The following is a 112,598-nucleotide window of genomic DNA, read 5'->3' on the forward strand; positions in this document are numbered from 1 at the left end:
GCGGGGGTCACAGGGGTCGGCCGGGGTGGCGGGGGTTTCGGGCCGGACCCGGATCACGGGGCCGGACCACGGGAAAGCGGACCGCCGGGACCCGAGGGCCGGAACCTGGTCGGCCGGGACCCGGTCGGCCGGGACGGACCGGTGGCCGGGGCCCGGACCGCCGGACGGTCCGGCCGGTCCGGCCGGTGCGGCCCGGCCTGCGACCGGCCCGGGTGCCGCCCACGGAACCGGTCGGCCGGGCGGGACGTTCTTCCGGTGCGCCCGGTACCGTCGGGCAGTCCCCCCGCCGTGTCCCCGTTCCCCGTGTGCCCGACCGTCCAGGGAGTTCCATGAGCACCGCCGCAGCCCGTCACAGCGACCGGAGGATCAGCCCGGTCTTCCTGGGCATCCTCGCCGTGACGGCGGTCACCGGGTGGGCCACCTGGACCGGGTTCGCCGAGCAGCCGGGCCTGGCGGTGTTCCTGTTCGTGACGTCCGCCTGGGTCGTCTCCCTCTGCCTGCACGAGTACGCGCACGCGCGCACCGCCCTGCACAGCGGCGACATCTCGGTCGGCGCCAAGGGCTACCTCACGCTGAACCCGATGAAGTACACCCACGCCCTGCTGAGCATCGTGCTGCCCGTGGTCTTCGTGATCATGGGCGGGATCGGTCTGCCGGGCGGTGCCGTGTTCATCGAGCGCGGGCGGATCCGGGGGCGGTGGCGGCACAGCCTGATCTCGGCGGCGGGACCGCTGACGAACGTGCTGTTCGCGCTCGTGTGCACGGCACCGTTCTGGCTGGACGCGCTGGACGGCGTGCCGGCGCACTTCCGGTTCGCGCTGGCGTTCCTGGCGCTGCTCCAGGTGACCGCGGCGATCCTGAACTTCCTGCCGGTGCCCGGCCTGGACGGCTACGGGGTCCTGGAGCCGTGGCTGTCGCACAAGGTCCGGCGGCAGGTGGAGCCGTTCGCGCCGTTCGGTCTGCTGTTCGTGTTCGCCCTGCTGTGGGTGCCCGAGGTGAACGGCGCGTTCTTCGGTGTCGTCGACGCGCTGCTGGGTTCCCTGGGGATCCACGAGTTCGAGACGTACTGCGGTTACGAGCTGTTCCGCTTCTGGAGCGACACCGGCGGGGTCTGCGCGGTCAGCCCGTGACGGAGTCGTCGCCCGCCCCGGCCCGGCCCCGCTTCACGTAGTACCAGGTCATGTTGGACGACAGGCCCGCCAGCAGCACCCACACGACGCCGATGAACACGCTGCCCCGGACGAAGGAGACGACGGCCGCGGCCACGGCGAGGAGGCACACGACGAGGGCGTAGAGGGCGAGGCGGGGCATGGCGGTCGGCTCCTGTCGGGGGACACTGCTGAGGTACTGCTGCGCCCTCCAGTGTCCCCCATCGCCTCATACGTCCGTGACGCGGAGCCCGGCGTGTGCCTTGTAGCGGCGGTTGACGGAGATCAGGTTCGCGACCAGGGACTCCACCTGGTGGGCGTTGCGCAGCCGCCCGGCGAAGATGCCCCGCATGCCGGGGATGCGCCCGGCCAGCGCCTGGACGATCTCCACGTCGGCGCGGACCTCGCCGAGCACCATCACGTCGGTGTCGATCTCGTCGATCTCCGGGTCCTGGAGCAGGACGGCCGACAGGTGGTGGAAGGCGGCGGTGACCCGGGAGTCCGGGAGCAGCGCGGCGGCCTGCTGGGCGGCGCTGCCCTCCTCGGGCTTGAGGGCGTAGGCGCCCTGCTTGTCGAAGCCGAGCGGGTTGACGCAGTCGACGACGAGCTTGCCCGCCAGTTCCTCGCGCAGGGACTCCAGCGTCTTGCCGTGACCGTCCCACGGCACGGCGACGATCACGATGTCGCTGCGCCGGGCGGTCTCGGCGTTGTCGGCGCCCTCGACGCCGTACCCGAGCTCCGCTGCGGCGGCCTGCGCACGGTCGGCCGCGCGGGAGCCGATGATCACCTTCTGGCCGGCCTTGGCGAGCCGGTGGGCCAGGCCCTTGCCCTGCGGTCCGGTGCCGCCGAGCACGCCGACGACGAGCCCGGACACGTCGGGCAGGTCCCAGGGGTCCTTGGCGGGGGCCTTCGAGGGCTGCTGTGCGCTGTCGGTAGAGGTCATGGGCCGACTCTACGTCCGCGGCGGCGCCGCCACCGGTCCGGGTGAGCGCCGTCACGCAGCGGCGGGCGCCCGTCCCCCGGCCGGGGGAATGCGGGGCGAACACGGGGACAGCGACGGGCGGTTGGGACAGGATGCGGCCGCATGGATGCCGTACGGGTCGCGCTGCTGCGGGAAGTGCTCGCCGGGACGGGGTGGCTGGGTGCCACCCGGCACTTCGCGGGGACGCTGCGCGGGTCGGTGGTGACGCACGGCGGCGGTCTGCTGCTCGTGGGCACGCCGGAGTACGAGCCGTGGCACCTGGCGGCACATCTGGCGGACGAGGCCGCCTGGTCGGGCACCCCGGAGCTGACACCGACGCTCGTGCGGCACGACGCGCGGCCCTCGGACCCCGCGCACCTGGCGGTGGGTCCCGGGCGGCTGGAGGCGGCGCGGCGGGGCGAGACGCTGCTGGTGGTGGCGCCCGGGGAGCCGCCCGCCCCGCTGCTCGAGCGGATCTCCGACGCCCGCAGGGCCGGGGCGACGCTGCTGTCGCTGGGCCCCGGCACGGGGGAACTCCCGGCACTGGCGCACGAGGTCCTGCCCGTGCCCGAGGGGTCCGAGCTGGACCTGGACACCGTGCAGCACCTGGTGAGCGCGGCGGCCGGGGAGAACGCCCTGCCGGCCCGCAGGGGCCGGCACCGCTTCCGGGACCGTCTGTCGCGGCTGGCCGACCTGCTGACGGCCCCGCCCCCCACCCGCTGGTGACGGCACCGAGGGGTCAGCCCTCGTCGCGTTCGCCGGTCGCCGGGGCGTCGTGCCACTTGGGGTCGTTCTCCCACTGGACGTTGCGCTCGCGGGCCGTCTCCATGGCGTGTTCGGCCTCGGCGCGGCTCGCGTACGGGCCGAAGCGGTCCTTGCCGGGGCAGTCGGGGCCCTCCTCGACCTTCTTGTGCTCCAGGCAGTAGAACCACTCGCCCGGCTTGCCGACCGTCCGCTTCTTGAACAGGGGCACGACCGTCTCCTCTCACCGTCTCGCCTCGACCTCGGTCTTCTCCTCGGCCCTCGCCTTGAAGATGGTCCCCCGTCGCCGCTGAATTAGACTCGCCGGCATGTCTGGCCAGTCTCTGCTCGTACCGGGACAGCTGTCCCCCACCCGTTCCGTGCCCGGGAACATCCGTCGTCCCGAGTACGTCGGCAAGCCCGCTCCCACGCCGTACACCGGTCCGGAGGTGCAGACGCCCGAGACGATCGAGGCGATGCGGACCGCCGGCCGGATCGCGGCGCGGGCGATGGAGGAGGCCGCGAAGCTCATCGCGCCCGGTGTCACCACGGACGAGCTGGACCGGGTGGCGCACGCGTACATGTGCGACCACGGCGCCTACCCGTCCACGCTCGGCTACCGCGGTTTCCCCAAGTCGCTGTGCGCGTCGGTCAACGAGGTCATCTGTCACGGCATCCCGGACTCGACGGTGCTGCGCGACGGGGACATCGTCAACCTGGACGTGACGGCGTACATCGGCGGGGTGCACGGCGACAACAACGCAACGTACCTGGTCGGCGAGGTGGACGAGGAGAGCCGCCTGCTGGTGGAGCGCACCCGGGAGTCCCTCCACCGGGCGATCAAGGCGGTGAAGCCCGGCCGGCAGATCAACATCATCGGCCGGGTGATCGAGTCGTACGCGAAGCGGTTCGGCTACGGGGTGGTCCGTGACTTCACCGGTCACGGCATCAACTCGTCCTTCCACTCGGGCCTGATCATCCCGCACTACGACAGCCCGCACGCGACGACGGTGATCCAGCCGGGGATGACCTTCACCATCGAGCCGATGCTGACGCTGGGCACCCACGAGTACGACATGTGGGACGACGGCTGGACGGTCGTGACGAAGGACCGCAAGCGGACGGCGCAGTTCGAGCACACGCTGGTGGTGACGGACACGGGGGCGGACATCCTGACCCTGCCGTAGCGCCGCTCCCGCTCCCCGGCCCGCCCTCTTCCGCCGAGGGCGGGCCCTTGTTCGTCCCGGGTTCGTCCCGGCCCGGCGCCGGAGAGGTTCCCGACAAGCTGTCGGCACAGCATTGACTTAGGTAAGCCTAACCATAGAAGATCGGGCCATGGACTCCTTCTCGACCGTCATCCGGACCGCCTCCCACGAGCAGCACGTGGAGGCGGAGACCTCGACCTTCATGAGCGATCTGCTCGGCGGCCGGCTGGGCGTGGACGCGTACGCGCGGTACACCGAGCAGCTGTGGTTCGTGTACGAGGCACTGGAGTCCGGCACCCAGGCGCTGGCGTCGGACCCGGTCGCGGGCCCCTTCGTCCGGCCGGAGCTGTTCCGGCTGGCCGCCCTGGAGCGGGACCTGACCCACCTGCGCGGGCCCGGCTGGCGCTCGACCCTGACCGCCCTCCCCGCCACCGAGGCCTACGCCTCCCGGGTCGCCGAGTGCGCCCGCACCTGGCCGGCCGGCTACATCGCCCACCACTACACCCGTTACCTGGGCGACCTCTCCGGCGGCCAGATCATCCGCGGCAAGGCGGAGAAGACCTGGGGTTTCGCACGCAAGGGCGACGGCGTCCGCTTCTACGTCTTCGAGGAGATCCCCAACCCGGCCGCCTTCAAGCGCGGTTACCGCGAGCTGCTGGACGCGGTGCCGGTGGACGACCTGGAGAAGCAGCGGATCGTGACGGAGTGCAAGCGCGCGTTCGCCCTCAACACGGACCTCTTCCGGGCACTGGGCGAGGAGTTCCCCCTGTCGGCGTGAGCCGTACCGCCCTGTTCCGCAGGCGGTCCGCCGGCGGAAGCACGGCCTGCCCCTACGGCACCAGGTCGCGCCGGTACCAGGCGTCCGACTCGCCGCCCGGACCGGCCGGGGCGACCGGGACGAACCCGGCCTTGGCCAGCACCCGCCGGGACGCGACGTTCTCGCGGGAGGTGCCCGCCCGCAGGGTGCGCAGCCCGTGCCGCGTCACCGCAAGCCGGCACAGCTCCCGGACGGTCGCGGTCGCCACGCCCCGGCCGGCCACGTGCCGGGCGACCCGGTAGCCGAGCTCCGCCGTGCCGTTCTCCAGGTCGTACAGGTTGAACCGGCCCAGCACCGGGCCGTCCTCGGCGACGAGCACGTAGAAGGCGCAGACACCGGCCTCCTGCTCGGCCAGCAGTGCGCCGTACCGGTCGGAGAACCTGTCGAAGAAGTCGTCGCCCCGGTCGGGGACCGAGGCGGCGAAGTAGGCGCGGTTCGCCAGCTCGAAGGCGAGGACCGCCGGGGCATGGCCGGCGCACAGCCGCTGCAGCTCGGGCACCGCCCGACCCTATCCGGACGGCGCGTTCGGATCATCCGGGTTTCCGTCGGCGGCAGCCCGTTGGGTGACGGCGCCGTGGGCCGCTGAGTGACGGTGCCGTGGGCCGCGTTCGGGCCGGTCAGCGCTCCAGGTACACCCGTCCGCCGATCTCCGTCCAGCCCTCCGGCTGCGGCGCGGTCAGGATCTGGGAGCCCGTGCCCTGGGTGATGTTCAGGGCGCGGCCCAGCCGGTCGGTGAGCAGCAGGGCCGCCGCGCCCGTCGCCTCGTCCTCGTCGATGCCGTCGTCCCGGCCCGGGAAGGCGCGGGCGCGGACCCGGCCGGCCGCCTCGTCCAGCCAGGCCCAGGCGTAGACCCACTCCCCCTTCGGCGGCACGGGCAGGTCGTCGACCTCGGCGGCGGTGGCGTACTGGCGCAGGGTGCGCGGCGGCACCCACTCCGCCCGTGCCTCGATCCAGCAGAACTCCCCGTCCTGCCGGGCGCCCATCACCCCGGCGGGGACGACCAGTTCGGGGACGTCGATCAGCCAGGCGGTACCGACGCAGGGGTGCCCGGCGAAGGGCAGGCGCAGGGTGGGGGTGTAGATGTCGATCACCCCGCGCTCGGGGTCGTCGACGAACACCGTCTCACTGAACCCGAGCTTCGCGGCGAACTCCTGCCGCTCCTCCCGCTCCGGCATGACGGCCCCGTTGCGCACGACACCCAACTCGTTGCCGTACCCGCCATGGGGCCCGCAGAAGACACGCAGCACGTCGTAGTCGGTCACGGGGGGCATTCAAGCACCGCAGGCGCGGCAAGGCGGTACCCGCCCGTCGCGCCGCCCCCGAAGTGGAACGGCAGGAACACCGCGAGCGCCGCGACCACCGAGGTGGTGAACGCCCTTTCCGGTGACCTTGTCCCAGTAGAAGGCGGAGCCCGAGCCTGCCGGAACCACCTCTGACCGCCGAGGAGGCACCGTGTCCACCACAGCGCTCACCGCGTACGTCCTGATGTGGCCCGTGCTCGTGGCCGTCGTCCTGTTCGTGATCAGCCGTGGTTTCCTCCGCGAGTGGGCGGAAGCCCGCCGCAAGGGCGAGGACCTGATCTGACGCACCGCTCCGACGGGCCGTGGGAGAAGGGGACATCTCTCCTCTCCTCCCACGGCCCGTCTCGGGGTCGGCGCCCAGGGAAGTCCCCTACGGTGAAGGCCGACCGGTGAGGGACGGCTCAGGGGCGGCCCTCGTCACCGCGTACGATCCCGCCACCGACCTTGATCACCAGGATGGTCCCGTCCGCAGCACCCACCGCCGCGATCGGAGCCCTTCCCATGACCTTCCGCACCACCGCCCGCACCCGTGCCACGGCCGCCTCCGCCCTTGTCGCCTCGTCCCTGCTGCTCGTCCCGCTCGCGGGGACGGCCGCCGCACAGCCCGCCCCCGCGACCGCCACCGCCGCGCACGGCGCGCCACGGACCGGCGCGTTCGACGCGACCGCGCTGGAGAAGGCGCTCGCCGAGGTTCCCGACGGGGACGTCTCCGCCGCCCTGGTACGGGTCGGCGGCAAGGGGAGCTGGGCGGGCACCGCGGGCGTCCGGGACCTGCGCACGGGGGCACCCGCGCTGCCGCACGCACGCTTCCGGGCCGGCTCGACCACCAAGGTGGTCACGGCGGCGCTCGTGCTCCAGCTCGTCGCGGAGAAGCGTGTCGACCTCGACGCCCCCGTCACCCGCTATCTGCCCGGCCTGCTCCCGCCGTCGTTCACCAAGCCCCCGACGGTGCGTCATCTGCTCACCTACACCAGTGGGCTGCGTCCCGGCGCGAGCCTCGGGTCGACGACCGAGGAGATGTACGCCCACCGGTTCGAGACCCTCACCCCGGAGCAGGTGGTGGCCGCGTCCGTCGCCCGGGGACCGGCGCACGACCCCGGCGAGCGGCAGGAGTACGGGAACATCCACTACACCGTGCTCGGCATGCTCATCGAGAAGGTGACCGGCGACCGCTACGCACACCAGGCCGCCGTACGCGTCTTCCGGCCCCTGGGGATGCGGCACACCGGGTTCCCCTACGGGCCCGACCCCCGCGTCCACGGCCCGCACCACCGCGCCTACGCCGACATCGGCGGCCGGACCACCGACGTCACCGAGTGGAACATGTCCGACCGCTGGGCGGCCGGGGACATGATCTCCACCACCGCCGACCTGGAGCGCCTGGTCTTCGGCCTGTTCGGCGGCGAAGTCGTCCCCCGGCCGCTGCTGGACCAGATGCTCACCGTCCCCCGTATCGAAGGCGCCACGTACGGGATGGCGCTCGAGCGGTACGTGATCGGTGGCCGGGAGATCTGGGGCAAGACCGGTTCCCGCCCCGGCTACCACACCGTGCTGGCGGCCACCCGGGACCTGTCCCGCACGGTCGTCTACTCGGTCAACGCCAAGAGCGCCCGCGAGGACGGCTTCCCGCTCGTCCGGCGCTTCGCCCTGCCGGCCTTCGAGAGCTGAGAGCGGGCCTCGCCCGTGGGAGGGGGCGCCGGGGAAAGGGCGCCCCCTTCCGGTGCGTGGCGACACCGGCTCGGGGACGTCCCACCCGTCCCCGGGGCTCACTCGGCCGTCGCGCGCCTGCGGCGCAGGGCGAGGACCACGCCCGCGCCGGCGGCCACCGCCGCGCCGGCCGCCGCGCCGAGGGCGCCGACCGGGACGTCGGAACCGGTGCTGGCGAGGCTGCCGCCCAGGTCGCCGCCGACCGTGGAGCCGAGGCCGCCGGTCGTCGAACCGGTGCTGCCCGTACCGCCGTCGCCGCCCGTGGTGCCGGAATGCGTGCCGGTGCCGCCACCGGTGCCGTTCGTGCCGCCCGTGGCGCCCGTGGCGCCCGTGGCGTCGGGCAGCTTCGCGTCGTCGGTCAGGGCCACGGACAGGCCGACCGGGTCGAGCGCGGAGCCGGCCGTGTAGAAGCCGCCGAAGGCCTTCGCGCCCGCCGCGGTGAGCGTCGCCGTCACGCCGTTCACGGTGATGACGTCGTTCTTCGCGGTCAGGGCCGGTGACTTGGCCTTCAGTTCGGCCAGGACGACGTCCGGTGAGGCCGCACCGAGGCTGGTGACGTCTGCGGACAGCGTGCCGGTGCCGTTCGCGAGGGTCGCCCTGAGGTCCGTCAGGGTCAGGTCGAGGCCGTATGTGCCGTTCTCCTCGTGGCCCTTGAAGTTCACCGCGCCCTTGAAGGCGGCCGTCAGCCTGCCCGCCCCGGTGTCGTACGTGCCGCTCGCGCCGGTGAAGGTGAAGGCGCCGTTGCCGGCGGCCTGCGTGGCGCCGGCCGACGCGGTGACCGTGCCCTTGGCGACCGGGCCGGTGACGTAGGTGCGGAAGGACTGCTTCACGCCCCAGCCGAGTGTGCCGTCGGCTATCCGGCCCTTGGTGGCGGGAGCGGTCGTCGCCGGCTTCGTGGCGGAGGGGGCCGGGGCGGGGGCCCCGGTCGTCGGCTGTGCGGTGGCCGTGGGGGTGGGGGACGGTGACGCGGGCGGGGTGACCGGAGGGGTGGTGGGCGGCGTGGTCGTCGGGGTCGGCTCCGGCTCCGGCGCGGCCTTCTTCAGGACCGTCAGCGGGTCGCCCGCCGCTCCCGCGTAGCTCGCGCTGCCGAAGACCTCAGCGGCCTCCTCGGTCAGCGTGGTCGCCATGTCCGTCATCTGGCGGGTGACCGTGACGGTGGCGAGCGGCACGTCGTCCCGCGTGGTGCCGCCCCGCGTCACGTCGGCGGTGATCTGGGCGTCCGCGCTGTCGAACCGCACGTCGGAGAGCCCGATCCCGAACCCGTGCGCCTTCGACTCGATGGTCAGCCCACCCTGGAAGGCGAGCGACATCCGGTGGGTGGTGGAGTCGTAGCCGCCGGTGCCTCCGGGGAAGGTGAACGCGCCGTTGCCGGCCGCCTGGGAGGCACCGCCCGCAGGGGTGAAGGTGCCCTTCGCGAAGGTGGCGACGTAGCTGCGGTAGGACTGCTTGATGCCCCAGGTCAGCTCGTAGCCCGTCAGTGGCACTTCGGCGGCCGCGGCGGAGGGTGCGACGGTGGCGCCGAGGCCCGCCGCCGTGGCCACCGCGGCGGCGAGGGCGAGGGTGCGGCGTCGTCTTGCGGACATGGTCGGTTCTCCTTGAGGTGAAAGGGATTCAGTCGTGCTGCGGGGCGTCCGCGGCAGCCGCTCGTGCGCGGCGCCTGCGGACGGTGAACGCGGCCGCGGCGGCGAGCACCGGCAGGGAGCCGGCCGCTATGGCGAGGGGGAGGACGGCACTCGCGCCGCCGGTGTCCTGCCGGGAGGCCCGCGCCACCGGCTCGGGCGGGGCGTCGGACGCCGGCGCGGAGGGGGACGGGGACGCGGACGGGGTGCTGCCGAGGTCCGGCAGCGCGGGCAGTCCGGCCTTATCGGTGAGGGCCACGGCGAGGGAGACGGGGTCCATCCCGGTGCCTTCGGGGTACATGCCGGCGAAGGCCTTCGCGCCCTGCGCCGTGAGTGTCGCGGGGGCCTCGGTGACCGTGACGAGGCCGTCCTTCGCCTGGAGATTCCCGGCGGCGAAGGTCACCAGGGGGATCTCCCGGCCGGTGCGGTCCGGTGCGGTCACCTCGGCGTAGAGGGTGCCGCTGCCGTCCCGGACGGTGACGCGGACGCCGCTGAGGCTCAGGTCGAGACCGTGCTCACCGGTGAAACGGACCGCGCCCCGGAAGGAGGCGGTCAGGTCGCCGTCCTCGTACGTCCCCCGGCCGTCCGGGAAGCGGAAGAGGGCGCCGCCGTCGAGGGCGCCGGAGGACAGGGTCCACGTCCCGCGGGCGATGTCACCGGTGACGTACTCGCGGAACGTGCGGCGCACGCCCCAGTCGACGGCTCCGTCGGTGAGCTTCCCGGCCTTCGCGCCGCCCGGAGTCGCCGACGGCCGGGGGGTCCTGGTCGCCGGCGTTCCGGACGGCTTCCGCTGTACGGCCGGCCGTACGTCCGCGGAGAGGCTCACCGGGTCCAGTGCGGTGCCGGCCGGGTAGTAGCCGGCGAAGGACCGGGCGCCCTGGGCGGTGAGGGTGGCGGGGAGGTTGTCCAGGACGACGGACGTGCCGCCGCCCCGCATGTCGATCCCGCCCAGGGAGAGGGAGGCGAAGGGCACGCGGCGGGACGTCGTGACCGCCCCGGTGCCCTTCGCCTTGCTGGTGACGTCCACGTACAGCGTGCCGGTGGAGCCGGTGACGCGCACGGTGGGACGGCTGAGGGTGAGGTCGAGCTGGTACGCCCCGGACGCGGTGCGGTGGCCGGTGAAGCGCACCCCGCCCGAGAAGGCGGCGCGGAAGGTGCCGGTGTCACCGTCGTAGGCGCCCGTCGCCGAGTGGAAGCGGAAGCCGCTGCCGCCGACCGTGGCCGCGCCGCCGGTCAGGGAGAAACTCCCGCTCGCCACGGGCCCGGTGACGTAGCGCTGGAAGGACGACTTGATGCCCCAGTCGAGCCGGCCGCCCTGGACGGTACGGCTCTCGGCGTGTGCCGTGGCGGCCGGGAGGAGCGCCCACAGGACGGCCGCGCAGAGCACGGTCACCAGGGCACGTGGGCGGATGGGCATGGGTGGTCCTCCGGAGACGGCGGCCGGTAGCGAAGTAAGGTAAGGCTAACCTAAGCTGCTTCTCGGGAAACACCCACCACGGCCTGAAGGAACGGACGGAACCGTGCGACGCTTGCGCACACGACTGGCGGGAGCACTGCTGTCCGCGCTCGCCCTCACCCTCACCGCGACGGCATGCGGAGGACCGCCGGAGGCGGCGTCCGCTCCCCCGCCGGACGCCGCCTCCGCGCCGCCCGACCGCGTCGAACCCCTCGCGGGCACCCCCCGGCCGGCGCTCCCGGCCACCGTCCGCTCCGCCGACGGCCGGACGCTGACGGTGCGGCGGGCCGAGCGGGTCGTACCGCTCTCCGGCAGTCTCAGCGAGATCGTGTTCACCCTGGGCCTCGGCAGCCGGGTCGTCGCCCGCGACGTCACCGCCACCTTCGAACAGGCCGCCCGGCTCCCCGTCGTCACCCGGGGACACGACGTCTCGGCCGAGGGCGTGCTGTCGCTGCGCCCCGACCTGGTGATCGCCGAGTCGGGCACCGGTCCGGCGGAGGCCATGGACCAGATCCGCGCCGCCGGGATACCGGTCCTGGTCGTCGCAGCGGCGACCGGGCTCGACGACGTGGGCCCGCGCATCGGGGCCGTCGCCGCGGCACTCGGCGTGCCGTCCGCGGGCGAGGAGCTGACCCGCCGCACCGAGGAGCGGATCGCGGCCGTCACCAGGTCGGTGCCGCGGGACGGGACGAAGCCGCGCGTCGCGTTCCTCTACCTGCGCGGCTCCGCCTCCGTGTACCTGATCGGCGGCAGGGGCTCGGGCGCCACCTCGCTGATCGAGGCCGCCGGCGCGGTCGACGCCGGCGCCGGGTCCGGCCTGGAGAAGGACTTCACCGCCATCACCAGCGAGGCGCTCGTGAAGGCGGCGCCCGACGCCGTCCTGGTGATGGCGAAGGGACTGGAGTCCGTCGGGGGCGTGGACGGGCTGGTGAAGATCCCCGGAGTGGCGCAGACACCCGCCGGCATGGACCGGCGGATCGTGTCCGTCGAGGACGGCGTCCTGCTCAACTACGGGCCGCGCACGGACCAGGTGCTCGCCTCGGTCGTGGAGCAGCTGTACGGCGGTGGCGCGTGAGCGTCCTGGAGAAGACCGTGCGGGAACCGGTGGCGCCGGCTCCGCCCCGTGGGCGGCGGACCACCGCCTGGCTGTTGACCGCCGGGCTCGTCGCCGGTCTGGTCGTCCTCGTCCCGGTGGCCGCCGGCACCGGCGCCTATCCGGTGCCGGTCGGGGACGTGTTCGCCTCCGTGCTGCACCGGTCGGGGCTCGGCGGCGGTGAACTGGACCGGATCGCCGAGTCGGTGCTGTGGAACGTACGGTTCCCGCGCATCGCGCTCGCCCTGCTCGTCGGGGCCTCGCTGGGGTGCGCGGGCGCGCTGATGCAGGGCGTGTTCGGCAACCCGCTCGCCGAGCCGGGCGTCATCGGCGTCTCCTCCGGCGCGGCGGTGGGCGCGGTGGCGGCCATCGCGCTGGGCCTGAACTTCGCCGGGAACTGGACGGTCCCGGTGCTCGCGTTCGTGGCGGGGCTGTCCACCGTGCTGCTCGTGTACGGGATGTCCCGCTCGGGCGGCCGCACGGAGGTGGTGACGCTGATCCTGACCGGGATCGCGGTGAACGCCTTCGCGGGCGCCCTGATCGGGCTGTTCCTGTTCTTCGCGGACACCGCCGCCATCAACCAGATCACCTTCTGGCAGCTCGGCTCGCTCTCCCAGGCCACCTGGCCGAAGGTGCTGGCGGTCCTGCCGTGCGCGGCACTCGGGCTGACCGTCGCGCCCCTGTACGCCCGCCGTCTGGACCTGCTGGCGCTCGGTGAACGCCCGGCCCGGCACCTGGGGGTGGACGTGGAGCGGCTGCGGATCGTGCTCGTCCTGGTGATCGCGCTGCTGACGGCGGCGGCGGTGAGCGTGTCGGGGATCATCGGGTTCGTCGGGCTGGTCGTCCCGCACCTGCTGCGGATGGCCGCCGGGCCCGGGCACCGCTTCCTGCTGCCGGGCAGTGCCCTGCTGGGCGCGCTGGTGCTGCTGGCGGCCGACCTGATCGCCCGCACCGTCGCCGAGCCCGCCGAACTCCCCCTCGGCGTCCTCACGGCACTGCTCGGCAGTCCGTTCTTCTTCTGGCTGCTGCGCCGCACCCGGCGCAGGCAGGGAGGCTGGGCATGAAGCGTCCTTCGGGCATGGCCCGTCCCCTGCGCATCACCCGGGCCCTGGGCGCGGTCCGTCCGCGCGGCCGTCCCGTCCCGCCGGCCGCTCCCGTGCCGGGTGAGGTGCTCGCCGAGGCGGAGGGGCTGACCGTACGGCTCGGTGCCCGCGAGGTCCTGGCCGACGTGGGTGTCCGGGTCCGCGCGGGTGAGGTACTGGCCCTGGTCGGACCCAACGGGGCCGGGAAGTCGACCCTGTTGAGTGTCCTCGCCGCCGATCTCCCGCCCACCGCGGGGTGCGTGCGCATCCACGGGCGCCCGGCGTCGGACTGGTCCGTGCCGGAACTCGCGCTGCGCCGGGCCGTCCTGCCGCAGTCCGCGTCCCTGTCCTTCCCGTTCACGGTCGGGGAGGTGGTCCGGATGGGCCGCGCGCCCTGGACCTCGGTCCGGCCGGAGGACGACGGGGCGGCGGTGGCGGGCGCGATGGCCGCCACCGAGGTGACCGGTCTCGCCGCACGCCCGTTCTCCGCGCTGAGCGGTGGCGAACGGGCCCGGGTGGCACTGGCCCGGGTACTCGCCCAGTGTGCTCCCCTGCTCCTGCTCGACGAGCCGACGGCCGCCCTGGACCTGCGGCACCAGGAGTTGGTGCTGCGGCTGTGCCGGGAGCGGGCGCTCGCCGGTGACGCGGTGGTCGTCGTCCTGCACGACCTCGGACTCGCGGCGGCCCACGCCCACCGGGTGGCGGTGCTGCGGGCCGGCCGGGTCGCGGCGGACGGGCCACCGCGGGAGGTGTTCACGCGGGGGCTGCTGTCACGGGTGTACGAGCAGCCGGTCGAGGTGTTCCCGCACCCCCGGACGGGCACGGTCGTGGTCCTCCCGGACCGGGCCGCCGGGCCCTCCGCCTGACCCGGGTTGGGCGGCAGGTCACGGTGTGGCCGCTGTCCGCGGTCCCGGCGCTCGCGCCGCCGGGCGCCCCGGTAGGGTTCGCCTCCGGGAAGGGGAAGGTGAAGGAACCGGATGAGCAGGGATCGCGGCCTTCGAAGGCTCCACAGGCACCGCATGCTCGGCAGCTGCGTACTCGTGACCGCTCTGTCGCTGACGGCGAGCGGCTGCGTGGTGGTGCACGGCGAGCGCGAGGTGCTCCCGGCCACCACCCGCGTCGAAGCCGCCGAAGCGCTCGCGGAGTTCACCGACGCGTACAACGCGGCCGACAAGGCGTACGACGGTTCCCTGGACGCCGGGCACACCACCGGTGCCCTCGCCGACATCGACACCGCGCGGCTGAAGGCCGGACGGGCCAGCAACCCGCAGGGCAACCCCCGGCACTCGCCGCTGGAGCTGACGGACGCGAAGTTCACCATCCCCGCGAAGGCGGGCTGGCCGCGCTGGTTCGTCGCCGACGCGGACGGCAACAAGGGCGGCGCGGGCCGCTGGCTGCTGGTGTTCACCCGGGACGGGACGGACGAGCCGTGGGAGGTGGCGTACCTGACGCTGGTCGCCCCGGACGACATACCGGAGTTCAGGACGGACAAGGACGGCTGGGCGGAGGCCGTGCCGGCGAACGCGACCGATGTGGCGGTGCCGCCGGGCGAGTTGAGCGAGGAGTACGCGACGTTCCTCAAGGACGGCGGGGACGTCTTCGCGGACGGCACGCACACCAGCGTGTGGCGGGCGGCGCGGGCGAAGAAGGCGCAGCGGCCGGGCCTGGCCACGCAGTACATCGACGAGCCGCTGACGAACGGCGACTACGCTCCGCTGGCGCTGCGCACGGAGGACGGCGGGGCGCTGGTGTTCTTCACCACGCGCCACTTCGAGAAGCAGACGGCCGCGGCGGGCGCGTCGGTGCCGACGCCGAACAAGGACGTGCTGGCGCTGACCACCGGGGAGATCAGGCAGTCCTTCACCATGGAGTTCGTCTCCAACGAGGTGGCGCTGACCCCGGCCGAGGGAGAGGTACGGGTCCTGGGACGCGTGCAGGGGCTGACGTCGGCGAAGGGCGAGTAGACCCGCGTACGGCCTTCCGCCGGGCTCAGCGGCGCAGCGGCCAGGCGGTGCCGGGGTGGTCGGACTGCTCGCCGATGTGGCGGGCGCAGGAGTCGGTGAGGTACTCCAGCAGGCTCAGCGGGTCGGGGAGCGGGTGCTCGGGGCCGCGTACCCAGTGCACCGACCGGTCGTCGTCACCGGGCAGGCGGGCGGGCGGCACGAGGACGTAGGAGCCGCGGCAGTGCCAGCGCAGGCCGGGATGCTCGTCCATGGTCTCCGGATGGCAGTCCAGCTCGCACGGCCACCACTCGTCCTCGTCCTCGGGGGTGCCGCGGGTGAGGGTGAAGAACAGCATGCGGCCGTCGTCGCTCTCGGCGACCGGGCCGACCTCCACGCCCGCGTCGAGCAGGCGGGTGAGCGCCTCGCGGCCGGCGTCGAGGGGGACGTCGAGGACGTCGTGCACCATGCCGGTCGCGGTGATGAAGTTGGCCTGCGGCTGGTGGCAGGCCCAGCGCTCGATCTGCGCGCGCTCGGTGGTGGACTGGGTCTGCCAGGCGAAGGACACCGGGTGCCGGGCCGGGGTGGGACAGCCCACCCGGTCGCAGGAGCAGCGGTACCCGGGGGCGGGGTGCGCGGCGGGTGCGAGGGGCAGTCCCGCGTCGGCGGCGGCGAGCAGCAGGGCCTCGCGGCCGCCCTCGTCGGCGGCCGGCTTCGGACGGCGTCCGCGCAGCCACTGGGAGAGTCTGCTCTGTCGGCCGCTCCGGCCGCCGAACTCCGCGCTCATCTATCTCCTCGCCTCGCCGTCCTGCGCTTCAGCATGCCCTATGGTCCCACGATCGTGCGCATCGGGGGGCCAGAGCCCACAATCGGTGCAGGTGGGACGAGGGTGACCCGTGGGGACGCAGGGTGCCGGGCGGCACGAAGGGGACGCCCGGCCGGCGGGGAGCGTGGGGCGGTATCGGGTGTAATTGCATGGTTCGGCGTGATATGCGGCCCTACCGTGGTCACATGGTCACACTGATCGCGTCGACGGGCCTGGCCGCCGTGGTGTCCGTGGTCTCGCTGACCCTCACGGGCGGGCACGCCGGCGGTCCCCCGCTGGAGTGGGGCGCGGGCCCGCTGACGGTGGACTCGCTGCCCCGGGTGCCGTACGTCGCCCACCGGGGCGGGGCGCGCGAGGTGCCGGAGAACAGCATGTCGGGGCTGATGGCGGCGTTCCGGCGCGGTACGGCGCAGGTGCTGGACTTCGACACCAGGGTGCTGCGGGACGGTACGCCGGTGGTCTTCCACGACGCGACCCTGAACCGTACGACGTTCCTCGGCGGCGAGGTGCGCGGGCTGGACGCCGGGGAGTGGCGGAACGTACGGCTGCGGCCGCGCGACCGGCTGCCGGGGAGCTGGCGCGCGGAACGGCCGCCGACGGTCGCCGAGGTGCTGGACCGGCTGGGCGGGCGGATCGTGCTCATGCTGGAGGCGAAGGACCCGCACGGCCTGGACCGGCTGGCCTCGCTGATCCGCGCCCGCGGTCTGACCCGCTCGGTGTTCGTGAACACCAACGACCCGGAGGTCGCCCGCCGGGTCCACGACCTGGGCCTGCTGTCCCAGCTGTGGCGGTCGGCCCGTCAGCTGCGCACCGACCGCCCCGGGCTCTGGCGGTCTTACGTCGATGTGCTCGACGTGGACATCGGGGCCCGCGACGCCGACCTGACCCGCGCGGTGCGCTCCGGCATCCCCCGGGTCTGGGCCCACACGGTCGTCACCCCGGCCCAGCGCGACCGCGCCCTGTCCCTGGGCTGCGACGGGATCATCACGGACGCTCCGGGCCGCCTGGCCCGCCATCCGGTGCGGGGGCCGGGGACGGTGACCGCGGCGCCGGGGCGGTAGGGCGGCGGGCGGAGCGCGGGGTCAGCGGGGGGTGATGCCGTGCAGGGCGTAGTCGACGAGGGTGTCGGTGTACTCGTGGCTGATCGGGGCGGTGTACTGCAGCCAGCGCTGGGCGAGGGGGGAGACGAAGAGTTCCAGGGCGATGCGCGGGTCGACGTCGGCGCGGACGTCGCCGGCCTCCTGGGCCGCGCGCAGGCGGTCGGCGTAGAGCTGGAGCTGGGGTTCCAGCAGCCGGGCGACGAAGGCGCGGCCGAGCTCCTCGTTGACCACGCCCTCGGCGGCCAGGGCGCGGGAGGGGGCCTCGAAGGCGGGGTCGCGCAGCTCGTCGACCGTGGCGCGCAGGACGGCCTTGAGGTCGGCGGCCAGGTCACCGGTGTCGGGGATGCCGTACGCGGGCCGGTCGTCGGCCTGCGCCCGGCGGGCCGTCTCCGCCGCCTGCTCGCTCAGGTCGAGGAACGCCTCCAGGAGGACGTCCGCCTTCGACGACCACCAGCGGTAGATCGTCTGCTTGCCGACGCCGGCGCGGGCGGCGATGCCCTCGATGGTGGTCTTCGGGTAGCCCACTTCGGCGACGAGGGCGAGGGCGGCGTCGTAGATGGCCCGCCGGGAGCGCTCGCTGCGGCGGGTGGCGTCGGGGGCGGGGACGGGGCGACCGGCGGACTGGTTTCTGGCCATGGGCCGAATGTACCAGGTTGACAAGACGGTGCGTCTCGCCGGACAGTGGAGACGTCGACGACGAGACGATACGTCTCGTACTGAACGCGGTGTGCGAGGAGAGGTGACCGGGCCATGACCCGAGGCGGAGCGGGACACCTGCCGGGCGTCGGCGGCAGCCGGCGGCACCTGGGCCGCGAGGCGCTGCGCGGCGGCGGGCGCGGCGGGCGGATCGGGGGCGGGCCCGACGCGCGGGCGCAGAAGCGGGAGCTGCTGCGCGGGCTGCGCGAGAAGCGGCGGGCGGAAGAGGAGCGGCGGGCGGAAGGACAGCGCCAGGCGGAGGGACGGGGCTGGGCGGAGGGACGGGGTCGGGCGGAGGGACGGGGCCGGGCGTCCGGCTAGGCGTGGCCGTCCGGCGGCCAGGGGTCGCCCCAGTCCGTGTCGCGGGCGGCCCGGTACAGGTCACCGTGGCGTTTGGTGACCGTGGCGCGGCGCAGGGCCGGGTCCGTCTCGCAGAGGTCGAGGAGGACCTGGCCCTTGCGGATCTGCGGCTTGCGGACGACCCGGGCGGGGGCCGGCACGACGGGCAGGCGGGTGGCGGCCACGTAGCTGAACTTCTCGTCCTCGTACGGGAGGGAGCCGCCCTTGACCTGGCGGTGCAGGGAGGAACGGCTGACCCGGGCGGAGAAGTGGCACCAGTCCGTGCCGGGGGCGATGGGGCAGGCGGCGCTGTGCGGGCAGGGGGCGGCGACGTGGAACCCGGCGGAGATCAGGCGGTCACGGGCCTCGATGACGCGGGCGTAGCCGTCGGGCGTGCCGGGCTCCACGATCACCACGGACCGCGCGGCACCGGCGGCGGCGTCGACGAGGGCGGCGCGGTCGGGGGCGGTGAGCTCGTTGAGGACGTAGGAGACGGTGACGAGGTCGGTGCTCTCCAGGGTGAGCGCCGCGCCGATGCGGGTGCGGTGCCAGCGGGTCGTGCGGTGCAGGACGGGGTGCGCGGCGGCGAGTTCCCGGCCGAGGGCGAGGGCGGGTTCGGCCCAGTCGAGGACGGTCACGGGGCGGTCTCCGGCCCAGGTCGCGCTGACCGCCCAGGCGGCCGCGCCGGTGCCGCCGCCGACGTCCGTGTGGTCGGCGGGCGTCCACCCGGGCACGGCGTCCGCGAACGCCTCCAGCGCGCAGCGCACGGCCTCGAAGGTCGCGGGCATCCGGTAGGCGGCGTACGCGGCGACGTCGGCGCGGTCGCGCAGGATGGGGGCGTCGGTGGGGGTGGCCCCGCGGTAGTTGGCGATCAGCCGCTCGACGGCCTGCGCGGCCTGCCGCGCCGGAAGCCCGTCGAGCGCCGCGGCGAGGGCGGAACGGAGCGTCTCGGCGGTGTGCGGGGGGGCGGGGGCGTTCACCCGGCGATTCTACGCGGCAGCGACAGGCGGCGACGGCCGCCGCCGGGACCCCCGGCACGGCACCGCCGCCCCGGACGGCCGCGCTCAGATCGCCCGTACCGACCGGGCCACGTGAGTCGCCGCCTCCGCTCTCGGTCGGCTGTCCGGGGAGCGTGGGCGGCGGGGGTGGACGGTGTTGGCGAGCAGGACCACGTAGGTGTCGGTGGCGCGGTCGAGGGTCAGGGACGTGCCGGTGAAGCCGGTGTGGCCCGCGGCGCCCCGGCCGGACAGTTCGCCCATGAACCAGGGCTGGTCCACAGCGAAGCCCAGGCCCGGCGGGGTGAGGAGCAGGTCCACGAAGCCGGGGCCGAGTATCCGGGCGGGACCGTAGGAGCCGCCCGCGAGCAGGGTGCGGCAGAAGACCGCCAGGTCGCGGCCGGTGGAGAAGAGGCCGGCGTGGCCGGCGACCCCGCCCACCGCCCAGGCGTTCTCGTCGTGCACCTCGCCCCTGAGCATCCCGCGGTCCGCCCTGGCCCACGGCCGCCGCTGGTCCTCGGTCGCCGCGGCGGCCGGGCACGGTCCGAAGGCGGTCGCGGTCATGCCGAGCGGCCGGGTGATGCCGTCCCGGACCAGGGTGTCGAGCGGGCGCCGGGTGAGGCGCTCCAGGAGGTGCTGGAGCAGCAGCATGTTCAGGTCGGAGTAGCAGTACGTGCCGGGCACGCCGACCGGCGGCTCCGCGCGGAGCATCGCCAGCCGTTCCGCGTCGTCGGCGCAGTCGTACAGGGGGAGTTCGGGCCGCAGCCCGGAGGTGTGGGTGAGCAGCTGGCGCACGGTGACGCCGTACCGCGCGGCCGCCGTGAAGTCCGGCAGGTACGCGCCGACGCGGGCGTCGATGCCGAGCGTGCCCCGCTCGATCTGCTGCACGGCGGCCACCGAGGTGAACAGCTTGGTGAGGGACGCCAGGTCGAACGGTGTGTGCACGGTCATCGGGACCCGCCGCTCCGGCGGCAGTTCGACCGGGGTGTCCGTCTCCTCGTCGTACGCCGCGTAGCGCACGGCCCAGCCCGCCGCCTCCTCCACCGCGATCACCGGGCCGCGCCCGACGACCACGACGGCCCCGGCCGCCCAGGGCCGTTCGCCGCCGGTGCGGGCGTGGACCGCCCGGACCAGGCGGCGCAGTTCCCCTGGGTCGAGCCCGGCCCGTTCCGGTGTGCCGGGGCGCAGGCGCGGCGCGCTCAGACGCCCCCGCCCTTCACGCCCGTACGCCCTTTCCACGGACGGCACATACCCAGGTAGCAGCCCAGTGCCACCAGGGCGGCGGTGAGTTGGACGACCGCCATCGGAACGGCCGTGTCCTCGCCCGCGATCCCCACCAGCGGGGAGGCGATCGCGGCGACGAGGAAGGACGTCGTCCCGAGCAGGGCGGACGCGGATCCGGCCGCGTGCCGGGTGCGCATCAGGGCGAGGGTCTGGGTGTTGGGCAGGGTGATGCCCATCGCGGACATCAGCACGAACAGCGTGGCGGCCACCGGCACCAGACCGGCCTCGCCGAACACCCCCAGCGCCATCACCAGCAGCGCCGCCGCGGCGACGACCACCACGGCGAGCCCGGCCCCGAGCACCCTGTCCAGCCGGACCCGGCCGACCAGGATCCGCCCGTTGACCTGCCCCATGATCATCAAGCCGATCGAGTTGAGCCCGAACAGCAGGCTGAAGGTCTGCGGGGAGGCGCCGTAGATCTCCTGCATGACGAACGGGGAGGCCGCGACGTAGGCGAAGAGCGACGCGAAGGCGAACCCGCCGACGAGCATGTAGCCGCTGAAGGCCCGGTCGGCGAGCAGCCGGCGCATCGAGCCGAGGGCCTCGCCGACACCGCCGCCGTGCCGCTCGGCGGGCGGCAGCGTCTCCGGGAGCTTCGCCCAGACGACGACCGTCAGGAGCAGCCCGAGCACGGTGAGGACGACGAACACGCCCCGCCAGTCGGTGATCCGCAGGACCTGTCCGCCGATCAGCGGCGCGACGATCGGCGCCACCCCGGAGATCAGCATCAGGGTGGAGAAGAAGCGGGCCATGGCCACGCCGTCGTACAGGTCGCGGGCGACCGCCCGCGCGATGACGATGCCGGCCGCGCCCGCGAGGCCCTGGGCCAGCCGGCAGGCGACCAGGAGTTCGACGGTCGGCGCGAACGCGCACAGCGCGGTGGCGACGACGTAGACGGCGAGGCCGATGAGCAGCGGGCGGCGGCGGCCCCAGCGGTCGCTCATCGGGCCGACGACCAGCTGCCCGAACGCCATGCCGGCCAGGCAGGCGGTGAGGGTGAGCTGGACGGTGGCGGCGGGCGCGTGCAGGGACCGGGTGACCTCCGGGAGGGCGGGGAGGTACATGTCCATCGCCAGCGGCGGTGTGGCGGTCAGGCCGCCGAGGAGCAGGGTGACCAGCAGGCTGGTGCGGCGGGCCGCGGTGGTGCCCCGCGGTTCCGGCCCGGCGGCCCTCCCGCCCCCCGCGGCCGCCGCCGGTGCCGTGTCCGGGGCCGCCGCCGGTGCCGTGTCCGGTGCCCCGCCTCCCGCCGGACTCGCCGCCGTGTTCGGTATGGACGCCCCACCCTCGGGCATGTGACCCCTCCCTTTTCATGCCATCGGCTCCCTATGCTCTCAGCTCGTGAGGAGTGCTCGGCATCGGCGACGATGTCATGGGAGCGCTTCCACGGCGGTCCGGCGACCATGCGTCGACGCAACACGAACAGGGTGGGACGAACGAATGACCGAGCAGAAGACGCGCTGGGGAATCCTGGCGACCGGCGGCATGGCCGCGACGTTCACGGCGGACCTGGTGGACACGCCGGGCGCGGAGGTCGTGGCGGTGGCGTCGCGGTCGGCGGAGTCGGCGAAGACGTTCGCGGAGCGGTTCGGGATACCGCGGGCGTACGGCGACTGGGAGTCGCTGGCGCGGGACGAGGAGCTCGACGTCGTCTACGTCGCCACTCCGCACTCGGCGCACCGCGCGGCGGCGGGGCTGATGCTGGAGCACGGGCGGAACGTGCTGTGCGAGAAGCCGTTCACGCTGAACGCGCGGGAGGCGGAGGAGCTGGTCGCGCTGGCGCGCGGCAACGGGCGCTTCCTGATGGAGGCCATGTGGATGTACTGCCACCCCATGGTGCGGCGGCTGAAGGCACTGGTCGGCGACGGGGCGATCGGTGAAGTGCGGCATGTGCAGGCGGACTTCGGCCTGGAGGGGCCCTTCCCGGCCTCGCACCGGCTGCGGGACCCGGCGCTGGGCGGGGGCGCGCTGCTGGACCTGGGGGTGTACCCGGTGTCGTTCACGCAGCTGCTGCTCGGTGAGCCGTCGGACGTCGCGGCGCGGGCGGTGCTCTCGGAGGAGGGCGTCGACCTCCAGACGGGGGCACTGCTCTCCTGGGGGAGCGGCGCCCTCGCGTCGGTGCACTGTTCCATCGTGGGCGGTACGGCGACCTCCGCGTCGATCACCGGGTCGAAGGGCCGCATCGACATCCCGTACGGCTTCTTCTTCCCGGAGCGGTTCACGCTGCACCGGGACGGCCGTGACCCGGAGGAGTTCGCGGCCGACCCGGCCGACGGTCCCCGGGGCAGCCTCAAGCACGAGGCGGCCGAGGTGATGCGGGCGCTGCGGGCCGGGGAGACCGAGTCGCCGCTGGTACCGCTGGACGGCACCCTCGCCGTGATGCGGACGCTCGACGCGATCCGGGAGCGCGTCGGCGTCCGCTACCCGCAGGAGACCGCGCAGGCGGGCCCCGGGGCCCCGGGGGCCGGGGAGGTCACGCCGGCTTGAGCCCCGGCTCCCCCGCCTCGGTCACGAAGGAGGCGGCGGTCGTGAGCGGCGCGCCCTGCGTGGTGACGCGGGAGACCGTCTTGAAGTCGGCGCGCGCCAGCTCACGGCCGAGGGAGACGGTCGTGTAGCCGCGCAGCCCGCTGTAGAACCGCAGGTGCGGGTTGGCGGCCATGTAGGTCTCCCAGTTGGCGGGTTTCGCGGAGCCGTCGCCGCCGCTGGAGACGGAGGTGGTGACGATCTCCGTACCCACGGTCCTGGAGTCCGGGTCGGAGAAGTCGCGTTTGATGTCGAAGCCGTAGTGCACGTGCACGTCGCCGGTGAGGACCATGAGGTTCTCGACGCCGGCGGCCTGCGCGCCGGCCAGGACCCGCTCGCGGGAGGCCGGGTAGCCGTCCCAGGAGTCCATGGAGACCTTGGACGGCGCGGTCGTCGAGTTGAACCGCTGGGAGAACGTGACCTGTTGGGGCACGACGTTCCACACGGCGTCGGAGCGGCGCCAGCCGCCCACCAGCCAGCGCTCCTGGGCGTCTCCGGTGAGGGTGCGCGTGGGGTCCTCGGAGTCGGGGCCCGGGTACTGCCAGCCGTCGCCGTAGGCCTGGTCGGAGCGGTACTGGCGGGTGTCGAGCACGTCGAACTGGGCCAGCCGGCCCCAGTGCAGGCGGCGGTAGAGCTTCAGGTCGGGGCCGTCGGGGAGCTGGGGCCGCCGGAGCGGCATGTTCTCCCAGTAGGCGCGGTAGGCGGCGGCCCGGCGCAGCAGGAACTCCTCCGGCGGGACGCTGTTCTCCGGGGTGTCGCCGGAGTAGTTGTTCTCGGTCTCGTGGTCGTCCCAGGTGACGACGAAGGGGTGCGCGGCGTGCGCGGCCCGCAGGTCGGGGTCCGTCTTGTAGAGGGCGTACCGCAGCCGGTAGTCCTCCAGCGTCACCGTCTCGCGCCGGAACACCTCGGGTACGGTGCCGGGCGGCTGGGCGCGGGCGCCGGCGACGTCGTTGACGGCGTACTCGTAGAGGTAGTCGCCGAGGTGCAGGACGACGTCCAGGTCCTCTTCGGCGAGGTGCCGGTAGGCGGTCCAGTACCCCTGGTCGTAGCGCTGGCAGGAGACCACGCCGAAGGTGAGCCCGGCGGCCCGGGAGCGGGTGGCGGGGGCGGTGCGGGTGCGGCCGGCCGGGCTGACGAAGCGGCCCGCCCGGAAGCGGTAGTGGTAGACCTGACCGGGGGCGAGGGGACCCGCCTCGACGTGCACGGTGTGGTGGAACTCGGGGTGGGCGGTGGCCTTGCCCCGTCTGACGACACGGCGGAACCGCTCGTCGAGGGCGATCTCCCAGTCGACCGTGACGCGCCCCGCGGGGAGTCCCCCGTCGGCCTGGTAGGGGTCGGGTGCCAGCCGGGTCCACAGCAGGACGGAGTCGGGGTGCGGGTCGCCCGAGGCGACGCCGAGCGTGAAGGGGTCGTCGGTGATCCGGGCGGTGTCGAGTTCGGCGGCGGCCGCGGTGCCGGTGCCGGGCACGCCGACCGCGAAGGCGAGCGCGGCGGCGGCGCCGGTCACGGTCAGGAACCGGCGTCGGCCGATGTGCCGTGCGGCGGCGCGGAGTTCGGGGTGGTGCTGGTTCCGGCGGAGCTCGGGTGTCGTCATGCGTTCCTCCCCTGGCATGTGGCTGCGAGGGGAATTGGAGTGCGCCGGGACGACCTTGCACGGACGCGTACACAGCATCCGGATGACGGTCACATGAGTTTCGGGGGCACCGGGGCCGGGACCGGCCCGCGGCACGGAGAGCTTCCCCATACGGAATTCCGCGATCCGCCCTATTGCGGCCGGTAACGGACTTGTGCTCAACTCTCCTACACCAAAGCTTCACACATGGAGTGGGCGTCTTCCGCAGGCCATGTCCAGGGGGGAGGCGGCAGCCGTTCCACACCGCCGGAGGGGGTGGACCCCGCGCGGAAGCGCGGGTACGCACCGGCGGGTGGAACGGCTGCCGCGCCAGACGTCCGCCCCGGCGGCTACCCCCCGGCGAGCACGCGCCCCACCTCGGCCATCCGTGCCGCGTCGAGCGGCCCCTTCTCCAGCGCCCCCGCGTTCTCCTCGGCCTGGGCGACCGACCGGAAACCGGGGATCGGCACGGTGCGCGGGCTGCGCGCCCAGAGCCAGGCGAGGGCGCCCTGGGCGAGCGTGCGCCCGTCGGCGGTGAGGACCTCCCGCAGCGCCTCGACGCGCGCGAGCCATTCCGGGTCCGCGCCCGTCCCCGCCCCGAAGCCCCGCAGCCAGACCGGCGGCCTGGCGCGGATGTCCCCCTCCTGGAGCGGCGCCCGGCCCGCGTGCTTGCCGGTGAGCAGGCCCATGGCGAGCGGACTGCGGTTCACGGAGGCGAGGTCCGCCTCCTCGCACAGCCGGAGCATCGCGGGGGCGTCGTCGAGCACGTTGAGCGCGTGCTGCACGGCGGTGCAGTGCGGGCCCTCGGCGAACACGGCGGCACGCTCCGGGTCGTCGGTGCTCCAGGCGTACGCCCGGATCAGCCCTTCCGCGACCAGGTCCTCGCAGGTGTCGCGCAACCGGGCCGCGCGCTCGGGGTCGGCGTCGGCGATGTGCAGTTGGTAGAGGTCGACGCGGTCGGTGCCGAGCCGGCGCAGTGAGGCGGTCAGGGCGCGGCGGAGGTGTTCCGGCGAGTCGTCGCTGCCGGTGAGGGTGCGGGTGTCCGGATCGAAGACGTTGCCCCACTTGGTGGCGACGACGACCTCGTCCCGGCGCCGGCCGAGGGCCCGGCCGAGGACCCGCTCGCTGTGGCCCGTGCCGTAGACGTCGGCGGTGTCGAAGAAGGTGACGCCCAGGTCGAGTGCGCGCCGCACGGCCCGCACCGACTCCTCGTCGTCGACCTTCCCCCACCCCAGCGGCTGCCCGTCCGGGCCCTGCCACTCCCCGCCGATGGCCCAGCAGCCGAACCCGACGGCACTGACCTCGATACCGCTGCGCCCCAGTGTGCGTGTGGTCTCCATGGCCCCGGACGTTATGAGTTCGAGCGCACGCGAACACAAGCCCTGTTCGGTGAGTTCGCCGCCCTAGCCTTCGACGTCGAGGGCCGTCCCGTACAGCCGGTCCACCTTGAGACGGACGACCAGCCGGCGTTCGGCGACCAGCTCCTCGAGGAACGCCTGCTCGTCCTCCGGCCGGGCGGCCTCCGGGACCATGCCGAGCAGCTCCCGCCCGACCTCGTCACCGGGCACCGTCGTGACGTCGGTCAGCTCCGCCTCTCCCTCGGCGACGGCGAACGACCACACGTCACCGCCCTGCACGTGCAGCGCGGCCCGCGGGTCGCGGCGCAGGTGGGTCACCTTGATCCGGTCGGCCGTGGTCGAGAACCGCACGATGCGGGCCTCGGGGTCCCAGCTGTACACCATGGTCGTCATGTGGGGATGGCCACTGCGCTTGACGGTGGCGAGCGTGCCGAACTGCTGCGTGCCGAGAAGGTCGGACAGGGCGTCGTCGGACAGGAGGCGCGGGCCGGGTCGTTGACTCATGCTCTGCTCAACGCCCTTGCTTCATAAGGGATTCCACCTTCGAGCCACGCGATCATCGCGTCCGGGTGGCGCGGGGCGGGGTGCCCGCGCCGGGCCGTACGGAGCGGCGACGCCGCACCAGGTCCCGGGCAGCCTCCGGCCAGGCCGGGTGGGTGAAGCCGAAGCCGGCGTCGAGCAGCCGCCCGGGGACCACCCGCCGGCTCTTGAACAGCAGCTCGGTGTCCGTACGCAGCGCGAGTGCACCCGCCTCGGCCATCCACCGCGTCGCGGGCAGCCCCACCGGCATGCGCCACGCCCGGCGCAGGCCGCGCATGAACGCACGCTGCGGCAGCGGCCCGGGAGCCGCGAGGTTCACCGGCCCGGCGAGGTCCTCGCGGTCGACCAGGAACTCGACGGCGCGGACGAAGTCGCGGTCGTGGATCCACGACACGTACTGCCCGCCGCCCGCGACGGGCCCGCCCAGACCGAGCCGGGCCAGCCACGACAGGACGTCGAAGACGCCACCCCGGTCGGGGCTCATCACCATGGCGGAGCGCAGGGCCACCTTGCGGGTGTGCGGGGTGTCGGCCTCTTCCTGCTCCCGTTCCCAGCACCTGGCGATCTCGACGCTGTAGGACCAGTAGTCCGGCACGTCCGGCTCCGTCCCGCCGATCACGCCGGTCGCCTCGTCGTGGGGCGCGTCGAAGCGGTGGGCGTAGACGGTGGCGGTGCTCATCTGGAGCCAGACCCGCGGCGGGCGCACCGCGGCACCGATCGCGTCACCGACGACGCGGGTGGACAGCACCCGCGAGTCCATCATGGCGCGGAGGTTGGCGGGCGTGTACCGGCAACTCACGCTGCGTCCCGCCAGGTTGATGACGACGTCGCTGCCGTCGATCTCGCCGGCCCACTCCCCCGCGGTCGCTCCGTCCCAGTACACCTCACCCGGCCCGGCCGGCCGCCTGGTCAGCACCACGACCTCGTGCCCGGCGCCGCTCAGCGCGCGGTTGAGGACGCTTCCCACCTGCCCGGTGCCGCCGGGAATCACGATCTTCATCAGCCCCGCCCTTCGTCGGGCCTCACCCTACACAGCTTTTGAACGTGTTCAAATGCGCGCTCCGACGTGCCACCATGGCGGTACAGGGGTCCGTCACCCGCACACCGACGAGCCGACCACCTCGAGCGAGGAGCCAACATGGCCACCGCGTCCACCGCGTCCGCCGTATCCGCGGACAGCCCCGCGACCCTCTACGGGCCGGTCTCCCTCGTCTTCGGCACGGCAGGGCTGCTCGCCGCCGTGTTCGCCGGGCTGCTCGGCATCGGGATCCCGCTGCTCCTCGGCAGCCTGGCCGTCACGTTCGCACTGCTCGGGCTCGGCCGGGGGCTCCACCGGGTCTGCTGCGGCGTCGGATTGACCACGGGATGCCTGGGCCTGCTCTACCCGATCCTGCTGGCCGCGGCCTGGGCATGACGTGGCGGAGCCCGGGAGTCGTATCCAGCTCCCGGGCCCCTGGGGTTGCCACCCACGTGCGCACGCCGGCGGCGTTTAAGAGGACGGATCAGTCATCATGCCGTCGTGTTCTTCCTTTGAACTACCGCGCCGTGCAAGAGGCGCAGGCGAGAGTCGAACTCGCATCCGACGGCGTTCGTCCGTCCCCGGTCGAACCGGCGATCGGCGGCGATGCTGAGACTGGAGCGAGAGTCTGAGATTGACCGCGGCCGCCGTCTCGGCGAACCGCGCATTCAGGCTGAACTTCAGTGTCAGCTTGCGCTCCTGGCGCGCACCGGTCCTCAATCCGGCCCGCGCCCCGTAGCGCACCCCCGCGCTCGCACGCGGGGGCGATCATGATGGTGACGTGCCGCCACGTCAGCCGAACAGGTACCCGAACACCGCGTCGCCGACCCGCCGGTCGGTGACCTCGGCCCCGTTGGCCTCCTCACGGGCGAACTTCACCGCCTGCTGGAGCTTCTCGACCCGCTCGGCGAGCTCGTTGACCCGCCGCGCGGGGAGCGCCCCGGAGAACTTCACGGTCGTCCAGTACCCGATGGGCACGTCCTCGTAGTACACCTCGACCTGCGCCGGGTGCTTCTCGGTCGCCTCCGCCTTGACGTGGTTGCGCGGCACCTTCTTCGTGCGGATGGTGCGCACCGGGTCCGTCTTCCACCAGTCCGTGGACGGGTCGTGGGACCAGGACTCGGCGGCGTCGAGGGTGGGGAGCTTCTTGACGAAGGTGTGCAGGTCGGTGAGCTGCTTCTCCAGGAAGAGCAGGTAGCTGACCGGCACGTCGGCGACGATCGTCCGCCCGTCGACGGTGACGTCCGCGCGGGCCGCGCAGTTCGCCCAGTCCTTGGTCGCGGTCACGTCGAACAGCCGGGTCAGCGAGGCGGCCATCTCCCGCAGCACGTCCTCGCCCTGCACCTGCACCCGCGTGGACTCGGGCGGCAGCTGCTCGCCCTCCTCGTCCTTCGGCTGGTACGTGCGCGAGATCCCGGCCAGCAGCGCCGGCTTCTGCACCTTGGCGTGCGCGGCGTTGATGTCCTGGAGCGACTTGCTCTTGACACCCTTCTCGACCGCGATGATCTGGTTCAGCTTCGCCATGTCGCGTTCCCCCCTCTTCGAACAGCAGGAACACTCCCACAGGGATCACGATCACCGCACTCGGTTTTCCGCACGGCACCGGGGACACCGCCGCCGTCCCGGCCGCTTCACCGTCCCCGGCCGGCGGGCCGGATCGTGCTGTCAGGAATCGGTCGCGGCGGGGGCGGCCGGCTGCTGCTGGGCGGGGATGAGGCCCGTCGCGGCGGGGGCCGGCGCGGCGACCCGGAAGAGCTCCGCGGCCGATCGCCCCCGGCGGCGGTCCGACACCACGACCCCGCCCGTCCACTTGCCCGTCGCGGTCCGGTACCGGTGCTGCAGCTCGCCCACGCGGGAGCAGTGCCGTTCCCTTATGGCCGCGTAGGCGGGATGGCAGTGGGTGTTCCAGGTCAGGTCCTCGGCGTAGGTGGCGCAGGCCGCCGGGAAGAGCACGGCGGAGACGAGCAGGTCGGCGACCTGCAGCCCGATGTGCGAGTCGCTGTGCCCGAAGACGGGGGATTCCACGACGTGCGGCATCAGGTCGCCGCCCGCCCGGAACTTCCGGGTGGTGACGCAGTGGACGTTGTCGACGTTCTTGCTCTTCGTGCGGCTGTCGAGGATCACCACGCCGCGATCCTCGCGCTCCGCGAGGAAGTGCTCGAAGTGGGCACAGAGGGAGGCGACCGAGGAGCCGTACATCGCGTCCTCCACGTTGACGACGCCGTCCTGCTTGACGCAGATCTTCGCCAGCACCCGGCAGCCGTGGCGTTCCAGCATGGTCAGCAGCTTGTCGATCAGACCATGTGCCAGGCGGACCTGGTTGCGGTTGCCGTTGCGGAGGTGGCCCCGGATGTCCGAGCCCTTGATCTCGGTACGGATGACCTCGCTCAGCTTGACGGCGTTCCGCAACGTGGGGCGGAACTGCTTCTTCAGGGCGATGAAGTCCCAGGTGAGGGCGCGCAGTGCGGACTCTTCGACGACGATGCCGCCGATCACCATGACCGGCGGCGCTTCCGGTGTGGAGGGGTGGACCGTCTGGCCGTCTCCGGACTCGTCGACGTAGCACAGGTACAAGCGCCCCTCCGGCGGAAACAACTATGGCCGCCCCGGATTCCTTGCGGGGCAGCCATAGGGGTTGCTGCGCTGGGCGCAGCCTTGTTTTGGTTCTGCGCCCAGCCTAGGACGCCACCCTGCACACACGCAACTACACCCTGTTACTTCACCGAGAGTCATTCGGGAGGCGGGCGGCGGGCGCGCCCGGAGGTGTCGGGGCACGGGAGAGCGGCAGACGAGTCGGGCTGTACGCCGGGTTCTGTTCCGGCGGGTCCTCGCGGGCCCGCCGGCGACGGCCATCCATCTAGGACCGGTGTTGCCACCGGCCTCGTGCGGTCTACCCGCGGACTCGGGCGGGCAGCCCTCGAACGTCCGCGCAGAGACGCCGGGGCGTCTCCTCTTGACCTTGCTCCGGGTGGGGTTTACCTAGCCGCCTGAGTCACCTCAGGCGCTGGTGGTCTCTTACACCACCGTTTCACCCTTACCCGGCGCCGAAGCGCCGGGCGGTCTGCTTTCTGTGGCACTGTCCCGCGGGTCACCCCGGGTGGCCGTTAGCCACCACCCTGCCCTGTGGAGCCCGGACGTTCCTCGGGAAGTCCCGTGAGGGACTCCACGCGGCCGCCCGCCCGGCTCGTCTGCCGTGTCGACCATGATACCGGGCGTGAGCGGGGCTTCGGCGCGGTGGCCGTGGCCAGGACCGAGCCGGTGAGGATCAGCGCGAAGGCGGCCAGGACGGGACCGGTCAGGGGTTCGTCCAGGAAGAGGGCTCCGGCGGCCACGGCGATCGCCGGGTTGACGTACGTGATCACCGAGGCGCGGATCGGGCCGGCCTCCTTGATGAGTTCGAGGAAGGCGACGAAGGCGATCGCCGTGCAGACCACGCCGAGAGCGGCCAGGGCGGCGAGCGTCCCGGCCGGGGGCAGGGACGCCGGACGGGTCAAGGCGGCCGCGGGGGCGTATACGAGGGCGGCCAGGGCGAGGCAGGGCGTGATGAGGTGCAGCGTGGGGACGTCCTTGAGGTAGCGGTCGGCGATCAGCGGGGCGGTGGCGTAGCCGACGACCGTGACCAGGACCTCCGCCAGGGACAGGGCGTCGCCGCCGGCCAGGTGGGGGACGGTGAGGACGCCGACGCCGCCGAGGCCGAGGGCGAGGCCGGTGACACGGCGGGCGCCCAGCGCCTCCGCGGCGCCGAAGAAGCCGGACAGCAGGACGCCGACGATGGGCACGCCCGCGATCAGCAGACCGGCCGTGGAGCTGGAGAGGTGACGCTCGGCGTCCGTCAGGGTGTACCAGGGGCCGACGATCTCGATGACCGCGAACGCCAGCATCGGCTTCCAGTGGGTCCGTACGTTCCGGGCCAGGCCCCGTTGCCGCAGGGCGAACGGGAGCAGGAGCAGCGCGCCGAGGGCGCAGCGGGCGAAGACCACCGCCGACGGGGACATCTCGTCCACCGCCACTTTGATGAGCAGGTAGGGGATGCCCCAGACCACTCCCATCAGGGAGAACAGGAACCAGCCGCGTGCAGTCATGCGGTGAGTGTCGGCCCGTTCAGCGTGCGGCGTCTTGAACGCTGTTGCGGTACGCGGCCGGGGTCACCCCGAGGACGCGGCGGAACCAGCGGGTCAGGTGCGCCTGGTCGGCGAAGCCGACGAGGCCGGCCACTTCGGCGGGGCGCAGCCCGGCGTCCAGCAGCGTGCGGGCCCGGATCACCCGGTACTGGGCGAGCCAGGCGTACGGCGGCACCCCCATCGTCGTGCGGAACGCGCGGAGCAGCTGGTAGCGGGAGAGGCCGAAGTCGGCGGCGAGCGCGGCGAGGGAGGGCGGGGCGAGCAGGTCGTCGGCGAGGCGGTCGCGGACGGCGAGGGCGAGGGGGCCGGCGCCGGGCACGGCGTCGCCGCCCGCGCGGGACGTGGAGTGGCGGCGGGTGAGCGCGGTGAGCAGCCAGGGGAGGCGGGACTCGGCCTCCAGGGGGTCGGGGTGGGCGCTGAGGTCGGTGTGGGCGTGGCGCAGGGCGGCGGCCAGTTCGGGGTCGTGGAGGACGGGCTCCCGGAAGTGCGGGAGGCCGCGGTCGCCGGGGGTGCCGTCGGTGAGGAGGGCGGGGGCGGCGTAGAGGGCCCGGTAGGAGTAGCCGTCGGGGGACGCGGGGCCGCCGGTGTGCATCTCGCCGGGTTCGAGGACGACGATGGTGCCCGGTCCGGACACGATGCGTCCGCCCCGGTAGGCGATGGTCTCCAGCCCGCCGATGGTGACCCCGACGGTGAACTCGTCGTGCGCGTGGGGGGCGTACTCGTGCCGGCTGAAGCGGGCGGTGAGCAGGTCGAGGGGAGGACCGCACCGGCCGAGCCGTGCCCTGGTCCAGCGGGCCTGTTCCCTTGCGTCCGTCACCGCTCACCCCCCGCCCACAGGGGATCAGAGGAAGTCGGCGGTGTCCAGATCGAAACCGAAGGGCTCGGGGAGGGACAGCGGCTTGCCCAGGGGGCGGGTGCGGTGCTCCCGGTAGTCGTCCCCCTCAGGGTCGCTGAACAGCGTGATCGAGGAGGCTTCGCGGTCGACGAGGAGGTAGAGGGGAATGCCTCCAAGGGCATAGCAGCGACGCTTGGCGCTGCGGTCCGCCTGCGGCTTCGTGGAGGTCACCTCCAGGACCAGGGCGACGCCGTCGCAGGGCATCCAGGAGTCGGCTCCCCGGTAGAGGCGCAACGATGTGGGTGCGAAGGTGCCGTCCGGGATGGCGTGGTTCTTCGGGCAGGCTCCACCGCTTTTCAGCCTCAGGCCCTTGTTCCCGGAGAACTGCATGTCGGTCCGGGACTTCCTGATCACCTGCGTCACGATCAGCCCGATGCAGTCCTCGTGATCCCCGTCCGGCGGCGGCGTCACAACGATCTCCCCCTCGATCAGCTCGGCCCGGAAGCCCTCCGGGGTCTCCAGGGCGAGAAAGCCCTCCAGCAGGACGTCCGCCTGCGAGAGCGGCTCATGGGTCATGGCAGTCATGTCACGCCCCTCCTTCTGTCGCTCGCCAGACTGGGACATCCGCTGATCACCTGACCGTGGAATCGGGGACCTTCCCTCGATCGTGGCACACGACCCCAACCACCGTCAGGCGCCACGGCCGACCGCTTGACCCTGTCGCGGCGTCAACGTTTCTACTGGTGGCATGCGGATCGGAGAGCTTGCCGCGGTCGTCGGGATCACCACGCGCGCGGTGCGGCATTACCACCAGCTGGGGCTGCTGCCGGAGCCGGAGCGGCTCGGCAACGGGTATCGGGACTACACGCTGCGGCACGCGGTCGTGCTGGCGCGGGTGAGGCGGCTGACGGAGCTGGGGCTGGGGCTGGCCGAGGTGCGGGACGTGCTCGCGGACGACGCGGGGAAGGACCTCGTCGAGGTGCTGACGGAGCTGGACGAGGACCTGGCGCGGCAGGAGGAGGCGCTCCGGGAGCGGCGGGCTCGGCTGCGGGGCCTGCTGGAGTCGGCGGACGGGCTGAGCGCGGAGGGGCCGGTGTCACCGGAACTGGCGGCGCTGTTCAAGGAGGTGGGGCCGGTCGACGGCTCGGCCATGGCGGCCAAGGACCGTGAGCTGCTCGCGCTCATCGAGACCTCGGCGCCGCCGGAGGAGCGGCGGCGGATGATGGAGCTGATCGGCGGCGCGGTGGGCGCCGCGGGCGGTGCCGAGCGGGCCGTGGGCCTGTACCGGCTGCTCGATGCGCTCGCCGGGGTCGAGCCGGACGACCCGCGGGTGGAGGAGGCCGCGCGGGAGCTCGCCGGATGCGTGCCGCCGGAGCTGGTGGCGGAGGGCGCGGACTTCGACGAGGAGGGCGGTTTCCTGCGGGCCTTCTACGCCGACTTCGCACCGGGTCAGGCGGAGGCGATCCGGCGGGCGCTGCGGATCGCCGCGGAGGGCGGGCCGTGAGGGCGGCGGTCCGGGTGGGGCGGGCGCTGGTGCGGCACGAGGCGCGGCTGCTGGTGAGCCTGGCGCTGTGGCTGGCGCGGCGCACGCACGGGACCGGCGGTGGCGGTACGGCGTTCGGGTACGCGCGCGGGCAGACGGCCGTGATGTTCGGGTTCGCGTTCGTGTGCGTGGTGGAGACGGTGGCGATGTCCGTGCTGCTGAGCGACTGGCCGACGGTGCACGCGGTGGTGCTCTTCCTGGACGTCTACACCGTGGTCTTCGTCGTCGCGCTGCACGCCGCGTCCGTCGTCCGTCCCCACGTGGTGGACGGGGGCGCGCTGCGGGTCCGGCGGGCCGTGCACGTCGACCTGCGGATACCGGTGGAGCGGATCGCCGCCGTCCGGCGTGAGCTGCGCACCACGCACGAGCCGTCGGACGGCGTGCTGGACGTGGCCGTCGGTGCGCAGACCAACGTCACGGTCGAGCTGACCGGGCCGGTCACGCACGTGACCCTCTTCGGCGGCCGCCGCGAGGTCCGCGTGGTGCGGCTGCACGCGGACGACTCCGACGGGCTGGTGCGCGCTCTGGCCGCCGGGCGGCCGGCCCCGCTGTGAGACCCCTCCCGCACCGGCCCCTCCTGCGCCGAGGCACCGAGGCACCGAACCGGACGTTCCGGCACACGCCGTACCCTGGCTGACGGGTTCGACCGAAGGAGTACGTGTGCTTGTCCTGCTGCCGCCGTCCGAGGGCAAGGCCGCTTCCGGCCGCGGTGCCCCGCTGAAGCCCGAGTCGCTGTCCCTGCCCGGGCTGGCGGCCGCGCGGGAGACGGTGCTCGACGAGCTGGTGGAGCTGTGCGCGGCCGACGAGGACAAGGCGCGCGAGGTGCTGGGGCTGAGCGAGGGGCTGCGGGGCGAGGTCGCGAAGAACGCGGCGCTGCGCACCGCGGGGGCCCGGCCGGCCGGGGAGATCTACACCGGGGTGCTGTACGACGCCCTGGACCTGGCGACCCTGGACGCGGCGGCGAAGCGGCGGGCGGCGGCGTCACTGCTGGTCTTCTCCGGGCTGTGGGGCGCGGTCCGGGTCACCGACCGGATCCCCTCCTACCGCTGCTCGATGGGCGTGCGGCTGCCCGGCCTCGGGGCGCTGGGCGGGTTCTGGCGCGTGCCGATGGCGGAGGTGCTGCCGGAGGCGGCGGGCAGCGGGCTCGTCCTGGACCTGCGGTCGGCGGCGTACGCGACGGCGTGGAAGCCGAAGGGCGAGGTGGCCGGGCGGACGGCGACGGTACGGGTGCTGCACGCGCCGACCCGGAAGGTGGTCAGCCACTTCAACAAGGCGACCAAGGGCCGGATCGTGCGGAGCCTGCTGACGGCCGGGGCGGCGCCGAAGAACCCTGCCGGGCTGGTGGAGGCGCTGCGGGACCTCGGCTACGAGGTGGAGGCGACGGCCCCGGCCAGGGCGGGCGCGGCCTGGGCGCTGGACGTGCTGGTGAACGAGGTGCACTGAGTCCACCCCTTATCGCGTTGCACATAACGCAACGTGCTTTGCGAAGGATGCATCGTCGGCGGCAGGATGACGGGCATGAGCTCTCCCCTGCCTCCGTCTCCCGCTTGCTCCTCCGTGCTGGACCTCGCGCCCGTCCTGCCCGTCGTCGTGATCGACGACGCCGCCGACGCCGTGCCGCTGGCGCGTGCGCTGGTGGCCGGGGGCTTGCCGGCGATCGAGGTCACGTTGCGGACGCCCGCCGCGCTCGATGCGATCCGGGCGATCGCCGGTGAGGTGCCGGAGGCGGTGGTCGGGGCCGGGACGCTGATCACGCCGGAGCAGGTGGACGAGGTGGTGGCGGCCGGGGCGCGGTTCCTGGTGAGTCCGGGGTGGACGGACACGCTGCTGGACGCCATGCGGGCGTCCGGGGTGCCGTTCCTGCCGGGGGTGTCCACCGCTTCGGAAGTGGTGGCACTCCTCGAGCGCGGCGTGCGGGAGATGAAGTTCTTCCCGGCGGAGGCGGCGGGCGGCACGGCATATCTCAGGTCGCTCGCCGGGCCGCTCCCGCAGGCCCGCTTCTGCCCGACGGGAGGGATCGGCCCCGACACCGCCCCGGACTATCTCGCGCTGCCCAACGTCGGCTGTGTGGGCGGCAGCTGGATGCTCCCGGCGGACGCCGTGGCCGCCCGGGACTGGGCGCGGGTCGAGGAGCTGGCGCGGGAGGCGGCGGGGCTGCGGCCCTAGGGAGTCGGACGCCTCCTGGGGGGTGTCCGACTCCCTAGCGCAGGTGCGAGGTGTCGTTGAACAGGCGGACGCTGGCGTTGCCGTCGGCGTAGTACGCGACGGCGGACAGCGAGGCGGCCGACAGTTCCATCCGGAACAGCGCCTCGGGCGGGGCGCCCAGGGCGAGCCGCACGAACGTCTTGATCGGTGTCACATGGGTGACGAGGAGGACCGTACGGCCGGTGTGGGCGGCGATCAGCCTGTCACGGGCCGCGGCGACCCGGGCGGCGGTGGCCGCGAAGCTCTCGCCGCCGCCGGTGGGTTCGGCGTCCGGGGAGGACAGCCAGGCGTTCAGGTCGTCGGGGTGGCGCTCGCGGACCTCACCGAAGGTGAGGCCCTCCCAGGCCCCGAAGTCCGTCTCGCGCAGCCCGTCGTCCACGCCCACGTCGAGGCCGAGGCGGGCGGCGACGATGCCGGCGGTCTCCCGGGTACGGGCCAGGGGTGAGGAGACGACCGCCTGGACGGTGCCCCGCCGGGCGAGGAACTCGGCGGCCTTCTCCGCCTGCTCCCGGCCGGCGGCGGAGAGGGAGGGGTCGCTGCCGCCGCTCCCCGAGAAACGCTTCTGCGGCGTCAGCGGGGTCTCCCCGTGCCGCAGCAGGACGAAGGTGGCCGGCGCTCCCATGTCGGCGGGCGCCCAGCCGACGCCCGGGGTGGCGACGGCCTGCGCGGCCCGCCGGTCGGCGTCCGCCCCGGCCGCCGCCGGAACGGGCCCGCGCCCGGTCGCCGCCCCGGCGTCCGAGGTCGCGACACCCGGCTCCGCTTCCCCGGCCCGGGTGAGGCCCTCGGCACCGGTCTCCGCGGCACCGCCGGTGCCCGCCGTCGGTACGCGCCGGACACCGTCACCCGCCCGCACACGGCCCGTGACCACGCCGGCGGCACCGGAGGCCGCCTCCGCGCCCGCACCGTCCCGGGCGGGACGCTCCGCCCGGTCGGCACCGCCGTCCCCGGGAACCCCGGCGCTCGCCGGCGTGCTCCCGCCGTCCGGCGCGGAACGCGTACCGGCCTCGCTCCCCGGCCGTTCCCCGGCGGCGTCGGAGGCACCGGACGCCGAGGCCAGGGCCGCGCGGACGCGGGCCGCGCCCGCTGCCGCGTCGGCCGGCGGGGCCGCGGCGGCGGGCGGGGTGTCCAGGTCGGCCCGGGACGCCGCGGGGGACCACGTCTCGCCCCGCTTGCCGGCGTCCATCGCCTCGTTGGCGAGGCGGTCGGCGTGCTTGTTCCGTTCGCGGGGGATCCACTCGTACGTCACCCGCTCCCGCGGGAAGGCGCGTGCCGCCTCCGCCGCGAGCGGCTTCATCGCCGGGTGCTTGATCTTCCAGCGGCCCGTCATCTGCTCGATGACGAGCTTGGAGTCCATCCGGACGTGGACCCGCGCCTCCGGGTCCAGTTCACGGGCGGCGTTCAGACCGGCCACCAGACCCCGGTACTCGGCGACGTTGTTGGTGGCGACACCGAGGTACTCGGCCGCCTCGACCAGGGTCTCCCCCGTCGCCGCGTCGCTGACCACGGCCCCGTAGCCGGCCGGTCCCGGGTTGCCCCGCGACCCGCCGTCCGCCTCGACGATGAACTCCCGCACAGCCGGACCGCCCCGATCCCCTACAGTCCCGACTCCGCCGTCCGCACCAGGATGCGGCGGCAGTTCTCGCAGCGCACCACCGTGTCGGGCGCGGCCGAGCGGATCTCGTTCAGCTCGGTGATGGCGAGCTCCTGGCGGCAGCCCTGGCAGGTGCGGGCGTACAGCTTCGCCGCGCCGATACCGCCCTGCTGCCCGCGCAGCTTGTCGTACAGGCTCAGCAGCGGGGCGGGCACGGAACCGGAGACGACCTCGCGCTCCTTGGTCACCGTGGCCACCTCGCCGTCGATCTCCTCGACGGCCGCGTCCCGGCGCGCGGTCGCGTCGTCGATCCTGCCCTGGACGGAACCGACCCGCTCGGTCAGCTCGGCGACCCGCTCCTGCGCGGACTCGCGGCGCTCCATGACCTCCAGGACGACGTCCTCCAGGTCGCCCTGCCGCTTGGCGAGGGAGGTGATCTCGCGCTGGAGGTTCTCCAGGTCCTTGGGCGAGGAGACGGCACCGGAGTCGAGGCGCTTCTGGTCGCGGACGGCACGCTGGCGCACCTGGTCCACGTCCTGCTCGGCCTTGGTCTGCTCGCGGGCGCAGTCGCTCTCCTCGGTCTGCGCGGCGACGAGCAGGTCGCGCAGCTGGGTGAGGTCCCGGTTCAGCGACTCGATCTCGGCGTGCTCGGGAAGCGACCGGCGCCGGTGGGCGAGCTGCTGGAGACGGACGTCGAGGTCCTGGACGTCGAGGAGTCGGATCTGGTCGGCGGGCTCGGCGTTCAGTTGGGGGCTCCAGATGTGTCGGTGTCGGAAGGGGCGCGCGAGGCGCTCCCCGCGAGGGCGGTGGCGGGCGACGGGCCGGCGGATGCCGCGTGGGCCGTCCACGGGTCGGTGACCGTCTTCGAGACGTGGACGCGCAGGCCCCATCCGTGACGGTCGGAGATCTCGTCGAGCTGGGCGGCCGCCAGCTCGCACCAGGGCCACTCGGTGGCCCAGTGCGCCGCGTCGAGCAGCGCGAGCGGGCTGTGGGCGCGGTCCGCTACGAACTCGGACACCGGGTGGTGGCGGAGGTCCGCGGTCAGGAAGGCGTCCACTTGGGCGGCCCGGACGTGGTCGAAGAGGCTGTCGCCGGAGCCGCCGCTGACGGCGACCGTGCGCACCAGCGCCTCGGGGTCGCCGGCGACGCGGATGCCCTGCGCGGTGGCGGGCAGCCGGGCGGCGGCGCGGGCGGCGAGGTCGCGCACGGTCAGCAGGTGGTCGAGCTCGCACACCCGGCCCAGGCCCCGGCGGCCCCCGGGGTCGGACGGGTCCGGCACCAGGGGCCGTACGACCCGGAGGCCGAGGGCCCCGGCGAGGGCGTCGGAGACTCCCGGGTCGGCGGTGTCGGCGTTGGTGTGGGCGACGTGCAGCGCGACGTCGTTCTTGATGAGGGTGTGCACCACGCGGCCCTTGAAGGTGGAGGCCGCGACCGTGGTCGTGCCGCGCAGGTAGAGCGGGTGGTGGGTGACGAGCAGATCGGCGCCGAGGGCCACCGCCTCGTCGACGGTCTCCTGGACCGGGTCGACGGCGAACAGGACCCGCGTGACCTGCTGGCCGGGCTCGCCCACGACGGTGCCGACCGCGTCCCAGGACTCGGCCCGCTCGGCGGGCCACAGGTTCTCCAGCGCGGCGATGACTTCTGACAGACGGGGCACGCTGCAAGGCTACCTGCCTGCCCTCCCCGCCCGAACCGGCGCCGTTCCCCCGGAGGCGGTCGCCGCCCGGCGGAGCACAACTCCTCTCCCACCTCAGCTCAATCGTTCCTGGAGCACCCGTATGTGTGAAGCGGGCCGTCACCCGCCACCGTCGGTGCGGGCGAAAACTACCGTTCGTCACCGGAGGTGACCGAACGATGACGGTCTGTGCCATCGAACCTGTGGCGGGACATGAGGACGGAGCCGGGCGGGCGGGCTGCACCATCACCGCGGACGGGGGCTACGCCGCGCGCCTCGCCCTCGCCGGCGACTCCTTCTTCCCGGAGCGCTGGACCCTGGACGGCCCGGAGCCCTACGCGGTGCCCCTGCCCGGCAACCAGCCGGAGGAGCCCGGCACCGAGGTGCAGCCGCTCGGCGACGGGCGGGTCCTCATCCACCGGCGGGCGGACGGGCGGCACTCCTTCTCCCTGCTGTACCCGGCGGGCGCCGGCACCGGGGAACTGCCCCTGGGCGCGGTCGCCTGCCCGGAGGAGGAGACCCGGCTGCGGCTGCTGCCGCCCGCGCCGGGCGGGGAGCGGGCGTACGTGATCGCCGCGGGCCGGCGTGCGACGGCGGTGTGGCTGGTGGCGGGCGGCGCGCGCGGACCCGAGCGGGTCGCGGAGGTCCCCGGCCGCTGCTCGGGCGGGGTGTGGCTGGACCGGGCGGGGCGGATGCTGGCCCTGGACCGGGAGGCAGGCGGGTGCACCAAGGCGGTCGTGGTGGACCTGGCCCGCGGCGGGGAGGTGTCCCCGCTGCTGCAGATCAGCGACGGGAGCGACGACCGGGTGCTGCTCGCCGACCCGGACAGCGGGCTGCTGCTGATCCGTTCGGACGCGCCGTCCCCGGGTAGCGACCGGCTGGGCTGGGGGGTGCTGGGCAGCACGCTGCCGGTGCGTTTCCCGGAGTGCCTGCGGTTGCCGGACTGCACGGTGACGCCGTTCGCGATCCAGCCGGGCCAGATGCTGACCCCGGAGAGCTGCGCGGTGGCCCTGCGGGTGGACGGCGCGGCCGGCAGCTGGGTCGGGGTGTGGCGGCCGGCGGAGCGCAAGGTACGCCACTTCCCCGCCCCGGCGGGGTGGTTGACGGGTTCCGGGCTGTGGACGGCGGACGGTGCGCTGCGGCTGCCGTACGCCACCCGGTCGGTGCCGTGCGGGGTGGCGGTGCTGCGGGTGCCGGGGCAGGAGCGCCGGCCCGAGGGGCTGGCGGTCCGTCCGCCGGCGGCCGTCCCGGACGCGGCCGGTACAGGTGAACGGCCGTCGGGACAGGGGGAGTCGTCCGGGGCGTCCGGTGAACTGCCCGCCGGCGCCGCCCCGGTGGCGTACGGCGTCTCCGAGACCCTCGCCGTACCCCGTCCCGTTCCGCTGCAACAGGCGCCGCTGGCACGGCTTGTAACGAACTAGCGGCGGTCGGCGTGGCCGCCTGGATCCGGGATGTGGTGTGCCGGTTAGACTCGCCCGGCTGTAGGAAAGATCATGTTTACGGGGTGAATTCCTTCCGATGAGCGACATCCGCACGAACCAGGCGCAGAACGCCGAGAACGAGCAGGCCGCTGCCGGGCACGGCAGGCACCGGGGACCGGTCTCCACGCGGGAGGCCGACGCGTCACCGCGCGGCCGTCACCGCAGGCCGGCACCGGAGCACGAGCACGCGGAATCGGCCGCCTGACGTCACGCCGGGCAGCACGTCCCGGCACGGCCCCGCCCGTCGCACACCGACGGGCGGGGCCGTTCGCCGTTCAGGAGTGGATGACGGTGGTGTCCGCCAGCACCGGCGCCTCCCCGCGCTCCGCCGCGGTCACGGTCGCCGTCACCCCGCCGTCGCCGCGCCACAGCCGGATCCGCAGCGTCTCCCCCGGGTGGGCGACCCCGGCGAACCGGGCGGCGCAGGAGCGGACCCGGGTGACGTCGCCGTCGAGCAGGGTGTCCACCACCGCCTTGAGGGTCATGCCGTAGGTGCACAGTCCGTGCAGGACGGGCCGGTCGAACCCGGCGCCCGCCGCGAACCCGGGGTCGGCGTGCAGGGGGTTGCGGTCGCCGGTCAGGCGGTAGAGCAGGGCCTGGTCCTCCCGCACGGGCAGGTCGAGGGTCCGGTCCGGCGGGCCCGTGGGCGCCGCCGTGGTCCGCGCGGACGGGCCGCGGTCGCCGCCCCAGCCGCCTTCGCCGCGGACGTGGACGCGTGCGTCGCAGGTCCACAGCGGGCCCCCGCCGTCGGCCGCCTCGGTGCGCAGGACGAGAAGTGCCGCCCCGCCCTTGTCGTACACGGCGGTGATCCTGTCGGTGGTGGTGGCGCTGCCCTCGGCCGGCAGGGTTCGGTGCACGGTGAGCGACTGTCCGGCGTGCAGGACGCGGGCGAGGTCGACGTCGACGCCGGGCACGGACAGGGCGCGGATCACGCCGGGCGGTCCGCCGCCGGCGACGGTGGCGAAGCCGGGCAGCACATGCAGCCGCGACTCCAGGGTGTAGCGCAGCTCGCCGGGGTCGGTGGCGGGGCGGCCCGCGCCGATGCCCAGGTGGTAGAGCAGGACGTCCTTCGCCGTCCAGGAGATCCGGGTGGTGCGGGGCGGGGCGGCGAGCGCCCGGGCTGCGTCGATGGGCATGGGTCTCCTGTTCGCCCGGTCCTCGGGGGAGTATCCCCCCTCGGCTCAGTGCGCTCCCGTCCACCGTCGCGGCAGCCACACCCACATCAGGAGCGCCCCTGCCGCCAGGACGCCCGTCCCCACGCCGAACACCAGCGCGTAGCCCTCGGTGAGGGCCTTCGGGGTCGGCACGCCCGCCGTGCGGGCGGCCGCGATGGTCGACATGACCGCGAGGCCGAGGGAGCCGCCCATCGTGCGGGAGGTGTTGATCAGCCCGGAGACCATACCGGCCTCCCCCGGCGCCGCGCCCGACATGGCCAGTGCGGCGAGCGGGGTTCCGGCGAGGCCCGCGCCGAGCATCATCAGGACGCCGGGGAACATGATCGCGGTCAGGTACGTCCCGTCCACGGTCATCGTCGACTGCCAGGCGCACCCGGCCACGGCTGTGAGCGTGCCGAGCACCGCGACCGCGCGCGGTCCCGCCGTGCGCATCAGACGGGGTGCGAGCTTGGAGCCGAGGACGACCGCGAGCGAACTCGGCACCAGGGCCAGGCCGGCTTCCAGCGGGGAGTAGCCGAGCACGTTCTGCGCGTACATGGTCATGAAGAACCACATGCAGAACATCGCCGAGCCGCTCAGGAACGTCGCCACGTTCGCCGAGGCCACCGACCGCAGCCGCAGCAGCCCGAGCGGCATCAGCGGGGCCTTGGCCCGCGCCTCGACGAGGAGGAACAGCGCGATCAGGGCGAGCCCCGCGCCGAGCGGCACGAGGGTGGTGCCCGCCGCCCAGCCCTCGGCCTCGGTCTGGGAGATGCCGAACGCCAGCGTGGCGAGACCGGCCGTCACCAGTACCGCGCCCGGCAGGTCGAGCCGGCGCCCGGCCCCGGCCCGGCCGCCCGGCAGCCAGCGGGCTCCCGCGGCCAGCACCACCGCGCCGATCGGCACGTTGATCAGCAGCACCCACCGCCACGACAGGGTGTCCACCAGCAGCCCGCCGACGAACCCGCCGGCCGCGCCGCCGCCCGCCCCGACGGCCGTCCAGGTGGCGATGGCGCGGGCACGGGCCGCGCCCTCGGGCACCGCCGAGGTGACCAGGGTGAGGGTGGAGGGCGCCAGCACGGCGGCCCCCAGGCCCTGCGCCGCGCGCGCCAGCAGCAACTCCCGGCCTTCCTGGGCGAGGCCACCCGCGAGCGAGGCCAGCGTGAACAGGCCGAGGCCGACGAGGAACATGCGCTTGCGCCCGTAGAGGTCACCGGCGCGGCCGCCGAGCAGCATGAAGCCGGCGAAGGCGATGGTGTACGCGTTGACCACCCACTGCAGGCCCCGCTCGTCGAGCGCCAGGGCACTGCGCATCGACGGCAGCGCGACGTTCACCACCGAGATGTCCAGGACGACGAGGAACTGCCCCGCGCAGGCCAGCGCCACCACCAGCCACAGGGGGGACGAGGTGCGTGCGGGCAGGCGGGCGGTGTCGGGGGCTTCCAGCATGGCGGCCATGCTCTCAACCGGTCCCCGGCACCCGCATCGGCATTTAGGCCGACGCGGTCTCGGTCGCCCGGCGTAGGTGGCACAGCGGTGAGCGCTGCCGGCGGCCGGGGGCCTCTTGACAGCCTCAAGGAACGGTCAAGTATTCGTTAGGGTGCCAAAGCATCGGAATAGTTGCCTCGGTGTACGGGGTTCGGTGTGCACGTATCACTGAGAACGGCCGGCCCCGGAGGCACCCTTCATGACGCAGACGACGCCCGACCGTCCCTCCGGCAGAGCGGGCGGGGCCGTGGTCCCGGTGCTCGCCTTCGCGGGCATCGTCGTCGCGGTGATGCAGACCCTGCTGGTCCCGGTCATCAAGGACCTGCCGCGCCTGCTGGACACCTCCCCCTCCGACGCCACCTGGGTGCTGACCTCCACCCTGCTGTCCGGCGCCGTCGCCACCCCGATCATGGGCCGCCTCGGCGACCTGTACGGCAAGCGGCGCATGCTGATCGCCAGTCTCGCGGTCATGGTCGCCGGCGCGCTGGTCAGCGCGAGCACGAACGACCTGATCGTGATGATCACCGGCCGTACGCTCCAGGGTGTCGCGATGGGCGCGATCCCGCTCGGCATCGGCCTGATGCGCGACATGCTGCCGCGGGAGCGGCTGGGCTCGGCGATGGCCCTGATGAGTTCCTCCATAGGCGTCGGCGGCGGTCTCGCGCTGCCCGCCGCCGCGCTGGTCGCCCAGCACTCCGACTGGCACGCCCTCTACCTCGGCGCCGCGGGCCTCGGCGTCCTCGCCGTCGTCCTCACCCTGGCCGTCGTACCGGAGTCGCCGGTGCGCGCCGAGGGCACCTTCGACCTGCCGGGCGCCCTGGGCCTGTCCGCCGGGCTCGTGCTGTTCCTGCTCCCCGTCTCCAAGGGTGCCGACTGGGGCTGGACCTCGGGCACCACGCTGGGTCTGTTCGGGGCCGCCGTGGTGGTCCTGTTCCTGTGGGGCCTGATGGAACTGCGCGTGGCCGCGCCGCTGGTGGACCTGCGCACCACCGCCCGCCGCGAGGTGCTGCTCACCAACCTCGCGTCGATCATGGTCGGCGTGTCCTTCTTCGTCGTCTCCCTGGTCCTGCCCCAGCTGCTCCAGCTGCCCGCCGGGCACGGGCTCGGCCAGTCGATGGTGGTGGCGGGCCTGTGCGTGGCCCCGCTGGGCGTGACGATGATGTTCACCGCCCCCCTCTACGCCCGGCTGTCCACCCGGTACGGCCCGAAGAGCACCCTCATCCTCGGCCTGCTGATCATCGCGGCCGGGTACGGGGGCGGGCTCGGGCTGATGGACGCCGTCTGGCAGACCGTCGTCACCTCGGTGGTGCTCGGCGCGGGCATCGGCCTCGCCTACTCCTCCCTGCCCGCGCTGATCATCGGCGCGGTCCCGGCCTCCGAGACGGGGGCGGCGAACGGCCTGAACACGCTGATGCGGTCCATCGGTACGTCGGTGTCGAGCGCCGTCATCGGCATGGTGCTGGCGAACACGGCGGACACCGTGGGCGGGGTGGAGATCCCGACGCCGCACGGCTTCCGGATCTCCTTCCTGATCGCGACCGCCGCCGTGGCCGTCGGCCTGCTGCTGGCCCTGTTCCTGCCGGGCCGGCCGGAACAGCGTCCGCGGCTCCGGGCGAGCAGCGAGGAGGACGCGAACCCGGCCCGCGCGGAGTCGGTCCTGGGCGCGCCCGCCGGAACGGCGGGCGTCCCCACCGCCCACGCCGACCCCCGTGGGCGATCCGGCCCCTGAACGACGGTTCCCGGCAGGCCCGGTCACCTGCCGGTACCCCCTGTTCTCCGGGTGCGCCGGGTGTGGGGCAGCATGGGGCCGTGCACACATCCGCGACCTCGGGAGAGGCAAGCCCCATGTCGATGGCACCCGGGCCCGGGATCCTGGCCGCGTTCGAGGCGGCGAAGGGCTTCATGCCCCTGGACGAGGGCCTGGCCCTGTACGAGGCGGCGGCCGGCGCCGCCCGCCTCGGCCTGCCCCTGCTGGAGGTCGGCACCTACTGCGGGCGCTCCACGGTCCTGCTCGCCGACGCGGCCCGCGCGGCCGGTGTCACCGCGCTCACCGTGGACCACCACCGCGGCAGCGAGGAGCAGCAGCCCGGCTGGGACTACCACGACCCGGAGACCGTCGACCCCGAACTGGGCCTGATGGACACCCTCCCCACCTTCCGGCGCACCCTGCACCGGGCGGGCCTGGAGGAACACGTGGTCGCCCTGGTCGGCCGGTCCCCGCAGATCGCGGCGCTGTGGGCGTCCCCGCTCGCCCTCGTCTTCATCGACGGCGGCCACACCGACGAGCACGCCACCGCCGACTACGAGGGCTGGGCCCCGCACGTCGCCGAGGGCGGACTCCTCGTCATCCACGACGTCTTCCCCGACCCCGTCGACGAGTTCACCGGGCAGGCCCCCTACCGCGTCCACCTCCGCGCCCTCGCGTCCGGCGCGTTCACCGAGGTGTCGGCCACCGGCTCGCTGCGCGTCCTGCGCCGTACGGGGCCGGGTGCCTGACACCGTTAGGGTGGCTGCGTGTCGTACACAGGTCCCGGCTTCGAACCTCCCCAGCCCCGACGGCCCCGGCGTCGCGTCCTGACCGTGGCGCTCGCCGCGCTCGCCTCCGGCGGACTGCTCGGGTGGGGCGTGTACGCGGCCGTGGGCGGGTCGGGGAAGGACGGGACCCCTGAGGGCGCCTCCGTGTCTGCTTCCGGTCCCGCGTCGGGCGCGACCCGTACGCCGTCGCCCTCCGGCGGGAGCACCTCGCCGTCGGCCGGGGACGGCGGGCCCGGCGCCACGTCCCCGTCGGCGTCCGCCCCCGCCGCGTCCGGCGCGCTCAAGGGCAAGGTCGTCGTCATCGACCCGGGGCACAACCCGGGCAACTTCCGGCACACCTCCGAGATCAACCGTCAGGTGGACATCGGCACGAACCGCAAGGAGTGCGACACCACCGGCACGTCCACCGACGACGGTTACGCCGAGGCCGAGTTCACCCTCGACGTCGCCCACCGGATGCGTACGCTCCTCGAAGCTCGGGGCGCCACGGTGAAACTGACGCAGGACGACGACCGGCCGTTCGGGCCGTGTATCGACGAGCGGGCCCGGATCGGCAACGACGCCCAGGCGGACGCCGTCGTCTCCCTGCACGCGGACGGTTCCGGCACCGGCAACCGCGGCTTCCACGTCATCCTGCCGGGCACCGTGCGCTCCGGTGCCGCCGACACCCGCGCCATCGTGGGGCCTTCGCGCGACCTCGGCGAGCGCATCGCGGGCCACTTCGTCCGCGCCACCGGCAGCGCGCCCTCCAACTACACCGGTGGCGGTACCGGACTCGTCACGCGTAAGGACCTGGGCGGTCTCAATCTGTCAACGGTTCCGAAGGTGTTCATCGAGTGCGGCAACATGCGCGATAGCAAGGACGCGGCACTGCTGACCAGCGGTGCCTGGCGGCAGAAGGCGGCGCGAGGGATCTCCGACGGAATCGTGAGCTTCCTGCGCGGGTAGGGATCAGCGCAGTGATCCAGGCGGACAGCCCGATCCTGCGGACGATAGTGTCGTCCGTACGATGAGGGGCCACCCCCGCGCTTCGCACCGGCACCTTCGGGCGACATGGTGACAGCGACGCCTCTTCCGACGACGAGACGACCTACGAAGGACCTGAAGTGAATATCCGCTCCCTCACTCGAGGCGACGGCGTGGTGATCGGAGCAGCGGTATTGCTGTTCATCGCGTCGTTCCTCGATCTGTACTCGATCGATGGCGCCCCGGACAGCGCGGACATCCCCAACCTGTGGGACAGCGGGCCGGTCGTGCTCGGCGTCCTGCTCGCGGGGATCATCGGTGCGGCGCTGGTCGTCGTGGCCCGGGGGCTGCCGCAGCCGCGCAAGGTCGCCGGTCTCGACCTCGGCCAGTTCGGCGTGGCCTTCACGGTGTTCGCCGCCTGGTGCGCGCTCGGCAACATCTTCGACCCGGTGGGCGGTTTCGACGGCAGCGGGGGCTTCTCCGCGGACATCGGCGCCGGCACGGGCCTGATCCTCGCGCTGGTCGCCACGCTCCTCATGGCCGGCGCCGCCGTCGCCACGCCCCTGGTCCCCGCCCTCAAGGGCCCCCTCCTCCCGGCCGCCCGTCCGGCCGCGCCGCAGCCCTACGGCGCCCAACCGCCCGGCGGTTACGGCTACCCGGGCGCGGGCGGGCAGCAGCCCCCCTTCGGTGGTCAGCCGCAGCCGGGCCAGCCCGGTGGCCCGGGCCAGCAGCCCTTCCCGGGACAGCCGCAGCAGGGGCAGCCGAGTGCCCCGGCGCCCGCCGGTGACTTCTCGCCGTTCTGGTTCGCCGTGCCGGTGCCCCGGCCGCTGTTCCCGGAGGACGGCTCGTCGACGCCGATCGCCGAACTCGCCCCCGGTACCTGGTACCTGGCGGTCGAGCAGCGCGGCCAGGCGCTCGTCGCGCAGACGCAGGACGGCCGGCGCGGCGTCCTGCAGGACACGTCGGGCATTCAGCGCGGCTGATCTCCGGCGGCTCCTTCCTCGTCACGGCCCCTCGCCCCTGCGGGCGGGGGGCCGTTGCCGTGCCGGGGCCGCGGCGCGGAAGTCCCTGCCGACCGGTCCGGCCGAACGTCCTGGTTTCAAGCGGGCGTTCGGGGCCAGTCGGAAAGCATGTCCCCTAGATATCGCTCTGGTTCCACCTCCGCGGGGACGGTCATCGCGGTGATCGCGGACGTCATGGCCGTCATCCTCGGACTGTGGATTCTGATGTACCTGTTGGAGGCCAACCGGGCCAACGACCTGGTCCAGTTCGTCCATGACGCGGCCAACTGGCTGGCAGCCTGGTCGCGTGACCTGTTCACCTTCGACGAGGAATGGGCCCGGGTCGTCTTCGGCTACGGACTCGCCGCCGTCGTCTACCTGTTCATCGGCCACGCCATCGCGGGCCGCCTGCGCCGCCACTGAACCGGGCCCCGGCACCCCGGAGTCGTGTCCCGAGGCTTCACCCGACCGGGCCGCCCGCGGGGGCGGCCCGGGTTCAGGTGAGGGGGCAGCAGTCCGGGTCCAGGCCCCTGGGCAGGTGGTCGCCGCCGAAGACCGCGCAGGTGGGCTCGTGGCCGCCGAGGGCGGCGACCGCCAGCAGCAGCGAGCCGGCCGTCCACGTGGTCAGCTCGCGCGGCCATATGGCGTCGTCGTCGAAGACGTACCCCGTCCAGTACAGGCCGGTCTCCGGGTCGCGCAGGTGCCGGATGGACTGGAGCACCTCCAGCGCACGGTCGGACTCGCCCATCGCCCACAGGGCCAGGGCGAGTTCGGCCGACTCGCCGCCGGTCACCCACGGGTTGGGCACCACGCAGCGCACCCCGAGGCCGGGCACGACGAAGCGCTCCCAGCCCTCCTCGATGCGGGCCTTGGCCTCCGCGCCGGTGAGCGCGCCGCCGAGGACCGGGTAGTACCAGTCCATCGAGTAGCGGTCCTTGTCCAGGAACCGCTCCGGGTGGTGCCGGATCGCGTGCCGCAGCGCGCCCGCCGCCAGCTCCCAGTCGGGCTGCGGCTCCTCGCGCTGCTCGGCGACGGCCAGTGCGCAGCGCAGCGCGTGATGGACGGACGAGGAGCCGGTCAGCAGCGCGTCCGCGGTGGGCGTGCCGTCGTCGTCGCGCCGCCAGCCGATCTGCCCGCCGGGCTGCTGGAGTCGCAGGACGAACTCCACGGCCGCGCACACGGTGGGCCACATGCGGTCCAGGAAGGTGTCGTCGCCGGTGGAGAGGTAGTGGTGCCACACCCCGACCGCGATGTAGGCGACGAAGTTGGTCTCCCGGCCCCGGTCGGTGATGTCGAGCGGGTCGCCGTCGGCGTACGCCGCGTACCAGGAGCCGTCCTCCAGCTGGTGACGGGCCAGCCAGAGGTAGGCCCGCTCGGCGGCCTCGTACTCACCGGCGGTGTCCAGGGCCATCGCGGCCTCGACGTGGTCCCACGGGTCGAGGTGGTGCCCCCGGAACCACGGGATCGCACCGTCCTCGCGCTGCACGGCGAGGATCCCGGCGACGGTCCCGGCGGCCTGGTCGGCGGTCAGCACACCGGGTAGGACGAGGTGTTCGGTCCGAGGAGTCCGGGGAGTCCTGGGGGTGGTCACGTGGCGTCCGCCTCGGCCGCGGCACGCGGCAGGTGCGGCTTGGTGGCGTAGGCGACGAAGCTCTTGCCGATCACCGGGTTCAGCGCCCGCTCGGCGACCCGGGTGGCCAGCGGCTTCTTCATGATGTCCCAGACCAGCAGCTTGTGGTAGGCCCGGATCGGCAGCGCCTTGTCGTTGTCCACGCCGAAGGCGCACTTCAGCCACCAGTACGGCGAGTGCAGCGCGTGCGCGTGGTGGGTGCCGTACGGGCGCAGTCCCGCCTCGCGGATCTTCGCCAGCAGTTCGTCCGCCTTGTAGATGCGGATGTGGCCGCCCTCGACCTCGTGGTAGGCGTCGGAGAGGGTCCAGCAGACCTTCTCCGGTCCGTAGCGCGGCACGGTGACGGCGATGCGTCCGCCGGGCCTGAGCACGCGCACCATCTCGGCGAGCACGCCCTTGTCGTCGGGGATGTGCTCCATCACCTCGGAGATGATGACGACGTCGAAGGACTCGTCCGGGAAGGGCAGGGCCAGCGCGTCGCCCTCCATCGCGGTGGCGGTGGCCCCGGCGGGCGCCTCCCCGGCCTCCTTCATCGCCGCGAACCACTTGGCGACCTCGCGGATCTCGTCGGCGTTCTGGTCCAGCGCCACGACCTGGGCACCGCGCCGGTAGCACTCGAAGGCGTGCCGGCCGGCCCCGCACCCGAGGTCCAGGACACGGTCGCCCGGGGCGAGCGGGAACCGGGAGAAGTCGACGGTCAGCACGTGGCCCTGCTTTCGCGATCGGAGGTGTCGGCCGCGGGCACGGGGACGGCGCCCGTGTCCGGGAGGGTGTCGGGGAGGACGTCCGCGCCGGCCGGGGCCGGGCGGTGCGCGGCGGGCTCGGCCGCGGGGACGGCGCCGGTGGCACGGCCCGCGCCGGATGCCGCGGTCGCCATGGCCTCGCGGTAGCGGGCCACCGTGCCCTCGGCGGCGCGCGCCCAGGTGAACTGCCGCAGTACCCGCTCGCGTCCGGCCGCCCCGAGGCGGGCCCGCAGCTCGGAGTCGCCCAGCAGCCGGGTCAGCGCGGCGGCCAGCGCCCCGGCGTCACCGGGCGGAACGGCCAGGCAGGTCTCGCCGTCCCGTCCGGCGACCTCGGGGATCGCGCCGCCGGTCGTGGCGACCAGGGGGGTGCCGGTGGCCATGGCCTCGGCGGCGGGCAGGGAGAAGCCCTCGTACAGCGACGGCACGCAGGCGACCTGCGCCGACCGCACCAGGTCGACCAGTTCGGCGTCCGAGATGCCCTTGACGAACTCCACGGCGCCTTCGAGGCCGTACCGCTCCACCGCCTGGGCGACCGGCCCCTCCGCGGGCCGTTTGCCGACCACGACGAGGTGGGCGCCGGGCTGCTCGGCCCGCACCTTTGCCAGCGCCTCGACGAGGAAGACCAGTCCCTTCAGCGGCACGTCCGCGCTGGAGGTGGTCACGATCCGGCCCGGTACGACCGCCACCGACGGGTCGGGCGAGAACAGGTCGGTGTCGGCGCCGATGTGGACGACGTGGATGCGGTCCTGCCGCACGCCGAGGTCCTCGATGATCTCCTGGCGGGAGGTGCCGGAGACGGTGAGCACGGACGGCAGCCGGCGCGCCACCCGCTTCTGCATCCGGGTGAAGGCGTACCAGCGGCGCACCGAGAGGCGCCGCTGCCACGTCCCGGCGGCGTCCAGTTCGAGGCGCCGGTCGACGGTGATGGGGTGGTGGATGGTCGTCACCAGGGGCGCGCCGACGTCGCCGAGCAGGCCGTAGCCGAGCGTCTGGTTGTCGTGGACGACGTCGAAGTCGCCGCGCCGGGCGCGCAGATGGCGGCGGGCGCGCAGGGAGAACGTCAGCGGTTCGGGGAAGCCACCGGTCCACATCGTGCCGACCTCGAGCGCGTCGATCCAGTCGCGGTACTCGTCGCGCTTCGGCGTGCGGAAGGGGTCCGGCTGGCGGTAGAGGTCGAGGCTGGGCAGCTCGGTGAGGCCCAGCCCGTCGTAGCCCTCGTCGAGCACGGCGTAGGGCTGGGCGCCGATCACCTCGACGCGGTGTCCCAGGCGGGCGAGTTCGCGGGAGAGGTGGCGCACGTAGACGCCCTGGCCGCCGCAGAACGGGTTGCCCTTGTAGGTGAGGAGTGCGATCCGGAGCGGTCGCAAGCCGTCGGATGCGGGGCCCGCCGAAGGCCCGGCCTGACTGGCCTCAGCGGTCACTCTGGGCCCCCTTCTCCTGCACTGTCCCGCGAGATTACGCCGGGACGCCGATCTAGAACAAGTTTCAGAGTTGATCGTCTGGAGGATCCGAATCTACCGGCAGGTAGGGATGCCGGGAGCAGTGGATCAGGTGATTCACGCCACGGCGGACGGCGTGCCATGCTGTCCGACCATCGACCCTCACCGACTGTCACGGACGGGACCCATGCCCGCGGAAGGCAACAGCACCGAGGCGGCGGGGGCCGGCGGGCCGGCGCGACCGGAGGCCGGCACCACGCGCACCGCCCCCGCTCCCCCGCGCACGCCCCGCGCCGCCCCGCGCCCCGACCCGGCCTCCCCTCTCACCGAGCGGCAGGAGGCGCGCCGGCGCCGCATCCTCCAGACGTGCGCCCAACTGGCCGGCCGGGGCGGCTTCGACGCGGTGCAGATGCGTGAGGTCGCCGAGTCCTCGCAGGTCGCGCTGGGGACGCTGTACCGGTACTTCCCGTCCAAGATCCACCTGCTGGTCGCGACGATGCAGGACCAGCTGGAGCACATGCACGGAACGCTCCGGAGGAACCCCCCGGCCGGCGACACCGCCGCCGAGCGGGTGGCGGAGACCCTGATGCGGGCCTTCCGGGCCCTCCGGCGCGATCCGCAGCTCGCCGACGCGATGGTGCGCGCCCTGACCTTCGCGGACCGCAGCGTGAGCGCGGAGGTGGACCAGGTCTCCCGGCAGACCACGATGATCATCCTGGACGCCATGGGGCTGACCGACCCGACGCCGGAGCAGCTCTCGGCGGTCCGCGTCATCGAGCACACCTGGCACTCGGCGCTGATCACCTGGCTGTCGGGCCGCGCCTCCATCGCGCAGGTCGGGGCCGACATCGAGACGGCGTGCCGCCTGGTGGACCTGACGGCCCCGCGGGCCGCCTCCGGCGACTGCTGAGACGACCGCGCGACCGAGCCGAAGCCTTCGACACTGTGCGACGGCTCACCCACCCGGGACGGCGGCGGCACCGTCATGACCGTCCGCTCCAGCCGGAACGGATCCCCGGCGGCCGGGGCGTCCGCCAGCTGCGGCTTCACCGTGAACGGCGGCAACACGCCTCCGCCGCAGGTCGGCGTCTGCACGGCCTCCTGACCCGGACCGCGCCGCCCCGCACGGGCCCGCACCCGCAGTCCCCCGCCCGGGCAGTGCGGGTGTGGGCCACGTCCCGTCGCTCCCGTGACCTCCGTCACCTCATGCCCCCACCCCCGTTCCCCCCTCCCCCGGCCACCCCTGACCCCCTCCTTACGGGCGGGTAGAGTGGCGGCGTCGTCATCACACCCGTACGGGGGGAAGCCGGTGCAATTCCGGCGCTGACCCGCAACCGTGAACCGTCCGCCGAGAGGCCGGGACGGTGAGCCGGACTGCCCCACACGGTTCGTGACCGGCTCACGTGCCCGGCAGTCCCGCCGGGGCACGGGCACCGTCGAGGTATACGGAGCCGAGCCGCCGGGGTGTCCCGCGCTGCCCGGCCCTCTTCAGGGAGAGGCACCCGCCGATCATGATTGTCCGCCGCAGCGCAGCGGTTCTGGCCGCCGTCGCCGTGATCGGCGCCGCCGCACCGGCCGCCGCCGCACCGTCCCCGTCGCCGTCCCGGCCGGCCCTGCCCTCCGCCCTCTACGGCGAGGGCGACCCCCAGTACGACGGCGTCTGGCGCCAGTCCCTGGCCCTGCTCGCGCAGCACACGGCCGGCGTCGCGCCGCCGAAGGCCGCCGTCGACTGGCTGACCGGGCAGCAGTGCGCCGACGGCTCCTTCGCCCCCTACCGCGCCGACACCGCGAAGGCCTGCGACGCCACGACGACGGTCGACACCAACCAGACCGCCGCCGCCGTCCAGGCGCTCGCCGCGCTCGGCGGCCACGACGCCGTGACCGACAAGGCCGTCGGCTGGCTGAAGTCCGTACAGAACAAGGACGGAGGCTGGGGCTACGTCGCGGGCGGCGCCAGTGACACCAACTCCACCTCGGTCGTCGTCGGCGCCCTCGCGGCCGCCGGCGAGAAGCCCGCCGAGGTGAAGAAGGACGGCAGGTCCCCCTACGACGCCCTGCTGGGGCTCACGCTGCCCTGCGAGGGCGACGGCGCGGGCGCGTTCGCCTTCCAGCCGGGCAAGAAGGGCGAGCTGACCGCCAACGCGGACGCGACGGCGGCGGGCGTGCTCGGCTCGCTCGGCGCGGGCCTGGCCGCCGGCCCCGGCAAGGGCGGGCAGGCGGACGCCGCCTGTGCCGAGGCGGACAGCCCCGGGCAGGCCGCCGCCAACGGTGCCGCGTACCTCACCGACGCCCTCGCCGAGGGCGGCCACCTCGTCTCCGCCCTCCCGGGCGCCGAGGACCAGCCCGACTACGGGAACACGGCCGACGCGGTCGTCGCCCTCGCCGCACAGGGCTCCACCGAGCAGGCCCGCAGGTCCGCGGCCTGGCTGGAGAAGAACGCCGCCGGCTGGGCGGCGCAGAGCGGTCCCGCCGCCTACGCCCAGCTGATCCTCGCCGCGCACGCGACGGGCGCCGACCCGCGCGCCTTCGGCGGCACGGACCTGGTCGAGCGGCTGACGGCGACGGGGCCCGCCCCCGAGAAGACCACCGGCACCGAGAAGGCCGACGAGGAGAAGAAGGACGACTCCGGCCCGGGCTTCGGTGTCTGGTGGTTCGTCGGCGTCTGCCTGATCGCCGGCATCGGCATCGGCTTCCTCTTCAGCGGCCGCGCGAAGAAGCGGCAGCCGTGATCCGCCGGGCCGCCCTGCTGTTCCTGGCCGCGCTGCTGCCCCTCCTGGCGGGCGCGGGCCAGGCCCAGGCCGTCGGCTACCGCTACTGGTCCTTCTGGGAGCAGGACGGCACGGCGTGGACGTATGCCACCCAGGGCCCGTCCCTCGCCCGCCCCTCGGACGGCGACGTCCACGGCTTCCGCTTCTCCGTCAGCGAGGACTCCGGCGACGCGGCGAAGCCCCGGGGCACCGCGGACTTCGGCACCATCTGCGCCGGGACCCCGGCGAAGGACGGCACGAAGCGCGTGGCCCTGGTCATCGACTTCGGCACCCCCGCCGACGCCCCGTCCGGCGAGACCCCGCCGGCCGGCCGCACGGCCTGTGCGCAGGTGGCCGAGGACGCCAGCACGGCGGAGGCCCTCGCCGCGGTCGCCAAGCCCCTGCGCTACGACTCCAACGCCCTGCTGTGCGCGATATCGGGCTACCCGGAGAAGGGCTGCGGGGAGCAGGTCGCGGCGGAGAGGTCCGCCCCCGCGCCCGCCGAGCCCGGCGAGGCCGAGTCGGACGGCTCCGGCCCGTCGGTGGGCCTGGTCGCGGGGCTCGCCGTGGTCGTCCTGCTGGGGGCGGCGGCGATCTGGCAGGCCCGCCGCCGTGCCTGAGGGGCGCGACCGCGCCCGCCCGCGCCGCCGGGGCGGCGCGGGCGGGCGGTGGGGGTCCTGGGGGTCCCCCCGTTCCGGGAACGGGGGAGGCGCCCTGCGGGCGCCGGACGGCACGGCCGTCCCCGTCCACGCGCCGCGGCCCCCCGCGGCCCTGCACCCCGGCGCCTGGTGGCTGTGGGCGCTGGCCCTCGGCACCGCCGCGACCCGCACCACCAACCCCCTGCTCCTCACCCTCCTCATCGCCACCTCCGCCTACGTCGTGGCGGTCCGCCGTCCCCACACTCCCTGGTCCCGCTCCTACGGCGCCTTCGTCAAGCTCGCCGCCGCGGTCATCCTGATCCGCCTCGCCTTCGCGGTGGTCCTCGGCTCCCCCATCCCCGGCGCCCACACCGTGCTCACCCTCCCCGAGGTGCCCCTCCCCGACTGGGCCCAGGGCATCCGCCTCGGCGGCCGGGTCACCGCGGAGGCGCTCACCTTCGCCCTGTACGACGCCCTCCGCCTGGCGGCCCTCCTCATCTGCGTGGGCGCCGCGAACGCGCTCGCCAACCCCTCCCGCCTCCTCAAGTCCCTCCCGGGCGCCCTGTACGAGATGGGGGTGGCGGTGGTCGTGGCCCTCACCTTCGCCCCCCACCTGATCGCGGACGTGCGGCGCCTGCGCGCCGCCCGCCGTCTGCGCGGCCGTCCCGACAAGGGCGTACGGGGACTCCTCCAGGTGGGACTCCCGGTCCTGGAGGGGGCGTTGGAGCGCTCGGTCGCGCTCGCCGCGGCGATGGACGCGCGCGGCTACGGCCGGACCGCCGCCGTCCCGCCCGCCGTGCGCCGCACGACCGCCGCCCTCACCCTCGGCGGTCTGCTCGGCGTCTGCGCCGGGACGTACGGACTCCTCACCGCCGAGGGCGGCAGCTACGGCGTGCCCGTCCTCCTCGCCGGAGTGGCCGCCGCCCTCGCCGGACTGTGGCTCGGCGGCCGCCGCACCCTGCGCACCCGCTACCGCCCGGACGCCTGGGACGCCCGGGCCTGGCTGGTCACCGCGTCCGGGGCCGCCGTGGCCGCCCTCCTCACCCTCGCCGCCTCCCGTGACCCGGCGGCCCTGAACCCGGGCGTGGTGCCGCTCGTCGCACCCACCCTCCCCCTGTGGCCGGCGGCAGCGGTCCTGATCGGCCTGCTCCCCGCCTTCCTCACCCCCGCCCCCGAGACGCCGCACACCCGCAAGGAGCCGACGACGTGATCCGCTTCGAGAACGTGTCGGTGACCTACGACGGATCACCCGAACCCGCCGTCCAGGGAGTCGACTTCGAGGTTCCCGAGGGTGAACTGGTGCTCCTCGTCGGCCCGTCCGGGGTCGGCAAGTCGACGGTGCTGGGCGCGGTCAGCGGGCTGGTGCCGCACTTCACCGGCGGCACCCTGCACGGCAGGGTCACGGTCGCCGGCCGCGACACCCGCACCCACAAACCGCGCGAACTCGCCGACGTGGTGGGCACGGTGGGCCAGGACCCGCTCTCCCACTTCGTGACCGACACGGTGGAGGACGAACTCGCCTACGGCATGGAGTCGCTGGGTCTCGCCCCGGACGTGATGCGCCGCAGGGTCGAGGAGACCCTGGACCTCCTGGGCCTGGCCGGCCTGCGCGACCGTCCCCTCGCCACCCTCTCCGGCGGTCAGCAGCAGCGCGTCGCCATCGGCTCGGTCCTCACCCCCCACCCCCGGGTGCTGGTCCTGGACGAGCCGACGTCCGCGCTGGACCCGGCGGCGGCCGAGGAGGTGCTGGCCGTCCTGCAGCGCCTGGTGCACGACCTGGGCACCACGGTCCTCATGGCCGAGCACCGGCTGGAACGCGTCGTCCAGTACGCCGACCGGGTGGCCCTGCTGCCGGGCCCCGGTGAGCGCCCCCGGCTGGGCACGCCGCCGGAGGTGATGGCGGTCTCCCCCGTCCACCCCCCGGTGGTCGCCCTGGGCCGGCTGGCCGGCTGGTCCCCCCTCCCCCTGACGGTCCGCGACGCCCGCCGCCGGGCGGGTGGCCTGCGCGACCGCCTGGCCGGCCACGAACCGCACCGGGCCGGCCCCGCGCCCGCGTCCGCCCCTCCCGTGAAGCGCCGCTTCCCGCGCGCGAGGGCGGGCGACACCACGGCGCCCGCCCCGGTGGCCGAGGTCCGCTCCCTCTCGGTGCGCCGCGACCGCGTCCAGGCCCTGCGCGGGGTCGATCTGACGGTCACCGCCGGCGAGACGATCGCCCTGATGGGCCGCAACGGCGCCGGGAAGTCGACGCTGCTCGGCGCACTCGTGGGTCTGGTGGCCCCCTCCGCCGGCTCGGTCCGCACCGGCGGCGCGGTCCCCCACCGCACCCGCCCGCGCGACCTGGTCCGCCGGGTCGGACTGGTCCCCCAGGAACCCCGCGACCTCCTCTACGCGGACACGGTGGCGGCGGAGTGCGCGGCCGCCGACCGGGACGCGGAGGCGGCCCCCGGCACCTGCCGCGCCCTGCTCACGAAGCTCCTCCCCTCCGTGGCCGACGACGTCCACCCCCGCGACCTGTCCGAGGGCCAGCGCCTGACCCTCGCCCTGGCGGTGGTCCTGACCGCCCGCCCGCCCCTCCTGCTCCTCGACGAGCCGACCCGGGGCCTGGACTACGCGGCGAAGGCCCGGCTGGTGACGATCCTGCGGGAGCTGGCGGCCGAGGGCCACGCCATCGTCATGGCCACGCACGACGTGGAGCTGGCGGCGGAGCTCGCCCACCGGGTCGTCCTGCTCGCCGAGGGCGAGGTGATCGCGGACGGGCCGTCGGCCGAGGTGGTCGTGGCGTCCCCGTCCTTCGCCCCGCAGGTGGCGAAGATCCTCGCCCCGCAGGCCTGGCTCACCGTCTCCGAGGTCCGGGAGGCGCTGGACCGATGACTCCGCCCGCCACCACGGCACACCGGCCGGACCGCCAGGCCCGGGCCATCCGCCTGGGTTCCCGGTCCTGGCTGTCCCTCGCCCTGGTCAGCGCGGTGGGCGTGGCCGGCTTCGGCTGGCCCTTCCTCGCCCCGCCCGCCTCCGCCGTGAACGCCCACGCCCAGGACGCGCCCTGGCTCTTCGCGGGCCTGCTGGTCCTCCTGGTCGCGGTCGTGGCGGCGACCATCTCGGAGTCGGGTCTGGGCCCCAAGGCGGTGGCGATGCTCGGTGTCCTCGCGGCGACGGGCGCCGCCCTGCGCCCCATCGGCGCGGGCACGGCCGGTCTGGAACCCATGTTCTTCCTCATGGTCCTCAGCGGCCGGGTCCTCGGCCCCGGCTTCGGCTTCGTCCTCGGCTCGGTGACCATGTTCGCGTCCGCGCTGCTCACCGGCGGGGTGGGCCCCTGGCTGCCGTTCCAGATGCTGGCGATGGGCTGGTTCACCATGGGCGCGGGCTTCCTCCCGGGCCCCGACCGGCTGCGCGGCCGGGCGGAGGTCTGGATGCTCGCCGGGTACGGCTTCCTCGCGGCCTTCGCCTACGGCACCGTGATGAACATGGCGGGCTGGCCCTTCATGTCCGCGCTGGCCTCGAACATCTCCTTCTCCCCCGACGCGCCGCTCGCCACCAATCTGGCCCGCTTCGTGGCCTACTGCCTGGCGACCTCGCTCGGCTGGGACCTGGGCCGCGCCCTGGTCACGGTCGTCCTGACGCTCACCGTGGGCGTCCCGCTCCTCAAGGCACTGCGCCGGGCCACCCGCAGGGCCGCCTTCGAGGCCCCGGTCACATTCGGGGACACCGCTCCGTAGCCCCGCGGGCACACGCCGTGCCCGGCGCGGTGAAGCAGCCCACATGACCCGCGTCACATACGACCCGGCACCGTAGCGGCCTCCCCGATGCCCCGGGGCCCACCACCCGCCGGGCCCGCCGTTCCCCGACCCCGGGTAGTAAAAGCGACCTTTGCGGGCAATGCCCGGATTTGTTTCTGTGGAGCAGTCGCCGGGCGCCGACACCCCACGGGGTAGCGGCGCCGACGCACGCCCCCGCCGCACACCGCGGCATCCGGCACGGCGTAACGCGACGTCCCCGCTTCCGACCGAAAGGCCGCCTGTGTCCGCCGCTTCCTTCCTCCGCACCGTCTCCGCCCCGAAGAAGACCCTCGCCGGTGCCGCCCTGGTCGCCGCCACCTGCGGCACCCTGATCGCCGCAGCGCCCGCCCAGGCCGCGACCACGAGCGCGTCCTCGGCCCAGGCGACGGCGCAGAAGATGATCGGCAACTCGGCCGAGTTCCAGTGCTTCTCGAAGATCGTCCAGCACGAGAGCGGCTGGAACCCCACCGCCACCAACGCCTCCAGCGGCGCCTACGGCCTGGTCCAGGCCCTGCCCGCCTCCAAGATGGCCTCGGCCGGCTCCGACTGGAAGACCAACCCGGCCACCCAGATCAAGTGGGGCCTGGACTACATGAAGGACCGCTACGGCAGCGCCTGTGACGCCTGGTCCTTCTGGCAGTCCAACAACTGGTACTGATCCACCCGGACATCCCCCCTGTACCGAAGGCGGCGGCCCCACGATCCCCGGGGCCGCCGCCTTCGTCCTGCCGTCGCCGTCCGCCCCGGGCCCACCGCCGGGGGGACGGCCCGCGGTCCCTCAGTGCTCGCAGAGGGAGAACTCCCGCTCGTAGAGCTGCTCGTTGTGCTCGTCGACGAAGAACTTGCGTTCCCGCATGAGTTCCTCACGGTAGGTCCTGGCCTGCTCCAGCGTCATGGTCGAGGTGCCGGACCACGGCTGCTGCGGCGGCACGTCCGAGGTCGAGACGATCCTCCGGTCCGGGTCGACCAGGAAGAACGCCAGGATCTTGCGGTGTCCCGGACGGGTGGGGTCCTGGAGGCGGAACGGGCCGACGCGGTGCTGCAGCACGTTCGGGAAGGCCAGACAGCGTCCCGCCGGGGTCGCCGCGGAGCCCAGCGTCTGGTTCAGCGCGTCCTCGTCCTCCAGGCCGTAGACCTCGCGCAGGCCGTTGTCGTCGTTCTGCTCGTAGTCCGGGTCGTCGAGGGCGGCCCGGAACCCCAGCCGGCTCTCGGTGATGTTCTCGCTGTCCCAGTAGTAGATGCCGGTCGAGACGATCCGCTCGTTCAGCATCCCCTCGACGTGCCAGGAACCCCCCTCGTACGCGGGCTGTTCCGGGGTGAGACAGATGGTGGCGAGCTTGACGACGACCTGGAGACGACGGCCGCGCAGGTCGACCCGGCCGGACTCGCCGGGCGGCTCGGGCGGGGTGAAGACCGGGGCGTCCGGGACGACCGGGCGGCGGTTCTCCCACCAGACGCCGTAGGCCTCCTCCCAGACCCGGCGTGCTTCCGCGTAGGTCTCCTCGTCGGCGTAGGAGGACCTGTGCGGGTACTCCGGCTCCGCGTCGTACCACCCGTAGGGATCGGGGTCGATCCGCCGGGGCCGCGGACGGCGCAGATCGGTGAGCACGTTCTCCAGCAGCGGGCGGAACCGCGCGAACAGCTCCGGCAGGACGGCGGCCAGGTCGCGGTGCGCCTCCGGGTGGACGTTGTTGACGTACGAGCGGAAGGCGACAGTGCCGTCGTCGCTGACGTCGACGTCCGTGGGCAGCCACTGGAACCGCTCCGAGAACTCGTACTTCGCGTAGTGGCTCGCCGGGTTGGCCCACGCCTCCTCGGGAGCCCCGCTCACGTCTCTCACCAGGCAGAACAGTGAGGGATGCACCAGATCCAGTACCTGGCGGCCGGATCCGGGATGCCAGTCCCGCTCCGCTTCGGGGACCTCCTCCAGCACCCGGACCGCCTCGCGCAACCGGGTCCTGAGCCGGTCGTCGATCAGGGTGTCCGACTGCCACACCCCGTCGACGGCGGACACCTCGATGCCGGTCCGCCCGTCCCGCAGAGCGGCGTAGTGCCCGAGTTCGGCGAGCACGTAGCGCACCTGCGCCTCGGTGAGACCCTGGTCCACCGCTTCCCGCGTCCACCGGGCGACGACGTCCGCGTCGTTCCTCTTGTCGAACCAGCCGGGCTTCGCCCGTATGTGCGCGCTGCACCGGATCATGTCGAGTTCCCGCAGCGTCCGGGGTTGCCCGAACGGCATGGAGCGGGCGGTGTGGAAGGGCAGCGGGAAAGCAGGCAGGCCGGTCAATTCCTTCGGTCCTCACGGTCGGTGTGCGGTGGCGGGAAGGATACGACGGCGGACCGACACCGCAGCCCCGTGCGTCCCGGCAGTCAACGTCCCCACGCGGATCCACGTCTACGTGGTCGTGCCCCCTGCCGAACTCTCCCTGATCCCGCACGCGGACACGGCCCTCGAGCGGGGGAAGCCTCCGGCGTTCCGCCGGCGTCATCGCGTCCCGCTGATCGCGACGCTCGCCACCCTCCCCCTCTACGCCCTGTGGTGGGGCGTTCTCGCCACCGGGGGCGGAGACCTCGCCGCTCAGGACGCCTGGGCCGACTTCGTCCTGCGGCACGGGAGTTCGGCGTACAACCTGTCGTGGTACGGCGGGACGCACACCGCCAACTACAGTCTGCTGTCGCCGTACTTGATGGCGGTCCTGGGGGTGCGGGGTCTCACCGTGGCGTCCGGCGTCGCCGCCACCTGGATCGCCGCCGTCCTGGTGCGGCGTGTCCGGCCGCGCCGGCCCCTCGCGCCCGCCCTGCTCGCCGCCCTCGCGCTCTGGTGCAACGTCGCCTCCGGGCGGACCACGTTCGCGCTCGGGGTCGCGTTCGGGCTCGCCGCCTGCCTGTTCCTGGGCCGGGAGAAACGTCTCCTCATCGCCGGTGGGTACGCCGCCCTCGCCACCATGGCCTCCCCGGTCGCCGGGCTGTTCCTCGCCGTCGTCGGCGGCGGCTACCTGCTCGACCGGCAGCCCCGGCCCGCCACCGCCCTGCTGCTGCCGCCCGCCGTCGTCGTCGGGGCGACCACGCTCCTCTTCCCCTTCCACGGCGAGCAGCTCATGCCGGCGGCCCGCACGGGGCCGCCCGTGCTCCTCGGGGTCGCCGTCGCGCTGCTCTCCCCGGCCTCCTGGCGCGTGGCCCGGTGGAGCGGCGTCGTCTACGCCGCCGGGACCGTGGTGGTGTACCTCGTCCCCTCCCCCATCGGCACGAACGTCGAGCGGTTCGCCGAGTACGCCGCGCCCGTCGCCCTCCTCACCGCGCTCCTCGCCCAGCCACGACTGCGCGCCCTGCGGCGCGGTCTGCTGGTGGCCGTCCTCGTCCTCTCCGTCGCGTGGACGGGCAGGAAGACCGCCGACGACCTGCAGGTCTCCACGACCGTGCCCGCCTGGGCCGCGCACACCCAGGGGGTCGTCCAGGCCCTCGAGCGGCTCGGTGCCGGCACGGGCCGCGTGGAGGCCGTACCCGCGCGCGACCACCGGGAGGCCACCGTCCTCGCGCCCCGTTTCCACCTGGCGCGCGGCTGGAACCGGCAGCTGGACATGGAGCGGGGGCGGCTGTTCTACGACGGGTCGTTCTCCGCCGCGTCCTACCGGGCGTGGCTGGACCGGTGGGCGGTCGGCTTCGTGGTGCTGCCGAACGGGAAGCCCGACGGGTACGCCGAGGAGGAGGCGGCGCTGGTGCGCCACCGGCGGCCCGACTGGCTGCTGCCGGTCTGGCACGACGCCCACTGGCAGGTCTTCCGGGTGCGGGACGCCGTCCCGCTCGTCTCAGGGCCGGGAGCGGTCGTGCGGATGTCCGGCGCCGATCTGGTGTTGCGGGTGGCGCGGCCGGGGGCGGTGACGGTACGGGTCGCCCACTCGCCGTGGCTGCGCAGCGACGGCGGCGGATGCCTGAGCCGCGCGGGCGAGTTCACGCGGCTGACCGTGCCCGCGGCGGGCGAGTACCGGATCAGCTCGGAGTACGGTCCTTCGCCGGCGCCGACGGTTCGCTGCTGAACTCGGTGGCGGCCACCGCGGTCGTGGCCGCGCGGGGGCCCTGGAGGAGGTAGGTCAGCCCGAAGCCGGCGCCGACGACGAGCGCGCCGCCGGCCGCGTCCAGGATCCAGTGGTTGCCGGTGGCGACGATCGCGGCGGCCGTGAAGAGGGGGTGCAGGAGGCCCAGGACCTTCATCCAGAGCCGGGGCGCGATGATCGCGATGACCAGTCCGCACCACAGGGACCAGCCGAAGTGCAGCGACGGCATCGCCGCGTACTGGTTGGTGAGGTGGGTGAGGGTGCCGTAGTCGGGCTGGGAGAAGTCCTGGACGCCGTGGACCGTGTCGATGATGCCGAGGTCCGGCATGAGGCGGGGCGGGGCGAGCGGGTAGAGCCAGAAGCCGACGAGGGCGAGCAGGGTGGCGAAGCCGAGGGCCGAGCGGGCCCAGCGGTAGTCGACGGGGCGGCGCCAGTACAGCAGGCCCAGCACGGTCAGCGGGACGACGAAGTGGAAGGACGTGTAGTAGAAGTCGAAGAAGTTCCGCAGCCAGCCGATCTTCACCACCGCGTGGTTGACGGCGTGCTCGATGTCCATGTGGAGCAGACGCTCGAGGTCGAGGATCTGCTGCCCGTGCTCCTCGGCGCGGGCGCGGCCCGCCGAGTTGCTGCCGCCGGTCGCGGCGAGCCGGACCTTCGCGTACGCGGCGTAGGTGACGCGGATGAGGAGCAGTTCGAGGAGCAGGTTCGGGCGGATGAGCACCCGGCGCAGGAACGGCAGCAGGGGGACGAACGCGAAGCGGGCCGGGACGGGCGGGGCGTACGGGGTGGGGACGGGGCTGCGGAAGTGGCGGGAGGCGCGGGAGAGGAAGGGGACGGCGGTGGCGGCGGCCAGGGCCGCGAGGAGCACGACGTTGTCCCGCACCGGGTACAGGAACTCCATGTTCGGCAGCATCATCTTCGCCGGCAGCGTCATCACCAGGACCACGGCGACGGGCCACACCATCCGGTCGCGGGCCCGCTTGCCGGCCCGGCCGACGGCGGTGAGCAGCACCCACAGCAGCTGGTGCTGCCACGCGGTCGGGGCGACGGCGATGGCGGCGCAGCCGGTGACGGCGACCGCGAGGAGCAGCTGGCCGTCGTGGGCGTAGCGCACGGCGCGGCGCAGGGCGAGGGCGACGACCGCGGCGCCGAGCAGCAGGAAGACGGCGATCTCCAGGGGGCCTTCGAGGCCGAGGCGGAGCAGGGCGCCGTGCAGGGACTGGTTGGCGAGGGAGTCGGCGGGGCCGCCGAGGCCCACGCCGGCCAGGTGGTGCACCCAGTAGGTGTAGGAGTCGTGGGGCATCGCCGCCCAGGCGAGAGCGGTGACGGCGGCGAAGGTGACGCCGGTGGCCGTGGCGGCCCGGCGGCGGCCGGTGAACCACAGCAGCGGGGCGAAGAGGAGCAGGGTCGGCTGGAGGGCCGCCGCGACGCCGATGAGGGCGCCGCTGACGCGCTGGCCGCGGGCGGCGAAGCAGCCCAGCAGGACGAGCAGGACCGGGATGATGCTGGTCTGGCCGAGCCAGAGGGTGTTGCGCACCGGCAGGGACAGCACCAGCAGGCTGATGGCGACGGGCGCGGCGAGGATCGCGGTGCGGCGGCCGACCGGCTGGGGCAGCGCGCGGGCCGCGACCAGGCCGAGGGCGACGACCAGCAGCAGCGTGCCGAAGGTCCAGCCCCAGCCGAGGGCCTGTTCGGCGGTGCGGGTGAGGGGTTTGAGCACGAGCCCGGCCAACGGGGTGCCGGTGAACTGGGTCGAGTCGTAGAGGGACCCTCTGACGTGCAGGACGCCCTCGGGGCCCACCCAGGTCTCCAGGGTCGTCAGGCGTTCCCCGCTGGGGGTGGTGAGGACGGCGGCGACCTGCCGTACGGCGAGGACCGCGGCGAGCAGCCACAGGGCCAGGCGCGCCGCGCGCAGCCGTGCCCGGGTGCCGTCGACGGCCGTCGCCCCGAGTGCCTCCGTCGGTCGTCCACCGTGCTCCGCGTTCGCCACGCCTCGTCGGCCTCCCGCCCCGTTTCGCCCCGTGCGTCCCGTACGTGGGGATCCGCTCCGCGCGTCCTGTGCGGCCCGCGGCCCCCCTGGAGGGGGACGCAGGAAACCGCGGCTTCACCTGACGTCCCGCTCACTTTTGTCCGCATGACGATAGTCCGCGGCGGGTCGCGTCGCCCGCGGGTGGCGCGAGAAGCATCACAACGAGTGTGCGCCCGGGACGACCGCCGACGGCGCCGCGTCCCTGCACACGCGGCATTTGTGTGCAGTATGCAGCTATTCGCATACCGCCCGTAGGGGGACGGACAGCGCCTATCGTCGCTTGCTCGGCCCGCCCGCCAGTGCCGCCGCGCGGACCCGTCCCCGTCCCCGTCGAAAGGCAGGCGAGCGAAGTCTTGCCGACTGTCCAGGTCGCCACTCACCGCGCCGTCCCCGGTCCCGCCGGTTCTCCGTCGCCGGAGCGGACCGGTTCCGCGCAGGCACCCGCCCCCACCGTCACCGACCCCGCGCTCGTCCGGCGTGCCGTGAAGGCGGCCGCCCTGGGCAACGCGATGGAGTGGTTCGACTTCGGTGTCTACAGCTACCTCGCCGTCACGCTCGGCAAGGTGTTCTTCCCCTCGGGCAACCCCACCGCCCAGCTGCTGTCCACGTTCGGCGCCTTCGCGGCGGCCTTCCTGGTCCGCCCGCTCGGCGGCCTGGTGTTCGGTCCGCTCGGTGACCGGGTGGGGCGGCAGAAGGTCCTCGCCCTCACGATGATCATGATGGCGGCGGGCACCTTCGCCATCGGCCTGATCCCCTCCTACGCCGCGATCGGTGTGGGCGCGCCGGTCCTGCTGCTGGCGGCCCGTCTGGTGCAGGGCTTCTCCACCGGCGGCGAGTACGCCGGCGCCTCCACGTTCATCGCCGAGTACGCCCCCGACCGGCGGCGCGGCTTCCTCGGCAGCTGGCTGGAGTTCGGCACGCTCGCCGGGTACATCGCCGGCGCGGGCCTGGTCACGCTGATGACCGCGCTGCTGTCGCCGGCGGACCTGCTGTCGTGGGGCTGGCGCGTCCCGTTCCTGATCGCCGGTCCGATGGGCGTCGTCGGCCTCTACCTGCGGATGCGCCTGGAGGAGACCCCGGCCTTCGCGGCGGAGGTCGCCAAGGCCGGGCACGAGCGCCCGAAGGTGCCGCTGCGGGAGATGGTCACCGGCCAGTGGCGCGCGCTGCTGCTCTGCGTGGGCCTGGTGCTGGTCTTCAACGTCACCGACTACATGCTGCTGTCGTACATGCCGAGCTTCCTCACCGGCGAGCTGGGCTACGACGCGACCCACGGCCTGGTCGTCGTGCTCGGTGTGATGGTGCTGATGATGGTGGCCCAGCCGTTCGTGGGCCTGCTGACCGACCGGATCGGCCGGCGTCCGGTGATCGCGGCCGGCTGCGCCGGGTTCCTGCTGCTGTCCGTACCGGCGCTGCTGCTGGTCCGCGACGGCTCCCTGCTCGCGGTGGCCGGGGGGCTCGGCGCGCTCGGCCTGCTCCTGGTCTGCTTCACCGCGGCCATGCCGTCCGCGCTGCCCGCGCTGTTCCCCACCCGGGTGCGCTACGGCTCGCTGTCGATCGGCTTCAACGTCTCGGTGTCCCTGTTCGGCGGCACGACCCCGCTGGTGGTCACGGCCCTGATCGGCGCGACCGGGGACGTGATGATGCCCGCCTACTACATGATGGCCGCGGCCGTGATCGGCGGGTTCGCGGTGTGGCGGATGACCGAGTCGGCGGGCCGCCCGCTGCCGGGCTCACCGCCGTCGGTGGAACCCGGGAAACACCGGGAGAACGCCTGACCGGGGGTCGCCGGGCGGCGTATCTTCGGGAACGGGATCGGTGGGAACGACTCATCGGCCGCACGGAAGGCACGGGTGGATGGGCGAGTCGCAGCTCTGGCACGCGGTGGACGGCTACTTCGCCGACCGTCTCCTGACCGAGGCCCCCGACGAGGCGCTGACGGCCGCCCTGCGCGACAGCGACGCCGCCGGCCTCCCGCCGATCTCCGTGTCCCCCGTGGCGGGCAAACTGCTCCAGCTCCTCGCCCAGGTGCGGGGCGCCCGCAGCATCCTGGAGATCGGCACGCTCGGCGGCTACAGCACCATCTGGCTGGGCCGCGCCCTCCCCGCCGACGGACGGCTGATCTCCCTGGAGTACGACGCCCGGCACGCCGAGGTCGCCGTCCGCAACATCGCCCGCGCGGGACTCGCCCGGCAGGTCGAGGTGCGGGTGGGAGCGGCACTGGACTCGCTGCCCGCGCTGGCCGACGAGAACATGCCCCCGTTCGACCTGGTCTTCATCGACGCCGACAAGGTCAACAACCCGCACTACGTGGAGTGGGCGCTCAGGCTGACCGGCGCGGGCGCCCTCATCGTGCTGGACAACGTGGTCCGGGGCGGCCGGGTGGCCGACCCGGACAACACCGATCCGGACGTGGTGGGCACCCGCGCCGCCCTCGACATGATCGGCAGCCACCCCCGGCTCACGGGGACGGCGATCCAGACGGTCGGCACCAAGGGCTACGACGGTTTCGCCCTGGCGAGGGTGCTGGCCTGAGCACCGCGCAGGCCTCAGACCTCGTGGTAGAAGCCCACGTTGACGCTGCGCGGGGCGGTGCGGTCGTGGATGACGACCTCGCCGCTGCCGCCGCGGGGCAGCGCGACGGAACCGCCGTAGGCGACCGGGTGGACGTACTCCCCGATGGTCAGCCGCACCTCGGAGGACGGCTCCGGCAGCGAACCGCGCAGCCAGGTCAGCTGCCAGGTGCCGTCCTGCGCGCAGGAGAACTCCAGGTGGACGCGCGAGACGAACAGCCAGTCGTCCGGCGTCGAGAGCCGGCACAGCGACCTGTCCCGGCCCACCCGCAGCAGGGCGCCCGGCTCGCTGGGCGCGTCGGCCATGAGCATCCCGGCCGTGGCACCCGCTTCCGCCGCGGACACCGCGGCCATGGTGAGTTCGAGCACCTGCTCCTCCTGAGACCCTGAGACGCCCATCGCCGCCGAATGATAAAACGCCCGGGAGGACGGTGTCCGGCACAATGGACGCATGACCGAGCGAAAGCCACCCGGCGTCGACTTCGAGAGCTGGGTCGACAAGCAGATCCGTGACGCCGACGCGCGCGGGGAGTTCGAACGGCTGGCGGGCGCGGGGAAGCCGCTGCCCCGCGAGGTCGAGAGCACCTACGACGAACTGTGGTGGGTGAAGCGGAAGATGGCCCGGGAGGGCTTCTCGGTGCTGCCGCCGACGCTGGCCCTGCGCAAGGAGGCCGAGGACGCGCTGGAGGCGGCCTACGCCGCTCCCTCGGAGCGGATCGTCCGGAAGATTCTCACGGAGATCAACGCCCGGATCAGCGAGATGATGTTCAAGCCGCCGCCCGGCCCCCCGCTGGGAAAGAAGCCGTACGACGTCGAGGACGTCGTACGGCAGTGGCGGGAGCGCCGGGCGGCGCGGGGCGGGCCGGGCGCCGGCTCAGACGTGTAGCAGCCGGTCCGCCAGTTCGCGGTAGTCCCGCAGGGCCAGACGCAGTTGCTCGGTGTCGGTCGCCGCGGCGGCCTGCCCGTCGCCGGGTCCCGCGGTGCCCGCGGTCTCCCAGGACCTGCGCAGGGTGCGGCGCCGCTCGGCCACGGCCTCCGCGAAGCGGTCGGCCAGCTCCCGCAGGACGTCGTCGGCCTCCTGCACGGCCTCGCGCGGCGCGTCGACGAACCCGGCCACCGCGTGCTGCAACTGCGCGGCGAGCTGGTCGGTGTCGTCGTGCGGGAGGAGACGGTCGTGAGTGCCGGAGCCGAGGGCGGAGCCGGAGCCGCTCGCGCCGCCGTGCTGGGCATGGGCGAGGGTGTGGGTGCCGGTGTCGGTGCCGGTCGCCGCCGCGGGCTTGCCGGCGTCCGTCGCGGTCGTCCGGTCCCGGCCGGGGCCGGTCGGCGGGGTGTCACCGGAACGCGGGTGCGGAGCGGTGTGCGGGATGTCGGCGCCGCGGCCGGTGTCCTGGGCGGTGCGCGGTGTGCCCTCGTCGAGGGGGGCGCCCCCGGTGAGGGGCGTGCCTCCGGGGCGTCGGGTCACGTCGGTCATGTCGTTCAGCTCTCCTTCGCCTGGCGCCGGTTGAGCAGGGACGGCGTGTGGTGGCCGCGCCGGGCGGCCGGGGTGGCACGGTCGCTCTCGCCGGTGTGGCGTCCGCCGTGGCGTCCGTCCTCGTGCCGGGAGGGGCGTACCAGTTCCTCGAACAGGGCGCGGGCCTCGACCATCGCCTCGCGCATCTCCTCGGTGCCCGCGCCGCCGTCCTGCGCGCCGTGGGCGCGCGCCTGGGCCACGCGGTGCACGCGCCGGTAGCCCTCGACGTGGTGGGCGTGGTGCACGGACAGGGCGGACACCTGGTCCTCGTAGTGCCCGTCGGCGGGGAAGCCGCGGACGCCCGCCAGTTCGGCGATCAGCCGGTCCGCCTCGGCGACGGCGTCGCGCGGGGACTCGACGAACCGCTCCTGCGCGGCCGTCCAGCGCGCCTCGAAACGCTCGCGCTCGGCGGACTCCAGCGGCCGTACGCGCAGGTCGCCGTGGCGCTCCACGCGCTCGGCGAGTTCCCGCTCGGCGGCCCTGGAGTCCCCGTCGTGCCGCGCGAGGGCACGGTCGTACTCGGGCCCGAAGCGCCGCTTCAGGCCCGTGCCGTGCCGCGAGCCACGGTTACGCAGGGTCAACACGGCCGCGACGGCGACAACGACCGCGACAATCACGATCAACGCAATGATCAGGCCAGTGGACATGGATGCCTTCCGGGTTCTCGGCCCAACCGGCACTCCTCGCGAGCCGGTTCGTTCCCTTCGTGTTGCCCGATGCTCCACGCACAAACTGCGCGGCACAGAAGCCCGTTGCCGCCCGGCCGGAGCGGGGAGCGGGGCGGCCGGCCCGGCACGGCCCCCACCGGCATATTCGCTTGCGCGACCGCCACCCGGGCCGTCGAGAATGCGCCGCATGACCTGGACCGTCGCCCCGGAACCGTACGACTCCCCCGTCGCCGCCGCCCTGTGGCGGGCGTACTACACGGAGGTCAGCGACCGCTGGTACCTCCTGCACGAGGGGCGCCGGACCGATCCGGCGGAGCTGGAGCGCGAGATCGCGGCCGGCGCCGAGGGCGGTCTCGTGCCGCCCCGCGGGGAACTGCTGGTCGGGCGGTACGCGGGTGAGGCGGCCGGGTGCGCGGGCTTCCGGCTGCTGGACGGCGTGACGGCCGAGCTGACCCGGGTCTTCCTGTACGAGGGGATGCGGGGCCGGGGCGGTGCGGCGCGGCTGGTGCGGGCGGCCGAGGACGCGGCCCGTGCGGCGGGCGCGACCCGGATGGTCCTCGACACGCGCGGGGACCTCGTGGAGGCGCGGGCCCTGTACGCCCGGCTGGGGTACGCGGAGACCCCGCCGCACAACGCCCAGCCGTACGCCGAGCACTGGTTCGCCAAGGGACTCGGCTGACGGGCTCAGCCGGGCGGGGCCGCCGCGCGCGCGTCGTGCGGGCGTTCGCCGCGTGAGCCGCACAGCTCGTCGTTCAGCTCGTGCACCAGCTGCACCAGGTCGGTCGGGCGGTCCGGCCCCCACCAGTCGCCCAGCAGCTCGGCCAGGGACTCCTCACGGGCCCGAGCCAGGCGTTCGCTCACCTCGCGGCCCTCGTCGGTCAGCACCATGTCGACACCCCGGCGCACGGCGAGGTGCCGGATCTCGATCTGCCGGGTGGCCTCCAGGACGACGTTCAGCGGCACGGGATTGCGTTCGGCGAGCCGGGCCGGTTCGACCGAGCCGTGCCGGCGCATCCGCAGCAGCAGCCAGCTCGCCGCGGGCAGCAGGTCGTAGCCCGCACGGTCGGTGATCTTCTGGTAGATCTCGCGCCGCCCCTCGCGTGTGCCGAGCACCGACAGCGCACGGCACACCTCGTCGTACGAGGACCGCTCGACGGGGTTGCTGGCGAGCGTCTCGGTCACGTCGGGCGCGGTCACGGAGGCCCGCAGCTTGTCCTCCTTGAGGAACCAGGCCAGCGCGAAGCCGAGGAGGGCGACGGGCACGGCGTAGAGGAAGACGTCGGTGATGGCGACGGAGTAGGCGTCGAGCGCCGGCGGCCGCAGGGACGGCGGCAGGGCGGCGATGCCGCGCGGGTCGGCCTCCAGCGTCCCGGTGGAGACGCCGGGCGGGAGCGGCGTGTCGCGGAAGGCGGCCGTGAGCTCGTCGCCGAGGCGGCCCGCGAAGAGCGCGCCGAAGACGGCGACGCCGAACGAGGCGCCGATGGAGCGGAAGAACGTCGCGCCGGAGGTGGCGACGCCGAGGTCCTCGTAGGAGACGGCGTTCTGCACGATCAGCACCAGGACCTGCATCACCAGGCCCAGCCCGAGGCCGAACACGAAGAAGTAGACGCTCATCAGCGCGGTGGAGCTGTGCGCGTCGAGCTGGTGGAGCAGCAGCAGGCCCACGGCGGTCACGCCGGTGCCCGCGATCGGGAACACCTTCCAGCGGCCGGTGCGGCTGACGATCTGCCCGGAGCCGGTGGAGGACAGCAGCATGCCCGCCACCATCGGCAGCATGTGCACGCCGGACAGGGTGGGGGTGATCCCGTGGACCACCTGGAGGAAGGTCGGCAGGTACGTCAGCGCGCCGAACATGGCGAAGCCGACGATGAAGCTGATCACGGCGGAGAGCGTGAAGGTGCGCAGGCGGAACAGCTTCAGCGGCAGTACGGGTTCGGCGGCCCGGCGCTCGACGGCCACGAAGGCGACGGCGAGGACGGCGCCGAGCACCGCGAGCCCGATGATCTGGGGCGAGGCCCAGGCCCAGGTGGTGCCGCCGAGGGAGGCGACCAGCACCAGGCAGGTGGCGACGGAGGCGATGAGGAAGGTGCCGAGGTAGTCGATGACGTGCTTGGTGGACCTGCGCGGGATGTGCAGCACCGCCGCGATCACGGCGAGCGCGACGATGCCGACGGGGACGTTGATGTAGAACACCCAGCGCCAGCTCCAGTGTTCGGTGAGCACTCCGCCGAGCAGCGGTCCGAGCACGCTGGTCGCGCCGAACACGGCCCCGAACAGGCCCTGGTAGCGGCCGCGTTCGCGGGGCGGCACGAGGTCGCCGACGATCGCCATGGACAGCACGATCAGCCCGCCGCCGCCCAGCCCCTGGAGCGCGCGGAACCCGATCAGCTGCGGCATGTCCTGCGCGGCGCCGCACAGCGCGGAACCCACCAGGAAGATCACGATGGCGAGCTGGAAGAGGCGTTTGCGTCCGTACTGGTCGCCGAGCTTGCCCCACAGGGGGGTCGCGGCGGTGGAGGCCAGCAGATAGGCGGTGACCACCCAGGAGAGGTGCTCCAGGCCGCCGAGGTCGCTGACGATGGTGGGCAGGGCGGTGGAGACGATGGTCTGGTCGAGGGCGGCGAGCAGCAGGCCGAGCAGCAGGGCGCCGATCGAGACGAGGACGTTGCCGGACACGTGCTCCCGGTCGCCGTCGCCGGCGGCCGGCGGTCCGGCGCGGTGTGCGGGCTGCCTGTCGCTCGTCCTCGGCGCCGTACCGTGCGCGTCGCCGGCCATACGGACCTCCACGGGTTTCTCGTTTCCCGTCCATCGTGATCGGTGTGACCCGTTATGGCCTGTCGAGTCCTGCCGGAAGCTCGCATTCCGGGGGCGCGCGGACCGGCCTGTGAAGAAGATCTGCATAATCCTTGGAGTTCGCGAGGGGAGGGACCACACGTGGAACAGCCGAGGAAGAACCCGTGCCCGGAGTGCGGTGCGCCCAGGAACAGGGACAGCACGCCTTCCTGTGCCTGCACGCTGCGTGCGTCCGACGCCCTCCGCGACGCGCGCACGGCCGAGGCCGCGGCGGCGGAGGACTTCGATCCCCTGCGCATCCGGCCGTATGTCGAGCTGGAGGGCGAGAGCGGGCGCGGTACGCCGGACGGGGCCCGCGTGCACCCGGGCGCGGCCCCGCCGGCGGGCGCCGGCCCGGCCGGGCCCGGCGCCGCGGGGGCGCCCGACGAGACGATGCCGTTGCGCGCCGTCCCGCCGGAGGCGGCGGCACCCGGCGGGACGGACGCGACGTCGGCGCTGCCGACGCCCCTCGGGCCGGCGACGACACGGCCGAGCGCCACGGACCTGGACCTGTTCGACGCCACGCAGCCGATCGCGCCCGTGCCGGCCGGGCACGCCGCGCCGGAGGAGGACGGGACACCGCCGCGCAGGCGTCGGCGGGGGGCGATGTTCGCGGTCGCCGGCGCCGTCGTCCTCGTGGTCGGGGCCGCGGGGTGGGCGAGCGGGATGTTCACGTACGAGACGCCGTCCCGTGACGGCGCGGCGCCGGAGGAGGTGCGGGCGAGCGTCCCGGACCCGTCGTCCGGCGCGCCGTCCGAGGAGCCGACGGCCACCGCCTCGTCCGCCTCGCCGACGTCGTCCGCCTCCCCGTCGGACTCCCCGTCCGCGAGCGCGAGCGACTCGGCCTCGCCGTCGCCCTCGGCGTCCAGCGCCTCGCCGACCCCGTCGGCACCGGCCGAACCGTCCCCGACCCCGACGAGCGCCTCCCCGTCCGCTGACTCCTCCGAGGAGTCCGGCGAGGACGACGACGCCGGCTTCGTCCCGGTGCTGCGCCGCGGCGACCGCGGCCCGGAGGTCACCGAACTCCAGCGGCGCCTGAACCAGCTGTACCTGTACAACGACGACATCAACGGCCAGTTCACCCGCCGCGTCGAAGAGGCCCTGCGCAACTACCAGTGGTCCCGCGGCGTCCGCGAGGAGCTGGGCGTCTACGGCCCCCAGACCCGCTCCCGCCTGGAGTCGGAGACCCGCGAGCCGTGAGCACGGGGCCCGGGAACCGCTGAGGCGCGCACGCCGGCGCGGCAGCCGCGAGCCGCGGTTCCCGCGGGCGGCCCGGGCGCCCACGCCCGGGGACCTCCCCGCACGGGAACGGCGCGACACCGGGCCGCGCCCGCACGGCGCGCGGGTCCGGCGCGGCGGGGAGCCGGCGGCCACCCGGACGCCCCACCGTCCACGACGGACACCGGGACGGGCACGGGCACGGGCACGGGCACGGCGGGCACGGCGGGCCCACCGCGCCGAGACGCCGGCTATGCCGTGACGTGCAGGCTGATCGTGCCGTCCGGGTTCGGCTCGACCCGTACCCGGGTCAGGTCGCGGACGACCACGTCCGGGGCGTGGAAGGCGGCGCGGGGGCCGATGCCCACCACGCGCATGCCGGCCGCGCGGCCGGCGGCGATGCCCGCGCCGGAGTCCTCGAAGACCACGCAGTCGGCCGGGTCGACGCCCAGTTCGGCCGCGCCCTTCAGGAAGCCCTCGGGGTGGGGCTTGCTCGCGCCGACGGACTCCGCCGTCACCCGGACGTCCGGCTGCGTCAGCCCGGCGGCGGCCATCCGCGCCGTCGACAGGGCGACGTCGGCGGAGGTCACCAGGGCGTGCGGCAGGCCCTGGAGGGAGGCGAGGAAGTCGCGGGCGCCCGGCACCTGGACGACGCCCTCGGTGTCGGCGGTCTCCTCGGCCAGCATGCGGGCGTTGTCGGCGTGGTTCTGCTCCATGGGGCGGTCGGGCAGCAGCAGGGCCATCGAGGCGTAGCCCTGGCGCCCGTGCACGACCTTCATGACCTCGTCGCCGTCGAGCCCGTTGCGGTCGGCCCAGCGCCGCCAGACGCGCTCGACCGAGGCGTCCGAGTTGACGAGGGTGCCGTCCATGTCCAGCAGGAGGGCGCGGGCGGTGAGTACGGCGGTGGCCGTCATCGGCAGCTCCAGAGCGCGAGGGGTCCGGTCGAGGGGACCAAGGCGGCCCCGCCCGCCGGTCAGGGAAAACGGGCGGGAGCCACTTTGTTCATCCACGGTACAAAATCCACCCCGCATCCCGCCAGCGGGTTCACCGAGCGTTCACCGACACGTCGGCCCGCGGCCGCCCCGCGGGGCGGCCGCGGCGGGCGTCAGGCGGTCACCGCCTCCCACAGGCTCCACACGCCGAGGCCCAGCATCAGCAGCGCCGCGATCCGCGTGATCAGCTTCAGCGGGACCCGCTTCATCAGCGCCTTCCCGCCGACGATGCCGAGTCCCGCCACCGACCACAGCGCGAGCACCGCGCCCAGTCCCACGGAGAGCGGGTCGTCGTAGCGGGCGGCGAGGTTGGCCGTCATGATCTGCGTCAGATCGCCGAACTCGGCGACGAGGATCAGCATGAAGCCCGCCCCGGAGACCTTCCAGAAGCTCTGGTCCTCCGGCTTGCGGATCTCCTCCTCGTCGTCGTCCTTCTTGAGCAGCAGCACCGCCGCGCCGCCCAGGAACAGCGCGCCCGTGACGGCGTGCACGATCTGCTGCGGCAGCAGGGTGAGGACGCTGCCGGCCGCCACGGCGAGGGCGACGTGCACGGCGAAGGCGGCGGCGACACCGGCGAAGACGTACGAGGCGCGGTAGCGGGTGCCGAGGACGAGACCGGCGAGGGCGGTCTTGTCCGGCAGTTCGGCGAGGAAGACGACGCCGAAGACGACGGCCGTCACGGTCAGGCTGATCAACGGTTCCTCAATCGGTCGGGGCTGCCCCACCGAGAGTGCTGCGCGATTTCACGGGACACCTCGGCACGGCAGCGCACACGGCACCCGCGCCGAGGGGGCACGGGCGTGCACTGCTTGCCGAAGGTCTCGCTGGCGGGGCCCGCGCCGCGGGTCCGCCTCCGGGCGCCGGCTCAGGCGTGCTGAGCAGTGTGTCGACGGTCCGGCGAAGAGCTACTCCCCTTCTGCGCCGTCCATGGTACGCGAGGCCCGCCCCGGCCTCGTACGCGGAAACTTCACACCCGACCCATAGACGTGTCATGAACGCGTCATTAGCTTCTTACCCGGTCCACCCCTCCCGGCAACACGGCGCCGCGAGCATTCCCCTGCCCGCACGCCGACCGCCCCACCTCACAAGGGAGTTCGCATGTCGAAGTTCTACGCGCGTCGACGGCTCAGCATAGCCGCGGCGCTCACCGGAGTCATCGCCTCCGTCGGCCTGTTCCACGCCCCGGCCGCCTCCGCCGCCCTCCCCACCCCGGTCAGCGCCGCCACCGCCCGCGGCTACCTGTCCTCCCTGGACGTGCGCACCGAGAACCGCACCGGTTACAACCGCGACCTGTTCCCGCACTGGATCACCGTCAGCGGCACCTGCAACACCCGCGAGACGATCCTCAAGCGGGACGGCACGAACGTCGTCACCGACTCCTCCTGCGCCGCCACCAGCGGCAGCTGGTACTCCCCGTACGACGGCGCCACCTGGTCCGCCGCCTCCGACGTGGACATCGACCACCTGGTGCCGCTCGCCGAGGCCTGGGACTCCGGCGCCGGCTCCTGGACCACCGCGCAGCGCCAGGCCTTCGCCAACGACCGCACCCGCCCGCAGCTGCTCGCCGTCACCGACAACGTCAACCAGTCCAAGGGCGACCAGGACCCCGCCACCTGGATGCCGTCGCGCACCGCCTACCGCTGCACGTACGTCCGCGCGTGGGTGCAGGTGAAGTACCACTACGACCTGTCGGTCGACTCGGCGGAGAAATCCGCGCTGCAGGGGTACCTGGCCAACTGCTGAGGCACGCGGCGGACCGCCGGGCGCGCACATCTCGCCGCCGGCCTCCGTCGCTGCGTACCGTACGGAGCGACGGAGGAAGGGGTTCACCCATGGCCGGACTGCGGCTCGGACCACTGCTGAGGTACGTCGACGGCTCGTCCGCGACCGTCTGGGTCGAGAGCGAGCACCCGGGCACCGTGGAGGTGCGCTGCGAGGGAGGGCCCGGCGGGAAGGCGGGCACCTTCCGGATCGCCGGGCACGACTATGCGCTCGTCCAGGTCACCGGTCTCACCCCGGGCACGGCCACCCCCTACGAGGTCTTCCTCGACGGCACCCGGGTGTGGCCGCTGCCCCAGGACCCCTTCCCGTCGTTCCCGCCCTCCGTGATCGCCACGCCGGGCCCCGGCGACCGGACGCGCGTCGCCTTCGGCTCCTGCCGCTGGGCCTCCCCGCCCACCGGGGAGCCCGACCCGGTGGGGCCCGACGCGCTCGACGCCCTGGCCAAGCGCATCGCCGCCGACCCGTCCGGCGAACGGCCCGACGTGCTGCTGCTCCTCGGCGACCAGGTCTACGCCGACGAGACCTCCGACGCCACGCAGAAGTGGCTGGCCGGCCGCCGCGACCTGAAGGAACCGCCCGGCATCCAGGTGGCGGACTACGAGGAGTACACCCACCTCTACTACGAGTCCTGGCTCGACCCGCAGGTGCGCTGGCTGCTCTCCACCGTGCCCACCTGCATGATCTTCGACGACCACGACGTGATCGACGACTGGAACACCTCCGCCTCCTGGGTCGAGGACATGCGCGCCACCTCGTGGTGGCGGGAGCGGGTGCTCAGCGGTCTGATGTCGTACTGGGTCCACCAGCACCTGGGCAACCTCTCCCCCGCCGACCTGGAGGCCGACCCGCTCTACGCGGCCGTACGGGAGCGGCCCGACGGCACCGACGCGCTGCGCGCCTTCGCCTCCGAGGCCGAGGCGGACGCGACCGCGGTGCGCTGGAGCTACCGGCGCGACTTCGGCCGGGTGCGCATGGTGATGGTGGACAGCCGCGCGGCCCGGGTCCTGGAGGAGGGCCGGCGCGCCATGCTCGACCCGGACGAGGCCGCCTGGCTGCGCGAGCAGGCCCTCGACGGACGCGACACGTACGACCACCTGCTGATCGGCACCTCCCTGCCCTGGCTGCTGCCCCACCTGGTGCACGACGCGGAGGCGTGGTGCTCCGCGCTGTGCCGGGGCGACAAGGGGCCGGGCTGGGCGCGGTTCGGGGAGAAGCTGCGGCGCGCGGCGGACCTGGAGCACTGGTCGGCCTTCCCGGAGTCGTTCGACGAGCTGGCGGGGCTGATCGCCGAGGCGGGATCGGGCGCGGAGGCGCCGGCGACGGTGTGCGTGCTCTCCGGGGACGTCCACCACGCCTACGTCGCGGAGCCGCGCTGGCCGGGAGGCACGGCACCGGACGCCCGGGTGGTGCAGCTGACCTGCTCTCCGGTGCACAACTCCATCCCGCAGTCGATGAGGCTCGGCTTCCGCTTCGGCTGGAGCGCGGTCGCCCGGGGGCTCGGACGGGTCTTCGCGTGGCACGGCGGCCTGGGCCGGCCCGCCGTGGGCTGGCGCAAGACGGGCGGACCCTGGTTCGGGAACCAGCTCATGACGCTGACGGCCCACGGGCGCTCGGCGGTGCTGCGGCTGGAGCACGCCCAGCGGGAGGGCACCGGTGTGCGCCTGAGGACGGTCGCGGAGACCCGGCTGAGCCGGTGAGGCGGCAGGCAGCTGTGAGGCGCCTGTGCGGCGAGGGGTGGATCCGGTCAGTCCCCGGACGTCAGGAGACCGGATGGGGACCGTACTGACGTGCGACGGCGGGCGTTTCGAGCAGCGGAAACGGCTCCCACCCCTGGCCGAATGTTGAACTTGCAAGTAAGAATCCGGCGCTCCTAGCGTGGGAATCCGACTCGGTTCCGCCCCCCGGACCGGCCCCGTCCGCGGGACCGGCCTGACCGAAGGAGAACCCACATGACCGAACGGCTCAACAGCGCCCAGCCCTATGTGCTGGGCCTGTTCCGCATAGTCGTCGGCCTGCTCTTCGCCTGCCACGGCGCCGTCTCCCTGCTGGGTCTGCTCGGCGGCGTGGACGGCGACGGCGGCACCGTCGACACCGGCGCCTGGCCGGGCTGGTACGCGGCCGTGATCGAACTCGTCTGCGGCGGGCTGGTGCTGCTCGGCCTCGGTACGCGCGCCGCGGCGTTCCTCTCGTCCGGCGCCATGGCGTACGCGTACTTCAAGGTCCACCAGCCCGACGCGCTGTGGCCCATCGAAAACAACGGCGAGAGCGCCGCCATGTACTGCTGGGCCATGCTCCTGCTGGTGTTCACCGGCTCCGGCGCCTTCGGCCTGGACCGCCTGTTCACCCGGCGCTCCTCCTCCCCCGACGGCCGGCGGACGGCCGAGCAGACCCCGGTGACCGCCTGACCCACCGCGCGGCGCCCTCCGGTGGAACACGCAGGGAGGGCGCCCAGCACCCCGGTCCCGCACCACCGTCCCGCACCACCGTCCCGCACCCCGTCCGCACTCCCGCCCCGCCGGGGCGCACCGGCCGGGAGGCGGACTCCGGACCCCTGGCGTGCGAACCCCCCGTGACCTTCCTGTCACTTACCGGGCGTACGCTGTATGGCTGTCATCGGCCACACTTCTGCCACTCCTGCCGCCCCCGCGACAGCACGGCCGGATCTGGCCCACGGGGGCGCTACGGGGAGTTCGGGTGGAGAGTCTGGGGTCGCTGGTCGGCAGCCCGTGGATCTATGCGGTGGTGGCCCTGTCGGTCCTGCTCGACGTGTTCCTCCCGGTCCTGCCCAGCGGAGTCCTGGTGATCACGGCGGCCACCGCCGCCGCGGCCGGCACGGCGACCGACGTGCCCGACATCCTGGCGCTGACCCTCTGCGCGGCCACCGCGTCCGTCCTCGGCGACCTGGTGGCCTACCGCCTCGCCTGGCGCGGCGGCGCCCGCCTGGACCGGGCCATCGCCCGCTCCCGGCGGCTGACCGGCGCGCAGGAACGTCTCGGTGCGGCACTGGCACGGGGCGGCGGCGCGCTGGTCGTCCTCGCCCGGTTCGCCCCGGCCGGCCGCTCGGTGGTCTCCCTCGGCGCCGGCGCCGCACGGCACCGCGCCCGCGACTTCCTGCCCTGGTCCGCGCTGGCGGGACTGTCCTGGGCCGGCTACAGCGTGGCCCTCGGCTACTTCGGAGCCCACTGGCTGGGCGCGACGTGGCTGGCGACGGCGGTGTCGGTCGGCGCGCTGTTCGCGGCGGGCGCGGGAGCGGGGTTCCTGATGCGACGGAGGCCGCACCCCCGGCCTTCCGAAGCCTCGTAGGGGCCGCCCGCGGGCGGTCGTCGCGACGCCTCCCGGGCACCTCGACGGCCGGGCGGTCCCGGCCTCGCGTGTCCGGCCTCACGGGGACCAATCCGCGTCCGCGCCCGGACCGGATTACGTCCGGAGATGTCCTGACCACGGAGGCCCCGCTGTGAGAGAAGCCGTACAGATCGGCAGAAATCCCTCGTCCGAACCGGATCTGCAGGAGCTGGTGGGGCGCGTGGCCCTGGGCGACGAGAGGGCGTTCGCCGCCGTCTACGACGCGGTGGCGGGTCCCGTGCTGGGTGTCGCGCGTGCCGTCCTGCGCGATCAGGCGCACTCGGAGGAGGTCGCCCAGGAGGTCCTGGTGGAGGTGTGGCGCACCGCGCCCCGTTACCGCCCGGACTTCGGGACGGCCATCAACTGGATCCTCACGCTGGCCCACCGTCGCGCGGTGGACCGGGTGCGGTCGGTGGAGGCGGCGGCGGCCCGCGACCACAAGGCCGCCCTGCTGGACCGGACGCCGGAGTTCGACGAGGTGACGGAGCAGGTCGAGGCACGGCTGGAGCGGGAGCAGGTGCGCCGCTGCCTGCGCACGCTGACCGAGATCCAGCGCCAGGCCGTGGCGCTCGCCTACTACCGCGGGCTGACCTACCGCCAGGTCGCCGAGGCGCTGGCCCTTCCGCTGGGCACGGTGAAGACCCGGCTCCGGGACGGCCTCATCCGTCTGCGCGACTGCCTGGGGGTGACCGCGTGACCACCGCCGATCCGCACCGGCTGACCGGTGCCTACGCCCTGCACGCGCTGCCCGACGACGAACGCGACGCGTTCGAGCGTCACCTCTCGGGCTGCGAGGCCTGTGCCGAGGAGGCCGCCGAACTCTCCGCCACCGCGGCCCGTCTGGGCCTGGGCACCGTGGTGACGCCCCCCGCCGCCCTGCGCGAGCGGGTACTGCGCCGGATCACCACCGTCCGGCAGCAGTCACCGGGCGGTCGCGCGGACCCCGGCCCGGTCCGGGGCCGTCCGCGCGCCCGCCCGCTCTCCCGTTGGACACTCGCCGCCTGCCTCGCGGCGGCCGCCGCGCTGGGCGGGGCGGTCTGGCAGTACGAGCGGGCCGAGGACGCGCTCCGTGAGGCGCGCCGGGCCGAGCGGACAAGCGGCGGGATCGCCGCCGTGCTGGCCGCGCCGGACGCCAGGACGCGGACCGTCGTGCTCGGTGACGGCTCCACCGGCACGGTCGTGGTGTCCCGGAGCAGGGACGAGGCCGTGTTCATGGCGTCCGGGATGCCGCGTCCGCCGGGCGGCAAGGTCTATCAGCTGTGGTTCGACGACGGCGGTACCGGCATGCGGCCGGCCGGGCTGATGGACCCCGGCAGGGCCGATCAGGCGGTCCTGCTGCGCGGCGCCGTGGACGGGGCGTCGGGCATGGGGGTCACGGTCGAACCGGCCGGGGGCTCCGCACGGCCCACCTCCGCACCCGTCGCGGTACTCGCCTTCCCTGCCTGACCCACCCGCGGCCCCGGCACCGGGCAACCGGTGCCCCCGGGCCCGCACGGGACGGTCGCGGCGGTGACATCCGTTGCCGGGCGTGCCGCGGACGGGTCCGGGAGGAAATGTCACCCGATCCGGTTCCCGACCAATCCGCCCCGGCCGCGGAACCGGATTCCCCACGTGACCGAAGAACACCAGGAACCACGTCATCTCCGCGGCACGACACGGCAGTTGGCCGGCGCGCTCAGCGGCGTGGTGGCGGGCTCCGCCGCGCTCGCCGCGGCGGAGCCGGTCGCGGCGGCGGTCCGTCCGCAGGCGAGCCCCGTCCTCGTGGTGGGAGGCGCGGCGATCGACCGGACACCCGCGGCGGTGAAGGACTGGGCGATCAGGAGCTTCGGCTCCCAGGACAAACTGGTCCTGCAACTGGGCATCCTCGCCGTCCTGACACTCTGCGCCCTGGCCCTGGGAACGGTCGCGCTGCGCTCCCGGCGCACCGGCGCCGCCGGCGTCCTGCTGTGCGGAGCGATCGGCGCGGTGGCGGCCCTCGGCAGGCCCGACGCTGCCGGCCCGGCCGACGCCCTGCCCTCCGTGGTGGGCGCGTGCACGGGCGCGGTCCTGCTGTACGTCCTCACGGGCCGGCTCGTGCCGCCGGGCGCCGCGTCCGGCGCGCCGGACGGCCCCGGGGCCGGCTCGGCGAGCGGCCCGGTCCCGGACCGCCGGGGTTTCGTGATCCTGGCGTCCTCCGCCGTCGTCGCGTCCGCCGGGGCCGGTGCGCTGGGCCGTGCCCTGAACGGCACGAGGAGCCGGGACGCGGCCGCCTCCCGCGACCGGCTCGTCCTGCCGGCGCCGGACTCGCCCGCGCCCGCCGTGCCGAGGGGCGCCCTGCTCCGTGTCCCGGGAGTGAGCCCCTTCTTCACCCCCAGCCGTTCCTTCTACCGCGTCGACACCGCCCTGACGGTGCCGAGGGTCGACGTCGCGGGCTGGCGGCTGCGCGTCCACGGCGCGGGCGTCCGGCGCCCCCGCACCCTCACCTTCGACGACCTGCTCCGGCGCGAACTCGTCGAGCGGGACATCACACTGACGTGCGTGTCGAACGAGGTCGGCGGGCCCTACGCGGGCAACGCCCGCTGGCTCGGCGTACGGCTGGCCGACCTGCTGGCCGACTGCGGGGTCACGGCACCGTCGAAGGGCGGCCCGGCGGACCAGCTGGTGGCCCGCGCGGTGGACGGGATGGCCCTCGGCACTCCGGTCGAGGACGTCATGGACGGCCGTGACGCGCTGCTCGCGATCGGCATGAACGGCGAACCGCTGCCCTTCGCGCACGGCTTCCCCGTCCGCATGATCGTGCCGGGCCTGTACGGGTTCGTGTCGGCCTGCAAGTGGATCGAGGAGATCGAGCTGACCACGTTCGACTCCTACGACCCCTACTGGGCCGAGCGCGGCTGGGCGCGGCGGGCGCCGGTGAAGACCCAGTCGCGCATCGACACCCCCGAGCCGTTCGCCCGTCCGCGCGCCGGCACGGTCATGGTCGCCGGGGTCGCCTGGGCGCAGCACCGCGGCGTCGACACGGTCGAGGTCCGTGTCGACGACGGCCCCTGGCGGCCGGCCGACCTCGCGGCCGAGCACAGCCGCGACACCTGGCGCCAGTGGTCCTTCCCCTGGCAGGCCACCAGGGGCGGCCACACCCTGACGGTGCGCGCGACCGACCGCACCGGCCGGGTGCAGCCCGACCGCCGCACCCGCACCGTCCCCGACGGCGCCGACGGACGGCACTCCGTGGTCGTGACCGTCGACTGACCCGCCGAGCCACCCCAAGCCACTTCCCCCCACCCCGTCGAACGCAGCCTGCTGCCCTCACCCCCAGGAGAAACCACCATGAATGCACGCATCCGCCGCACCGCCGTCACACTGGCCGCCGCGGTCGTCCTGCCCCTGTCGCTGAGCGCCTGTTCCGACAGCGGCAGTGACTCCGCCGGTTCCGCCGACTCGCCGAAGGCCTCCGCGTCGGCACCGGCCGCCGACGGGGGCACGGGCAGCGGCGCCGCCGCGGACGAGCCGTTCGGCCCGGCCTGCTCGACGGTGCCGGAGGACGGCGCGGGCTCCTTCGACGGCATGGCGAAGGACCCGGTGGCCACCGCGGCCTCCCACAACCCCGCCCTGTCCACCCTGGTCTCCGCCGTGCAGAAGGCCGGCCTGGTGGACACCCTGAACAACGCCCAGGACATCACCGTCTTCGCGCCGACCGACGACGCCTTCGCCAAGATCCCGAAGGCCACGCTGGACAAGGTCCTGAACGACAAGGAGCAGCTGACGAAGATCCTCACCTACCACGTCGTGGGTCAGCGGCTGACGCCGCAGGACCTGGAGAACGGCTCCTTCGAGACGCTGGAGAAGTCGAAGCTCACCACGTCCGGCTCGGCCGGGTCCTACACCGTCGGCGACTCCGCCAAGGTGGTCTGCGGCAACGTGAGGACGGCCAACGCGACCGTCCACATCATCGACACGGTGCTGATGCCGGCCTCCTGACGCGGAACGGGCGGACACGCAAAGGGGCCGAGGACCTGGCGAACGATTGCCGGGGATCCCCGGCCCCTCCGGCGTACGAGGAGCGCGCCTACCCCGCCGCCTGCCGCGCGGTGGCTCCCCGAACCTCCAGTCCGTCGAGCAGTTCGGCGGTCGCCTCGGCGATCGCGTCCACCGCCCGTTCGAACACCTCGCGGTTGTGCGCCGCCGGTGCGCGGAAGCCGGACACCTTCCTCACGTACTGCAGGGCCGCGGCCCTGATCTCCTCCTCCGTCGCCTCCTCGGGCAGGACGGGCGGACGCAGCGTCTTGATACTCCGGCACATGCCCCCAGTCTGACGCGCGGGGCCCGGGTGTGCGCTCGAACGGATGAATCACCGCCGGGGACCCCGTCTCGACTCGCCACCCAAAATCGAACATGCGTATGATTGGACTGTGGCTGCGACCTATGACTTTCCGAGTGACCTCCTCGCCGGTCAGGAGGAACTGCATCAGGTCAGGGCCGAGTTGTCGGCCCTGCTGAAGCGGCTCCCCTGGTCGGTCGAACCCCTCGACGGGTTCAGTGACGACAACGGCTGGCGCAGGATCGAGCGTCCCGCCTCCCCGGGCTGGACCGAGGACGAACAGGCCGAGGTGGAGAAGCTCCGCCGGCGCGAGCACGAACTCGCGGTCTTCGTCAGCGGCCACCGCTACTGGGACGCCGTCGGCGGCTCCGACCGGGTCACTGCCCGCAGCCGGCTCAAGCACGTCCACGAGGAGAGGGACGAGGGCGCGGAAGGGGACGCGGGGAGCTCCGCGTAGACACACGACGACGGCCTCCGGGACACAGTCTCCGGAGGCCGTCGGTCACGGTGGGCGCGGACGGTTTCGAACCGCCGACATCCTGCTTGTAAGGCAGGCGCTCTACCCCTGAGCTACGCACCCGAGGCCCGGGCCGCGTGCCCAGGTCGAGTCGACAGCCTACATGGCCCCGGGCGCGGTCCGGCAAACCCGTATCGCGAGGTCCCGCGGGCCCCCGCGGCGGCCTCCGGGGTTTCCCCGGGGGATATCCCCACCCCGGATCGGGGAGCGGCCCGGATCCCCGGCCGGGCCGCGCGTCCGTACGGTCGAAGAGCGCCCGAACACGGCTGTCGGGCGCCGCCGACCGGCCCAGGGGGAGACCGTCATGACCCGCACGTCCCGCACCACAGCCCGCACCACCCGTACCGCACGGACGCGGTCCCTCGCCCTCGTCGGGGCCACCGCGGTGCTCGTCGCCGGTCTCGGCGCCTGCGGGGCGTCGGCCGGCGAGGACGACGACCCCGAACGCCGCTCCTTCGGCCTGCCGGGCCGCACGCTCACCATCGACTCCGACGACTCCGCCCTGGAGATCGTCGCCGCGGACGACCACCCCGCGGGCCGGATCGAGGTCACCCGCTGGTTCCGGGGGAGGGTCGTCGTCGGCTCCGACGCGAAGAGCACCTGGTCCATGGACGGCGACCGGCTGGTGCTGCGCCAGAAGTGCTCGGGACTCGTCGCCGACTGCGACGCCCGGCACCGCATCGAGGTGCCCCGGGGGGTCACCGTCGAGGTCGAGGACAAGGACGGCAGCGTGCGTGCCGAGGGCTTCCGCGACGCGCTGAGCATCCGGACGACGGACGGCTCGGTCCGCGTCACCGACTCCACCGGCCCCCTGGAGCTACGCACCGGCGACGGGTCCGTGCGCGCGGCGGTCTCCTCCCGCACGGTGCGCGTGCACAGCGGCGACGGCTCGGTCCACCTCGAACTCGGCGCCGTGCCCGACCTGGTGGAGTCCCGCAGCGGGGACGGCTCGACGACCATCGAACTGCCCCGGGCCGGCTACCGGGTGGACACACGGACCGGTGACGGCGGCGAGGACGTGTCCGTGGCGCGCGACGACTCGAGCCCCCACGAGGTGACCGCCCGCACCGGCGACGGGAATCTCACCGTGCGCACGGCGAACTGACGGGCCCGTGTGTTCGTCCTCCACCGGTGGGACAATGGCACCGGGCAGGGCGAACGACAGTACGGGAGAGGGATGTGACGGCGACACCAGCGCGGCCGTACTCGCCGTCGGATCCGCGTGTGCCCCGTACACGCCGTGCCCCCTCGCCCCGCCCGCCGGTACCGCGCGCCCGCCGCGCTCCCGGGCCGCTGCGGGACACCCTCGCCCTGGTGGGGCTGCCGCTGGTGGCCGCCCTGACGCTGCCCGCCGCGTTCGCAGGCGGCGGGACCCGGCGCTGGTTCGGCGGGCGGGCCGAGAACCAGCGCGCGGAGGCGCAGGCCGCGAAGGACGCGGCGGCGGCCGCGTTCTACGAACTCGACACCGCCCAGCGCGATCTGCGGATCTCCGTCGAGACGATCACCGCCGTCGACTCCTCCCCCGCCGCCCGCCGCGTCGTCTCCGACTTCGAGGCGCTCGGCCGGCGCATCGACGAGGCCAGCCACCGGTACATCGACGCCGTCGACGCCCACGACCTGGACCGCGACGACCTGGAGGCGTCGGCGGCCTCCCAGGCCCGCGCCCGGCTCACCGCCGCCAAGGAGGAACTGGAGCGGGTCAAGCGGGAACTGGACCGGTTCGCCGACGGGCTCGGCCCGCTCCTCGGCACGGCCGAGACCCAGCTCGCCCGGCTCGCCCCCTCCGTCGAACGGGCCCGGCAGGCGCTGCTCGCCGCGTCCGACGCCCTCGACACCGCGCGCGGCTCCGGACTCTCCGCCGACGACCTCGCCGCCCGGCTCGCGACGCTCTCCCCGGAGCTGACCAGGCTGAACCAGGGAGCCGGGCAGCACGGCGTGCCGGCGACCCTGGAGCGGGCCGAACGCGTCACCCGCGAGGCCGAGGCCGTACGCGTCGAGGCCGAACGGCTGCCGGAGCGGGCCGCCGAGATCGACCGCCGGCTGGTCTCCCTGCGCACCCGCGCCCAGGCCCTCACCACCCGCTCCGGGCAGGTCGAACCGATCCTGAGCGAGCTGCGCCGCCGCTTCACCGTCGCCTGCTGGGAGGACCTGCAGAACGTGCCCGAGATCGCCGCGGAGAACGTCGGGCAGGCGGAGAGCAGACTCGCCGAGGCCAGGGCCGCCCGCGAGCAGCAGCGCTGGGCGGACGCGACGGCGCTGCTGTCGACCGCGCGGGCCCTGCTGAACACGACCGACGAGGCGGTGTCGGCCGCCGGTGACCGGCTCCGGCGGCTGAACGCCGTGCAGAAGGACCCCGAGCAGGAGATCGAACGCACCCGCTTCGCCATCCGGGACGCCCAGCGGCTGGCGATGGCCGGCCGCAACACCCCCGACCCGCGCGACGCCCGTCCCCTGGACGACGCGGTGGCCCGGCTGGAGCGGGCCGTCGCCGACCTGGAGGGGCGTCACCCCGACTACTGGCACTTCCTGACGGAGACAGAGACGGTCAGGGCCGCGGTGGGCGAGGTGGTGGCCCGCATCCGCGAGGAGCGTGGCGGCGGCGCCCACTGACGCACCCGCCGGCCCCGGTTAACCTGTGCCCATGCCTCGCTACGAGTACCGCTGCCGGACCTGCGGCGACACCTTCGAACTGAGCCGTCCGATGGCGGAGTCCTCCGCGCCCGCGGCCTGCCCCGCCGGCCACGACGACACGGTCAAGCTCCTCTCCACGGTCGCGGTGGGCGGCACCGCCTCCGCGGCGGCCCCCGCTCCCCCCGCGGGAGGCGGCGGTGGCGGCTGCTGCGGCGGCGGCTGCTGCGGCTGACGCCTCTCCGGTCCACCCGGCGGCATCCGGCAGGTGTGAGCCCGTCCTCCGTGGAAACACGGGGTGAACGGCTGTCGCGTTCCGTGCCCGTGAGGTGCGGTTCTCCTCAGCCTCCCTTCAGCTACGGATTCCTAGCCTGGACGGCATGACGGCACTCACAGCTCACACGACGGCACCGGACGCGGTCCTGGCGGCAGCGGCGCAAGGCGGTCCGGGGCCCCAGTGGGTCCACGACCTGATGGACACGATGGGTGCCCCCGGCGCCGGACTCGCCATCGCGCTGGAGAACCTCTTCCCGCCGCTGCCCAGCGAGGTGATCCTGCCGATGGCCGGGTTCACCGCGAGCACCGGCCGCATGGGGCTGCTCGCCGTGCTGCTGTGGACCACCGCCGGCTCCGTGATCGGCGCGCTCGCCCTGTACGGGGTGGGCGCGCTGCTGGGCAGGGACCGCACCGTCGCCATCGCGGGCCGGCTGCCGCTGGTGAAGGTCTCCGACATCGAGAAGACGGAGGCGTGGTTCCTGCGGCACGGGACCAAGGCCGTGTTCTTCGGCCGGATGATCCCGATCTTCCGCAGTCTCATCTCCGTACCGGCCGGTGTGGAGCGCATGCGGCTCCCGGTGTTCCTCGGCCTGACCACGCTCGGCAGCGCGATCTGGAACACCGCGTTCGTGCTCGCCGGCTATCTGCTGGGCGACAACTGGGAGCAGGTCACGTCCTTCGCCTCGGCGTACTCCAAGGTCGCCCTCGGGGCGGCCGCGCTGGCGGTGCTGGTCTTCGTGGTGATGCGGCTGCGCCGGCCCAGGGCCGGGCGCCGGCGGCGCGACGGGCAGGACAGCTCCGGGGAGGCACCCGCGCCGGACGCCCGCGCGGAGGACCACCCCACCCGGCAGCTGCGCGTCATGGACCCGTACGAGCCCACCGGCCGGAGGCAGGACCGCTGACGGCGCGCACGCACACGCGGGCCGGCCGGCGCGCGTCGCCCCACCGCACGGGCGGGGTGACGCGCGCCGGCCGTGCTTCCGCGGTCAGCGCGGGGCGCCGGCCGTCCTTCCGCGGTCAGCGCGGGGCGCGGACCGTCCGCAGCAGCTCGCGCAGGATGCGCTCCCCGGCGAGGACGCCCCGCTCGGGCAGGGCCCTGACCGCGGGGGCCGTCCAGTCGGCGTCCGCGAGCTCTCCGTGGCCGGGACGCCAGCCCCGGTCGGCGGCGAGGAGCAGGTCGGCGTCGAGGAGGGAGTCACCGGCGGCGAGGGTGAGGTCCGCGCCGGTACGGCGGGCCACCTCGCGCAGGGCGGCGCTCTTGGTGAGCGGCTTCGGCACGGCGTAGATCTTGCGGCCCTGGAGGGACACCGTCCAGCCGCGGTTCTCCGCCCACACCGCGAGTTCCTTCACCCAGTCCTCGCTCAGCAGCTCACGCTCCACGACCAGGTAGGCGAAGAGGTCCTCGGCGACGCGGTGCTTGCGCACCCACACCGGGTCGGCCGTCCGCAGCAGGTGCTCCTGCACCTCCGCCAGCGGGGCGCACTCGTCGGCCAGCCGGGCGAGCACCCGGGCGTGCCAGTCCCGGTCCGGCTCACCGTCGACGAGGATGTGGCCGCCGTTGGTGCAGATCGCGTAGGTGGGCTGCGGGCCGGGCAGGTTGATGCGCTGGTACTGCTTGCGGGTGCGGGTCGTGGTGGGGACGAAGACGGCCTCGTCGCCCAGGTCGGTGAGCAGCTGGGCCGCGGTCTCCGTCATGAAGGACAGCGGCCTGCTCTCGTGGACCTCCACGCACAGCAGTCTCGGCGCCCGCGCGTCGGGCATGGTGAGGGCGAGGGCGGCGGCGGAGTAGATGAGGGTGCGGTCGAGATCGCTGGCGACGACGACGGACATCAGCGGGTCACCGCCCTGCCGTCGGCGCCGGTCGCGCCCCGGGTGTACCGGGGGTGGATCAACCCCACGCAGGTGTACGGCAGTTGGTCGACCTCCTCGACCGGCACGCCCCGCTGCCCGGCGAGCAGGCGGACGTGGTCGAGGTCGCGGCCGGCTCCGGCACGGGCCAGCACCTTCCAGGGCACCCGGCGCAGCAGCACCCGGGTGGTCTCGCCGACGCCGGGCTTGACGAGGTTCACGTCGTGGATGCCGTACTCCTCGCTGATCCGCTCGACCGCGGCCCAGCCCTCCCAGGTGGGGGTGCGGTCGGTGGCGAGCAGTTCCTTGGCCTGGGCGCACGCCGCGTCCGTGACCTCGGGGAAGTGTGCGGAGACGGCGTCCAGGAAGGCCACCGACAGGTCGGCGCCGGCGAGTTCGCGGTAGAACTTGGCGCCGTGGAAGTCGTCCGGACCGACCAGGTCGGCCCGGAGCACGGTGCGGGAGATCAGGCCGGAGACGGTCGAGTTGAGGCAGGCGGAGGGGATCAGGTAGTCCTCGCGCGTGCCGTACGTGCGGACGCAGGAGCCGGGGTCGGCGAGGACGGCGATCTCCGGGTCGAAGCCGGTGACCCCCTCGGCCTTCTCGAACTCCACTACCGCCTGGGCGAGTTCACGGGTGATGGCGCCCTTGCCGGTCCAGCCGTCGACGAACACCACGTCCCGGGGGTCGTGGTGGGCGGCCAGCCAGCGCAGCGCGTTGGCGTCGATGCCCCGGCCTCGCACGATGGAGACGGCGTAGTGCGGCAGGTCGAGCTGGTGACGGTGGCGTGCCCAGCGCCGCATCAGGATGCCGACGGGGGTGCCGGCGCGGGCGAGGGAGACCAGCACCGGGCGGGGGGACCGCTCGGCGAGGACGGTCTCGGTGACCACGCCCACGGCGTGGGCGAGGCGGGCCGCCGACTCGTCGAGGGCCGCGTGGAACAGCCGCTGGTACTGCTCGCTCGGCTGGTACTCCACGGGCAGCGACTCGGCGTAGTGGGCGCCGCCGCTCTGGATGGCCTCCTCGCGCTCCTCGGTCGGCGCCTCCAGCGTCACGTCCGAGAGGTCCTGGAGCAGCCAGCCGACCTCCTCGGGCGCGTACGAGGAGAAGGCGGGACCTCTGAGGGGGTCGGGCAGCATGGTGGCGGGCCTTTCGGGGGCGTCCTGGGCGACGGGCACGTACGACGGTACGACCGCGAGGAGGACGTGCGGAGTGTGCGCGGCGAGCCGGGCGAGCAGTCCGCCGGGCGCGTGCAGCGCGGGGGTGTCGGCGGCCGAGTCGACCACGGCGACGACGGCGTCGAAACCGGCGCCGGCGACGTTGTAGGCGTAGCGGTCGCCGGGTCCGTCGGCGGGGTCGTCGTGGGCGGGGAAGACGAGGCGGGTGCGTATGGCGTAGCCGGGGTCGTCGACGGCGAGGACGGGTGAGCGGGTGGTGGTGGAGAAGCGCACCTCGGCGCGGGTGGTCCGCTCCAGCTCGCCGGCGAGGCGCAGCGGGGCGTACATCAGCTCCTCGAAGCCGAGGACGAGGACGCGGCGCGCGTGGGCGGGGAGGGCGTCGGCGAGGCGGCCGGCCATGCCGGGGAGGGCGTCCTCCAGGCGGGCGCGGTGCGCGGGGGTGAAACCGTGACGTCCCCCGTCGGGGAGCCCGGCGGGCCAGCCCAGCTCCACCCGCGTGAGCCGGACGTCCGGCCGCGGCGCGTCGTCGTCCGGTCGCGCGCCCGAACACCCACCACCCGCGGCGCCCTCGCCCTCGGGGCCGCCGGCACCACCAGCACCCCCGACGGGCGCGGGGAACCGCGCGACCTGCCCCGACGCACCCGCACCCGAAAGGTCACCTTCCGTGACGGCCTCATAGCGGGCTACCAGTTCCTGCCCCTTCTCCAGGACGCCGTCGGGCAGCCGCACCGTGCCCGAGGCGACCGTCACCAGGTCGATCCGCGCCCCGATTCCGCGGCCGAACTCCTCCAGCCGTCCGGCGTCGGCGGGTGACCGCATGTCGACGAGGGCGACCACGACGTACCGCGTCCGCGGATACCGCGCGTGCAGATCACGGATCGTGTTCAGGACCGTGTTGCCGGTGGAGAACTCGTCGTCGACCAGGATCAGCGGGCCCTCGCCCGCGAGCAGCCCGGGGTCCTCCGGGAGCAGCAGGTGGGACGTCGCGTGCGAGTGGGACTCCTCGAAGCCCCCCGCCGTGGCCGTCCCCGCGACCGGGCGGCGCGTGGAGTGCAGGTAGGGGGCGACGCCCAGACCGTCGGCGACACTGTGCCCGAGGCCGGTCGCGGTCTCCGCGTAGCCGAGCACCACCGCGCTCTCCGCCGACTCCCCCAGCAGCTCCCGCACCCTGCGGCCGAGCTCGACCCCGTGGCCGTGCACGACGGACGGGGACTGGGGCACGTGCTTGCCGAGGACGTTGGACACCAGCAGGTGGGCCCGCCTCGGGTTGCGGCGCAGGGCCAGCCCCAGCAGCCCGGGCAGCGCGTCGTCGCCGGTCAGCTCGACCCCGAGCCGCCGCGTGACCCAGTCGCCGGACCAGGTGTCCGCACCGGCCGGGGCGCCGTCCCGCACCGGGTGGTGCGTGCCCTCGTTCACAGCCTTCTCCATCCCCGTCAGTCCGCCAGGCCCGCCGCGAGCAGTTCGACGAAGCCGATGTCCTCGTTCGCCACGCCGAAGGCCTCCGCGCGCAGCAGTGTCCGCTCGGCCCAGGCGCGGTGCGGCTTCACCTCGTTCATCTTGTTCGTGTAGGCCGACCTGAGTACACCCCCGCCGCCGCGTTCCGGCCGCAGGATGTCCTGGGCGTCGCTGTACTCCTCGTGGCTGACGACGGACAGCGCGTGGACGGGCAGGACGTGCGAGGGGTGGATGCAGGTCTTGCCCAGCAGTCCGTTGGCCCGGTCGAGGGAGATCTCGCGCAGCAGGCCGTCCATGGCGTGCTGGATGAGCTTCTGGCGCAGGGCGACGGCCTGGACCTCGTGGAAGGGGCTCTGCCGCAGCAGCGGCTTGAACATGCGCTCCTGGACGCGGAAGTACTCCCAGACCGGCCCGGTCACGGTGAAGCCGGTGCCGTCGGCGCGGCCCAGCATGTTCACCACGTCGGAGATGACGGAGGCCACGACCTGGATGTCGTACGCCGTCATGTCGGGGCCCCGGCGCAGCCCGTAGGAGGAGCAGAAGTCGGTGACGCCGAGGCGCAGGGCGAGGACGCGGTCGCGGTACTTGTCGACCGCGCGGAAGATGCCCTCCAGGGTCTCCACGCGGGACTCGCGGTAGAGCAGCTCGGGGGACTCCAGGACCGGCATGGCGAACAGCCGACGGCCGCTCCCGGCCTCGGCGAGCGCCAGCGCCTCCAGGAACGGCAGGCCGCGTTCGGCGGTGAACTTCGGCAGGACGAACCCGGACAGCAGCGCCACGGCGGGGCTGAGGCGCCGGGTGAGGTCGGGGATCTGCTCGGGCGTGCGGACGCGGATGAACAGCAGCGGCAGGTCCGCCCCGGGCCGTCCGGCCAGGTCGGCGAGCTGGCGTACCAGGTTCTCCTCGCCGGCGATCACGTCCGCGTCGCCGATGGAGTCCTCCAGGCACAGCACCATGGAGACCACGCCCTGGGCGCCCTGCCTGACGATGTCGTCGGCGAGCCGCGGCCGGGTCGCCGGGCTGTAGAGCGTGGCGCCGAGCGCGGCGGAGAGCAGCCGGGCCGGGGAGTCCGGGGTGAAGTCACCGGGCTCCCGGTAGAAGAGACGTTTCCGCACCGCAGGGGCGATGTGCCCGAAATGACGCATTTAACTCCCCCGTGGTGTCCGTGGAATCAGTGGAATGTCGGAAGGTGGCCGGTAATAGTACGTAGATCTCGATGTCGCCGGTTCCCACCGGGCATGAACTTCAGGTAACCCGACTGTGTCGGACCCAACCCCCCACGTTGTCGTGACCAGGACGGAGAGGGCAGGATGACCCACATGACGCACGCGATGCTGAAGGGGTCGAACGTCCCTCTCGAGGCCACCACCGTACGCGCCGTGCTGCGCTGGTCGCCCGGGCAGGGGGTACCGGACGTCGACGCCTCCGCGCTGCTCCTCGGCCTCGACGACCGTGTGCGCTCCGACGAGGACTTCGTCTTCTACAACCAGCCCCGGCACCCTTCCGGCAAGGTCTGGCGGCTCGGCAAGAAACGCGTCACCGAGGGCCTGACCGACACGATCCAGACAGATCTCGCCGGTGTCGAGCCCGGCGTCGGCCGGATTCTCCTCGTCGCCTCTGCGGACGGCGTCACCTTCGACCGCGTACAGGCGCTGCGCATCCTGCTGTACGACGCCCAGGCCACCGACGGCGACGCGCTGGCGTACTTCGACGTCAAGCCGGAGACCGGCCAGGAGACCGCGCTGATCTGCGGCGAGCTGTACCGGCGCGGGGACGGCTGGAAGTTCCGGGCACTCGGCGAGGGCTACTCGAACGGGCTGGAGGGCCTGGCGACCGACTTCGGCATCTCGGTGGAGGAGCCGGACCCCGCCGACGAGTCCGACGCCGACGCCGTCGCCCAGCAGCCGCCTCCGACCACGCAGATGCCCGACCGGACCGCCCCCGAGGCGCTGACCCGGCCGCAGGCGCCGCTCGTGCCGCCGGCTCCCGAGGTGTCCCGGCCGCTGCCGCCCGAGCGGCCGGCGGGCGTGCCCGCCCAGCCGGCCTACGGCTATCCGCCGCAACAGCCCGCTGCCACCCAGCCCGCCTACGGCTACCCCCAGCCGGCGAGCCCGCCCGCCTACGGCTACCCGCCCGCGCCCGCCACGGCAGCCGCCGGCGCGCAGGCCGGGTACGGCTTCCCGCCGCCGGCCCCCGCGTCCCCCGACCCGGACTTCCGGCTGCCCCCGCAGGGACCGCAGTTCATCGGCCGCTAGCGGCCCGCCGGTGGCCCGCCCGCACCCGCCGGGCGGGCCGGGTCACCGCTCGGCCTTGGTCTTGAAGCCCCTGCCCCACTGGAGCCCCCAGCCGTAGAGCCGGTCCAGCTCGCCCTGGAAGCCGTAGACGAACTTCACCTCGCGGCGGACGATCAGCTCGTTCTTCACGTTCTCGATCATCACCACCGCGCAGGACCGGGCCTGCGGGTGGCGTTCGTCGAGGTTGATCTCGATCCGCGGGCCGTTGCTCGGGTACAGCGTGACGACCGCCTGCGTGCGGTCGAAGGCGGGCGTCTGGTCGTAGATGTAGGCGAAGACCAGCAGGCGCTTGATGTGCTCGCGCTGGTCCAGGTTGACGTAGATGGTCTCGCCGGAGGCGGAGCCGAACCGGTCGTCGCCGCTGAGCTTGACGTACGGCGGCCCGTTGACGTCCCCGAGGAAGCCGCCGAGGGGCTGCACGACGCCCTTGGTGCCGTCCTGGAGCTCGTAGAGACAGCCCAGGTCCAGGTCGACGTTGACCATGGACTGGCTGTGGCCGATGACCTCGGGCGGCTTGAGCGCCTTGAAGGGGTGGCGCAGCAGGCTCTCCCGCTGCGGGCCGCCGAAGTCGGAGGTGCGCATCCGCCAGCTCAGGTTGATCCGCAGGTGCCCGGTGGCCGCGCCCTGCTTGGTCAGCGACACCTGGCCGTGCCGCTTGGTCAGCTCGATGGCGTTGGTGGCCGCGTTGCCCGAGTCGAAGGCGCTCTCGCGTCCGCGCCACAGTCCGTCCAGGAAACCCATTCCCGCCCCACATCCCCTTGTCCGACCCCCGCCGGCGGCCCGCCGGCACGCCCGTGTGCCGACGGCCGACGGGGCGGCCCCGAGGACTGGTCCTCGGTGGCCGCCCCGTCGAGAGCGTTCCTCACCCGGGAGGCTGTCACACCCCGGAGGAGACCTCAGTCTTCACGGCGTCCTTTCCCTCGGCCGCCGCGATCCGCTTGTTGCGGCGCACCGACGACCAGAAGGAGGCACCGATCAGCAGGACCCCGATGAGGCCCGTGATGATCTCGTGGATCTCGAACCGGATCGTGACGAGCAGGATCAGCGAGAGGGCGCCGATCGCGTAGTGCGCGCCGTGCTCCAGGTAGACGTAGTCGTCCAGGGTGCCCTGGCGGACCAGGTAGACCGTGAGCGAACGGACGTACATGGCGCCGATGCCCAGGCCGAGCGCCATCAGGACGATGTCGTTGGTGATGGCGAACGCGCCGATCACGCCGTCGAAGGAGAAGGACGCGTCCAGCACCTCGAGGTAGAGGAACATGAAGAACGCGGCCTTGCCGGCCAGGGCGACGGCGGAGCGGGGCTTGCCCTCCCGGGCCGCCTTCTCCTCCTCCTCGTGCTCGCGCTCCTCCTCTTCCTCGAGCTTGTCCTCGAAGAAGCCGGAGAGACCGCCCACGATCATGTAGGTGATCAGACCGGCGATACCGGAGAGGAGGACCGTACTGGCCTTGTCGACGTGGGCGCCGCCGTGCTGATGGGCCTGGGTCGCGAAGGTCACGGCGGAGATCAGCAGGATGATCAGGGCGATGCAGACCGACAGCATGTCGATCTTGCCGAGCTTGGCCAGCGGACGCTCCAGCCAGCCGAGCCACTTGATGTCCCGGTCCTCGAAGATGAAGTCCAGGAAGATCATCAACAGGAACATGCCACCGAACGCGGCGATCGCCGGGTGGGCGTCGGTGACGAGCTCCTGGTAACGGTCCTTGTCGCTGAGCGCGAGGTCGACGGCCTCGATGGGACCGAGCTGGGCGCTGACGGCGACGATGACGACGGGGAAGACCAGTCGCATACCGAAGACGGCGATCAGGATGCCGATGGTGAGGAAGATCTTCTGCCAGAAGGCATTCATCTTCTTCAGGATCCCGGCGTTGACCACCGCGTTGTCGAAGGACAGCGAAATCTCGAGGATCGAGAGGATCGCCACGATGCCGAAGGCGGTCCACCCCCCGAAGAGGAACGCTGCGACCAGGCCGAGCGCGGTGACCGCGAACGACCAGCCGAAGGTTTTCAGAACCACTGGCTACCCCAGGTGTGTGTACGGGTCCCCCCGTTGCCGTATCCGGCTTTACGAAACGTTGACTCCGAAGTCTAGAGCGATGCCCCGAAGTCCCGACGCGTACCCCTGCCCCACTGCACGGAACTTCCACTCGCCCTGGTAGCGGTAGAGCTCACCGAAGATCATCGCGGTTTCGGTGGAGGCGTCCTCACTCAGGTCGTAGCGGGCCAGTTCCTGTCCGTCGGCCTGGTTCACCACGCGGATGAAGGCGTTGCTGACCTGGCCGAACGTCTGACCGCGCTCGTCCGCCATGTGGATGGAGACGGGGAAGACGATCTTGTCGCACCGGACCGGCACCCTGGAGAGGTCGACCAGCAGCGACTCGTCGTCGCCGTCGCCCTCACCGGTGAGGTTGTCACCGGTGTGCTCCACCGAGCCGTCCGGGCTCGTGAGCTGGTTGTAGAAGATGAACCACTCGTCCCCCATGACCCGGCCGTCGCTGCAGATCAGCGCGCTGGCGTCGAGGTCGAAGTCGGCTCCCGTGGTGGAACGCGCGTCCCAGCCCAGTCCGATCATCACCTGGGTGAGGTTCGGCGCGGCCTTGGACAGGGAGACGTTCCCTCCCTTGGCAAGCGTGACGCCCATGATGATGCTCCCCCTCCGGTTGGTGTTTCTCACGGTGGTCCTGCACCTCCGGCGCCGCACGTAAACCGTGCGGCGCCGGGTGGTGCGGCCGCGCGGGCGGCCGCGGCCGGGCGTGACCGCCCGCGGATGTGTCAGACGTTCACACCGAAGTCCTGCGCGATGCCGCGCAGGCCCGAGGCGTAGCCCTGGCCGATGGCGCGGAACTTCCACTCCGCGCCGTGCCGGTACAGCTCGCCGAAGACCATGGCGGTCTCCGTGGAGGCGTCCTCCGAGAGGTCGTACCGGGCGATCTCGGCGCCGCCGGCCTGGTTGACGACGCGGATGAAGGCGTTGCGGACCTGGCCGAAGGACTGCTGGCGGTTCTCGGCGTCGTAGATCGACACCGGGAAGACGATCTTCTCGATCTCCGCCGGGACGCCGGCCAGGTTGACCTTGATCTGCTCGTCGTCGCCCTCGCCCTCACCGGTGAGGTTGTCACCGGTGTGCTCGACGGAGCCGTCCGGGCTCTTGAGGTTGTTGAAGAAGACGAAGTTGGCGTCGCTGCCGACCTTGCCCGAGTTGTTCAGCAGCAGGGCGCTGGCGTCCAGGTCGAAGTCGGTGCCGGTCGTCGTACGGACGTCCCACCCCAGTCCGATGATGACCGCGGTCAGGCCCGGCGCCTCCTTGCTCAGCGATACGTTGCCGCCCTTGCTGAGGCTGACTCCCACGAGTCCTCCCTTGGTGTCCAGGGGCGGGGTGCCCCGTCGTGCGTCGGATGTCGGATCAACGAGTCGATCCTAGTGAGGGGTTCCCCGGGTCCGCAGGCCCGGGAACGAACCGTCAGAGGGTGTCGAGCGCCTTCACGCAGTCGTTCAGGTCGCGGGCGTCCGGCAGGGCGTTGACGACGCTCCAGCGCACGACGCCCTCCTTGTCGATGATGAAGGTCCCGCGCACCGCGCACCCCTTGTCCTCGTCGAAGACGCCGTAGGCGCGCGAGACGTCGCCGTGCGGCCAGAAGTCGCTGAGCAGCGGGTACTCCAGACCCTCCTGCTCGCCGAAGACGCGCAGGGTGTGGATGGAGTCGTTGGAGACGGCGAGCACCTGGGTGTCGCGGTCGGCGAAGCGCGGCAGGTTGTCGCGGACCTCGCACAGCTCGCCGGTGCACACGCCGGTGAAGGCGAACGGGTAGAAGAGCACCACCACGTTCTTCCGCCCCCGGAAGTCGGACAGCCGCACGGTCGCCCCGTGGTTGTCCCTGAGCTCGAATGCGGGGGCCTTGTCGCCGACCTGGATCGCCATCGTCGTGATCATCCCTTCGGGGTGGTTCGCTCCGTCCACCCTACGCAGGACGTACGACAGGCCGACGGACGGGCCGCCGCGTGACGCGGGCGGCCCGTCCGGGGTGTCTCACCGCTTCGACTTGGCGGCCTTCGGCGTCGCCAGCCGGCTGCCGCTCCAGTCCTTGCCGACGCTGACGCTCTTCGACGCCGTCAGGCCCGCCGTGGTGGCGGCCTCCGAGATGTCGCTCGGCTCGACGTAGCCCGAACGGCCGGTCTTCGGCGTGAGGAGCAGGATCGCGCCGCCCTCTTCGATGTACGTGGTGGCATCCACCAGCGCATCCGTCAGGTCGCCGTCGTCGTCGCGGAACCACAACACAACGGCGTCGGCCACGTCGTCGTAGTCCTCATCGACAAGGTCGCTCTCGATGACGCCCTCGATGGCCTCGCGGAGCTCCTGGTCGACGTCGTCGTCGTAGCCGATCTCCTGGACCACCTGCCCGGGCTGGAACCCCAGCCTGGCGGCAGGGTTCGTCCGCTCCTCCGCGTGGTCCGCGGTCGCGCTCACGGGTTGCCTCCTGATCATGTCTTGGGAATAACTCAGCCACGCGCGTGCGCGAAGCATTGGCCGTAGTCCACACGGGCGGGACGGATCGCGCAAGTACCCGGCCGTACAGACCGCCGAAACGGTGACGATCCTGGCGGGTCACCGCAACCTCAGGCACACCATCATGGCCCGCTGTGACGCGCACCACACCCATGTGCCCCGTTTGGCCCTTTGGGAACCGTCTCTATGTGCGAAGACTCGATTGGACGAGCCCCCTACACACCGTACTGGCCGAGACCGCGGATTACCTCCCGGTAGAGATGACGCCGACGGCCCCGAGGTGGACCATGGGAGCGGCGCACACCGGGCCGCAGCAGCGACACGGCGGTCCTTTCACGGCCCTCTGACAGGTAAGGAACAGCGTGGCTTCCGCATCCGATCGCAACCCGATCATCATTGGCGGCCTTCCGAGTCAGGTTCCTGACTTCGATCCCGAGGAAACACAGGAGTGGCTCGACTCCCTGGACGCCGCCGTCGACGAGCGCGGCCGGGAGCGGGCCCGCTACCTCATGCTGCGGCTGATCGAGCGCGCCCGCGCCAAGCGCGTGGCCGTCCCCGAGATGCGCAGTACGGACTACGTCAACACGATCCCCACCCGGGCCGAGCCGTTCTTCCCGGGCAACGAGGAGATCGAGCGCAAGATCCTCAACGCGACCCGCTGGAACGCCGCCGTGATGGTCTCCCGCGCGCAGCGGCCGGGCATCGGGGTCGGCGGCCACATCGCCACCTTCGCGTCCTCCGCGTCGCTGTACGACGTGGGGTTCAACCACTTCTTCCGCGGCAAGGACGAGGGGGACGGCGGCGACCAGGTCTTCTTCCAGGGCCACGCCTCGCCCGGCATCTACGCCCGCGCGTACCTGCTGGACCGGCTGAGCGAGCAGCACCTGGACGGCTTCCGGCAGGAGAAGTCGAGGGCGCCGTACGCGCTGTCCTCGTACCCGCACCCGCGGCTGATGCCGGACTTCTGGGAGTTCCCGACCGTGTCGATGGGGCTCGGCCCGATCGGCGCGATCTACCAGGCGCGGATGAACCGCTACATGCACGCGCGCGGGATCGCGGACACCTCGAAGTCGCACGTGTGGGCGTTCCTCGGCGACGGCGAGATGGACGAGCCGGAGTCGCTGGGCCAGCTGACCATCGCCGCGCGCGAGGGGCTGGACAACCTCACCTTCGTCGTCAACTGCAACCTCCAGCGGCTCGACGGCCCGGTGCGCGGCAACGGCAAGATCATCCAGGAGCTGGAGTCGGTCTTCCGGGGCGCCGGCTGGAACGTGATCAAGCTGGTCTGGGACCGCACCTGGGACCCGCTGCTCGCCCAGGACCGCGACGGAGTGCTGGTCAACCGGATGAACACCACGCCGGACGGCCAGTACCAGACGTACGCCACCGAATCGGGCGCGTACATCCGCGACCACTTCTTCGGTGACGACCACCGGCTGCGCGCGATGGTCGAGCACATGACCGACGACCAGATCCTGCACCTCGGCCGCGGCGGCCACGACCACCGCAAGATCTACGCCGCGTACAAGGCGGCCCAGGAGCACAAGGGCCAGCCGACGGTGATCCTCGCGAAGACGGTCAAGGGCTGGACCCTGGGCCCGAACTTCGAGGGCCGCAACGCCACCCACCAGATGAAGAAGCTGACGGTCGACGACCTCAAGCACTTCCGGGACCGGCTGCACCTGCCGATCGCCGACAAGGACCTCGAGTCCGGTCTGCCGCCCTACTACCACCCGGGGCCGGACACGGAGGAGATGCAGTACATGCACGACCGCCGCAAGGCGCTCGGCGGGTACGTGCCGACGCGCGTGGTGCGGTCCAGGCCGCTCACGCTGCCCGGGGACACGACGTACGCAACCGTGAAGAAGGGGTCCGGTCAGCAGTCCATCGCGACGACCATGGCCTTCGTCCGGTTGCTGAAGGACCTGATGCGGGACAAGGAGATCGGCAGGCGGTTCGTGCTGATCGCGCCGGACGAGTACCGCACGTTCGGCATGGACTCTTTCTTCCCGAGCGCGAAGATCTACAACCCGCTCGGCCAGCAGTACGAGTCCGTGGACCGGGAGCTGCTGCTCGCCTACAAGGAGGCGCCGAACGGGCAGATGCTGCACGACGGCATCTCCGAGGCGGGCTGCACGGCCTCGCTGATCGCCGCGGGCTCGGCGTACGCCACGCACGGCGAGCCGCTCATCCCGGTGTACGTCTTCTACTCGATGTTCGGTTTCCAGCGCACCGGCGACCAGTTCTGGCAGATGGCCGACCAGCTGGCGCGCGGATTCGTGCTGGGCGCGACCGCGGGACGCACGACGCTGACCGGTGAGGGGCTCCAGCACGCGGACGGCCACTCGCAGCTGCTGGCGTCCACCAACCCGGCGTGCGTCGCGTACGACCCGGCGTTCGGCTACGAGATCGCGCACATCGTGCAGGACGGCCTGCGCCGGATGTACGGCTCGGACGAGCGGCACCCGCACGGCGAGGACGTCTTCTACTACCTGACCGTCTACAACGAGCCGATCCAGCACCCGGCCGAACCGGAGAACGTGGACGCCGAGGGCATCGTCAAGGGCCTGTACCGCTTCAGCGAGGGCACGTCGGGTTCCCTGCCGGTGCAGATCCTGGCGTCCGGGGTGGCGGTGCCGTGGGCGGTCGAGGCGCAGAAGATCCTCGCCGAGGAGTGGGACGTCAGGGCGGACGTCTGGTCGGCGACCTCCTGGAACGAGCTGCGGCGCGAGGCGGTGGACTGCGAGCGGCACAACCTGCTCCACCCGGAGGAGGAGCAGCGGACCCCCTACGTGACGCGCAAGCTGGCGTCGGCGGCGGGGCCGGTGGTGGCGGTGTCCGACTGGATGCGGTCGGTGCCGGACCAGATCGCGCGCTGGGTGCCGGGGACGTACCAGTCACTGGGCGCGGACGGTTTCGGCTTCGCGGACACGCGCGGGGCGGCCCGGCGGTTCTTCCACATCGACGCCCAGTCGATCGTGGTGGCGGTGCTGACGGAACTGGCCCGCGAGGGCCACCTCGACCGGTCGGTGCTCAAGCAGGCGATCGACCGGTACCAGCTGCTGGACGTGGCCGCGGCGGACCCGGGCGTGGCGGGCGGCGACGCGTAGCGCCCCGGCGGGGCGCACAGGACGAAGGGCTCCCGGCACGGTGCCGGGAGCCCTTCGCCGTGTTCGGTTCCGGGTCAGAACATGCCGTAGCCCGAACCACCCGTCACACCGGCCAGATAGATGACGGCCAGCAGCGTGTCGATGGCACCCAGGACCACGGCGACCAGGGCCGGCACCGAGCGGGACCCCGCCCAGCTGCGGCCCATGGCCAGCCATCCGCAGACGATCGCCGCCGGGCCGAGGACGATCCCCAGCACGAAGAATCCGGCGACCGCGCAGACGAGTCCGATGATCCCGAGCGTCGCGCGATCCGGCCCGGACCGTGACCCCGTCCGGCCACGTGTGCGGGGGTGCCTGCGCGTACCGTGTCCGAAGCTCGCCATCATCAACTCCCTTATGGGTTCGTTGACATGGCGGGTACCCCCGCATCCGCGGTGAATTCACCCCGTCCGCGCGGCGGGCGGGCCGCCGTCCGCGCGCTGCCCCCCTCCGGCAGCGCGCCAGGGCGTCGTCCTCCCCTGCCCTGCGGAGGACTTGACCCACTGTGACCTGCGGTGCCCTCCCGGCGGGAGGGATCACCGCGTCGGTTCACCCTGACGAGCGAACCGGGTCACGAAACGGCCCGTCAGACGTGTCCGACTCCCGCGCCGGCCTCCGCGTTCTCACCGCGCTTGGTGAGGAACGCGACGAAGACGGCCACCACGGCGACACCGGCGGCGGTGAGGGAGGCCAGGGCCATGCCCGACATGAAGGTGTCGTGGGAGACCTCGGTGATCTTCTGGACGACCTCCGGCGGCATGTCCGGGGACACCGGTGCGATGCCGAACTGGACGGCCTCCGCGGTCGCGTCGACCTGGTCCCCGCCGAGCGGCGGAAGACCGGCCTCCGTCCAGTTGCCGGGGAGGTCGCTGTCGACCTTGGAGGCCATCACGGCTCCCAGCACGGCCGTACCGAGGCTGCCGCCGATCTGCATGGCGGCCTGCTGGAGACCACCGGCCACACCGGACAGCTCCAGCGGGGCGTTGCCCACGATGACCTCGGTGGCACCGACCATGACGGGGGCCAGGCCCAGGCCGAGCAGGGCGAACCAGAGCGACATCACACCGCTGCCGGTGTCCGTCTCCAGCGTCGACATGCCGTACATGGACACCGCGGTCAGGATCATGCCGCCGGCCAGCGGGATGCGCGGACCGACCTTGGTGATCATCACACCGGCGAGCGGCGAACCGACGATCATCGAGCCGGTGAGCGGCAGCAGGTGCAGGCCCGCGTCGACGGGGCTCATCCCGTGCACGTTCTGCAGGTAGAAGGTGACGAAGAACAGACCGCCCATGAAGGCGATGGCCATCAGCACCATCAGGACCACACCCGCGGACAGCGGGACGGAACGGAACAGCGCCAGCGGGATCAGCGGCTCGCGCACCTGCGACTGCCAGACCGCGAAGGCCACGAAGAGACCGACGGCGACGGAGATGAACGTCCAGGTCCAGGTGCCGCCCCAGCCCCACTCGGGCGCCTTGATCAGGGCCCAGACGAGGCAGAACATCGCGGCGGACAGCAGGAGTATGCCGAGGACGTCGAAGGAGCGCGGTGCGTTCACGGCACGGTGGTCGAGCAGGATCCACGCGCCGAGCGCGACGGCGAGGACGCCGACCGGCACGTTGATGAAGAAGACCGACTCCCAGCTGACGTGCTCGACGAGGACGCCGCCAAGGATGGGGCCGCCCGCGGTGGAGGCACCGATGACCATGCCCCAGATGCCGATGGCCATGTTGAGCTTCTCGGCCGGGAAGGTGGCCCGCAGCAGGCCGAGCGCGGCCGGCATCAGCAGCGCGCCGAAGAGTCCCTGGAAGACACGGAAGGTGATGACCATCGTGATGCCCTCGGACAGCCCGATGGCAGCCGAGGAGGCGGCGAAGCCGGCCACACCAATGAGGAAGGTCTGCCGGTGGCCGAACCGGTCACCCAGCTTGCCCGCGGTGATCAGGGAGACCGCGAGCGCGAGGAAGTAGGCGTTGGTGATCCACTGCAGATCGGACCAGCTGGCTCCGAGGTCCGCGGCGATGGCCGGGTTCGCGATGGCCACGATGGTGCCGTCCAGGGCCACCATCATGACCCCCACGGCGACGGTCACGAGGGTGAACCAGGGGTGCCCGCGCAGCCCCTTGCCCGGGGTCGCGCCCGACGGGGCGGACGGAGGCCCGTCCCCCGCTCCCGCCTTGTCGATGGTGGTCTGACTAGTCATACGAGGAAGCTAATGTCAGCGACTGACAGTTGACAAACCAATTCATCGGACGGTCACTGACGCGAAATCTCCGCATAGCCTGAGCTGGAGGAACAGTTCGAGGAGGCGCCATGGAGACGGCCGGGACCGCCGTGGGTGCGCCGGCGCGGCCGGGTCTGCGGGAGCGCAGGAAACAGCGCACCAGGGACGCGCTGGTCCGGGCGGCGCTGGAGCTGATCGCCACGCGCGGGTACGAGCGGACGACCGTCGACGACATCGTCGCGGCCGTCGACGTCTCGCAGCGCACCTTCTTCCGCTACTTCGCCGGCAAGGAGGAGGTGGCGTTCTTCGTCACCCGGCTCGCCGAGTCGCGCGTCCTGGAGGCGGTACGCGCACGGCCGCCGCACGAGACGCCGCTGGAGGCGCTGCGCCGGGCCGTGCTGGACAGCTGGGACGGCATCAACGAGGCCGTGGAACGGCTGGTCCCGCTGGACCTGCACATGCGCGTCTACCGGGTCATCGAGTCGACACCCGCCCTGCTCGCCGCCCATCTGCGGCGCGCGACGGAGCTGGAGGAGGAGCTGGCGCGCGTCGTCGCCGAGCGCGAGGGGCTGGACGTGGACGCCGACCCCCGGCCGCGGATCCTGGTGGCCGCGTTCGGCGGAGTGGTCCGGGTGGCCGAGCGGCGCTGGTCCGCCGGGGAGGACCACAGCACCGAGGCCATGCGGGACCTGATGACGACCTGCCTGGACCAGGTGGGTCCGGCACTCGCGGGCAACTGGCGTACGGGACCATCCCCGAACCGGGCCAACGAAACGTGATACCCGTCACTTGGTTCACGCGAGACACTCCCGTTCTCCTAGTGTGTCCTTTCAGTGACTTCCTTCGACACCTCCCCGCAATCGAACGTCTGGCGCGCGCTGCTCGCGCTCGCCGTCGTCTTCGTGATGCTGGCGACCACCGGCTGGACGGCGTCGCGCCACCAGCGCCACCCCGCTCCGCTCCAGGCGTCGCTCGCCGCGTGGGAGAAGGGCCGCATCGCGGGTCACCGGCTGCCCGACCCGGACGCGGGACCGGCGCGGCTGACCCGGTTCTTCGCCTCCCTCACCGGAGACCAGCGGACGTACCTCGCCCACCGCTACCCGCTGGCGGTCGGCAACATGAACGGCGCGCCGGTCGAGCTGCGCTACCGCGCCAACCGCATCGCGCTCGGCGAGGCCCGCGACGTCGAGCTCGGCCGCGTGCACGACAGCCGTCTCACGGCGTCCGGCCAGCGGCACGCCGCGCGCCGGCTGGACCGCTTCGAGGCACTGATGCACCCCGGCCGGCGCGTCCTCGCCTTCGACCCGTCGGGCTCCGGCCGGGTCGCCGAGGTGTTCGGCGACCTGCCCGGGGCCGAGCGGGTCTCGGTCGTCGTGCCCGGCGCCGACACCGACCTGCTCACCTTCCAGCGCACCGACCGCCGGTACTCGGCACCGGTCGGCATGGCGAAGTCGCTGTACGCGGCGGAGCGCGCCGCCGACCCCGAGGCCCGCACCGCCGTGATCGCCTGGGCCGACTACACCGCCCCCAGCGGACTCGGCATGGACGCGGCCATGGCGATGCGCGCCGAGGACGGCGCCCAGCGGCTGGACGCGATGGTGCGGGGACTGCCCGGGAAGGCGCCGGTCTCGCTGTTCTGCCACAGCTACGGCTCCGTGGTGTGCGGGATCGCCGCACGCTCCCTGCCGGAGCGGGTGGCGGACATCGCGGTGGCCGGCAGCCCCGGCATGCGGGTGGAGAAGGCCTCCGAGCTGCGCACCGGCGCCCGGGTGTGGGCGATGCGGGACGCCGACGACTGGATCCAGGACGTGCCGTACCTGGAGCTCGGCGGCCTGGGGCACGGGGCCGATCCGGTCGCCGCCGGTTTCGGGGCGCGGGTGCTGTCGGCCCGGGAGGCGAAGGGCCACGCCGGGTACTTCGTGCCGGGGACGGACAGTGTGCGGAACTTCGCCGAGATCGGTGTTGGCGCATACCGCGCGGTGTCCTGTGCGCACGGGGGCGACGCCTGCCGCGCGGGTTTGTCCGGTACGACACCTATCGGACGCGCGTAGAAGCGGAGATACTGCGGTATGCGTGGGGAGGGGACGGAGAAGCTCGTGCCGCATACGATGAGCCGCATGGGTGACGTACTGGCTGGATTTCATGCCGCCTGGGAGTTCGAGTCCGACTCCGTGCTCATCCGTTACGAGCGGGGGATCCGGACTCCGAAGCTGTTCCAGGCACTCGGGGAGCGGCGGGTGCCGCTGGAGGCGATCGAGGGCGTCACCCTCATACCCGGCAGGCGCGGCACGGTCGTGCTCCGTGCCGAGCTGCGGCCGGGGGCGGACCCGCTCCTGGAGGCGGCCGCCGGGCAGTTGAAGGAGAGCAGCGACCCCTACCGGCTGGTGCTGCCCGCCGAGCGCGAGACGCTGGCCGAGTACTACGCCGACGAACTGCGCGCGCGGCTCACCGAGTCGGGACCCGCCGAACGCCACCTGGTGGCCGCGCCCGAGGTGCCGCTGCGGTTCAAGGCGTACGACGGGAAGGCGAGCTTCGACGGTAAGGCGGTGTCCTTCCGCTGGTTCTGGACGGGCGCGTCGTCGGCCAAGTGGAAGGCCGGGGACCAGCGGTTCCCGATCGATGAGCTGAGCGGGGTGGAGTGGCGCTCGCCGGAGGTCTTCGAGGGGCACCTGCGGTTGCTGCGGCGGGACGCGGGGACCGGGCAGGCGGGACAGGCCGACCAGGATCCGGCGGCGGTGGTGTTCGGGCTGGGGTACGGGCCGGTACACGAGTCGCTGCCGTTCGCGGGAGCGGTGCTGGCGGCGGTCCGGGCGTGCGCGCCGGTGCCCGTGCCTGCGGCGCCCGCGCGGCGTGATCCGGCGGACATCGCCGAGCGGATCCGCCACCTGGGGGAACTGCACCAGGCCGGGCTGGTGACCGACGAGGAGTTCTCCGCCAAGAAGGCGGAGCTGTTGTCGGAGCTCTAGCGTGGTCGGAGCTCCAGCGTGGTCCGGAGCTGGCTCCAGCGTCGGCGGAGCTCCAGCGTCCGCCGCCGGGCGGCCGGCCGTCGGACGGCCGCCCGTCGGGTTCACTCCCGTCCGGCGGACGTGAACGTCATGTCGGCGTAGCGGGTGCCGGCCACCTGAGCGGCGATCGGGTCCAGGAGGGCCAGGTCCTCCTCGGTGAGGGTGATGCGGGTCGCCGCGGTGTTCTCCTCCACGCGGGCCGGCCTGCGGGTGCCCGGGATCGGCACGACCGGGAGGCCGTGGACGGCGGCCCGTCGGTGCACCCAGGCCAGGGCGATCTGGCCCGGGGTGGCGCCGTGGGCCCCGGCCACCGTGCGGACCGGCTCCAGCAGGGCCGCGTTGGCCGCCGCGTTGGCGCCCGTGAAGCGGGGCATCCGGCGGCGGAAGTCACCGGCGGTGAGGTCCTGGTCGGCGTCGGCGAAGGAGCCGGCGAGGAAGCCGCGGCCCAGCGGGGAGTAGGGGACCAGAGTCACACCCAGCTCACGCGCGGCCGGTACGACCCCGGCCTCGATGTCCCGGCTGAACAGCGACCACTCGGACTGGACGGCCGCGATCGGGTGGACGGTGTGCGCGGTGCGCAGCTCGTCCGCGGTGACCTCGCTGAGGCCGAGCTGCCCGACCTTGCCCTCGCGCACCAGCTCGGCCATGACGCCGACGGTCTCCTCGATCGGCACGTTCACATCGCGCCGGTGCATGTAGTAGAGGTCGATCACGTCGACGTCCAGGCGCTTCAGGCTGGCCTCGACGGCCTGCCGGATGTAGGGCCCGTCGTTGCGGATGATCCGCCGGTCCGGCTCGTCCGGCGGGATCGACAGGGCGAACTTGCTGGCGACGACCACCTCGTCGCGGTGCGCCCTGAGGAACGGGGCGAGGAAGCGCTCGTTGTCGCCGTCGCCGTACGCGTCGGCGGTGTCGTACAGCGTGACGCCGAGCTCCAGGGCCCGTTCGAGGGTGGCCCGGGAGGTGTCCGCGTCCGCCGGACCGTAGGCGAAGCTCATGCCCATGCAGCCGAGGCCCTGCACCCCCACCGCGGGGCCGCCGGCGCCCAGCGCCGCCGTCGCGATCCGGTTGTCCGTCATCGTGTCCTCTCCGACGCCAGGGCCCGCCCCGCGTCCGCGTAGAAGCTGATCTTCCGGTCGAGTACGGCGAGGGTGCCCTGGAGCTCGGCGATCCGGGACAGGACGTCCTCGCGGGTCCGCTCCAGCAGCTCGAAGCGCTCGGTGTAGGTGTGGTCGCCCGAGCGGACCAGTTCCGCGTACCGCACCATGTCCGCGACCGGCATACCGGTCAGGCGGAGCTTGCCGACGAGGGCGAGCCAGTCGAGGTCGCGGTTGCTGTAGCGCCGCTGACCGGTGTGCGAGCGGTCGATGTGCGGCATGAGTCCGATGCGCTCGTACCAGCGCAGGGTGTGCGCGGTCAGCCCGGTGAGGGCGACGACCTCGCTGATCGTGTACCTGTCCTCGCCGTCCGGCCTGCGGTCCCCCTGCGGCGGTCCGGCGCAGCTGTCGGCGCCCGCCCCTGTCGTCTCCGTCCCCGTCACCGTCATGTCCCCCACGCTAGAACGCTGGAGTGCACTCCAGGCAAGCGGCACGGGCCGGAAACGGACGGAGGGGCCCCTTGCCGGAGCGGGAGCGCCGAGCGCTTAGGCTCGACGGCATGTCGCTGAAGAGCCTCGCGCTGATCGAGAACTGGCCGGTTCCCACCGCCGCGGCGGGTGTCGTACGGGCGGACGGCACCGTCCCGGGCACCCACGGGCCGGCCGGCCACCGCTTCCCGCTGGCCTCGGTCACCAAGCCGCTCGCCGCGTACGCCGTGCTGGTGGCGTACGAGGAGGGCGCGATCGAGCTGGACGAGGCGGCGGGCCCGGACGGCTCGACCGTGCGGCACCTGCTCGCGCACACCTCCGGGCTGGCCTTCGACGAGCACCGGGTGACCTCGGCGCCCGGTGAGCGGCGGCTGTACTCCAACGCCGGGTTCGAGCAGCTGGGAGAGCACGTCGCCAAGGCGACGGACATCCCGTTCGCCGAGTACCTGCGGCAGGCGGTGCTGGAGCCGCTGGGCATGACGGCGACCTCGCTGGAGGGGTCCCCGGCGAAGGACGGCGTCTCCACGGTCGACGACCTGCTGCGGTTCGCCGCCGAGGTGCAGGCGCCACGCCTGCTTGACCCGCGCACGGTGGCGGCGGCGATGACCGTGCAGTACCCGGGGACCAAGGGCGTCCTGCCGGGCTACGGCCACCAGAACCCCAACGACTGGGGGCTCGGCTTCGAGATCCGGGACGGCAAGTCGCCGCACTGGACGGGCGCCTCCTCGTCACCGCGCACCTTCGGGCACTTCGGCCAGTCGGGCACGTTCCTGTGGATCGACCCGGACGCGGGCGCGGCGTGCGTCGCGCTGGCCGACCGGGCCTTCGGGCCGTGGGCGTCCGAGGCGTGGCCGCCGTTCACCGACGCGGTGCTGGCGGAGCTGCGCGGCTGACCACGGCCCGCGGCCGGCCCGCCCGGCGTGAAGTCCCCGTGAAAACCCTGTGGATTCGATGTCGGTGGGGCGCCCTATGATGCGCCGGACGATCACGGGGACCAGGGGAGGGCGCGACATGTTCGGCAAGGTGTTCGGCAGGACCGGGGACAGACCGGAGGCGGATCCGTACGCCCTCCCGGCGCCGCGCAGGAAAAGCGGGGTGTACGCCCTGCGCGCGCTCGGGGACACGCGGGTGCTGGCGGCCGTGGAGGCCGCGGACGCGGGTGACTGGGGAGCGGTCAGGACGGCCCTGGCCCCCTTCGACCTGGGCCGTGACCATCAGGTCCTCGGTCAGCTGGCCGTCCTGGACGGGGTGCAGGAGTGGATCGGCCGCGCCGTCGAGGAGGACGAGGAGCACCGGGCCCTGGCCCTGCTGATATCCGGGGCGCGGCACATCAACTGGGGCTGGGAGGCCCGGACCAGCGCGCGTGCCGTGGACGTCACCCGCGAGCAGTGGCAGATCTTCCACGAGCGGCTCCGCGTCGCCGAGCAGCAGTTGTTCGAGGCCGCCGAGCTGCGCCCGGACTGGATCACGCCGTGGCGCCACCTGCTCACCTCCGCGCGCGGCATGTCGCTCGGCCGCCCGGTCGCGGAGACCCGGCGCGACGCCGCGCTGCGGCGCGACCCGCTCGACCTGGAGGTTCACCTCGAATGGCTGTCCCAGCTCCAGCCCCGCTGGGGCGGTGAGGCGGGGGAAGCCCTGGAGTTCGCCCGGGCGGCGTTCGCCGCCGCACCCGACGGCCACCGGCTCGGCTGTGTCGTCGCCATGGCGTACGTCGAGGAGTGGGTGGAGTCCGACGACAGCGCCTGCCTTCAGCAGCCCGGGATCCGGACGGAGTTGAGGCAGGCGGCGGAGCGCAGCATCCTGCACCCCGCCTACGGGCGCCGCCTGGGCTGGCAGGGCGACTACAACATGTTCGCCATGGCCCTCTCCCTGGCCGGGAGCAGTACGGCCTCGAACGTGTTCCGCGAACTGGAGGGCGTGTACACCGAGTGGCCGTGGACGTTCATGTCCGAGCCGCGGAAGGCGTACACGCGCTTCCGCAAGGCCTTCTGAGCCCCGGCTCCCCCCTCTTCCCCCGCCCGTCGCATGCCTTCACACCCGGACCGCCGATGACCCTGCCCGAGAACACCGCCGACCGCACCTTCCAGGTGGATCTGCGCGGCCTCGTCGACCTCCTCTCCCACCACCTCTACTCCAGCCCCCGCGTCTACCTGCGTGAACTCCTGCAGAACGCGGTGGACGCGCTGACCGCCCGGCACACCCTCGAACCCGCCGCCCCCGCCGGGTCGTTCGGCATCCGTCTGTACGCCGACGGGACCGTCGTCCGCGTCGAGGACGACGGTGTCGGCCTCACCGAGGCCGATGTGCACACCTTCCTCGCCACGATCGGCCGCAGCAGCAAGCGCGCCGAGAAGATCGCCGAACAACGCGGCGACTTCATCGGCCAGTTCGGCATCGGCCTGCTGTCCTGCTTCCTCGTCGCCGACGAGATCCACGTGCTGAGCCGCTCCGCCCGCACGCCCGACGCGCCCGCCGTGGAGTGGCGGGGGCGCGGCGACGGCAGCTACACCGTCCGCAGCCTGCCCGCCTCGGCCCGCCCCCGGCCCGGCACCACCGTCACGCTGACCCCGCGCGCCGACGCGGGCGAGTGGACCCGGCCGGCGCGGGTGCAGGCCCTGGCACGGCACTTCGGTTCGCTGCTGCGCCACCCGGTGACCTTCTCCGACGGCACCGGCGGCGGCGCGGACACCCCGGTCAACCCGGAGGCGGCGCCCTGGGAGCGTACGTACCCGACGCCCGGTGCCCGCTCCCGCGCGCTGGCCGCGTACGGCGAGGAGGTCTTCGGGTTCGCGCCGCTGGACACCGTGGAGCTGGACCTGCCGGCCGTCGGCCTGAAGGGCATCGCGTGCGTGCTGCCCGAGGCGGTGCCCGCCGGGCGGCGGCACGGCCACCGGGTGCACGTCAAGGGCATGCTGCTGTCCGAGCAGGCCGAGGAGATCCTGCCCGAGTGGGCGTTCTTCGTGCGCTGCGTGGTCGACGCGGAGAGCCTGCGGCCCACGGCGTCCCGCGAGTCGCTCTACGAGGACGACACCCTCGCCGCCGTCCGTGACGCGCTCGCCGAGCGGCTGCGCGCGTGGATCGCCCGGGCCGCCGCCAGCGACCCCGAGCTGCTCGGCCGTTTCCTCCAGGTCCACCACCTGGCCGTGAAGTCGCTCGCGGTGCACGACGACGAGATCCTGCGGATGCTGCTGCCGTGGCTGCCGTTCGAGACCACCGACGGGCACTGCACCCTCGACGAGTTCGCGCGCACCCACCGCACCGTGCTGGTCACCTCGAGTGTGGAGGAGTTCCGCCAGGTCGCGGCGATCGCCTCGGCCGCCGGGCTCGGCGTCGTCAACGGCGGCTACACCTACGACCACCGGCTGGTGCACCGGCTGCCGGAGATCCGGCCCGAGGTGGCCGTCGCCGACCTGGACCCGGCGACCCTCACCGCCCACCTCGACCCCGTCGACCGGGAGACGGAGCTGGCCGCCGCGGCCTACCTCGCGCTGGCCCGCGACGCCCTCGCCGTGTTCGACTGCGACGTCGCGCTGCGCACCTTCCAGCCCGCCTCCGCGCCCGCGCTCCTGGTGGACAGCCGGGAGGCCCGGCACGAGCGCACCCGCTCGCAGCTCGCCCGGGAACAGGAGGGCGGCATCTGGGGCGACATCCTGGGCGCCCTGCGCCAGGAGGCACCGCGCGCCCAGCTCATCCTCAACCAGCTCAACCCGCTGG

The 112,598-nt window shown here is 73.5% G+C and carries 109 protein-coding genes, 1 tRNA gene, 1 other RNA gene and 1 pseudogene (1 of these 112 only partly in view); 59 read left to right on the forward strand and 53 right to left on the reverse strand.

Going from position 1 to position 112,598, the window contains the following annotated elements; genetic code table 11:
* Positions 1–329 precede the first annotated feature (329 nt).
* Entirely contained in the window at positions 330–1,130 is an 801-nt protein-coding gene (locus tag IE118_RS02325) for a site-2 protease family protein (protein WP_189555520.1), read from the forward strand.
* On the opposite strand, the gene IE118_RS02330 is transcribed toward IE118_RS02325, so the two are convergent.
* The gene (locus IE118_RS02330) at positions 1,120–1,311 is read right to left on the reverse strand and encodes a hypothetical protein (protein ID WP_189555521.1); all 192 of its coding nucleotides are present in this window, start codon (positions 1,309–1,311) and stop codon (positions 1,120–1,122) included. The genes IE118_RS02325 and IE118_RS02330 overlap by 11 nt on opposite strands.
* A 66-nt stretch (positions 1,312–1,377) precedes the next feature.
* Positions 1,378–2,091: an NADPH-dependent F420 reductase gene (npdG, locus tag IE118_RS02335; protein ID WP_189555522.1), complete on the reverse strand. Its 714-nt coding sequence runs from the start codon at positions 2,089–2,091 to the stop codon at positions 1,378–1,380.
* A gap of 141 nt (positions 2,092–2,232) precedes the next feature.
* On the opposite strand from npdG, the gene IE118_RS02340 reads away from it, so the two are divergent.
* Complete coding sequence (locus tag IE118_RS02340; RefSeq protein ID WP_189555523.1) at positions 2,233–2,835, forward strand: hypothetical protein; 603 nt, start codon at positions 2,233–2,235, stop codon at positions 2,833–2,835.
* 13 nt (positions 2,836–2,848) lie between these two features.
* On the opposite strand, the gene IE118_RS02345 is transcribed toward IE118_RS02340, so the two are convergent.
* A complete protein-coding gene (locus tag IE118_RS02345; protein ID WP_189555524.1) occupies positions 2,849–3,082 on the reverse strand; it encodes a hypothetical protein in 234 nt (77 codons plus the stop codon).
* A gap of 97 nt (positions 3,083–3,179) precedes the next feature.
* Here IE118_RS02345 and map point away from each other — a divergent pair, with 97 nt between their 5' ends.
* Together map and IE118_RS02355 are read left to right on the forward strand one after the other, a co-directional pair.
* Positions 3,180–4,037 (forward strand): type I methionyl aminopeptidase, encoded by an 858-nt coding sequence (gene map / locus IE118_RS02350; protein WP_189555525.1) that lies wholly within the window; start codon positions 3,180–3,182, stop codon positions 4,035–4,037.
* Between the two features lie 148 nt (positions 4,038–4,185).
* A complete protein-coding gene (locus IE118_RS02355) occupies positions 4,186–4,833 on the forward strand; it encodes a biliverdin-producing heme oxygenase (protein WP_189555526.1) in 648 nt (215 codons plus the stop codon).
* A gap of 52 nt (positions 4,834–4,885) precedes the next feature.
* Here the strand turns inward: IE118_RS02355 and IE118_RS02360 are convergent, their stop codons facing one another.
* On the reverse strand, positions 4,886–5,371 hold the full coding sequence (locus IE118_RS02360) for a GNAT family N-acetyltransferase (RefSeq protein ID WP_189555527.1): 486 nt from the start codon (positions 5,369–5,371) through the stop codon (positions 4,886–4,888).
* A gap of 118 nt (positions 5,372–5,489) precedes the next feature.
* Positions 5,490–6,134, reverse strand: coding sequence for a PhzF family phenazine biosynthesis protein (locus IE118_RS02365; protein WP_189555528.1), 645 nt, complete (start codon positions 6,132–6,134; stop codon positions 5,490–5,492).
* A 190-nt stretch (positions 6,135–6,324) separates the two neighbouring features.
* Here IE118_RS02365 and IE118_RS33915 point away from each other — a divergent pair, with 190 nt between their 5' ends.
* Together IE118_RS33915 and IE118_RS02370 are read left to right on the forward strand one after the other, a co-directional pair.
* Complete coding sequence (locus IE118_RS33915) at positions 6,325–6,456, forward strand: putative transporter small subunit (RefSeq protein WP_221345285.1); 132 nt, start codon at positions 6,325–6,327, stop codon at positions 6,454–6,456.
* A gap of 218 nt (positions 6,457–6,674) precedes the next feature.
* Positions 6,675–7,841 (forward strand): serine hydrolase domain-containing protein, encoded by a 1,167-nt coding sequence (locus IE118_RS02370; RefSeq protein WP_189555529.1) that lies wholly within the window; start codon positions 6,675–6,677, stop codon positions 7,839–7,841.
* Between the two features lie 98 nt (positions 7,842–7,939).
* Here the strand turns inward: IE118_RS02370 and IE118_RS02375 are convergent, their stop codons facing one another.
* Positions 7,940–9,463: an HtaA domain-containing protein gene (locus IE118_RS02375; RefSeq protein ID WP_189555530.1), complete on the reverse strand. Its 1,524-nt coding sequence runs from the start codon at positions 9,461–9,463 to the stop codon at positions 7,940–7,942.
* Positions 9,464–9,491: 28 nt separating this feature from the next.
* Positions 9,492–10,916 (reverse strand): HtaA domain-containing protein, encoded by a 1,425-nt coding sequence (locus IE118_RS02380; RefSeq protein ID WP_189555531.1) that lies wholly within the window; start codon positions 10,914–10,916, stop codon positions 9,492–9,494.
* A 103-nt stretch (positions 10,917–11,019) separates the two neighbouring features.
* Between IE118_RS02380 and IE118_RS02385 the strand changes: the two genes are divergently transcribed.
* The 4 genes from IE118_RS02385 (at position 11,020) to IE118_RS02400 (ending at position 15,094) form a co-directional block, all read left to right on the forward strand.
* Positions 11,020–12,030: a heme/hemin ABC transporter substrate-binding protein gene (locus IE118_RS02385; protein ID WP_189555532.1), complete on the forward strand. Its 1,011-nt coding sequence runs from the start codon at positions 11,020–11,022 to the stop codon at positions 12,028–12,030.
* Positions 12,031–12,047: 17 nt separating this feature from the next.
* Positions 12,048–13,112, forward strand: coding sequence for a FecCD family ABC transporter permease (locus IE118_RS02390; protein ID WP_373303152.1), 1,065 nt, complete (start codon positions 12,048–12,050; stop codon positions 13,110–13,112).
* Between the two features lie 14 nt (positions 13,113–13,126).
* The gene (locus IE118_RS02395; protein WP_189556054.1) at positions 13,127–13,996 is read left to right on the forward strand and encodes a heme ABC transporter ATP-binding protein; all 870 of its coding nucleotides are present in this window, start codon (positions 13,127–13,129) and stop codon (positions 13,994–13,996) included.
* A gap of 111 nt (positions 13,997–14,107) precedes the next feature.
* Positions 14,108–15,094: an SCO2278 family lipoprotein gene (locus tag IE118_RS02400; RefSeq protein ID WP_189555534.1), complete on the forward strand. Its 987-nt coding sequence runs from the start codon at positions 14,108–14,110 to the stop codon at positions 15,092–15,094.
* A 25-nt stretch (positions 15,095–15,119) separates the two neighbouring features.
* Here IE118_RS02400 and IE118_RS02405 read toward each other — a convergent pair whose 3' ends face one another.
* Entirely contained in the window at positions 15,120–15,857 is a 738-nt protein-coding gene (locus IE118_RS02405; protein ID WP_189555535.1) for a bifunctional DNA primase/polymerase, read from the reverse strand.
* Between the two features lie 224 nt (positions 15,858–16,081).
* Between IE118_RS02405 and IE118_RS02410 the strand changes: the two genes are divergently transcribed.
* Entirely contained in the window at positions 16,082–16,957 is an 876-nt protein-coding gene (locus tag IE118_RS02410) for a glycerophosphodiester phosphodiesterase (RefSeq protein WP_189555536.1), read from the forward strand.
* Positions 16,958–16,978: 21 nt separating this feature from the next.
* On the opposite strand, the gene IE118_RS02415 is transcribed toward IE118_RS02410, so the two are convergent.
* Complete coding sequence (locus IE118_RS02415) at positions 16,979–17,632, reverse strand: TetR/AcrR family transcriptional regulator (RefSeq protein WP_189555537.1); 654 nt, start codon at positions 17,630–17,632, stop codon at positions 16,979–16,981.
* Between the two features lie 114 nt (positions 17,633–17,746).
* On the opposite strand from IE118_RS02415, the gene IE118_RS02420 reads away from it, so the two are divergent.
* Positions 17,747–18,013 (forward strand): DUF6243 family protein, encoded by a 267-nt coding sequence (locus IE118_RS02420; RefSeq protein WP_189555538.1) that lies wholly within the window; start codon positions 17,747–17,749, stop codon positions 18,011–18,013.
* Here the strand turns inward: IE118_RS02420 and IE118_RS02425 are convergent.
* The 3 genes from IE118_RS02425 to IE118_RS02435 form a co-directional block, all read right to left on the reverse strand.
* Positions 18,010–19,011 carry a small ribosomal subunit Rsm22 family protein gene (locus tag IE118_RS02425; RefSeq protein WP_189555539.1) on the reverse strand — a complete coding sequence of 334 codons (1,002 nt, stop codon included), beginning with the start codon at positions 19,009–19,011 and terminating at the stop codon, positions 18,010–18,012. The two genes, IE118_RS02420 and IE118_RS02425, sit on opposite strands and share 4 nt — an antisense overlap.
* Positions 19,012–19,095: 84 nt before the next feature.
* Complete coding sequence (locus tag IE118_RS02430) at positions 19,096–20,274, reverse strand: serine hydrolase domain-containing protein (RefSeq protein WP_189555540.1); 1,179 nt, start codon at positions 20,272–20,274, stop codon at positions 19,096–19,098.
* The gene (locus IE118_RS02435) at positions 20,226–21,602 is read right to left on the reverse strand and encodes a multidrug effflux MFS transporter (protein ID WP_189555541.1); all 1,377 of its coding nucleotides are present in this window, start codon (positions 21,600–21,602) and stop codon (positions 20,226–20,228) included. Before IE118_RS02435 ends, IE118_RS02430 begins: the two co-directional genes overlap by 49 nt.
* A 145-nt stretch (positions 21,603–21,747) precedes the next feature.
* On the opposite strand from IE118_RS02435, the gene IE118_RS02440 reads away from it, so the two are divergent.
* Positions 21,748–22,794 (forward strand): Gfo/Idh/MocA family protein, encoded by a 1,047-nt coding sequence (locus IE118_RS02440; protein ID WP_189555542.1) that lies wholly within the window; start codon positions 21,748–21,750, stop codon positions 22,792–22,794.
* On the opposite strand, the gene IE118_RS02445 is transcribed toward IE118_RS02440, so the two are convergent.
* The 4 genes from IE118_RS02445 to IE118_RS02460 form a co-directional block, all read right to left on the reverse strand.
* On the reverse strand, positions 22,781–24,424 hold the full coding sequence (locus IE118_RS02445; RefSeq protein ID WP_189555543.1) for an alkaline phosphatase D family protein: 1,644 nt from the start codon (positions 24,422–24,424) through the stop codon (positions 22,781–22,783). The genes IE118_RS02440 and IE118_RS02445 overlap by 14 nt on opposite strands.
* Before the next feature lie 368 nt (positions 24,425–24,792).
* Positions 24,793–25,782 (reverse strand): aldo/keto reductase, encoded by a 990-nt coding sequence (locus IE118_RS02450; protein ID WP_189555544.1) that lies wholly within the window; start codon positions 25,780–25,782, stop codon positions 24,793–24,795.
* A gap of 63 nt (positions 25,783–25,845) precedes the next feature.
* Positions 25,846–26,304: a pyridoxamine 5'-phosphate oxidase family protein gene (locus tag IE118_RS02455; RefSeq protein ID WP_189555545.1), complete on the reverse strand. Its 459-nt coding sequence runs from the start codon at positions 26,302–26,304 to the stop codon at positions 25,846–25,848.
* 52 nt (positions 26,305–26,356) lie between these two features.
* A complete protein-coding gene (locus IE118_RS02460) occupies positions 26,357–27,340 on the reverse strand; it encodes a DUF1731 domain-containing protein (protein WP_189555546.1) in 984 nt (327 codons plus the stop codon).
* 138 nt (positions 27,341–27,478) lie between these two features.
* Between IE118_RS02460 and IE118_RS02465 the strand changes: the two genes are divergently transcribed.
* A complete protein-coding gene (locus IE118_RS02465; RefSeq protein ID WP_189555547.1) occupies positions 27,479–27,754 on the forward strand; it encodes a hypothetical protein in 276 nt (91 codons plus the stop codon).
* Positions 27,755–28,150: 396 nt separating this feature from the next.
* Here IE118_RS02465 and IE118_RS02470 read toward each other — a convergent pair whose 3' ends face one another.
* From IE118_RS02470 to IE118_RS02495, 6 genes and pseudogenes are all read right to left on the reverse strand, one after another.
* A complete protein-coding gene (locus IE118_RS02470; protein WP_189555548.1) occupies positions 28,151–28,882 on the reverse strand; it encodes a DUF7873 family protein in 732 nt (243 codons plus the stop codon).
* A 141-nt stretch (positions 28,883–29,023) separates the two neighbouring features.
* A complete protein-coding gene (locus IE118_RS02475) occupies positions 29,024–29,932 on the reverse strand; it encodes a DUF3800 domain-containing protein (RefSeq protein ID WP_189555549.1) in 909 nt (302 codons plus the stop codon).
* Positions 29,933–30,143: 211 nt separating this feature from the next.
* Positions 30,144–30,545, reverse strand: an RNA gene (rnpB, locus tag IE118_RS02480) — RNase P RNA component class A.
* A 67-nt stretch (positions 30,546–30,612) separates the two neighbouring features.
* Positions 30,613–31,440, reverse strand: a pseudogene (locus IE118_RS34685) (DMT family transporter); the annotation flags it as partial.
* Positions 31,441–31,459: 19 nt separating this feature from the next.
* Positions 31,460–32,296 (reverse strand): AraC family transcriptional regulator, encoded by an 837-nt coding sequence (locus tag IE118_RS02490; protein WP_189555550.1) that lies wholly within the window; start codon positions 32,294–32,296, stop codon positions 31,460–31,462.
* A gap of 24 nt (positions 32,297–32,320) precedes the next feature.
* On the reverse strand, positions 32,321–32,890 hold the full coding sequence (locus IE118_RS02495) for a Uma2 family endonuclease (protein ID WP_189556055.1): 570 nt from the start codon (positions 32,888–32,890) through the stop codon (positions 32,321–32,323).
* Positions 32,891–33,062: 172 nt separating this feature from the next.
* Here IE118_RS02495 and IE118_RS02500 point away from each other — a divergent pair, with 172 nt between their 5' ends.
* The 4 genes from IE118_RS02500 (at position 33,063) to IE118_RS02515 (ending at position 36,023) form a co-directional block, all read left to right on the forward strand.
* The gene (locus IE118_RS02500) at positions 33,063–33,818 is read left to right on the forward strand and encodes a MerR family transcriptional regulator (protein ID WP_189555551.1); all 756 of its coding nucleotides are present in this window, start codon (positions 33,063–33,065) and stop codon (positions 33,816–33,818) included.
* Complete coding sequence (locus tag IE118_RS02505) at positions 33,815–34,411, forward strand: hypothetical protein (RefSeq protein ID WP_189555552.1); 597 nt, start codon at positions 33,815–33,817, stop codon at positions 34,409–34,411. The genes IE118_RS02500 and IE118_RS02505 overlap by 4 nt, the downstream gene beginning before the upstream one ends.
* A 106-nt stretch (positions 34,412–34,517) precedes the next feature.
* A complete protein-coding gene (gene yaaA, locus IE118_RS02510) occupies positions 34,518–35,300 on the forward strand; it encodes a peroxide stress protein YaaA (protein WP_189555553.1) in 783 nt (260 codons plus the stop codon).
* Positions 35,301–35,375: 75 nt separating this feature from the next.
* A complete protein-coding gene (locus IE118_RS02515) occupies positions 35,376–36,023 on the forward strand; it encodes a bifunctional 4-hydroxy-2-oxoglutarate aldolase/2-dehydro-3-deoxy-phosphogluconate aldolase (RefSeq protein ID WP_189555554.1) in 648 nt (215 codons plus the stop codon).
* Between the two features lie 34 nt (positions 36,024–36,057).
* On the opposite strand, the gene IE118_RS02520 is transcribed toward IE118_RS02515, so the two are convergent.
* The 3 genes from IE118_RS02520 to IE118_RS02530 are packed head-to-tail and all read right to left on the reverse strand — an operon-like array spanning position 36,058 to position 39,310.
* On the reverse strand, positions 36,058–37,635 hold the full coding sequence (locus IE118_RS02520) for a bifunctional RNase H/acid phosphatase (protein ID WP_189555555.1): 1,578 nt from the start codon (positions 37,633–37,635) through the stop codon (positions 36,058–36,060).
* Between the two features lie 20 nt (positions 37,636–37,655).
* Complete coding sequence (locus IE118_RS02525) at positions 37,656–38,399, reverse strand: zinc ribbon domain-containing protein (protein ID WP_189556056.1); 744 nt, start codon at positions 38,397–38,399, stop codon at positions 37,656–37,658.
* Positions 38,396–39,310, reverse strand: coding sequence for a Nif3-like dinuclear metal center hexameric protein (locus IE118_RS02530; protein ID WP_189555556.1), 915 nt, complete (start codon positions 39,308–39,310; stop codon positions 38,396–38,398). Before IE118_RS02530 ends, IE118_RS02525 begins: the two co-directional genes overlap by 4 nt.
* Before the next feature lie 197 nt (positions 39,311–39,507).
* On the opposite strand from IE118_RS02530, the gene IE118_RS02535 reads away from it, so the two are divergent.
* Positions 39,508–40,749 (forward strand): hypothetical protein, encoded by a 1,242-nt coding sequence (locus IE118_RS02535; protein WP_189555557.1) that lies wholly within the window; start codon positions 39,508–39,510, stop codon positions 40,747–40,749.
* Between the two features lie 97 nt (positions 40,750–40,846).
* Complete coding sequence (locus IE118_RS02540; RefSeq protein ID WP_189555558.1) at positions 40,847–41,014, forward strand: hypothetical protein; 168 nt, start codon at positions 40,847–40,849, stop codon at positions 41,012–41,014.
* A gap of 70 nt (positions 41,015–41,084) precedes the next feature.
* Here IE118_RS02540 and IE118_RS02545 read toward each other — a convergent pair whose 3' ends face one another.
* Together IE118_RS02545 and IE118_RS02550 are read right to left on the reverse strand one after the other, a co-directional pair.
* Positions 41,085–41,945, reverse strand: coding sequence for a MaoC/PaaZ C-terminal domain-containing protein (locus IE118_RS02545; protein WP_189555559.1), 861 nt, complete (start codon positions 41,943–41,945; stop codon positions 41,085–41,087).
* A gap of 45 nt (positions 41,946–41,990) precedes the next feature.
* Complete coding sequence (locus IE118_RS02550) at positions 41,991–43,421, reverse strand: DHA2 family efflux MFS transporter permease subunit (protein WP_189555560.1); 1,431 nt, start codon at positions 43,419–43,421, stop codon at positions 41,991–41,993.
* Between the two features lie 229 nt (positions 43,422–43,650).
* On the opposite strand from IE118_RS02550, the gene IE118_RS02555 reads away from it, so the two are divergent.
* The 5 genes from IE118_RS02555 (at position 43,651) to IE118_RS02575 (ending at position 48,376) form a co-directional block, all read left to right on the forward strand.
* Positions 43,651–45,180 carry an MFS transporter gene (locus IE118_RS02555; protein ID WP_229846642.1) on the forward strand — a complete coding sequence of 510 codons (1,530 nt, stop codon included), beginning with the start codon at positions 43,651–43,653 and terminating at the stop codon, positions 45,178–45,180.
* 116 nt (positions 45,181–45,296) lie between these two features.
* On the forward strand, positions 45,297–45,947 hold the full coding sequence (locus tag IE118_RS02560) for a class I SAM-dependent methyltransferase (protein ID WP_189555561.1): 651 nt from the start codon (positions 45,297–45,299) through the stop codon (positions 45,945–45,947).
* An 18-nt stretch (positions 45,948–45,965) separates the two neighbouring features.
* Positions 45,966–46,934, forward strand: a complete 969-nt coding sequence (locus IE118_RS02565) for an N-acetylmuramoyl-L-alanine amidase (RefSeq protein WP_189555562.1) — start codon at positions 45,966–45,968, stop codon at positions 46,932–46,934.
* 158 nt (positions 46,935–47,092) lie between these two features.
* The gene (locus IE118_RS02570) at positions 47,093–47,935 is read left to right on the forward strand and encodes a DUF5336 domain-containing protein (protein ID WP_189555563.1); all 843 of its coding nucleotides are present in this window, start codon (positions 47,093–47,095) and stop codon (positions 47,933–47,935) included.
* Between the two features lie 147 nt (positions 47,936–48,082).
* A complete protein-coding gene (locus IE118_RS02575) occupies positions 48,083–48,376 on the forward strand; it encodes a hypothetical protein (protein WP_189555564.1) in 294 nt (97 codons plus the stop codon).
* A gap of 73 nt (positions 48,377–48,449) precedes the next feature.
* Here the strand turns inward: IE118_RS02575 and IE118_RS02580 are convergent, their stop codons facing one another.
* From IE118_RS02580 to IE118_RS02590, 3 genes are read right to left on the reverse strand one after another with little or no spacing between them, the layout of a single operon-like run.
* Positions 48,450–49,544 carry a prenyltransferase/squalene oxidase repeat-containing protein gene (locus IE118_RS02580; protein ID WP_189555565.1) on the reverse strand — a complete coding sequence of 365 codons (1,095 nt, stop codon included), beginning with the start codon at positions 49,542–49,544 and terminating at the stop codon, positions 48,450–48,452.
* Complete coding sequence (locus tag IE118_RS02585) at positions 49,541–50,287, reverse strand: class I SAM-dependent methyltransferase (RefSeq protein ID WP_189555566.1); 747 nt, start codon at positions 50,285–50,287, stop codon at positions 49,541–49,543. Before IE118_RS02585 ends, IE118_RS02580 begins: the two co-directional genes overlap by 4 nt.
* On the reverse strand, positions 50,281–51,747 hold the full coding sequence (locus IE118_RS02590) for a glycosyltransferase family 4 protein (RefSeq protein WP_189555567.1): 1,467 nt from the start codon (positions 51,745–51,747) through the stop codon (positions 50,281–50,283). The genes IE118_RS02585 and IE118_RS02590 overlap by 7 nt, the downstream gene beginning before the upstream one ends.
* 205 nt (positions 51,748–51,952) lie before the next feature.
* Between IE118_RS02590 and IE118_RS02595 the strand changes: the two genes are divergently transcribed.
* From IE118_RS02595 to IE118_RS02625, 7 genes are all read left to right on the forward strand, one after another.
* Positions 51,953–52,675, forward strand: a complete 723-nt coding sequence (locus IE118_RS02595) for a TetR family transcriptional regulator (RefSeq protein WP_189555568.1) — start codon at positions 51,953–51,955, stop codon at positions 52,673–52,675.
* A gap of 601 nt (positions 52,676–53,276) precedes the next feature.
* Complete coding sequence (locus IE118_RS02600; RefSeq protein ID WP_189555569.1) at positions 53,277–54,494, forward strand: SCO2321 family membrane protein; 1,218 nt, start codon at positions 53,277–53,279, stop codon at positions 54,492–54,494.
* Positions 54,491–55,132: an SCO2322 family protein gene (locus IE118_RS02605; protein ID WP_189555570.1), complete on the forward strand. Its 642-nt coding sequence runs from the start codon at positions 54,491–54,493 to the stop codon at positions 55,130–55,132. Before IE118_RS02600 ends, IE118_RS02605 begins: the two co-directional genes overlap by 4 nt.
* A 94-nt stretch (positions 55,133–55,226) precedes the next feature.
* A complete protein-coding gene (locus IE118_RS02610) occupies positions 55,227–56,360 on the forward strand; it encodes an energy-coupling factor transporter transmembrane component T (protein ID WP_229846666.1) in 1,134 nt (377 codons plus the stop codon).
* Positions 56,357–58,021: an ABC transporter ATP-binding protein gene (locus tag IE118_RS02615; RefSeq protein ID WP_189555572.1), complete on the forward strand. Its 1,665-nt coding sequence runs from the start codon at positions 56,357–56,359 to the stop codon at positions 58,019–58,021. Before IE118_RS02610 ends, IE118_RS02615 begins: the two co-directional genes overlap by 4 nt.
* Positions 58,018–58,866 (forward strand): ECF transporter S component, encoded by an 849-nt coding sequence (locus IE118_RS02620; RefSeq protein ID WP_189555573.1) that lies wholly within the window; start codon positions 58,018–58,020, stop codon positions 58,864–58,866. The genes IE118_RS02615 and IE118_RS02620 overlap by 4 nt, the downstream gene beginning before the upstream one ends.
* 301 nt (positions 58,867–59,167) lie before the next feature.
* Positions 59,168–59,584 (forward strand): aggregation-promoting factor C-terminal-like domain-containing protein, encoded by a 417-nt coding sequence (locus IE118_RS02625; protein WP_189555574.1) that lies wholly within the window; start codon positions 59,168–59,170, stop codon positions 59,582–59,584.
* Between the two features lie 120 nt (positions 59,585–59,704).
* Here the strand turns inward: IE118_RS02625 and IE118_RS02630 are convergent, their stop codons facing one another.
* Entirely contained in the window at positions 59,705–61,213 is a 1,509-nt protein-coding gene (locus IE118_RS02630; protein ID WP_189555575.1) for a DUF4246 domain-containing protein, read from the reverse strand.
* Positions 61,214–61,331: 118 nt separating this feature from the next.
* On the opposite strand from IE118_RS02630, the gene IE118_RS02635 reads away from it, so the two are divergent.
* Positions 61,332–62,960, forward strand: coding sequence for a hypothetical protein (locus IE118_RS02635; protein WP_373303153.1), 1,629 nt, complete (start codon positions 61,332–61,334; stop codon positions 62,958–62,960).
* On the opposite strand, the gene IE118_RS02640 is transcribed toward IE118_RS02635, so the two are convergent.
* Entirely contained in the window at positions 62,914–64,968 is a 2,055-nt protein-coding gene (locus IE118_RS02640; RefSeq protein ID WP_189555576.1) for a bifunctional glycosyltransferase 87/phosphatase PAP2 family protein, read from the reverse strand. The two genes, IE118_RS02635 and IE118_RS02640, sit on opposite strands and share 47 nt — an antisense overlap.
* A gap of 392 nt (positions 64,969–65,360) precedes the next feature.
* On the opposite strand from IE118_RS02640, the gene IE118_RS02645 reads away from it, so the two are divergent.
* Both IE118_RS02645 and IE118_RS02650 read left to right on the forward strand, forming a co-directional pair.
* Positions 65,361–66,782, forward strand: coding sequence for an MFS transporter (locus IE118_RS02645; RefSeq protein WP_308431810.1), 1,422 nt, complete (start codon positions 65,361–65,363; stop codon positions 66,780–66,782).
* A 79-nt stretch (positions 66,783–66,861) separates the two neighbouring features.
* A complete protein-coding gene (locus IE118_RS02650; protein ID WP_189555577.1) occupies positions 66,862–67,539 on the forward strand; it encodes an O-methyltransferase in 678 nt (225 codons plus the stop codon).
* A 14-nt stretch (positions 67,540–67,553) separates the two neighbouring features.
* On the opposite strand, the gene IE118_RS02655 is transcribed toward IE118_RS02650, so the two are convergent.
* Positions 67,554–67,946 carry a hypothetical protein gene (locus IE118_RS02655; RefSeq protein WP_189555578.1) on the reverse strand — a complete coding sequence of 131 codons (393 nt, stop codon included), beginning with the start codon at positions 67,944–67,946 and terminating at the stop codon, positions 67,554–67,556.
* Between the two features lie 82 nt (positions 67,947–68,028).
* On the opposite strand from IE118_RS02655, the gene IE118_RS02660 reads away from it, so the two are divergent.
* Positions 68,029–68,463, forward strand: a complete 435-nt coding sequence (locus IE118_RS02660; RefSeq protein ID WP_189555579.1) for a DnaJ family domain-containing protein — start codon at positions 68,029–68,031, stop codon at positions 68,461–68,463.
* On the opposite strand, the gene IE118_RS02665 is transcribed toward IE118_RS02660, so the two are convergent.
* The gene (locus IE118_RS02665; protein WP_189555580.1) at positions 68,452–69,048 is read right to left on the reverse strand and encodes a hypothetical protein; all 597 of its coding nucleotides are present in this window, start codon (positions 69,046–69,048) and stop codon (positions 68,452–68,454) included. The two genes, IE118_RS02660 and IE118_RS02665, sit on opposite strands and share 12 nt — an antisense overlap.
* A 5-nt stretch (positions 69,049–69,053) precedes the next feature.
* Positions 69,054–69,734, reverse strand: coding sequence for a hypothetical protein (locus tag IE118_RS02670; RefSeq protein WP_189555581.1), 681 nt, complete (start codon positions 69,732–69,734; stop codon positions 69,054–69,056).
* Positions 69,735–69,942: 208 nt separating this feature from the next.
* Here IE118_RS02670 and IE118_RS02675 point away from each other — a divergent pair, with 208 nt between their 5' ends.
* Complete coding sequence (locus IE118_RS02675; RefSeq protein WP_189555582.1) at positions 69,943–70,434, forward strand: GNAT family N-acetyltransferase; 492 nt, start codon at positions 69,943–69,945, stop codon at positions 70,432–70,434.
* 5 nt (positions 70,435–70,439) lie between these two features.
* On the opposite strand, the gene IE118_RS02680 is transcribed toward IE118_RS02675, so the two are convergent.
* Positions 70,440–72,530: an MDR family MFS transporter gene (locus IE118_RS02680; protein ID WP_189555583.1), complete on the reverse strand. Its 2,091-nt coding sequence runs from the start codon at positions 72,528–72,530 to the stop codon at positions 70,440–70,442.
* 159 nt (positions 72,531–72,689) lie between these two features.
* On the opposite strand from IE118_RS02680, the gene IE118_RS02685 reads away from it, so the two are divergent.
* The gene (locus IE118_RS02685; protein WP_229846643.1) at positions 72,690–73,787 is read left to right on the forward strand and encodes a peptidoglycan-binding domain-containing protein; all 1,098 of its coding nucleotides are present in this window, start codon (positions 72,690–72,692) and stop codon (positions 73,785–73,787) included.
* Positions 73,788–74,056: 269 nt separating this feature from the next.
* Here IE118_RS02685 and IE118_RS02690 read toward each other — a convergent pair whose 3' ends face one another.
* Complete coding sequence (locus IE118_RS02690; protein WP_189555585.1) at positions 74,057–74,719, reverse strand: HAD-IA family hydrolase; 663 nt, start codon at positions 74,717–74,719, stop codon at positions 74,057–74,059.
* A gap of 191 nt (positions 74,720–74,910) precedes the next feature.
* Positions 74,911–75,492, reverse strand: coding sequence for a TMEM165/GDT1 family protein (locus IE118_RS02695; RefSeq protein WP_189555586.1), 582 nt, complete (start codon positions 75,490–75,492; stop codon positions 74,911–74,913).
* A 403-nt stretch (positions 75,493–75,895) separates the two neighbouring features.
* Between IE118_RS02695 and IE118_RS02700 the strand changes: the two genes are divergently transcribed.
* The 8 genes from IE118_RS02700 to IE118_RS02735 all read left to right on the forward strand — a co-directional run bounded on the left by IE118_RS02700 (position 75,896) and on the right by IE118_RS02735 (position 83,878).
* Complete coding sequence (locus IE118_RS02700) at positions 75,896–76,540, forward strand: HNH endonuclease family protein (RefSeq protein ID WP_189555587.1); 645 nt, start codon at positions 75,896–75,898, stop codon at positions 76,538–76,540.
* Between the two features lie 89 nt (positions 76,541–76,629).
* Entirely contained in the window at positions 76,630–78,276 is a 1,647-nt protein-coding gene (locus tag IE118_RS02705; RefSeq protein WP_189555588.1) for an alkaline phosphatase D family protein, read from the forward strand.
* Between the two features lie 252 nt (positions 78,277–78,528).
* Entirely contained in the window at positions 78,529–78,984 is a 456-nt protein-coding gene (locus IE118_RS02710; RefSeq protein ID WP_189555589.1) for a DoxX family protein, read from the forward strand.
* A 289-nt stretch (positions 78,985–79,273) separates the two neighbouring features.
* Positions 79,274–79,882 (forward strand): DedA family protein, encoded by a 609-nt coding sequence (locus tag IE118_RS02715; RefSeq protein ID WP_189555590.1) that lies wholly within the window; start codon positions 79,274–79,276, stop codon positions 79,880–79,882.
* Between the two features lie 151 nt (positions 79,883–80,033).
* Positions 80,034–80,618: a sigma-70 family RNA polymerase sigma factor gene (locus IE118_RS02720; RefSeq protein WP_189555591.1), complete on the forward strand. Its 585-nt coding sequence runs from the start codon at positions 80,034–80,036 to the stop codon at positions 80,616–80,618.
* On the forward strand, positions 80,615–81,367 hold the full coding sequence (locus tag IE118_RS02725) for an anti-sigma factor (protein WP_189555592.1): 753 nt from the start codon (positions 80,615–80,617) through the stop codon (positions 81,365–81,367). The genes IE118_RS02720 and IE118_RS02725 overlap by 4 nt, the downstream gene beginning before the upstream one ends.
* Positions 81,368–81,532: 165 nt before the next feature.
* Complete coding sequence (locus IE118_RS02730; protein WP_189555593.1) at positions 81,533–83,149, forward strand: molybdopterin-dependent oxidoreductase; 1,617 nt, start codon at positions 81,533–81,535, stop codon at positions 83,147–83,149.
* A gap of 78 nt (positions 83,150–83,227) precedes the next feature.
* Positions 83,228–83,878, forward strand: a complete 651-nt coding sequence (locus IE118_RS02735; RefSeq protein ID WP_189555594.1) for a fasciclin domain-containing protein — start codon at positions 83,228–83,230, stop codon at positions 83,876–83,878.
* Positions 83,879–83,966: 88 nt separating this feature from the next.
* On the opposite strand, the gene IE118_RS02740 is transcribed toward IE118_RS02735, so the two are convergent.
* Positions 83,967–84,200: a DUF2277 domain-containing protein gene (locus IE118_RS02740; RefSeq protein WP_189555595.1), complete on the reverse strand. Its 234-nt coding sequence runs from the start codon at positions 84,198–84,200 to the stop codon at positions 83,967–83,969.
* Between the two features lie 109 nt (positions 84,201–84,309).
* Here IE118_RS02740 and IE118_RS02745 point away from each other — a divergent pair, with 109 nt between their 5' ends.
* Entirely contained in the window at positions 84,310–84,675 is a 366-nt protein-coding gene (locus IE118_RS02745; protein WP_189555596.1) for a DUF8825 domain-containing protein, read from the forward strand.
* 51 nt (positions 84,676–84,726) lie between these two features.
* On the opposite strand, the gene IE118_RS02750 is transcribed toward IE118_RS02745, so the two are convergent.
* A tRNA-Val gene (locus tag IE118_RS02750) sits at positions 84,727–84,798 on the reverse strand.
* A gap of 241 nt (positions 84,799–85,039) precedes the next feature.
* On the opposite strand from IE118_RS02750, the gene IE118_RS02755 reads away from it, so the two are divergent.
* The 4 genes from IE118_RS02755 (at position 85,040) to IE118_RS02770 (ending at position 88,541) form a co-directional block, all read left to right on the forward strand.
* Positions 85,040–85,840 carry a DUF4097 family beta strand repeat-containing protein gene (locus IE118_RS02755; protein ID WP_189555597.1) on the forward strand — a complete coding sequence of 267 codons (801 nt, stop codon included), beginning with the start codon at positions 85,040–85,042 and terminating at the stop codon, positions 85,838–85,840.
* A gap of 74 nt (positions 85,841–85,914) precedes the next feature.
* Entirely contained in the window at positions 85,915–87,345 is a 1,431-nt protein-coding gene (locus IE118_RS02760; protein ID WP_189555598.1) for a coiled-coil domain-containing protein, read from the forward strand.
* 31 nt (positions 87,346–87,376) lie between these two features.
* Positions 87,377–87,598 (forward strand): FmdB family zinc ribbon protein, encoded by a 222-nt coding sequence (locus IE118_RS02765; protein WP_037937401.1) that lies wholly within the window; start codon positions 87,377–87,379, stop codon positions 87,596–87,598.
* A 145-nt stretch (positions 87,599–87,743) separates the two neighbouring features.
* A complete protein-coding gene (locus IE118_RS02770) occupies positions 87,744–88,541 on the forward strand; it encodes a DedA family protein (RefSeq protein ID WP_189555599.1) in 798 nt (265 codons plus the stop codon).
* A gap of 115 nt (positions 88,542–88,656) precedes the next feature.
* Here the strand turns inward: IE118_RS02770 and IE118_RS02775 are convergent, their stop codons facing one another.
* From IE118_RS02775 to IE118_RS02785, 3 genes are read right to left on the reverse strand one after another with little or no spacing between them, the layout of a single operon-like run.
* Positions 88,657–89,469 carry an HAD family hydrolase gene (locus IE118_RS02775; RefSeq protein ID WP_189555600.1) on the reverse strand — a complete coding sequence of 271 codons (813 nt, stop codon included), beginning with the start codon at positions 89,467–89,469 and terminating at the stop codon, positions 88,657–88,659.
* Positions 89,469–92,093 carry a phosphoribosyltransferase gene (locus IE118_RS02780; protein WP_189555601.1) on the reverse strand — a complete coding sequence of 875 codons (2,625 nt, stop codon included), beginning with the start codon at positions 92,091–92,093 and terminating at the stop codon, positions 89,469–89,471. The genes IE118_RS02775 and IE118_RS02780 overlap by 1 nt, the downstream gene beginning before the upstream one ends.
* Positions 92,094–92,098: 5 nt before the next feature.
* On the reverse strand, positions 92,099–93,265 hold the full coding sequence (locus IE118_RS02785; RefSeq protein WP_189555602.1) for an HpcH/HpaI aldolase/citrate lyase family protein: 1,167 nt from the start codon (positions 93,263–93,265) through the stop codon (positions 92,099–92,101).
* Between the two features lie 174 nt (positions 93,266–93,439).
* Here IE118_RS02785 and IE118_RS02790 point away from each other — a divergent pair, with 174 nt between their 5' ends.
* A complete protein-coding gene (locus IE118_RS02790; protein ID WP_189556059.1) occupies positions 93,440–94,375 on the forward strand; it encodes a TerD family protein in 936 nt (311 codons plus the stop codon).
* A gap of 42 nt (positions 94,376–94,417) precedes the next feature.
* Here IE118_RS02790 and IE118_RS02795 read toward each other — a convergent pair whose 3' ends face one another.
* From IE118_RS02795 to IE118_RS02820, 6 genes are all read right to left on the reverse strand, one after another.
* Complete coding sequence (locus tag IE118_RS02795; RefSeq protein ID WP_189555603.1) at positions 94,418–95,155, reverse strand: TerD family protein; 738 nt, start codon at positions 95,153–95,155, stop codon at positions 94,418–94,420.
* A 136-nt stretch (positions 95,156–95,291) separates the two neighbouring features.
* Positions 95,292–96,431: a DUF475 domain-containing protein gene (locus IE118_RS02800; RefSeq protein WP_189555604.1), complete on the reverse strand. Its 1,140-nt coding sequence runs from the start codon at positions 96,429–96,431 to the stop codon at positions 95,292–95,294.
* A 48-nt stretch (positions 96,432–96,479) separates the two neighbouring features.
* A complete protein-coding gene (locus tag IE118_RS02805) occupies positions 96,480–97,055 on the reverse strand; it encodes a TerD family protein (protein WP_189555605.1) in 576 nt (191 codons plus the stop codon).
* Positions 97,056–97,186: 131 nt separating this feature from the next.
* The gene (locus tag IE118_RS02810; RefSeq protein WP_189555606.1) at positions 97,187–97,762 is read right to left on the reverse strand and encodes a TerD family protein; all 576 of its coding nucleotides are present in this window, start codon (positions 97,760–97,762) and stop codon (positions 97,187–97,189) included.
* Between the two features lie 112 nt (positions 97,763–97,874).
* On the reverse strand, positions 97,875–98,333 hold the full coding sequence (locus tag IE118_RS02815; protein ID WP_189555607.1) for a peroxiredoxin: 459 nt from the start codon (positions 98,331–98,333) through the stop codon (positions 97,875–97,877).
* Positions 98,334–98,441: 108 nt separating this feature from the next.
* A complete protein-coding gene (locus IE118_RS02820) occupies positions 98,442–98,879 on the reverse strand; it encodes a DUF3052 domain-containing protein (protein WP_167530103.1) in 438 nt (145 codons plus the stop codon).
* A gap of 401 nt (positions 98,880–99,280) precedes the next feature.
* Between IE118_RS02820 and aceE the strand changes: the two genes are divergently transcribed.
* On the forward strand, positions 99,281–102,028 hold the full coding sequence (aceE, locus tag IE118_RS02825) for a pyruvate dehydrogenase (acetyl-transferring), homodimeric type (protein WP_189555608.1): 2,748 nt from the start codon (positions 99,281–99,283) through the stop codon (positions 102,026–102,028).
* A 74-nt stretch (positions 102,029–102,102) separates the two neighbouring features.
* Here the strand turns inward: aceE and IE118_RS02830 are convergent, their stop codons facing one another.
* Positions 102,103–102,414 carry a small hydrophobic protein gene (locus IE118_RS02830; protein ID WP_189555609.1) on the reverse strand — a complete coding sequence of 104 codons (312 nt, stop codon included), beginning with the start codon at positions 102,412–102,414 and terminating at the stop codon, positions 102,103–102,105.
* A gap of 239 nt (positions 102,415–102,653) precedes the next feature.
* A complete protein-coding gene (locus IE118_RS02835; protein ID WP_189555610.1) occupies positions 102,654–104,273 on the reverse strand; it encodes an MFS transporter in 1,620 nt (539 codons plus the stop codon).
* Positions 104,274–104,383: 110 nt separating this feature from the next.
* Between IE118_RS02835 and IE118_RS02840 the strand changes: the two genes are divergently transcribed.
* From IE118_RS02840 to IE118_RS02850, 3 genes are all read left to right on the forward strand, one after another.
* The gene (locus IE118_RS02840; RefSeq protein WP_189555611.1) at positions 104,384–105,073 is read left to right on the forward strand and encodes a TetR family transcriptional regulator; all 690 of its coding nucleotides are present in this window, start codon (positions 104,384–104,386) and stop codon (positions 105,071–105,073) included.
* Between the two features lie 54 nt (positions 105,074–105,127).
* Positions 105,128–106,345: an alpha/beta hydrolase gene (locus IE118_RS02845; RefSeq protein ID WP_189555612.1), complete on the forward strand. Its 1,218-nt coding sequence runs from the start codon at positions 105,128–105,130 to the stop codon at positions 106,343–106,345.
* 66 nt (positions 106,346–106,411) lie between these two features.
* Positions 106,412–107,260, forward strand: a complete 849-nt coding sequence (locus tag IE118_RS02850) for a DUF4429 domain-containing protein (RefSeq protein ID WP_189555613.1) — start codon at positions 106,412–106,414, stop codon at positions 107,258–107,260.
* Between the two features lie 101 nt (positions 107,261–107,361).
* On the opposite strand, the gene IE118_RS02855 is transcribed toward IE118_RS02850, so the two are convergent.
* A complete protein-coding gene (locus IE118_RS02855; RefSeq protein WP_189555614.1) occupies positions 107,362–108,378 on the reverse strand; it encodes an aldo/keto reductase in 1,017 nt (338 codons plus the stop codon).
* On the reverse strand, positions 108,375–108,839 hold the full coding sequence (locus IE118_RS02860; protein ID WP_434100242.1) for a MerR family transcriptional regulator: 465 nt from the start codon (positions 108,837–108,839) through the stop codon (positions 108,375–108,377). The genes IE118_RS02855 and IE118_RS02860 overlap by 4 nt, the downstream gene beginning before the upstream one ends.
* A gap of 116 nt (positions 108,840–108,955) precedes the next feature.
* Between IE118_RS02860 and IE118_RS02865 the strand changes: the two genes are divergently transcribed.
* From IE118_RS02865 to IE118_RS02875, 3 genes are all read left to right on the forward strand, one after another.
* Positions 108,956–109,777: a serine hydrolase domain-containing protein gene (locus tag IE118_RS02865; protein WP_189555616.1), complete on the forward strand. Its 822-nt coding sequence runs from the start codon at positions 108,956–108,958 to the stop codon at positions 109,775–109,777.
* Between the two features lie 118 nt (positions 109,778–109,895).
* A complete protein-coding gene (locus IE118_RS02870) occupies positions 109,896–110,876 on the forward strand; it encodes a hypothetical protein (RefSeq protein WP_189555617.1) in 981 nt (326 codons plus the stop codon).
* A gap of 56 nt (positions 110,877–110,932) precedes the next feature.
* Positions 110,933–112,598: the 5' portion of an HSP90 family protein gene (locus tag IE118_RS02875; protein WP_189555618.1), read on the forward strand. Its footprint extends 170 nt past the window's final position; only the first 1,666 of its 1,836 coding nucleotides appear in the window; it begins with the start codon at positions 110,933–110,935; the stop codon falls past the right edge of the window.

The sequence above is a fragment of the Streptomyces pilosus genome (assembly GCF_014649835.1).
GTDB lineage: Bacteria > Actinomycetota > Actinomycetes > Streptomycetales > Streptomycetaceae > Streptomyces > Streptomyces pilosus.

What these genes read in the sequence shown, in the direction of transcription:
- IE118_RS02795 (WP_189555603.1), bottom strand. Translation starts at nt 95,155, where the DNA reads ATGGGTTTCCTGGACGGACTGTGGCGCGGACGCGAGAGCGCCTTCGAC.
- IE118_RS02535 (WP_189555557.1), top strand. Translation starts at nt 39,508, where the DNA reads ATGACGGTCTGTGCCATCGAACCTGTGGCGGGACATGAGGACGGAGCC.
- IE118_RS02420 (WP_189555538.1), top strand. Translation starts at nt 17,747, where the DNA reads ATGACCCGAGGCGGAGCGGGACACCTGCCGGGCGTCGGCGGCAGCCGG.
- IE118_RS02455 (WP_189555545.1), bottom strand. Translation starts at nt 26,304, where the DNA reads ATGAGTCAACGACCCGGCCCGCGCCTCCTGTCCGACGACGCCCTGTCC.
- IE118_RS02370 (WP_189555529.1), top strand. Translation starts at nt 6,675, where the DNA reads ATGACCTTCCGCACCACCGCCCGCACCCGTGCCACGGCCGCCTCCGCC.
- IE118_RS02805 (WP_189555605.1), bottom strand. Translation starts at nt 97,055, where the DNA reads ATGGGCGTCACGCTTGCCAAGGGAGGGAACGTCTCCCTGTCCAAGGCC.
- IE118_RS02770 (WP_189555599.1), top strand. Translation starts at nt 87,744, where the DNA reads ATGACGGCACTCACAGCTCACACGACGGCACCGGACGCGGTCCTGGCG.
- IE118_RS02575 (WP_189555564.1), top strand. Translation starts at nt 48,083, where the DNA reads ATGTCCCCTAGATATCGCTCTGGTTCCACCTCCGCGGGGACGGTCATC.
- IE118_RS02400 (WP_189555534.1), top strand. Translation starts at nt 14,108, where the DNA reads ATGAGCAGGGATCGCGGCCTTCGAAGGCTCCACAGGCACCGCATGCTC.
- IE118_RS02785 (WP_189555602.1), bottom strand. Translation starts at nt 93,265, where the DNA reads ATGCGTCATTTCGGGCACATCGCCCCTGCGGTGCGGAAACGTCTCTTC.
- IE118_RS02830 (WP_189555609.1), bottom strand. Translation starts at nt 102,414, where the DNA reads ATGATGGCGAGCTTCGGACACGGTACGCGCAGGCACCCCCGCACACGT.
- IE118_RS02415 (WP_189555537.1), bottom strand. Translation starts at nt 17,632, where the DNA reads ATGGCCAGAAACCAGTCCGCCGGTCGCCCCGTCCCCGCCCCCGACGCC.
- IE118_RS02790 (WP_189556059.1), top strand. Translation starts at nt 93,440, where the DNA reads ATGACGCACGCGATGCTGAAGGGGTCGAACGTCCCTCTCGAGGCCACC.
- IE118_RS02500 (WP_189555551.1), top strand. Translation starts at nt 33,063, where the DNA reads ATGCGGATCGGAGAGCTTGCCGCGGTCGTCGGGATCACCACGCGCGCG.
- IE118_RS02815 (WP_189555607.1), bottom strand. Translation starts at nt 98,333, where the DNA reads ATGGCGATCCAGGTCGGCGACAAGGCCCCCGCATTCGAGCTCAGGGAC.
- IE118_RS02325 (WP_189555520.1), top strand. Translation starts at nt 330, where the DNA reads ATGAGCACCGCCGCAGCCCGTCACAGCGACCGGAGGATCAGCCCGGTC.
- IE118_RS02735 (WP_189555594.1), top strand. Translation starts at nt 83,228, where the DNA reads ATGAATGCACGCATCCGCCGCACCGCCGTCACACTGGCCGCCGCGGTC.
- IE118_RS02670 (WP_189555581.1), bottom strand. Translation starts at nt 69,734, where the DNA reads ATGTCCACTGGCCTGATCATTGCGTTGATCGTGATTGTCGCGGTCGTT.
- IE118_RS02555 (WP_229846642.1), top strand. Translation starts at nt 43,651, where the DNA reads ATGACGCAGACGACGCCCGACCGTCCCTCCGGCAGAGCGGGCGGGGCC.
- IE118_RS02620 (WP_189555573.1), top strand. Translation starts at nt 58,018, where the DNA reads ATGACTCCGCCCGCCACCACGGCACACCGGCCGGACCGCCAGGCCCGG.
- IE118_RS02330 (WP_189555521.1), bottom strand. Translation starts at nt 1,311, where the DNA reads ATGCCCCGCCTCGCCCTCTACGCCCTCGTCGTGTGCCTCCTCGCCGTG.
- IE118_RS02740 (WP_189555595.1), bottom strand. Translation starts at nt 84,200, where the DNA reads ATGTGCCGGAGTATCAAGACGCTGCGTCCGCCCGTCCTGCCCGAGGAG.
- IE118_RS02870 (WP_189555617.1), top strand. Translation starts at nt 109,896, where the DNA reads ATGTTCGGCAAGGTGTTCGGCAGGACCGGGGACAGACCGGAGGCGGAT.
- IE118_RS02595 (WP_189555568.1), top strand. Translation starts at nt 51,953, where the DNA reads ATGCCCGCGGAAGGCAACAGCACCGAGGCGGCGGGGGCCGGCGGGCCG.
- IE118_RS02355 (WP_189555526.1), top strand. Translation starts at nt 4,186, where the DNA reads ATGGACTCCTTCTCGACCGTCATCCGGACCGCCTCCCACGAGCAGCAC.
- IE118_RS02410 (WP_189555536.1), top strand. Translation starts at nt 16,082, where the DNA reads ATGGTCACACTGATCGCGTCGACGGGCCTGGCCGCCGTGGTGTCCGTG.
- IE118_RS02850 (WP_189555613.1), top strand. Translation starts at nt 106,412, where the DNA reads ATGGGTGACGTACTGGCTGGATTTCATGCCGCCTGGGAGTTCGAGTCC.
- IE118_RS02435 (WP_189555541.1), bottom strand. Translation starts at nt 21,602, where the DNA reads ATGCCCGAGGGTGGGGCGTCCATACCGAACACGGCGGCGAGTCCGGCG.
- IE118_RS02840 (WP_189555611.1), top strand. Translation starts at nt 104,384, where the DNA reads ATGGAGACGGCCGGGACCGCCGTGGGTGCGCCGGCGCGGCCGGGTCTG.
- IE118_RS02375 (WP_189555530.1), bottom strand. Translation starts at nt 9,463, where the DNA reads ATGTCCGCAAGACGACGCCGCACCCTCGCCCTCGCCGCCGCGGTGGCC.
- IE118_RS02775 (WP_189555600.1), bottom strand. Translation starts at nt 89,469, where the DNA reads ATGTCCGTCGTCGTCGCCAGCGATCTCGACCGCACCCTCATCTACTCC.
- IE118_RS02540 (WP_189555558.1), top strand. Translation starts at nt 40,847, where the DNA reads ATGAGCGACATCCGCACGAACCAGGCGCAGAACGCCGAGAACGAGCAG.
- map (WP_189555525.1), top strand. Translation starts at nt 3,180, where the DNA reads ATGTCTGGCCAGTCTCTGCTCGTACCGGGACAGCTGTCCCCCACCCGT.
- IE118_RS02700 (WP_189555587.1), top strand. Translation starts at nt 75,896, where the DNA reads ATGTCGAAGTTCTACGCGCGTCGACGGCTCAGCATAGCCGCGGCGCTC.
- IE118_RS02650 (WP_189555577.1), top strand. Translation starts at nt 66,862, where the DNA reads ATGGGCGAGTCGCAGCTCTGGCACGCGGTGGACGGCTACTTCGCCGAC.
- IE118_RS02340 (WP_189555523.1), top strand. Translation starts at nt 2,233, where the DNA reads ATGGATGCCGTACGGGTCGCGCTGCTGCGGGAAGTGCTCGCCGGGACG.
- IE118_RS02495 (WP_189556055.1), bottom strand. Translation starts at nt 32,890, where the DNA reads ATGACCCATGAGCCGCTCTCGCAGGCGGACGTCCTGCTGGAGGGCTTT.
- IE118_RS02690 (WP_189555585.1), bottom strand. Translation starts at nt 74,719, where the DNA reads ATGACGGCCACCGCCGTACTCACCGCCCGCGCCCTCCTGCTGGACATG.
- IE118_RS02855 (WP_189555614.1), bottom strand. Translation starts at nt 108,378, where the DNA reads ATGACGGACAACCGGATCGCGACGGCGGCGCTGGGCGCCGGCGGCCCC.
- IE118_RS02675 (WP_189555582.1), top strand. Translation starts at nt 69,943, where the DNA reads ATGACCTGGACCGTCGCCCCGGAACCGTACGACTCCCCCGTCGCCGCC.
- IE118_RS02380 (WP_189555531.1), bottom strand. Translation starts at nt 10,916, where the DNA reads ATGCCCATCCGCCCACGTGCCCTGGTGACCGTGCTCTGCGCGGCCGTC.
- IE118_RS02460 (WP_189555546.1), bottom strand. Translation starts at nt 27,340, where the DNA reads ATGAAGATCGTGATTCCCGGCGGCACCGGGCAGGTGGGAAGCGTCCTC.
- IE118_RS02395 (WP_189556054.1), top strand. Translation starts at nt 13,127, where the DNA reads ATGGCCCGTCCCCTGCGCATCACCCGGGCCCTGGGCGCGGTCCGTCCG.
- IE118_RS02560 (WP_189555561.1), top strand. Translation starts at nt 45,297, where the DNA reads ATGTCGATGGCACCCGGGCCCGGGATCCTGGCCGCGTTCGAGGCGGCG.
- IE118_RS02835 (WP_189555610.1), bottom strand. Translation starts at nt 104,273, where the DNA reads ATGACTAGTCAGACCACCATCGACAAGGCGGGAGCGGGGGACGGGCCT.
- IE118_RS02780 (WP_189555601.1), bottom strand. Translation starts at nt 92,093, where the DNA reads ATGGAGAAGGCTGTGAACGAGGGCACGCACCACCCGGTGCGGGACGGC.
- IE118_RS02405 (WP_189555535.1), bottom strand. Translation starts at nt 15,857, where the DNA reads ATGAGCGCGGAGTTCGGCGGCCGGAGCGGCCGACAGAGCAGACTCTCC.
- IE118_RS02705 (WP_189555588.1), top strand. Translation starts at nt 76,630, where the DNA reads ATGGCCGGACTGCGGCTCGGACCACTGCTGAGGTACGTCGACGGCTCG.
- IE118_RS02550 (WP_189555560.1), bottom strand. Translation starts at nt 43,421, where the DNA reads ATGGCCGCCATGCTGGAAGCCCCCGACACCGCCCGCCTGCCCGCACGC.
- IE118_RS02755 (WP_189555597.1), top strand. Translation starts at nt 85,040, where the DNA reads ATGACCCGCACGTCCCGCACCACAGCCCGCACCACCCGTACCGCACGG.
- IE118_RS02470 (WP_189555548.1), bottom strand. Translation starts at nt 28,882, where the DNA reads ATGGCGAAGCTGAACCAGATCATCGCGGTCGAGAAGGGTGTCAAGAGC.
- IE118_RS02665 (WP_189555580.1), bottom strand. Translation starts at nt 69,048, where the DNA reads ATGACCGACGTGACCCGACGCCCCGGAGGCACGCCCCTCACCGGGGGC.
- IE118_RS02465 (WP_189555547.1), top strand. Translation starts at nt 27,479, where the DNA reads ATGGCCACCGCGTCCACCGCGTCCGCCGTATCCGCGGACAGCCCCGCG.
- IE118_RS02600 (WP_189555569.1), top strand. Translation starts at nt 53,277, where the DNA reads ATGATTGTCCGCCGCAGCGCAGCGGTTCTGGCCGCCGTCGCCGTGATC.
- IE118_RS02660 (WP_189555579.1), top strand. Translation starts at nt 68,029, where the DNA reads ATGACCGAGCGAAAGCCACCCGGCGTCGACTTCGAGAGCTGGGTCGAC.
- IE118_RS02445 (WP_189555543.1), bottom strand. Translation starts at nt 24,424, where the DNA reads ATGACGACACCCGAGCTCCGCCGGAACCAGCACCACCCCGAACTCCGC.
- IE118_RS02680 (WP_189555583.1), bottom strand. Translation starts at nt 72,530, where the DNA reads ATGGCCGGCGACGCGCACGGTACGGCGCCGAGGACGAGCGACAGGCAG.
- IE118_RS02515 (WP_189555554.1), top strand. Translation starts at nt 35,376, where the DNA reads ATGAGCTCTCCCCTGCCTCCGTCTCCCGCTTGCTCCTCCGTGCTGGAC.
- npdG (WP_189555522.1), bottom strand. Translation starts at nt 2,091, where the DNA reads ATGACCTCTACCGACAGCGCACAGCAGCCCTCGAAGGCCCCCGCCAAG.
- IE118_RS02440 (WP_189555542.1), top strand. Translation starts at nt 21,748, where the DNA reads ATGACCGAGCAGAAGACGCGCTGGGGAATCCTGGCGACCGGCGGCATG.
- IE118_RS02865 (WP_189555616.1), top strand. Translation starts at nt 108,956, where the DNA reads ATGTCGCTGAAGAGCCTCGCGCTGATCGAGAACTGGCCGGTTCCCACC.
- IE118_RS02765 (WP_037937401.1), top strand. Translation starts at nt 87,377, where the DNA reads ATGCCTCGCTACGAGTACCGCTGCCGGACCTGCGGCGACACCTTCGAA.
- IE118_RS02545 (WP_189555559.1), bottom strand. Translation starts at nt 41,945, where the DNA reads ATGCCCATCGACGCAGCCCGGGCGCTCGCCGCCCCGCCCCGCACCACC.
- IE118_RS02710 (WP_189555589.1), top strand. Translation starts at nt 78,529, where the DNA reads ATGACCGAACGGCTCAACAGCGCCCAGCCCTATGTGCTGGGCCTGTTC.
- IE118_RS02450 (WP_189555544.1), bottom strand. Translation starts at nt 25,782, where the DNA reads ATGGAGACCACACGCACACTGGGGCGCAGCGGTATCGAGGTCAGTGCC.